At 41.0% G+C, this 115,343-nt stretch carries 109 protein-coding genes, 1 tRNA gene and 2 pseudogenes (2 of these 112 cut by a window edge); 48 read left to right on the top strand and 64 right to left on the bottom strand.

Going from position 1 to position 115,343, the window contains the following annotated elements; all coding sequences use genetic code 11:
- Together B4Z90_RS14605 and B4Z90_RS25215 are read right to left on the bottom strand one after the other, a co-directional pair.
- A protein-coding gene (locus tag B4Z90_RS14605) for a CusA/CzcA family heavy metal efflux RND transporter (protein ID WP_286802622.1) crosses the window boundary here: on the bottom strand, positions 1-3,648 show its 5' portion. Its footprint begins 675 nt before the window's first position; 3,648 of the gene's 4,323 nt are visible here — the first part of the coding sequence; it begins with the start codon at positions 3,646-3,648; its stop codon lies off the left edge, out of view.
- A gap of 152 nt (positions 3,649-3,800) precedes the next feature.
- Positions 3,801-4,130, bottom strand: coding sequence for a DUF6660 family protein (locus tag B4Z90_RS25215; protein WP_376746117.1), 330 nt, complete (start codon positions 4,128-4,130; stop codon positions 3,801-3,803).
- 503 nt (positions 4,131-4,633) lie between these two features.
- Between B4Z90_RS25215 and B4Z90_RS14600 the strand changes: the two genes are divergently transcribed.
- Both B4Z90_RS14600 and B4Z90_RS14595 read left to right on the top strand, forming a co-directional pair.
- A complete protein-coding gene (locus B4Z90_RS14600; RefSeq protein WP_286802621.1) occupies positions 4,634-6,238 on the top strand; it encodes a hypothetical protein in 1,605 nt (534 codons plus the stop codon).
- A 131-nt stretch (positions 6,239-6,369) separates the two neighbouring features.
- A complete protein-coding gene (locus B4Z90_RS14595; RefSeq protein ID WP_256603458.1) occupies positions 6,370-6,501 on the top strand; it encodes a hypothetical protein in 132 nt (43 codons plus the stop codon).
- 99 nt (positions 6,502-6,600) lie between these two features.
- Here B4Z90_RS14595 and B4Z90_RS14590 read toward each other — a convergent pair whose 3' ends face one another.
- From B4Z90_RS14590 to B4Z90_RS14560, 7 genes are all read right to left on the bottom strand, one after another.
- Positions 6,601-7,260, bottom strand: coding sequence for a DUF6266 family protein (locus B4Z90_RS14590; protein ID WP_286802619.1), 660 nt, complete (start codon positions 7,258-7,260; stop codon positions 6,601-6,603).
- Between the two features lie 392 nt (positions 7,261-7,652).
- Positions 7,653-8,819, bottom strand: a complete 1,167-nt coding sequence (locus B4Z90_RS14585; RefSeq protein WP_046676335.1) for an alpha-hydroxy acid oxidase — start codon at positions 8,817-8,819, stop codon at positions 7,653-7,655.
- 99 nt (positions 8,820-8,918) lie between these two features.
- Positions 8,919-9,689 carry an SDR family NAD(P)-dependent oxidoreductase gene (locus B4Z90_RS14580; RefSeq protein WP_286767548.1) on the bottom strand — a complete coding sequence of 257 codons (771 nt, stop codon included), beginning with the start codon at positions 9,687-9,689 and terminating at the stop codon, positions 8,919-8,921.
- Between the two features lie 57 nt (positions 9,690-9,746).
- On the bottom strand, positions 9,747-11,390 hold the full coding sequence (locus B4Z90_RS14575; RefSeq protein ID WP_201639221.1) for a sodium:solute symporter: 1,644 nt from the start codon (positions 11,388-11,390) through the stop codon (positions 9,747-9,749).
- Positions 11,391-11,399: 9 nt separating this feature from the next.
- Complete coding sequence (locus B4Z90_RS14570; RefSeq protein ID WP_286767550.1) at positions 11,400-12,620, bottom strand: enolase C-terminal domain-like protein; 1,221 nt, start codon at positions 12,618-12,620, stop codon at positions 11,400-11,402.
- 48 nt (positions 12,621-12,668) lie between these two features.
- Positions 12,669-13,715 carry an alpha-L-fucosidase gene (locus B4Z90_RS14565; protein WP_286802616.1) on the bottom strand — a complete coding sequence of 349 codons (1,047 nt, stop codon included), beginning with the start codon at positions 13,713-13,715 and terminating at the stop codon, positions 12,669-12,671.
- 45 nt (positions 13,716-13,760) lie between these two features.
- Positions 13,761-14,189, bottom strand: coding sequence for an L-rhamnose mutarotase (locus B4Z90_RS14560; RefSeq protein WP_286767553.1), 429 nt, complete (start codon positions 14,187-14,189; stop codon positions 13,761-13,763).
- A 186-nt stretch (positions 14,190-14,375) separates the two neighbouring features.
- On the opposite strand from B4Z90_RS14560, the gene B4Z90_RS14555 reads away from it, so the two are divergent.
- Complete coding sequence (locus B4Z90_RS14555; RefSeq protein ID WP_286802615.1) at positions 14,376-15,254, top strand: AraC family transcriptional regulator; 879 nt, start codon at positions 14,376-14,378, stop codon at positions 15,252-15,254.
- Between the two features lie 23 nt (positions 15,255-15,277).
- Here B4Z90_RS14555 and B4Z90_RS14550 read toward each other — a convergent pair whose 3' ends face one another.
- On the bottom strand, positions 15,278-16,798 hold the full coding sequence (locus B4Z90_RS14550; protein ID WP_286802612.1) for an FAD-dependent oxidoreductase: 1,521 nt from the start codon (positions 16,796-16,798) through the stop codon (positions 15,278-15,280).
- Between the two features lie 212 nt (positions 16,799-17,010).
- Between B4Z90_RS14550 and B4Z90_RS14545 the strand changes: the two genes are divergently transcribed.
- Together B4Z90_RS14545 and B4Z90_RS14540 are read left to right on the top strand one after the other, a co-directional pair.
- Positions 17,011-17,784, top strand: coding sequence for an SDR family oxidoreductase (locus B4Z90_RS14545; RefSeq protein ID WP_112374754.1), 774 nt, complete (start codon positions 17,011-17,013; stop codon positions 17,782-17,784).
- A 68-nt stretch (positions 17,785-17,852) separates the two neighbouring features.
- Positions 17,853-18,344, top strand: a complete 492-nt coding sequence (locus B4Z90_RS14540; protein WP_070564371.1) for a low affinity iron permease family protein — start codon at positions 17,853-17,855, stop codon at positions 18,342-18,344.
- A 72-nt stretch (positions 18,345-18,416) separates the two neighbouring features.
- Here the strand turns inward: B4Z90_RS14540 and B4Z90_RS14535 are convergent, their stop codons facing one another.
- The 3 genes from B4Z90_RS14535 to B4Z90_RS14525 all read right to left on the bottom strand — a co-directional run bounded on the left by B4Z90_RS14535 (position 18,417) and on the right by B4Z90_RS14525 (position 20,372).
- Entirely contained in the window at positions 18,417-19,409 is a 993-nt protein-coding gene (locus B4Z90_RS14535; protein ID WP_115048624.1) for an SDR family oxidoreductase, read from the bottom strand.
- An 84-nt stretch (positions 19,410-19,493) separates the two neighbouring features.
- The gene (locus B4Z90_RS14530; protein ID WP_046676326.1) at positions 19,494-19,724 is read right to left on the bottom strand and encodes a hypothetical protein; all 231 of its coding nucleotides are present in this window, start codon (positions 19,722-19,724) and stop codon (positions 19,494-19,496) included.
- Between the two features lie 51 nt (positions 19,725-19,775).
- Positions 19,776-20,372: a ferritin-like domain-containing protein gene (locus B4Z90_RS14525; protein ID WP_286802610.1), complete on the bottom strand. Its 597-nt coding sequence runs from the start codon at positions 20,370-20,372 to the stop codon at positions 19,776-19,778.
- Between the two features lie 262 nt (positions 20,373-20,634).
- Here B4Z90_RS14525 and B4Z90_RS14520 point away from each other — a divergent pair, with 262 nt between their 5' ends.
- Complete coding sequence (locus tag B4Z90_RS14520) at positions 20,635-21,024, top strand: hypothetical protein (protein ID WP_112374752.1); 390 nt, start codon at positions 20,635-20,637, stop codon at positions 21,022-21,024.
- A gap of 63 nt (positions 21,025-21,087) precedes the next feature.
- On the opposite strand, the gene B4Z90_RS14515 is transcribed toward B4Z90_RS14520, so the two are convergent.
- The gene (locus tag B4Z90_RS14515) at positions 21,088-21,741 is read right to left on the bottom strand and encodes a response regulator transcription factor (RefSeq protein ID WP_046676323.1); all 654 of its coding nucleotides are present in this window, start codon (positions 21,739-21,741) and stop codon (positions 21,088-21,090) included.
- A gap of 462 nt (positions 21,742-22,203) precedes the next feature.
- Between B4Z90_RS14515 and B4Z90_RS14510 the strand changes: the two genes are divergently transcribed.
- Together B4Z90_RS14510 and B4Z90_RS14505 are read left to right on the top strand one after the other, a co-directional pair.
- Positions 22,204-22,812, top strand: a complete 609-nt coding sequence (locus tag B4Z90_RS14510) for a DUF4142 domain-containing protein (protein WP_070564381.1) — start codon at positions 22,204-22,206, stop codon at positions 22,810-22,812.
- Between the two features lie 76 nt (positions 22,813-22,888).
- Positions 22,889-23,389: a hypothetical protein gene (locus tag B4Z90_RS14505; RefSeq protein WP_070564384.1), complete on the top strand. Its 501-nt coding sequence runs from the start codon at positions 22,889-22,891 to the stop codon at positions 23,387-23,389.
- 6 nt (positions 23,390-23,395) lie between these two features.
- Here B4Z90_RS14505 and B4Z90_RS14500 read toward each other — a convergent pair whose 3' ends face one another.
- From B4Z90_RS14500 to B4Z90_RS14480, 5 genes are all read right to left on the bottom strand, one after another.
- Positions 23,396-25,537 (bottom strand): mechanosensitive ion channel family protein, encoded by a 2,142-nt coding sequence (locus tag B4Z90_RS14500; protein WP_112374750.1) that lies wholly within the window; start codon positions 25,535-25,537, stop codon positions 23,396-23,398.
- Between the two features lie 31 nt (positions 25,538-25,568).
- Entirely contained in the window at positions 25,569-25,775 is a 207-nt protein-coding gene (locus B4Z90_RS14495; protein WP_046676320.1) for a hypothetical protein, read from the bottom strand.
- Between the two features lie 162 nt (positions 25,776-25,937).
- A complete protein-coding gene (locus B4Z90_RS14490) occupies positions 25,938-26,174 on the bottom strand; it encodes a hypothetical protein (protein ID WP_070564390.1) in 237 nt (78 codons plus the stop codon).
- A gap of 25 nt (positions 26,175-26,199) precedes the next feature.
- Positions 26,200-26,871: a DUF6766 family protein gene (locus B4Z90_RS14485; protein WP_070564393.1), complete on the bottom strand. Its 672-nt coding sequence runs from the start codon at positions 26,869-26,871 to the stop codon at positions 26,200-26,202.
- A 61-nt stretch (positions 26,872-26,932) separates the two neighbouring features.
- The gene (locus B4Z90_RS14480; protein ID WP_112374749.1) at positions 26,933-27,418 is read right to left on the bottom strand and encodes a DUF421 domain-containing protein; all 486 of its coding nucleotides are present in this window, start codon (positions 27,416-27,418) and stop codon (positions 26,933-26,935) included.
- A gap of 232 nt (positions 27,419-27,650) precedes the next feature.
- Here B4Z90_RS14480 and B4Z90_RS14475 point away from each other — a divergent pair, with 232 nt between their 5' ends.
- On the top strand, positions 27,651-28,394 hold the full coding sequence (locus B4Z90_RS14475) for a nucleotidyltransferase domain-containing protein (RefSeq protein ID WP_070564399.1): 744 nt from the start codon (positions 27,651-27,653) through the stop codon (positions 28,392-28,394).
- Position 28,395: 1 nt separating this feature from the next.
- Positions 28,396-29,130 carry a metallophosphoesterase family protein gene (locus B4Z90_RS14470; protein WP_070564402.1) on the top strand — a complete coding sequence of 245 codons (735 nt, stop codon included), beginning with the start codon at positions 28,396-28,398 and terminating at the stop codon, positions 29,128-29,130.
- A gap of 9 nt (positions 29,131-29,139) precedes the next feature.
- On the opposite strand, the gene B4Z90_RS14465 is transcribed toward B4Z90_RS14470, so the two are convergent.
- Complete coding sequence (locus tag B4Z90_RS14465; RefSeq protein ID WP_201639227.1) at positions 29,140-30,627, bottom strand: MFS transporter; 1,488 nt, start codon at positions 30,625-30,627, stop codon at positions 29,140-29,142.
- Between the two features lie 226 nt (positions 30,628-30,853).
- Between B4Z90_RS14465 and B4Z90_RS14460 the strand changes: the two genes are divergently transcribed.
- Genes B4Z90_RS14460 through B4Z90_RS14440 form a run of 5 tightly spaced genes read left to right on the top strand, consistent with a single transcriptional unit; the run spans position 30,854 to position 36,811 of the window.
- Entirely contained in the window at positions 30,854-31,810 is a 957-nt protein-coding gene (locus B4Z90_RS14460; RefSeq protein WP_070564408.1) for a glycosyltransferase, read from the top strand.
- On the top strand, positions 31,807-33,666 hold the full coding sequence (locus B4Z90_RS14455; protein WP_115048610.1) for a glycosyltransferase: 1,860 nt from the start codon (positions 31,807-31,809) through the stop codon (positions 33,664-33,666). The genes B4Z90_RS14460 and B4Z90_RS14455 overlap by 4 nt, the downstream gene beginning before the upstream one ends.
- Positions 33,663-34,247 carry a D-glycero-alpha-D-manno-heptose-1,7-bisphosphate 7-phosphatase gene (locus tag B4Z90_RS14450; RefSeq protein ID WP_070564412.1) on the top strand — a complete coding sequence of 195 codons (585 nt, stop codon included), beginning with the start codon at positions 33,663-33,665 and terminating at the stop codon, positions 34,245-34,247. The genes B4Z90_RS14455 and B4Z90_RS14450 overlap by 4 nt, the downstream gene beginning before the upstream one ends.
- Positions 34,225-35,718 (top strand): PfkB family carbohydrate kinase, encoded by a 1,494-nt coding sequence (locus B4Z90_RS14445; protein WP_115048608.1) that lies wholly within the window; start codon positions 34,225-34,227, stop codon positions 35,716-35,718. The genes B4Z90_RS14450 and B4Z90_RS14445 overlap by 23 nt, the downstream gene beginning before the upstream one ends.
- 28 nt (positions 35,719-35,746) lie before the next feature.
- Complete coding sequence (locus tag B4Z90_RS14440; RefSeq protein WP_175441971.1) at positions 35,747-36,811, top strand: glycosyltransferase family 9 protein; 1,065 nt, start codon at positions 35,747-35,749, stop codon at positions 36,809-36,811.
- On the opposite strand, the gene B4Z90_RS14435 is transcribed toward B4Z90_RS14440, so the two are convergent.
- Positions 36,765-37,742: a glycosyltransferase family 9 protein gene (locus B4Z90_RS14435; RefSeq protein WP_201639230.1), complete on the bottom strand. Its 978-nt coding sequence runs from the start codon at positions 37,740-37,742 to the stop codon at positions 36,765-36,767. The two genes, B4Z90_RS14440 and B4Z90_RS14435, sit on opposite strands and share 47 nt — an antisense overlap.
- Positions 37,743-37,906: 164 nt before the next feature.
- On the opposite strand from B4Z90_RS14435, the gene B4Z90_RS14430 reads away from it, so the two are divergent.
- Both B4Z90_RS14430 and B4Z90_RS14425 read left to right on the top strand, forming a co-directional pair.
- Positions 37,907-38,461: a type 1 glutamine amidotransferase domain-containing protein gene (locus B4Z90_RS14430; RefSeq protein WP_201639231.1), complete on the top strand. Its 555-nt coding sequence runs from the start codon at positions 37,907-37,909 to the stop codon at positions 38,459-38,461.
- A gap of 88 nt (positions 38,462-38,549) precedes the next feature.
- Positions 38,550-38,801: a Rho termination factor N-terminal domain-containing protein gene (locus B4Z90_RS14425; RefSeq protein ID WP_070564428.1), complete on the top strand. Its 252-nt coding sequence runs from the start codon at positions 38,550-38,552 to the stop codon at positions 38,799-38,801.
- 107 nt (positions 38,802-38,908) lie between these two features.
- On the opposite strand, the gene B4Z90_RS14420 is transcribed toward B4Z90_RS14425, so the two are convergent.
- Positions 38,909-39,112 (bottom strand): hypothetical protein, encoded by a 204-nt coding sequence (locus B4Z90_RS14420; protein ID WP_070564431.1) that lies wholly within the window; start codon positions 39,110-39,112, stop codon positions 38,909-38,911.
- 30 nt (positions 39,113-39,142) lie between these two features.
- The gene (locus B4Z90_RS14415; protein WP_070564434.1) at positions 39,143-39,799 is read right to left on the bottom strand and encodes a response regulator transcription factor; all 657 of its coding nucleotides are present in this window, start codon (positions 39,797-39,799) and stop codon (positions 39,143-39,145) included.
- Positions 39,800-40,013: 214 nt separating this feature from the next.
- Here B4Z90_RS14415 and B4Z90_RS14410 point away from each other — a divergent pair, with 214 nt between their 5' ends.
- Positions 40,014-40,229, top strand: a complete 216-nt coding sequence (locus B4Z90_RS14410; protein ID WP_201639232.1) for a hypothetical protein — start codon at positions 40,014-40,016, stop codon at positions 40,227-40,229.
- 138 nt (positions 40,230-40,367) lie between these two features.
- On the opposite strand, the gene B4Z90_RS14405 is transcribed toward B4Z90_RS14410, so the two are convergent.
- A complete protein-coding gene (locus B4Z90_RS14405) occupies positions 40,368-40,928 on the bottom strand; it encodes a DUF4230 domain-containing protein (protein WP_046676305.1) in 561 nt (186 codons plus the stop codon).
- Between the two features lie 202 nt (positions 40,929-41,130).
- Here B4Z90_RS14405 and B4Z90_RS14400 point away from each other — a divergent pair.
- Positions 41,131-41,204: transfer RNA gene (locus B4Z90_RS14400), tRNA-His, on the top strand.
- 62 nt (positions 41,205-41,266) lie between these two features.
- On the opposite strand, the gene B4Z90_RS14395 is transcribed toward B4Z90_RS14400, so the two are convergent.
- Positions 41,267-42,046, bottom strand: coding sequence for a class I SAM-dependent methyltransferase (locus B4Z90_RS14395; RefSeq protein WP_201639233.1), 780 nt, complete (start codon positions 42,044-42,046; stop codon positions 41,267-41,269).
- A 173-nt stretch (positions 42,047-42,219) separates the two neighbouring features.
- Between B4Z90_RS14395 and B4Z90_RS14390 the strand changes: the two genes are divergently transcribed.
- The 12 genes from B4Z90_RS14390 to B4Z90_RS14335 all read left to right on the top strand — a co-directional run bounded on the left by B4Z90_RS14390 (position 42,220) and on the right by B4Z90_RS14335 (position 54,478).
- Positions 42,220-43,176, top strand: a complete 957-nt coding sequence (locus tag B4Z90_RS14390; protein WP_201639234.1) for a bifunctional helix-turn-helix transcriptional regulator/GNAT family N-acetyltransferase — start codon at positions 42,220-42,222, stop codon at positions 43,174-43,176.
- A gap of 151 nt (positions 43,177-43,327) precedes the next feature.
- Positions 43,328-43,861, top strand: a complete 534-nt coding sequence (locus B4Z90_RS14385) for an RNA polymerase sigma factor (RefSeq protein ID WP_201639235.1) — start codon at positions 43,328-43,330, stop codon at positions 43,859-43,861.
- Positions 43,842-44,114, top strand: coding sequence for a hypothetical protein (locus B4Z90_RS14380; protein WP_201639236.1), 273 nt, complete (start codon positions 43,842-43,844; stop codon positions 44,112-44,114). Before B4Z90_RS14385 ends, B4Z90_RS14380 begins: the two co-directional genes overlap by 20 nt.
- A 12-nt stretch (positions 44,115-44,126) precedes the next feature.
- Positions 44,127-44,810 (top strand): ATP-dependent Clp protease proteolytic subunit, encoded by a 684-nt coding sequence (locus B4Z90_RS14375; RefSeq protein ID WP_201639237.1) that lies wholly within the window; start codon positions 44,127-44,129, stop codon positions 44,808-44,810.
- A gap of 96 nt (positions 44,811-44,906) precedes the next feature.
- Positions 44,907-45,317, top strand: coding sequence for a VOC family protein (locus B4Z90_RS14370; RefSeq protein WP_201639238.1), 411 nt, complete (start codon positions 44,907-44,909; stop codon positions 45,315-45,317).
- Between the two features lie 78 nt (positions 45,318-45,395).
- Positions 45,396-46,496 (top strand): DNA alkylation repair protein, encoded by a 1,101-nt coding sequence (locus B4Z90_RS14365; protein WP_201639239.1) that lies wholly within the window; start codon positions 45,396-45,398, stop codon positions 46,494-46,496.
- A 118-nt stretch (positions 46,497-46,614) separates the two neighbouring features.
- A complete protein-coding gene (locus B4Z90_RS14360; protein ID WP_286802601.1) occupies positions 46,615-48,156 on the top strand; it encodes a M20/M25/M40 family metallo-hydrolase in 1,542 nt (513 codons plus the stop codon).
- Positions 48,157-48,222: 66 nt separating this feature from the next.
- Entirely contained in the window at positions 48,223-48,639 is a 417-nt protein-coding gene (locus B4Z90_RS14355) for a nuclear transport factor 2 family protein (protein ID WP_046676299.1), read from the top strand.
- Between the two features lie 237 nt (positions 48,640-48,876).
- The gene (locus B4Z90_RS14350; protein WP_201639242.1) at positions 48,877-50,229 is read left to right on the top strand and encodes a DUF3472 domain-containing protein; all 1,353 of its coding nucleotides are present in this window, start codon (positions 48,877-48,879) and stop codon (positions 50,227-50,229) included.
- Between the two features lie 234 nt (positions 50,230-50,463).
- Entirely contained in the window at positions 50,464-51,651 is a 1,188-nt protein-coding gene (locus tag B4Z90_RS14345) for a serine hydrolase domain-containing protein (protein WP_286802598.1), read from the top strand.
- Between the two features lie 250 nt (positions 51,652-51,901).
- Positions 51,902-53,422 carry a glycoside hydrolase gene (locus B4Z90_RS14340; RefSeq protein ID WP_286802597.1) on the top strand — a complete coding sequence of 507 codons (1,521 nt, stop codon included), beginning with the start codon at positions 51,902-51,904 and terminating at the stop codon, positions 53,420-53,422.
- A gap of 336 nt (positions 53,423-53,758) precedes the next feature.
- Complete coding sequence (locus B4Z90_RS14335; protein WP_286802596.1) at positions 53,759-54,478, top strand: DUF3575 domain-containing protein; 720 nt, start codon at positions 53,759-53,761, stop codon at positions 54,476-54,478.
- 352 nt (positions 54,479-54,830) lie between these two features.
- Here B4Z90_RS14335 and B4Z90_RS14330 read toward each other — a convergent pair whose 3' ends face one another.
- Positions 54,831-55,028 (bottom strand): hypothetical protein, encoded by a 198-nt coding sequence (locus tag B4Z90_RS14330; protein ID WP_286802592.1) that lies wholly within the window; start codon positions 55,026-55,028, stop codon positions 54,831-54,833.
- Between the two features lie 210 nt (positions 55,029-55,238).
- Here B4Z90_RS14330 and B4Z90_RS14325 point away from each other — a divergent pair, with 210 nt between their 5' ends.
- Both B4Z90_RS14325 and B4Z90_RS14320 read left to right on the top strand, forming a co-directional pair.
- Positions 55,239-55,475: a hypothetical protein gene (locus tag B4Z90_RS14325; protein ID WP_070564469.1), complete on the top strand. Its 237-nt coding sequence runs from the start codon at positions 55,239-55,241 to the stop codon at positions 55,473-55,475.
- A 672-nt stretch (positions 55,476-56,147) separates the two neighbouring features.
- Positions 56,148-56,993, top strand: a complete 846-nt coding sequence (locus tag B4Z90_RS14320; protein ID WP_286802590.1) for an alpha/beta hydrolase-fold protein — start codon at positions 56,148-56,150, stop codon at positions 56,991-56,993.
- Between the two features lie 10 nt (positions 56,994-57,003).
- Here the strand turns inward: B4Z90_RS14320 and B4Z90_RS14315 are convergent, their stop codons facing one another.
- The gene (locus tag B4Z90_RS14315) at positions 57,004-58,089 is read right to left on the bottom strand and encodes a hypothetical protein (protein WP_286751806.1); all 1,086 of its coding nucleotides are present in this window, start codon (positions 58,087-58,089) and stop codon (positions 57,004-57,006) included.
- A gap of 358 nt (positions 58,090-58,447) precedes the next feature.
- Positions 58,448-58,948, bottom strand: coding sequence for an RNA polymerase sigma factor (locus tag B4Z90_RS14310; protein ID WP_046676293.1), 501 nt, complete (start codon positions 58,946-58,948; stop codon positions 58,448-58,450).
- 409 nt (positions 58,949-59,357) lie between these two features.
- Between B4Z90_RS14310 and B4Z90_RS14305 the strand changes: the two genes are divergently transcribed.
- Positions 59,358-59,510 carry a lmo0937 family membrane protein gene (locus B4Z90_RS14305; protein WP_115048587.1) on the top strand — a complete coding sequence of 51 codons (153 nt, stop codon included), beginning with the start codon at positions 59,358-59,360 and terminating at the stop codon, positions 59,508-59,510.
- Between the two features lie 301 nt (positions 59,511-59,811).
- A complete protein-coding gene (locus B4Z90_RS14300; RefSeq protein WP_286751805.1) occupies positions 59,812-60,285 on the top strand; it encodes an ankyrin repeat domain-containing protein in 474 nt (157 codons plus the stop codon).
- An 89-nt stretch (positions 60,286-60,374) separates the two neighbouring features.
- Here B4Z90_RS14300 and B4Z90_RS14295 read toward each other — a convergent pair whose 3' ends face one another.
- The 5 genes from B4Z90_RS14295 to treY form a co-directional block, all read right to left on the bottom strand.
- On the bottom strand, positions 60,375-62,564 hold the full coding sequence (locus B4Z90_RS14295; protein ID WP_286751804.1) for a catalase: 2,190 nt from the start codon (positions 62,562-62,564) through the stop codon (positions 60,375-60,377).
- 346 nt (positions 62,565-62,910) lie between these two features.
- Entirely contained in the window at positions 62,911-65,085 is a 2,175-nt protein-coding gene (locus B4Z90_RS14290) for an ATP-binding protein (RefSeq protein ID WP_286802587.1), read from the bottom strand.
- Between the two features lie 403 nt (positions 65,086-65,488).
- Positions 65,489-67,306 (bottom strand): malto-oligosyltrehalose trehalohydrolase, encoded by a 1,818-nt coding sequence (treZ, locus tag B4Z90_RS14285; RefSeq protein WP_286802584.1) that lies wholly within the window; start codon positions 67,304-67,306, stop codon positions 65,489-65,491.
- Positions 67,307-67,321: 15 nt separating this feature from the next.
- Positions 67,322-69,430, bottom strand: a complete 2,109-nt coding sequence (glgX, locus tag B4Z90_RS14280; protein ID WP_286802581.1) for a glycogen debranching protein GlgX — start codon at positions 69,428-69,430, stop codon at positions 67,322-67,324.
- 8 nt (positions 69,431-69,438) lie between these two features.
- Positions 69,439-73,644, bottom strand: a complete 4,206-nt coding sequence (gene treY / locus B4Z90_RS14275; RefSeq protein WP_286802578.1) for a malto-oligosyltrehalose synthase — start codon at positions 73,642-73,644, stop codon at positions 69,439-69,441.
- Positions 73,645-73,840: 196 nt separating this feature from the next.
- Here treY and B4Z90_RS14270 point away from each other — a divergent pair, with 196 nt between their 5' ends.
- From B4Z90_RS14270 to B4Z90_RS14245, 6 genes are all read left to right on the top strand, one after another.
- Positions 73,841-74,323, top strand: coding sequence for an adenylyltransferase/cytidyltransferase family protein (locus B4Z90_RS14270; protein WP_046676287.1), 483 nt, complete (start codon positions 73,841-73,843; stop codon positions 74,321-74,323).
- Between the two features lie 15 nt (positions 74,324-74,338).
- Complete coding sequence (locus B4Z90_RS14265) at positions 74,339-74,824, top strand: adenylyltransferase/cytidyltransferase family protein (RefSeq protein ID WP_070560786.1); 486 nt, start codon at positions 74,339-74,341, stop codon at positions 74,822-74,824.
- A 56-nt stretch (positions 74,825-74,880) separates the two neighbouring features.
- On the top strand, positions 74,881-75,279 hold the full coding sequence (locus B4Z90_RS14260) for a hypothetical protein (protein ID WP_112374726.1): 399 nt from the start codon (positions 74,881-74,883) through the stop codon (positions 75,277-75,279).
- A gap of 318 nt (positions 75,280-75,597) precedes the next feature.
- On the top strand, positions 75,598-76,092 hold the full coding sequence (locus tag B4Z90_RS14255) for an RNA polymerase sigma factor (RefSeq protein ID WP_046676284.1): 495 nt from the start codon (positions 75,598-75,600) through the stop codon (positions 76,090-76,092).
- Positions 76,093-76,187: 95 nt separating this feature from the next.
- A complete protein-coding gene (locus B4Z90_RS14250) occupies positions 76,188-76,658 on the top strand; it encodes a hypothetical protein (RefSeq protein WP_046676283.1) in 471 nt (156 codons plus the stop codon).
- Positions 76,659-76,781: 123 nt separating this feature from the next.
- Positions 76,782-77,192 carry a DUF6157 family protein gene (locus B4Z90_RS14245; protein ID WP_112374835.1) on the top strand — a complete coding sequence of 137 codons (411 nt, stop codon included), beginning with the start codon at positions 76,782-76,784 and terminating at the stop codon, positions 77,190-77,192.
- A gap of 30 nt (positions 77,193-77,222) precedes the next feature.
- Here B4Z90_RS14245 and B4Z90_RS14240 read toward each other — a convergent pair whose 3' ends face one another.
- Positions 77,223-77,693 carry an NUDIX domain-containing protein gene (locus B4Z90_RS14240; RefSeq protein WP_112374725.1) on the bottom strand — a complete coding sequence of 157 codons (471 nt, stop codon included), beginning with the start codon at positions 77,691-77,693 and terminating at the stop codon, positions 77,223-77,225.
- Positions 77,686-78,471 (bottom strand): exodeoxyribonuclease III, encoded by a 786-nt coding sequence (gene xth, locus B4Z90_RS14235; protein WP_286802575.1) that lies wholly within the window; start codon positions 78,469-78,471, stop codon positions 77,686-77,688. The genes B4Z90_RS14240 and xth overlap by 8 nt, the downstream gene beginning before the upstream one ends.
- A gap of 459 nt (positions 78,472-78,930) precedes the next feature.
- Between xth and B4Z90_RS14230 the strand changes: the two genes are divergently transcribed.
- Positions 78,931-80,112, top strand: a complete 1,182-nt coding sequence (locus B4Z90_RS14230; RefSeq protein WP_115048573.1) for a glycosyltransferase — start codon at positions 78,931-78,933, stop codon at positions 80,110-80,112.
- Positions 80,113-80,232: 120 nt separating this feature from the next.
- Here the strand turns inward: B4Z90_RS14230 and B4Z90_RS14225 are convergent, their stop codons facing one another.
- Together B4Z90_RS14225 and B4Z90_RS14220 are read right to left on the bottom strand one after the other, a co-directional pair.
- A complete protein-coding gene (locus tag B4Z90_RS14225; RefSeq protein WP_083295736.1) occupies positions 80,233-80,757 on the bottom strand; it encodes a CinA family protein in 525 nt (174 codons plus the stop codon).
- A gap of 51 nt (positions 80,758-80,808) precedes the next feature.
- On the bottom strand, positions 80,809-81,120 hold the full coding sequence (locus B4Z90_RS14220) for a hypothetical protein (RefSeq protein WP_053003998.1): 312 nt from the start codon (positions 81,118-81,120) through the stop codon (positions 80,809-80,811).
- A 215-nt stretch (positions 81,121-81,335) separates the two neighbouring features.
- Between B4Z90_RS14220 and B4Z90_RS14215 the strand changes: the two genes are divergently transcribed.
- Both B4Z90_RS14215 and B4Z90_RS14210 read left to right on the top strand, forming a co-directional pair.
- Complete coding sequence (locus tag B4Z90_RS14215; protein WP_159332933.1) at positions 81,336-81,782, top strand: hypothetical protein; 447 nt, start codon at positions 81,336-81,338, stop codon at positions 81,780-81,782.
- Positions 81,749-82,086 (top strand): annotated as a pseudogene (locus tag B4Z90_RS14210) (metallophosphoesterase); the annotation flags it as partial. The gene B4Z90_RS14215 and the pseudogene B4Z90_RS14210, both read left to right, overlap by 34 nt.
- 90 nt (positions 82,087-82,176) lie before the next feature.
- On the opposite strand, the gene B4Z90_RS14205 reads toward B4Z90_RS14210, so the two are convergent.
- On the bottom strand, positions 82,177-82,557 hold the full coding sequence (locus tag B4Z90_RS14205) for a DoxX family protein (protein WP_236560186.1): 381 nt from the start codon (positions 82,555-82,557) through the stop codon (positions 82,177-82,179).
- A gap of 274 nt (positions 82,558-82,831) precedes the next feature.
- Between B4Z90_RS14205 and B4Z90_RS14200 the strand changes: the two genes are divergently transcribed.
- A complete protein-coding gene (locus B4Z90_RS14200) occupies positions 82,832-83,110 on the top strand; it encodes a macro domain-containing protein (protein WP_084823322.1) in 279 nt (92 codons plus the stop codon).
- 39 nt (positions 83,111-83,149) lie between these two features.
- On the opposite strand, the gene B4Z90_RS14195 is transcribed toward B4Z90_RS14200, so the two are convergent.
- The 7 genes from B4Z90_RS14195 to B4Z90_RS14165 all read right to left on the bottom strand — a co-directional run bounded on the left by B4Z90_RS14195 (position 83,150) and on the right by B4Z90_RS14165 (position 92,256).
- Positions 83,150-83,623, bottom strand: a complete 474-nt coding sequence (locus B4Z90_RS14195) for a hypothetical protein (RefSeq protein WP_159332932.1) — start codon at positions 83,621-83,623, stop codon at positions 83,150-83,152.
- Between the two features lie 454 nt (positions 83,624-84,077).
- Complete coding sequence (locus B4Z90_RS14190; RefSeq protein WP_159332931.1) at positions 84,078-85,208, bottom strand: cytochrome-c peroxidase; 1,131 nt, start codon at positions 85,206-85,208, stop codon at positions 84,078-84,080.
- Between the two features lie 40 nt (positions 85,209-85,248).
- Positions 85,249-86,802 carry a DUF6850 family outer membrane beta-barrel protein gene (locus B4Z90_RS14185; RefSeq protein ID WP_159332930.1) on the bottom strand — a complete coding sequence of 518 codons (1,554 nt, stop codon included), beginning with the start codon at positions 86,800-86,802 and terminating at the stop codon, positions 85,249-85,251.
- Between the two features lie 67 nt (positions 86,803-86,869).
- Entirely contained in the window at positions 86,870-88,186 is a 1,317-nt protein-coding gene (locus tag B4Z90_RS14180; protein ID WP_159332929.1) for a DUF4876 domain-containing protein, read from the bottom strand.
- Between the two features lie 17 nt (positions 88,187-88,203).
- On the bottom strand, positions 88,204-90,969 hold the full coding sequence (locus B4Z90_RS14175) for a TonB-dependent receptor (RefSeq protein WP_159332928.1): 2,766 nt from the start codon (positions 90,967-90,969) through the stop codon (positions 88,204-88,206).
- 182 nt (positions 90,970-91,151) lie between these two features.
- A complete protein-coding gene (locus tag B4Z90_RS14170) occupies positions 91,152-91,955 on the bottom strand; it encodes a DNA alkylation repair protein (protein ID WP_286802570.1) in 804 nt (267 codons plus the stop codon).
- A gap of 10 nt (positions 91,956-91,965) precedes the next feature.
- Positions 91,966-92,256 carry a redoxin family protein gene (locus B4Z90_RS14165; RefSeq protein ID WP_070560814.1) on the bottom strand — a complete coding sequence of 97 codons (291 nt, stop codon included), beginning with the start codon at positions 92,254-92,256 and terminating at the stop codon, positions 91,966-91,968.
- Between the two features lie 93 nt (positions 92,257-92,349).
- On the opposite strand from B4Z90_RS14165, the gene B4Z90_RS14160 reads away from it, so the two are divergent.
- Complete coding sequence (locus tag B4Z90_RS14160) at positions 92,350-92,691, top strand: winged helix-turn-helix transcriptional regulator (RefSeq protein ID WP_070560815.1); 342 nt, start codon at positions 92,350-92,352, stop codon at positions 92,689-92,691.
- A 72-nt stretch (positions 92,692-92,763) separates the two neighbouring features.
- On the opposite strand, the gene B4Z90_RS14155 is transcribed toward B4Z90_RS14160, so the two are convergent.
- The 10 genes and pseudogenes from B4Z90_RS14155 to B4Z90_RS14110 all read right to left on the bottom strand — a co-directional run bounded on the left by B4Z90_RS14155 (position 92,764) and on the right by B4Z90_RS14110 (position 104,158).
- A complete protein-coding gene (locus tag B4Z90_RS14155; protein ID WP_070560817.1) occupies positions 92,764-93,381 on the bottom strand; it encodes a class I SAM-dependent methyltransferase in 618 nt (205 codons plus the stop codon).
- Between the two features lie 51 nt (positions 93,382-93,432).
- Positions 93,433-93,614: pseudogene (locus tag B4Z90_RS14150) on the bottom strand (class D beta-lactamase); the annotation flags it as partial.
- A gap of 31 nt (positions 93,615-93,645) precedes the next feature.
- Positions 93,646-95,166 (bottom strand): phosphoethanolamine--lipid A transferase EptA, encoded by a 1,521-nt coding sequence (gene eptA, locus B4Z90_RS14145; RefSeq protein WP_159332925.1) that lies wholly within the window; start codon positions 95,164-95,166, stop codon positions 93,646-93,648.
- Positions 95,153-95,986 (bottom strand): phosphatase PAP2 family protein, encoded by an 834-nt coding sequence (locus tag B4Z90_RS14140; protein WP_112374706.1) that lies wholly within the window; start codon positions 95,984-95,986, stop codon positions 95,153-95,155. Before B4Z90_RS14140 ends, eptA begins: the two co-directional genes overlap by 14 nt.
- 216 nt (positions 95,987-96,202) lie before the next feature.
- The gene (locus tag B4Z90_RS14135) at positions 96,203-97,549 is read right to left on the bottom strand and encodes a Gfo/Idh/MocA family protein (protein WP_236560185.1); all 1,347 of its coding nucleotides are present in this window, start codon (positions 97,547-97,549) and stop codon (positions 96,203-96,205) included.
- A gap of 228 nt (positions 97,550-97,777) precedes the next feature.
- The gene (locus B4Z90_RS14130) at positions 97,778-98,365 is read right to left on the bottom strand and encodes a hypothetical protein (RefSeq protein WP_286802569.1); all 588 of its coding nucleotides are present in this window, start codon (positions 98,363-98,365) and stop codon (positions 97,778-97,780) included.
- A 1,015-nt stretch (positions 98,366-99,380) separates the two neighbouring features.
- On the bottom strand, positions 99,381-99,827 hold the full coding sequence (locus tag B4Z90_RS14125; RefSeq protein ID WP_286802568.1) for a VOC family protein: 447 nt from the start codon (positions 99,825-99,827) through the stop codon (positions 99,381-99,383).
- Positions 99,828-99,905: 78 nt separating this feature from the next.
- Entirely contained in the window at positions 99,906-102,104 is a 2,199-nt protein-coding gene (locus tag B4Z90_RS14120; RefSeq protein ID WP_286802567.1) for a TonB-dependent receptor, read from the bottom strand.
- A 51-nt stretch (positions 102,105-102,155) separates the two neighbouring features.
- On the bottom strand, positions 102,156-102,866 hold the full coding sequence (locus B4Z90_RS14115) for a membrane protein (RefSeq protein ID WP_046676263.1): 711 nt from the start codon (positions 102,864-102,866) through the stop codon (positions 102,156-102,158).
- A gap of 920 nt (positions 102,867-103,786) precedes the next feature.
- Positions 103,787-104,158: a DoxX family protein gene (locus B4Z90_RS14110; protein WP_046676261.1), complete on the bottom strand. Its 372-nt coding sequence runs from the start codon at positions 104,156-104,158 to the stop codon at positions 103,787-103,789.
- A 91-nt stretch (positions 104,159-104,249) separates the two neighbouring features.
- Between B4Z90_RS14110 and B4Z90_RS14105 the strand changes: the two genes are divergently transcribed.
- Complete coding sequence (locus B4Z90_RS14105) at positions 104,250-104,615, top strand: winged helix-turn-helix transcriptional regulator (protein ID WP_112374699.1); 366 nt, start codon at positions 104,250-104,252, stop codon at positions 104,613-104,615.
- On the opposite strand, the gene B4Z90_RS14100 is transcribed toward B4Z90_RS14105, so the two are convergent.
- The 4 genes from B4Z90_RS14100 to B4Z90_RS14085 form a co-directional block, all read right to left on the bottom strand.
- Positions 104,604-105,701 (bottom strand): DUF2891 domain-containing protein, encoded by a 1,098-nt coding sequence (locus tag B4Z90_RS14100; RefSeq protein WP_286802566.1) that lies wholly within the window; start codon positions 105,699-105,701, stop codon positions 104,604-104,606. The two genes, B4Z90_RS14105 and B4Z90_RS14100, sit on opposite strands and share 12 nt — an antisense overlap.
- Positions 105,702-105,733: 32 nt before the next feature.
- Positions 105,734-106,423 carry an SIR2 family NAD-dependent protein deacylase gene (locus B4Z90_RS14095; RefSeq protein WP_286710517.1) on the bottom strand — a complete coding sequence of 230 codons (690 nt, stop codon included), beginning with the start codon at positions 106,421-106,423 and terminating at the stop codon, positions 105,734-105,736.
- A gap of 82 nt (positions 106,424-106,505) precedes the next feature.
- Positions 106,506-106,961, bottom strand: a complete 456-nt coding sequence (locus tag B4Z90_RS14090; protein ID WP_070560836.1) for a hypothetical protein — start codon at positions 106,959-106,961, stop codon at positions 106,506-106,508.
- A 174-nt stretch (positions 106,962-107,135) separates the two neighbouring features.
- Positions 107,136-108,974: an alpha-L-fucosidase gene (locus tag B4Z90_RS14085; protein ID WP_286802565.1), complete on the bottom strand. Its 1,839-nt coding sequence runs from the start codon at positions 108,972-108,974 to the stop codon at positions 107,136-107,138.
- Between the two features lie 428 nt (positions 108,975-109,402).
- Between B4Z90_RS14085 and rnhA the strand changes: the two genes are divergently transcribed.
- The gene (gene rnhA / locus B4Z90_RS14080; protein ID WP_112374834.1) at positions 109,403-109,897 is read left to right on the top strand and encodes a ribonuclease HI; all 495 of its coding nucleotides are present in this window, start codon (positions 109,403-109,405) and stop codon (positions 109,895-109,897) included.
- 45 nt (positions 109,898-109,942) lie between these two features.
- On the opposite strand, the gene trxB is transcribed toward rnhA, so the two are convergent.
- From trxB to hemF, 5 genes are all read right to left on the bottom strand, one after another.
- Positions 109,943-110,899, bottom strand: coding sequence for a thioredoxin-disulfide reductase (gene trxB, locus B4Z90_RS14075; protein WP_286768972.1), 957 nt, complete (start codon positions 110,897-110,899; stop codon positions 109,943-109,945).
- A gap of 28 nt (positions 110,900-110,927) precedes the next feature.
- Positions 110,928-111,884 (bottom strand): 3'-5' exonuclease, encoded by a 957-nt coding sequence (locus B4Z90_RS14070; RefSeq protein WP_070560842.1) that lies wholly within the window; start codon positions 111,882-111,884, stop codon positions 110,928-110,930.
- A 71-nt stretch (positions 111,885-111,955) separates the two neighbouring features.
- Positions 111,956-113,278, bottom strand: coding sequence for a M16 family metallopeptidase (locus B4Z90_RS14065; protein ID WP_286802564.1), 1,323 nt, complete (start codon positions 113,276-113,278; stop codon positions 111,956-111,958).
- Entirely contained in the window at positions 113,268-114,527 is a 1,260-nt protein-coding gene (locus tag B4Z90_RS14060; protein ID WP_115048529.1) for a M16 family metallopeptidase, read from the bottom strand. Before B4Z90_RS14060 ends, B4Z90_RS14065 begins: the two co-directional genes overlap by 11 nt.
- Positions 114,528-114,547: 20 nt before the next feature.
- A protein-coding gene (gene hemF / locus B4Z90_RS14055) for an oxygen-dependent coproporphyrinogen oxidase (RefSeq protein ID WP_070560847.1) crosses the window boundary here: on the bottom strand, positions 114,548-115,343 show its 3' portion. The gene runs 101 nt beyond the window's last position; only the last 796 of its 897 coding nucleotides appear in the window; its start codon lies beyond the right edge, outside the window — the gene reads right to left on this strand; it ends in the stop codon at positions 114,548-114,550.

The raw sequence follows: 115,343 nt of genomic DNA, 5'->3' as shown, positions 1-115,343 counted from the left end.
CTTTGCTTCAGCCGCAATCTTATCCAGCGCAGCTACGTCACCTGTTCTAAAGCGAAGTTCAGTTGCTTTGAACATGGCGGTATAGATACTATCCAACTCCATATACAGTTTTTGGCGATCCTGAAGATACCAGAGCTGAAAATAGGCTGTCCTCACGTCTTTGGTAATCGCAGTTTTCAATACATCTGTATTTAGGTTCACATATTTTAGTTGTTCTTTAAAATACGCCTTACGCGCAGTGTAGAGTCCAGGCCAGGCAATACTTTGCGTTATACCAATTTTCAATAAGCCGGCCTTATCCGTAGGACGGTAATCTTCATTTTCTGCAAAAATCCCGGTCTTGGGAATTTCAGTCGCCGTCTTAACATTGAAACCAGCGCCCACGATTTCAGCCTGGTTGATCTGAAACTGACGATTGTTCTTCAGCGCAGTTTCTACAGCTTCTGTGACAGAAATGCGCTCCTGTCCAAACACCTGAGATCCCAAAGCCATAAATAGGAAAGCAAGTATTGTGACGATGGTCTTAGCACCTCTACTTCGTTTCATATTCAATTTAGAATTAAAAATTATATACAATAAGGGTAGCACAAACAAGGTCAGGAAAGTTGCCGTTACCAATCCGCCAATAACAACCGTTGCCAAAGGTTTCTGAACTTCAGCGCCGGCACTTGTACTTATTGCCATCGGTAAAAAGCCCAGTGAAGCCACGGTCGCAGTCATGAGTACTGGACGCAGACGAGTCAACGTACCTTCTTTAACGCGTTGAAAAATATCATCGACACCCTCTTTTTTCAACTGATTGAATGTCCCAATTAAAACGATACCATTGAGTACGGCTACGCCAAACAAGGCAATAAAACCGATACCGGCACTAATACTGAAAGGCATGCCGCGCAACATCAACGCAAATACACCCCCGATAGCACTCATTGGAATTGCAGTAAAAATAAGCGTCGCCTGCTTAAAGGAATGAAACGTGAAATACAACAGCATAAAAATAAGCAATAAGGAAACTGGCACAGCAATCAACAAGCGTGAGCTCGCCTTCTGTAAATTCTCAAACTGCCCCCCATAGGTGAAATAATACCCTGCAGGAAGTTTTACATTTGCAGCCAATTGTTGTTGGATATCTTTTACGACGGTTTGAACATCACGCCCGGCCACATTAAATCCAATCACAATTCTTCGTTTACCCGCTTCGCGGCTGATCTGGGCCGGCCCCAATTTATAATCAATGGCAGCGACCTGAGAAAGCGGAATCTGCGTACCCGTATCTGTAGGAATCATCAGATTACGCACATCATCAATGCTGTTTCGATGCGTTGTATCTAACCGGACGACCAAATCAAAGCGACGTTCATTTTCATAGATCTGTCCCGTGCTTCGACCGGCAAAAGCAGTACTCACCACGTCATTGACGTCCTGAATCGTCAAGCCATAATTTGCAATACGGGTGCGGTCATAAACGATATTGATTTGTGGGAGGCCGGATACACGCTCCACTTGTGGCGAAGTCGCCCCTTGAACGGATTGAATCTGCGCGGCAACCACATTGGCGTAAGCGGCCAGCGAATCGATGTTTTCACCGAAGATCTTTACAGCAACATCCTGACGGATACCCGTCATTAGTTCATTAAAACGCATTTGAATAGGTTGGTTTTTTTCGAAGAAGACACCCGGAATTACTTCTAGTTTCTCCAGAATAGCGCTCCCCAGTTCTTCATAAGAACGGCCCGACTTCCACTCTTTTTGAGGCTTCAATACCACCATAATATCTGTCGCTTCCGGTGGCATAGGGTCTGTTGGTACCTCAGCAGCTCCTGTTTTACCGACAACCATCTTCACCTCATCGAACTCTTTGATAATCCGGGATGCCTGCATCGAGGTTTCGATACTTTGCGAAAGTGAGCTTCCCTGGGGAAGTATGCAATGGAATGCATAATCACCTTCCTGCAATTGTGGAATAAATTCGCCTCCCATATTCTTAAAAAAGAAGGCCGACAAAGCAAAAATGGCAACGGTTAAACTCACGATTAGGTATTTAAACCGAATGGCTTTTTGTAATAAAGGCTCATAAATACGTTGCAGTCCCGCAATCATCCGGTCGCTCAACGTTTTCTTGTCGCTGTGTTTTTTCGGTAGGAACAGAGCGCACATCATGGGGATATAGGTTAACGAGAGAATCAATGCGCCGAAAATAGCAAACCCAACTGTTTGTGCCATTGGACGAAACATTTTCCCTTCAACACCCACTAATGTTAAAATTGGAATATAGACAATAAGAATAATAATCTCACCAAAGGCTGCACTGGTACGAATCTTTGAAGCAGACTCAAATACCTCATGGTCCATTTCGGCCTGGGTCAATTTCTCGGTAGACTTTCGTAAGCCTAAATGGTGTAGTGTAGCTTCCACCACAATGACGGCTCCGTCTACAATCAAACCGAAATCTATCGCGCCCAAACTCATTAAATTGGCGCTTACGCCGAAGACGTTCATCAGTCCAAGTGCAAATAGCAGCGCCAGTGGAATTGCCGAAGCAACGATAAGACCCGCACGCAAATTCCCAAGAAATAAGACCAGGACAAAAATGACGATCAGGGCACCTTCAATCAGATTTTTTTCAACGGTACTTATCGCACGCCCAACGAGGTCTGTCCGGTCCAAATAAGGCTCTATAACCACATCGTCAGGTAGCGACTTTTGAATAGTCGGTAGTTTTTCTTTCACGCGGTTGACCACCTCATTGCTGTTTTCACCCTTTAGCATCATGACGACACCTCCCACAGCATCAACCTCACCATTGTATGTCAAGGCACCATAGCGCACAGCATGACCAAAACGTACATCCGCAACATCTTTAACATAAATCGGTATTGCTCCTGATTTTCGGATGGCAATATTTCTGACATCTTCCAAGGAGGTCGCCAGCCCAATTCCCCGAATAAAGTAGGCATTCGGTTTTTTATCAATATAGGCACCGCCTGTATTTTGATTGTTTTTCTCCAGGGCAGTAAATAGCTCTGGAATGTTGATATTCATCGCCTTAAGTCTATTCGGATCAACAGCTACTTCATATTGTTTGAGCTCACCACCGAAACTATTGACCTCGGCAATTCCAGGTGTGCCATAGAGCTGACGGGCAACAATCCAATCTTGCATGGTGCGCAAATCTTTTGCGTTGTATTTCTTTTCGCTTCCCTTTTTGGGATGTATAATATATTGATATACTTCTCCCAGTCCAGTACTCACTGGAGCCAGCTCAGGTTTACCAATACCTTGTGGAATCTGATCCACCGCTTCTTTTAAACGCTCACCAATCAGCTGACGGGCAAAATAGATATCTACATCATCGTCAAAAACAACAGTAATGACAGAAAGTCCAAAGCGCGAAATACTCCTGATCTCCTCAATTTTGGGTACAGTTGCAATACTTTGTTCAATTGGAAAAGTAACCAATTGTTCCACTTCCTGCCCGGCAAGCGTTGGACAAGAGGTAAAGATCTGTACTTGATTATTGGTAATATCGGGAACGGCATCGATTGGCAGTTTCGTTGCACTCCATGCCCCCCATATGATAAGCAACAAGGTCATTAAACCGATAATGATCTTGTTCTTAATGCTAAATTTTATAATATGATCTAACACAATTATACGTGATTAATGCTTAAATAATAGCTCGTTAGAATAGCTCATCTTTTGTCGTAATACCATACAACAAGCGTATTCCGAGCACAAAGCTGAATAAAGAACAGCATAGCATGCTCTATCAGATTTGTTTCTAGAATTTTTACGAAAAATTAAGCATTAACCTTTGGCGGCTGCCAGATGCTCCCAAAATAACTGGAAACAATCGCTGTATTGAGGACAGGATTACGATTATCAAAATAAATTGAAACCGGGACACCATCTATTTGCGGAAATTGATACGCATAAGCCATTATATTTCCACTACAACAATTGCAATAGCAGAAAATCGAACAAGCATCGGACGCGTCATCATTATGTTTATGAGTTTGGTTTAATTGTCTTTCCATAGCAGTCTGCTCGCAGCGATTGGTAGAATCACTGCAGGGAACAAAAGAAAGTCCCATAATATATGCTATCAATATGAAAACAATTAACCTCATGAATGCACAAATTTAAAAAAATAAATTAAAATCTCCGCTTAGTCTCAGAAATCTATTGCGATCATCACATCATATTCTTCCTAAAAAACAATGGAACAGTTGCCCTCTATCGAACGCTTTTCTTAACCTTAAATCCACACAAAACCGCATAACCCAACAAAGAACAATCACTCGATACTAATATTAATTACAAGTAAATTATTATTCAAATAAAACGAATTGTAATTAACAGAAAAACAGCATAAAACATGTTTAAACAGCTTTAAAGCAGCAAATAATTGTATTGTAGATATTTCTCTACACGAAAAATAAGATAATACAAATACGTCATATTAAGTAAAATGCTATTTATATAATTGCATCGATAAAAAATAATAGCCACAAAAAAAAGCAATCGTATACCATATTTTAAACACAAACAGGCATACACCTGCAAAGACAGTACAACAAATAAATCAATAACTAAATCAAAAAATCAATAACAAAACAAAATGTCAATTAACATGAATCTAATCCCCCATCACCGACTGACTAACCTGTTCATGCTGGGTTGCAGTGCTTTCGCGCTTAGTCTCTACTCCTGTAACAAAAGTGGAGAAAACACCGCATTGACAGGAGAAACTGTCGTTAAAGTCAATCTTTCGGGTGTAGAAGCTTACACTGAAACGGACAACAATGCTGTTCAAAAGCAAGCATCTGCAAAAGCTTCACGCACATCAATCGATGCACCTGATGTACAGGAAATGACAGTACCGCTTGAAAACGGTGGTTCTGTCGACGTGGTCCTAACAAACAATTCAGCGATCACAAAAAGCCTCGTCGCTTCGTCCACCCCCAAACTAGCGGCTGTCCAGACACAAGAGAAGCCATTGGACAAAAACGTTAAATATAAAGTTGTTGTCTATGACAACCAAGGCGCTTACGTAACGGAAAAGATTTATAGCTATGGTGAGGAAGCTACTGCTGCAGGTATCGTTCTTGACGCTGGAAAATCTTACACGTTCATTGCCTATTCGATCAATAGTACCACAGCATTACCGGGTATCAACAATCAAAATACACTGTCCACTGCCAGCTTAGACAATATAAGTGATGATTTGATGTATTACACGGGCACATTAACGTTAAAAAGTGGTGTAAATAACTTAAATGTTGTATTAAAACACCGGTTTAGCCAAATTACCACAACATTGACCATGGATCCAAGTATGACCGGAGCTATTACTCAAATCGGGACTGCCGTATTAAAACCTAGTCATGGTAGTGCAAATTTGAAATTCTCAGACCAAACACTAACCTACAATGCCTTGAACAACGCAGGCGTGACCACGCAATTCCCGGCTTTAGGAAATGGCCTGCATACCGTGATCAGTAACCCCTCTTTATTGATCCACCCGGCAACCAGCAATGGAACACTGATGCTCGGTAGTCTAACACTGGATGATGAGACTAAAACAAACATCACCATTCCAAATGTTAAGATCAATCCCGGACAGAAATACGATCTGAAACTCAATTTCAGAACCTGCACAAAAAATGTAACCAGCAATGGCCTGGACTGGAGCTATCCGGCAACTACATCGGGAGGTAAAACGGGTATTATGAAAGATGGAAAATTCTATGCCAATGGAACGACAATCGATAGAAATTTCACTGCCCCAGCGGCAGACTATGGTTTTGTTTTCGACATTACCGAACTGGACAATGCATTTAACATGGAAGTAAATGGTGTCAAATTGGCGAAACAAGAAATTCAATTTGAAGTGGGTGCCTCTTCTGCTCAAAACATCCAGTTTGTTGATGGAAGCAAATACGCAGGCAACAATATTGAAACTGGTAAAAGAATTGATCAGGTCTACAACATGAAAGGTACAAGTGCAGCCCCATTGATCAAGCTTGTCATCAGCAGAACTGGCCAGGTTACCATGTTTGGTAGCAAAACATCCGGCGGTCCTTTATATGAACTTAAACTCGTTAATGGCAACAGCTTCAACACATTCCCTTGGAGTGCAACACAAAGCAACACCGTAAAAGTGACCCAACTTGTTGATGGACGTACAATTATCAAAGGTGTAGGTGCTGGAAAGAAGAAAATCCCTTGTCAGTAGTCACCATTAGTCAATAAATAGATCAATAATCTTAAAAATTAAATACACGCTGAGCATAACAATAGAAATTCAGCAAGGATAAAAAAGGTATTATGGAAAAGAAATTAGCATACATCGCCCCTCGAATAAACATGACGACGATCGAACTTGAACAAGGTATCGCCGCCGGTTCGGCATACGCCAGACCAGAAGACGCCAACAGCGGTAAAGTGAGCGAACAATGGGAAGTAGGTTCAACAGACAATAGAAATATCGACTGGTAAACTATTTCCAATATGGATAAAAGGAAGGGGCTAGCCGAATGTGGATAGCCCTTTTTTATGCTATATTATATTACACGATCGTGTCAGCACTATGTATACTCAAATCGTTATTGGACCCAAGTGCAGACTGTCTGTATTACCTCCACCGTAACTCTCGATAAAAAAGATATACACCTGATAGGTCACTTCCTTTCTATGTTTTGGCATTTCAGTATGTTGTTTGCCAGATAGTAAGCTACCTTTGAAGTCGTTCATGACAAGTGAATATCCGTTCCCGTTATCCGCTACATTATACAGGACCAAGAAGGAATCGTAAGTTCTGGTATTGAACTTTTCCTCCAGATAGGCGTCATATTCCCAGGTAACCTGAAGTACTTGGTTTTCTTTGTCAAAATTCATTGTGCAGGAAGTGATGGGATTGGGGCTTCCTTTGGCAATCATAAATTTCTGCCAGTCAATCAAAAAACCATTTTCTTCCTGGATAAGCGCTTCTTTCAAATTATAAGACATCGCGACATCGTATGCCCGTTTAGGATAGCTGTACGCTTTATACCCCATATTGATGATCGGTTTTAACTGGCTAATATGTGACCTCACCATTTTGAAGCGTTTTCTACTGAGCAGTTGCTCAGGACTGGGCTCCCGTTTTTTAACACGAGGGAGAGATCGTACATAATTTCCTGTTTTAGTCGACACAAATACAACAGAACCTGCTTTCCCGGAAACAGTTCCATTAACACCATTTTTAACGATTGCCATAATTGCTTGATAATGTTATAGATATTAAAGATAAAAATTATCAAGGAAACATACTCATACCAAATTAGGTGAAAAAACAATTTTTATTCAATATTTGGACAGTAATTAGTCATTGTTTATTCAGTCTCCACTGAGCAAGCACTGAACAAGCACTGAACGAGCACTGAACAAGCACTGTTAAAATCGCGAATTTGGCCTCCGATTGATCTCCGTTTGCTATATCGAAAACTTAATCATATTACATCAAAGCCAACTAGCTTTTATGTCAAACTATAAAACAAAAAATGTCTCCTACATTTGCTTCATACAAACATAAGAGACATTCTCTTCTTTCTATGGTAGGCCTGATTCCCACCTCAACGCTGGATCGAAAACTCGACCTGCTACAACGGTTACAGGACAGCCTGTAGACGTTGCGGCAAATCTTCAATCTTTGAAAGACTCAATTGCTTCATAACCTGATACAAATGTGTCTTGAACATATTGATTGTATGTTCCCCACCTTCATTGCCCAATGCGCCAACGCCATACATAAATGGTCTTCCCATAAAATTGAAATCCGATCCAACCGCATGGGCGCGGGCTAGGTCAACTCCCGATCGAATACCACCATCTAACATGATTTTTATCTTATTTTTATATTCTGGGTTGCTCGCCAAATGGATCAATGAATTGATCGAAGATTCACTTGCGTCGAGCTGTCGTCCACCATGATTTGAGACAATGACTCCATCCACGCCCAATGCGATAGAAGCCTGCATATCTTCGTCGGTGGCAATCCCTTTAAGCACCAATGGCCCTTTCCAAAGATCGCGAATAGCTTTAATTTTCTCAACATCTACCTTACCGGTAAATGTTCTATTCATAAACTGTCCCAGCTGCGCTAAATCAAGACCTTTTTCCATATAAGGCTTCAATGTTGCAAAAGAAGGAATTCCATGTCTTAATGTTTCTATCCCCCAAGTTGGGCAGGCAAAAGTTTGCAAGATATTGGCGATACTCATTTTAGGCGGCATAGACAATCCGCTTTTTATTTCACGATAACGAAGTCCAAAAGCAGGAACATCGACCAAAACTACCAATACGGGACATTCAACAGCCTGTAGACGTTGAATAATATCATCGCGCAATCTGTTTTCTGTCGGATGATAGAGCTGGAACCACGCTTTCCCATCAGATACCTCGGCAATACGTTCAATACTACTTGTTGATACAGTACTCAAAATATAAGGAACATCATTTTTTGCAGCCGCTTTCGCAAGAATCTCTGGCGCATTCGGCCACATCAATCCCTGAAGTCCAATAGGTGAAACCCCAAAAGGCGCACTATAACGGCGACCAAATAGTTCGACCGAAAGGTCTATTTCTTCACTCGCAAGCAGATATTGAGGCTTCAACAGAATATTATCAAAATCGTTTTCATTTCTGGCAAGGTTCAATTCTTCATTGGCTCCTCCGGTCAAATAATCAAATGCAAATTTGGGAATCCTTTTCTTCGCTTTAATCTTTAGATCTTCAACAGAAGGATAACGGGTATTATATATAAATTTCTGGCTCATGATTGATGTATTATTTATAAGCAGTCTACAACTGCGCGCCAAACTTAGATAAATTGCTTTTCAAATGCAAGCTAATTATAGTTAATATAAAAAAATCTGTCACACATTTCTGCGGTAGCCCAACTCGGCACCTCCACTTACAGGTAGATTTACCCCTGTAATAAAGCGCGCTTGGTTTGACAGCAGAAACACACAGGCATCAGCAATGACATCACCGTCAGGACAGTATCCAAGCAAATGAATATCCTTCAAAAAATCAAAAACCTGTTTCGGCTGTGGTTGCTCCAGTGTCCATTTGTTGAGCATGGGTGTCATAACAGCTGCAGGCATAACCGAATTGACACGTATGCCGACAGACGCATAGTCTATGGCCATCGATTTTGTCAACGCATTGATAGCCCCTTTTGTGGCAGCATATGCCGCATGGTTCCCCTGGCCTATTTCCCCTACTAAGCTACTCGTATTTAGAATACAACCGGCAGATTCCTTTAAATGGGGGTAGCCATACCGTGTAGTCAAAAGAACACTTTTCATGTTGGTATCCAGTAACCTTATCCATTCATCGTCCGTCGTTTCATGCAAAGGTTTTGATGGACTTGCCAAGCCAGCATTGTTATGGATTGCATCAAGCCGCCCAAAAACAGCAACGGTCTTTTGGATAGCTGATTCAACTTCCCTGGCCTGCGTGACATCCGCACAGATGCCCATATGTGGTGCCCCGATCAGTTCAGCTGTTTCATCCACAGATGCTTGATCGAGACCAACAAAGGCAACCTTTGCCCCCGCTTTGACATAGGCTTTTACACATTCCAAACCGATACCAGCACTTCCTCCGGTAACCAATATGATTTTATCTTCTAAGATTTTCACGTTCTATTATTCTTGTATTTAGCATCAAGTTCCAAAGCATTGGAACAAATTAAAAAATCAGTTGAAAATTACATATAAAATCACGACAATAGCGAGTAGCAATGTCGACAAAATGCGGTAACTCCCGATACCCGACCAGGCTTTACCCCGAAGTGGGTCCATGGGATTCTTCCAGTACAAATCCCGACTTTGCGCAGTGTGCTGTACGGGATACTTATAAGATAATAATACCTGAAGTACCATACAGATCAAAAACAGATAAAAAGCCATCATCATAAATGGAGTCTGGCCTATCCACGAGTCAGGCAGCAGCTTGTTCAGTAAAAATACGGCAACCCCCAAAACAGAACCTATCCACAAGGTAAGTTTTGCAGCTATTGCCGATGCCCCTTTCCAAAACACACCTAAAAGAAATACGCAGGTTATTGGTGGCGCAATGTGTGCTATCACATCATTTATGCCGTAGAAAATACTCTCATAGCGATCCAATAGTGGTAAAAGAGCCAAGGAAAATCCCATGGCAATAACTGCAGCAATTTTCCCAATACGAATCAACTGACCATCGGAAGCGGCAGGTTTCCGCTGTCTAAAGATATCGTAACTCACCATGGTCGATATCGAATTTAGCGCACCCGATATCTGGCTCATTAAACCCGACAGCAGCGCTGCGACCAAAACACCGATCAATCCGGAAGGCAAAAGTTGAGTAATCATAAGTGTATAGATACCTTTTGAATTGACCTGCCCTTGATGGTCCACGCCGAGACTGCTTAAATCCAATTGACCTGTTCTAAACAAGGTATACGCAAATAGGCCTGGAAGCACAAAAATAAAAACAGGCAAGATTTTTAGAAAACCACAGAAAAGAGCACCCACACGTCCATGGTTTTCATCTTTCGCCCCTAAAACACGCTGAACAATGGTCTGATCGGCACACCAGTACCAAATACCCAAAATCGGATAGCCAAACAAAACGGCATACCAAGGCATTCCACTTCCATCGTTACTCCCACGAAGCATGGAAAGACGATCAAGGGCATTGTCCTGTTCCAGTACAGCTTTCATTGGCGTCCAACCGCCCATCTTGTCAAAAGCCGCAAAACTGATAATGAAAGCCCCCGCAAGCAACACAATTGTCTGGATAGATTCCGTCACCACAACAGCACGCAATCCGCCCAAAATCGTATATATTCCAGTTATCACACAGATTACTGTAATACTTAAATACATATTAAATCCAAAAAGTGTGCGCAGCACAATCCCTCCGGCCAACATCGAAAAAGCGATATGAATAACAATTGCCGATAGTATAGAGATAAACGTAAGCCAATCTCTGCTGGCACGATCATAGCGCCGTTCCAGAAAGTCGGGCAAGGTGGCAACACCCGACTTGAGGTAAAATGGCACAAAAAAAAGCGCCAGTAAGATTAAAGTAAAGGCCGCCATCCATTCAAAGTTACCATTAAGCAACCCGGTATCGAATCCGCTCTGTGCCAAACTGACCAGATGGATTGTTGAAATATTGGTTGCAAAAAGCGCTAGTCCAATGGCTGGCCAACGAAGTGTCTTTCCAGCCAAAAAATACCCCTCTGCACTTGTTTCCTTGACTTTCTTAAATCGCACCGATCCTGCCAATACGCCGACAACTAAAATCAACAGTATATAAAAGATGGCGATACCTAAATCTAAATTTCCTAACATAATGTCAACTTATAACAAATCACAACTGCTTCCCACATCCATTGGGGTACGATAAACGCCATTCTCTATAGCCACTGGATGTACAAAATGAGACTTTAGATGCGGAATATGCTCCAAAAACAAAGCCTCATGCCCCAAGCTTATGTGGTTAAATAAAACCAGGTGCTGATGGAGCTGCCCCATATCCCCAACATGTGGTACAACAGGGATATTATATTTTCGACAAAGTAGACTCACGGATATAAACTCGCTTACGCCGCCAACGCGAACAGCATCGACCTGTACAAATCCCGTCGCACCCATTTGAAGATAATTTTTAAACAAAATGCGGTTCGGCACATGCTCACCCATGGCAACTTTTATCGGCGCAATGTGTTCGGCCAAGCGTTTATGACCAACAATGTCGTCCGGGTGTGTCGGCTCCTCTACCCAAAACGGGTTCATCTCTTTAAGCTCTTGACAGATGGATAGCGCCTGCGGCAGCGTCCATTGCTGATTCGCGTCGAGCATTACTTTAGCTTCATCACCAGCAACCTCACGCACGATATGCGCACGACGAATATCCCGCAAGGGATCTTCACTGCCCACTTTGAGTTTCATTGCGGAGAAGCCGTTTTCTAAAGCACGCTTACAATTCTCCCGTACCTTTTCATCAGAATAGTTAAACCAGCCTACTGACGTATCATAGCCCACATAGCCCTTTTCAATAATCCCCATTCTTTTATGACCTGTAGCCATATTTGACTCCAGTAAGCTGATGGCCTCCGCCTTTGTCAACTCATCTTCCAAATAGGAAAGATCCAGCGTATTGACAATCTCTTCGGCGCTGAGCTCGGTTAACAATTTCCAAAGTGGAACTCCTCTCGTTTTAGCCCAAAGATCAAAACAGGCATTTGTTACCGAAGCTAAGGCCAAATGAACAACCCCTTTATGTGGACCCAACCAACGATACTGCTGTTCATTGCTCAACCTATTAAACAATTGACCAAAATCTGCCATAAGATCCTCAATTGGAATCCCTTTCAGTCGTTCGGCATAAAAAGCTGCGGCACGACAGACCAGCTCGTTCCCTGCACCCAGTGTAAAAGCCAGACCTGTCCCAACGCGCCCCTTATCATCGGCCAATCGGGTCACTGCATAAGAATAGATCGGATCTTTGTGTATCGCATCACTGCCTGCACCTGTAGCCAAAGGAAATCTTCGATCCTGAATATCAAACGTCTTTATCATAAAATCTTAACGTGCTTATTTTTAGTATTTAGGTTAATCTATTTTGAATTATAACTTTAATTTCTCTTTTAATTTGCGTAAAATGTCAACATCCGAATCCTTTATGCGTCCCATTCGATTGGGACCAACGTTTAAGATCAGGATATTGTCTTGCGCAGTTGCCGTCCGATAAATCCCCGCAAGCTCTTCCAAAGACTTATACTTCTTGTCTGTGGTATTATAGAACCAGCGTTCTCCAAGTACCACTGTTGTCTCAAAAGGCATATAGTAAGTGTGCCCCTGTGCCATAAAAAGCTTAGGGTCAGGATCGACCGGAAGATAAGGGTCGCCTAGCCTAAAGTCACTTGGAAAATAACGTATTGGGTAATAATTCTGCTGGTCTTTCGGCAAAACAATGTGTTTGTCCGTATTCTCAGGCGATCCGATGCTCCAGTTTATACCAATTTGACATCCAGGAACCTTTTTCTTGATTAAATTATAGATCTCCTGCGTGGGCCATCGATAATTCTCTTTTTCCCAGCCTCCATCCAGCCAAAGCTCAACGATATCCGTATACTTTTTGGTCATATCCACCAGCTCATTGAGCTGGTTCAACATATATTGATTATAGGCTGCATCTGCAGACCTGTCTTTAATATTGGGGTTCTGCTTTCGGTCCCATAAAGAATAATACAAGCCGAGTCGCATTCCCTGTTTGGTGCATTCTTTAGCCAGCTCCAGTACAACATTTGTTGCGTTCGAAGAGTTCGCTACATCATAATCCGTATACTTGCTATCCCATAAACAAAAACCCTCGTGGTGTTTCGTTACCAAAATCATGTACTTCATCCCGGCTTCCTTTGCTGTCGAAACCCATTGTTTAACCTCAATTGCTGATGGAGCATATGTGCTGGCGGGTTTAGATCCGTCTGTCCACTCCTGATCATGAAATGTATTCATGCCAAAATGAACGAACATGCCATATTTTCGGTCAATCTGCGCCCGCTGATATGCATTGGGCCGTACCGATGGAACAGGTACAATAGCCTTTGTTTGAGCACCGACATGTATACCTAAAACAGCGAGTGCCAAACTAAATAATATTTTTTTTCTCATGGTTACATTCTATTGGTTATTACAGCGTTTATTAATTTTATTTCTTTAGTCCGTATGGAATACCTCCGTCCTACCAGACCAAATCTCCCCTTTCTCCTGTGCGTCGGCCAAGGGTTGCTGACAAGGATCCGTTTCCTTCCACCAGCGCTGTGTCTCAGGATCGGAAGCCATTTTTTGCATATCAAGCTTGAAATTTTGTCCTGCATATTCAAAATAGCTGAAAAGAAAAAATTGACCATCTATCTCCTTCAAAAAAATAGAATAATTGCGGATATGACATGCCTTGATCTTTCGAAGTACTGTGGGCCAAACTTTGGCATGAAGCTTTTTATAATACGCTACTTTCTCGGCTTTCAATCCTGTTATGGATGCATAGCGAGTCACGGAGCGACTGCTCTCTGTAGACCGGAAGGCTGTTGTACAGAGTACGACCAAGACGATCACAAGGATGTAAGGATACAATTTAGGATACATAAGTTCTGCGTTATTGTATAATTATACGTAGTTGTATAGTACTACTAAATTACGCGCTTAGCAGGACGGAGACTACTGCTAGATTGCTCATTTCTCCCACTATATTAACAATTTTACACATGTTTACTTATTTTTAAGGCAAAATAGGCTATATTGCCTGTTCTTAATTTAAAAATAACCAAACACATGAAACCTGTTTTCGCCAAAATTTTGGAAGGTGCAGCTATCACCACTTTTGCGACCAAAGATGTGCAACGCCCATTCTTCTCAACCGAATTTCATTTTCATAGCGCCTGCCAGATGACCTATATTGTGGAAAGTGAGGGAAAGCGGATTATTGGCGACAATGTGAGTAACTTTGTTTCCGATGAACTTACTTTTGTAGGACCTGATCTGCCACATGTCTGGCACAATAACACTATAAATTGCGCAGGCTCTACCATTGCGGAGACAAAAACTTCCCGTTCTTTAGCCTTGTATATAGAACCTAAATTAATGATTAAACTTTTAGGGCATTTCTTTCAAACACACAAAGTCGAAACCTTCTATTCAGTCTCCAAACGCGGTCTCCTATTCCGTGGCGCAACAAAGGAACAATTGAAGGTAAAGCTAAAAAAGATCGTACAGCTGGATTATGGCTTTGAAAAAACTATTTTGTTACTAGAGATTATCGAATTGATGTTATCGACAGATGAATTTGATTACATTTCCAGCGCTGGATACACCCACAACTATAGCCCTATTGACAATAGCAAAATTGACAGCATCTTTAAATTCGTATTTAACAACTATACCGGAGAAATTCAATTGGATCAAGTTGCGCAGCTCGCTAATATGTCAAAACACTCCTTTTGCCGTTATTTCAAATCCCGTACGCAGAAAACCTTCGTCCAATTTGTCAATGAGGTTCGCATCAGTGAATCCTGTAGATTGATTGTCGAAAACAAGCATCAAATCACACACATTGCTTATGCCTGTGGCTTCAACAGCCTTTCAAACTTCAATAAAATTTTCAAATCAATTAAAGGGATCACGCCAAGCCAATATAAGTCCCAGATATGTTAGAAAAGCGTCAAAACAAAGTTGCACTAATCAAAATTGACACGACCAAGATCTACACTAGCAGGACCATTCAAAAGCTTTCCATTCATTCCGAACCGTGAACCATGACAAGGACAGTCCCAGGACATTTCGGATGGGTTCCAGCTTACTGTACACCCCATATGCGGACAGACTGAGTTTACAGCATGCAACTCCCCTTCCATATCCCGACAAATAGCCAGTTTTCTCTCCCTATAGTGAACAATTTTACCTTCCGCTGGCTGTAAGCTTTCGACCTCCTTCAGCGATTCAGCCGAAAATTTGTCCATGATAAAATGTTTTGCAGCATTGACACCTTCCGATAATACCTGCTGTGCGCTCGCAACAGGTTTGATGCGGCTTAGTGACAGCAGTTCAGCCAGCGGATTCTCCTTTCCTTCCAATAAGTCAGGGATCACAAGTGACGCCATTGATCCAAATGTCATTCCATTACCGCCATAACCGGTGGCTATATACACATTATTTTCATTTGGCATACTGCCGATAAAGGGTAAGCCATCGGCTGAATCATAATATTGCGACGACCAACTTGCAGTAAGTTCATCATAGTCGAAATGCTGATCAACCCAAAGTTTTAGGTCGGCAAAATGTTGCTCTGTTTGTTGGTCGTCGCCAGTTTTATGATCAAAACCACCCACGATAAGGTAATGTTCTTTATCAGATCGATGATACCTAAAATAGTGGTAGGGATCATACAGATCCGCAGCTTGTCCCAATGCTTCAGGTTCCCCATGAAGCTTTAACGTCAGGACGTAACTTCGATAAGGTGCCAGTAAAAAATTGAATCTGTTTTTGACTGGTGGCACATGGGTAGCCCAAATGATATTCTTTGCCGTATAAACCTCTTTTCCACTCAGCTTCAATTTGACCCTTCCATCTTCATTGCTATAGGTTTCAATTCCTCGACCCGTCAGTATTTCGCCGCCCTCACGACGATAGGCTTCGATCATGCCCGCAATATATCTCATGGGATGAAATTGTGCTTGTCCCTCAATGCATATTGCTTTTTCGAAAGGTATATCAAAAGGTATGGTTTCGACATAATGGGTAGGCAATCCCAATTGCTGATGGGCCGCGTAAATTTGCTCAAGCTGCTCGTTCTGTCCAGATTCTGCGCTAAAGAGAAAAAAGTCACATGTCGAATATGCACACTGTATGGAATATTTGGAAATGTTATCTTTTATATAATCTAAGACCTCAAGCGTCGCATTCAGAAGCAGCTGAGCGGGATCCTTTCCAAAATTTTCAATAATCTCATTGTAAGAAGCGTCATAAAAGTTATTGATATGGGCGGTGGTTCCTCCGGTTGTGCCAAACCCTGGATTCTCCTTGTCCAACAGTAGGCATTTTATGCCTCTATTCTGAAGTTCCTTGGCCAATGTTACACCAGTTATACCCGCCCCCACAACAATGGTATGGAAATCTAAAATGGCAGGGTCAGTCGAAAAATTTTCAATGTCAACATCCTGCCAAAAGCTCTTGTTCGTTCCGTCACGCTTCATAGTCATTATATTAAATTCAAAGAATCAGTCTTTGCTTTATTGCAAATACAACACGTCCAAGATAAGAACCATGCTATTCCACTTTCGTTTTAGCGGTTAAATACGTAAAAAAAAGAAGAAGTACGTCTTCCTTTGCGCCCCCAAACCAATGTATAAAATAGGCTGTTCCTTCATGAAATAACGAAGTGCTTCATTGCACCTTTAACACGATATACATTATGAAAATAAATGCGAAGGATTACGTCAACTCCATTTTACCGAGTTGGGTAAAAAATAAGAAAATAATTATTACTGGCGGCACCACCGGGATTGGCCGGGCGACCGCCCTACTTTTAGCCGCGATGGGTAACGATATTTTAATTTGCGGCCATCATCAAAACCAGTTGGACGATACGCTCCGTGATTTTAATCAATTGGAATGCACAGGTAAGATGGAAGGGATTGTAGTAGATCTGGCGACCGAAGAAGGCATACACATGCTCTTCAGGACATTTGACGAACAATATGATCGTTTGGATATTCTCATCAATAATGCGGCTATAGCCTTTCAGTCGGTTAAGGACGGAAGTTATTCGGATCAGGCCTACCTCCTTCGCACGAATGTGCTGGCCTATTTGGCTTGTACCCAAGCCGCGTTGTTACGGATGGAACCCCGCGGAACAGGACATATCCTCAATGTCGGATCAATGAGTGCAGATGTACGCGAAGCGCAGAGTTCTGTCTATGTCTGCTCGAAAGGAGGTATTCAAGCATTTACAGAATCGTTACGGAAGGAAGCCAATCCCAAGGGTATCCAGGTGTCGCTTGTTGAACCTGGATCAGTTGGAACAGATATGCAACCTTTTTCACCGGAGGAGCAGCAGGAAAAAATTGATCATTTAGAAATGCTCTATGCCGAAGATATCGCGCGTACCATAGCTTATATCCTATCTCAACCACTACGCACTTCCATCGTGCATACACAGGTTAAACCTTTGAGACAAATCATATAAGTCATCTGCGATTTTATCAACAAGAAAACAAATCCACTTAGTTGAACGTCCTTAAAAAAATTTGTGTCATGAGAAAAAAGAAAAACTTGTTTGAACGATTCTCAAACTGGGCAACGCATGCCACCGGTAGTTCAGCCGCATTTATTATCGCAACTTCGACGGTGATCATCTGGGCCGTGAGCGGCCCCATATTCAATTATTCTGAAACCTGGCAACTGGTCATCAATACAGGTACGACCATTGTTACTTTTCTAATGGTATTTCTCATTCAAAAATCCCAAAACAAGGATTCCAAAGCAATCCACCTGAAACTCAATGAACTGATAGCGTCCCATGAAGGCACCAGCAACCGAATGGTCAATCTGGAAGACTTAAGTGAAGAGGAATTGGATCAGCTCGCTAAGTTTTATGCGCACGTGGCGAAGCTCGCTCTGGAAGAAAGGGATCTCACCTGCACACACTCTATAGATGCCGCAAAGGAAAACCATGATTATAAAGTAAAGGTTCAAAAAGAAAAACACAACCGCTCAGCAGACAAAAATCCGAACACGACGGACTAGTATTCAGCTTATTGATGACAAAAAAAATCCCCTTGAAGGGGATTTTTTTTGTCATGCTGTAATCGCTAATTTTTAGGGCTGTCCACCGCCGCCCGCGGCCCCATAAATTTGTCCGTTCGCATAACTTGCGTCTGCCGCAGCCAATTGCACATAGATTGAAGCAAGTTCGGCGGGTTGCCCCGGACGTCCCATGGGGGTATCACCTCCGAAATTCACCAGCTTTTCCTGCGTAGCACCACCACTCACCTGTAGTGCAGTCCAAATTGGACCGGGAGCCACGCCATTGACCCGTATGCCCTTTGGACCAAGCTGCTTGGCCAATGACCGAATATAGTTGGTGGTCGCAGCTTTTGTCTGTGCGTAGTCATACAAATCTTCCGAGGGGTCTGCGGCCTGTACCGATGTTGTACCGATAATTACAGCTCCAGGTTTAAGATGAGGCAAGGCTGCCTTAATAAGCCAGAAAGGTGCATAAATATTGGTTTTCATCGTGGCATCAAATTCCGCAGTGGTGATATCCAATATCGATGGTTTTGTCTGCTGCCGCGCCGCGTTGCTGACCAAAATATCCAGACCGCCGAGTTGAAGTACGGCGTCCTCAATCAGCCGAATACAAAACTCTTCTTTACGGAGATCTCCCGGAATAGCGACTGCCTTTCGGCCCGCCGCTTTTATCAAAGCGATGACTTCCTTCGCATCTTTCTCTTCCTCGGGCAAATAGTTGATGGCAACGTCGGCCCCTTCTCGTGCGTAAGCGATAGCTGCTGCACGTCCCATTCCCGAATCGCCCCCGGTGATCAATGCTTTGCGCCCTTGGAGCCTTCCTGATCCTTTATAACTATCCTCGCCATGATCCGGCCGGGGCTCCATTTCACTGCAGAGTCCAGGCCAGGGTTGAGACTGGCTCTTGAACGGCGGTTTTGGGTATTCTTTAACCGGATTGACCGGTCTGTCTTGGGTTTGGCCCGCTGAGCGATCTGGACTTCCAATGATACTCAATGCCAAGATTCCAGAACCTATTTTACCGATAGCAGCTCTTCTTCCCATATTATCTGAATACTTCATAGCTTTTTTCGTTTTTGGAAAAGGCCCAAAGAAATTGAGCCTCTTATATTTATTCTACAGATGTGTTTTTACAAAAAATGCACGTTAATCATGTCCTTCAGTTTTCACAATCTTGTTATAGATGCCCAATAGAAGGAACGGTGCAGCCCATTGGCCTACAAATAGGGCGTTTTTATCGTTCGACATGCATTTTAATGCGGCAGATACACCCATCGCCAGCAATGCTGCGCCTAAAAATACGGTGGATGGTAGTTTAGAAGTTTGATCTTCTATCTTTTTGGTGATTTCACCTTCGTTTCCTGTATTTAATGCCATAACTTAAATTTTTGATTTTTTAATAGTGTTCACGCTAGGTCTATTGTACACTTATTCAGCTTTTGAATTGAGATTTGTATCGGCCAGCGCGCTAAGATCTTCATCACATTTCTTTTCTTCACCCAGTGTTTCAAGTAGTAATTTTAAGGCATCCTTATGTGTTAACACTTTCGCAAAAGCCGCCAATGTGCCATACGTGGCAATTTCGTAATGCTCCACCTTTTGGGCGGCAGCAATAATTGCTGCATCGCGGACAGATCCAGCTTCTGTTTCTTTCATAAGGCTTTCCGCCTCTTCAAGTAGCCCCGCCATAGCTTCGCATTTTTCGGCTTTTGCTTTCACTCCGATAAGCTCAAAACATTGCTCTAGGCGATCCACATGTGTTTCCGTTTCTGCCAGATGTTTAGAAATAGCAGATTTTAATTGTTCTGAACTTGCATTTTTCTCCATCTTAGGAAGTGCTTTCGTCAGCGCTTTTTCTGCCCAATAAATATCCTTTAATCCATCCTCAAATAATTCGGCTAGATCCTTCGCTGCCCCCGCTTCGGCAGGTACTTTTTTTCCTTCTGAATTAGCGTTTGAAGTTGCTGTGTTACCTGATTTTGTGTTTGTTTTACTTTTTTCTACTGTTGCTGTTGTTGTTGCCATAATACTAAGTTTTTATGCTCAAACGAGCGGTTCGTCAAATAAACAGCTCTCAAACTCTTTTCGTTCGCCAGAACTGTGTAAATCCTGCAAATCACGCATATACCACATTTTATAAGTAAAAACACGTTTTTCAAAAATTTAAATGATAGCGAACAACAACGCTATAATTAACGTACAAATCATATGACAATGCGTACTAACACAGTTAACGATCTGGCAACAACAGTGGTTCATCAACAAACGATTATAAATTAAACGCAGTATGAATAAAAAATGTACAGTTCAGGATGTCCGTCCAGGTATGGCCATCCTCGCTTTAGCGATTGTAGCGCAATCAGGCCCCCAAAATCTACCGAACGATATTCCGGAAGAGCATGAAGAAGAACTACCGGAAAATACACCGGATCAGGAACCCGAAATTGATCAGGAAGATTTGGAAACGGATGAAGAATTAGACTTCGCAGTTGATGCAGAAGAACCTGAAATACCCCGACAGGATGATTTCGGTTTCGATGAGGAAATTGGTTCAGCAGGTGAAGATGAATTTCCAGAAGAAGATGAAAGAGATGAAAACGAGGGTGCTAATGATGCGGAAGGGCTGCCTACGCAACCGGTGACAACACCTTCTGATTTAGATGCAACACCCCTATAACGTGGACAAAAAAACAGAAGAACCCCGCTCTTTTTCCAGTGTCGGGGTTCATTGCACCCTATCCTATCTCAATAACTTTTTCTGAAAACCAAAACGGACAAGTCCCGCCGTATTCTTCGAACCGGTTTTTTCAATTAATTGCTGCCGATGGCCCTCCACGGTCCTTTTGCTCAAAAAAATTTGATCAGCTATTTCCGCATTTGTATGTCCTTCCGCAATCAATTCCAATACAGACAGTTCGCGTTCAGAGATGTCGTATCGTGCCATTATTGCTGTACGATCAATATCCAACTGTGCATACTTTGATAAGTTTCGGATCAAATCAATACTTAATGCTGCACTGATATATTGTTGCCCACGTTTTACCTGCTGAATTCCGAATAAAATCTCTTCTACATTGGAATCTTTCGATAAATAGCCATCAGCGCCAAGATTTAAAACCTCCTGAACAATCTGGATATTGTCTTCCATAGATAAAACAATGATTTTTATGGCTGGATAATGTTTTTTTACTTCTTGTATAAACTGAATGCCATCCATTACCTCCATATGGATATCAGTCAGGATGATGTCCGGTTTGGCTCCCTTGAGAAATTCCAGGGCTTTTTGACCATTCTCCATCCCCGCAATTACAGTTATATCTTCTTGCGCCTCTAATATTAATTGGAAACCGGATCGTACTAACGTATGGTCATCTACCAAAAGCAACTGTGTCATAGCTATCTGTTTTCTTTCTTTCGTTTAGTGATTGATTTTTGAACGAAACAGCTTTCAAGCCAAAAATGTTTTAAAAAAATAGCTCTTGGCAAATGCATACATAACATCAACGGAAAGATTTTGACCGCCGCCGCATTCTTTTTTCTGGAAAGGTGTGAGAGATGTCTCTGCTAGAGCATATAAATAATTGAAGTCGCGCTATTCCTCCACGAGGGAATTAGTACGATATGTTTGCGTAAGCACCACAATTTTTGCTTTAAATACGCAAAATAGGCTCTTTTCAAACGCTACCTTCCTCGCCGCTGTTCACTTGAAAACACAACGAAAGAAGAACATATGTTTACATCCATCATTATTGGCATCGTCTTTATTTTCTTAGCATCCTATATCGTCATCAATTATAGAAGAAAGGGAAATAATACGCGAAACAGAAAAAATCGTTAACATTTAAATAATAGTATCATGAAAATCATTTTAAAAACCCTGGGAATATTACTAGCCACCCTCGCCTGTATAGTTGTCGTTCAGGCGCAAGACAGTAATCCCGCTCAGCCACAGTCTGGAGATCTGGACTTTGCCAGCAAAGCCACGGCCAGCAACAATTTCGAACTGCAGGCGGCAAGCATTGCTCTTGCTAAATCGCAAAACCCAACGATCAAACAATATGCACAGATGATCACTGATGACCATACCGCTGCAGGAAATGAACTATCGACCATTGTAAAAAATAAAAATTGGCAGCTGCGTACGAGTGACGATCAAAATTATAAAGCCATGATCGACCAACTCAATAAGGCCGACACAGCCAATTTTGACCGCGTTTACACTGATCTGATGGTTAAGAGCCATCGAGATGCAATTTCACTTTTCAAAGATGCAAGCGCAGGCACAGCAATTACAGATGCTGACCTGAAGAAATTTGCCACCGATAAAATTCCGGCGTTCGAAAAGCACCTTGATCAGCTTAAAAATTGGCAACCTTCAGATCCTTCGATAAGTGACATGCCCATTACACCAAATGCGCCATCCCCAGCAATCAAGAATAAGGTACCAAAACCGACATTAAAATAACAACATATTTTTTCCAATCATTCACTCCGGAGGACAAAGCCATTACGGCTCTGTCCTTCGCTATTTCTTACATCACATGGAACAGACATTCGACTACATACACGAACTCCTTAATAGACAAATGGCGCTACGTGCCAAAATTGAAGAAAGCCCTATTGCAGGCGAAATAAAAATGAGCTATGGACGGGATTTTTATCAGGAAGAAGTGCGCTCCACGGGGCTAGCGATGATTCGCGACGGCTGGGATATGGAGGGCGAACAACTGATCCTCGATTTTGTGCATGAACACTATCCAATGCGGGTTAAAGATGAACTTACCTGGATTAATAAAATGATGCATTACCTAGCGGCTGTTACCGACACCTTTATCGATAATCTACATGCCGAGGGCTACCGTTTTTTACAGGGAAATGTAGACATGCCCAATGAACACGCGATATTCTACCCAGTCCATGAACTAGATGCATTCGGAAAATTATCCCAAGAACTCGGAATGAATACCATCGTAGATCTGAAAATATCAAATCAATTAGAACAGTTGCAAGGTTGGATCTATTATCGTTCGGGAAGTAACTAATTTTGTTTAAGCCGAGGTAACTTTTGAATCATGAAATACGGCTTCGGCTTTAACTTGCTCAAGAAACTTACTCCTAAACCATTCAATCTGTTGCACGTTCTGTAAACCTACCTGAATTGATACAACATAGGCATCCGCCGTAATATCCTTTGTTAAAATTTTCATGGGCAGGCTTCTGTCGATCTCCTTAAAGCTAGTAATGGTATCTTCCAACCACTTTTTCCACTCTTCGATGCTGCGTGCCGTAACGATGGTCAACTGAAGATTCAGACGGATATCCGATTCTTCGAACGTCCAGTTGACCAGGCGACCGGAAAGGAGATCTCCATTTGGTATAATAACTTGGGCCCCTTGGTCTGTTAATAAGGTGCTCGATCGGATACCCACCTGCATGACCTGCCCTTTTTTATCAGCAAGTTCCACATAATCCCCCACTTTAAACGGACGTTCAAATACCAAAATCACACCTGAAACAAAATTGTTGATAATATTCTGCAGGCCTAAACCTATCCCCACACTTAATGCACCGACAATGACGGTCAGCTTGTCAACTCCCAACCCCAGAATACGTATTCCTATGAGGAAGCCAACAATAAAAATGACAACACGTACGAGTGGTAATAAGGCTGTTCGGCGCTGATTTTTTTTCGCGTCGGGCTGATCAAGAAGGTCTTTTAAATTTTTTTGTATCCAATTTGCTGTCCATATGACTGCAAATGCTAAAAGCACATCGCCATACGTATAATTAACACCACCAATGGTGTGGGTATTATTTAACAAGCGATCCCCAAGTCGACGAATTTCACTTGTGATATGCAAGGTGTTGGCCCAGATAATAATGACCAATATACCCGCAAATAGGCCAATAATACGACGGAGTGCGGCAAGTATCTTCTGCTTATCAAAGCGATTTATAAAACGGTCTTCTTTCGAATTTTCATAAGAGTTGAGTAAATCATGAGACAGCATGTCGCGGAATGCATGCAGGGAGAATGCTTGCAATAGCCCTACAGCTCCAGCGATACTGCATGTACGGGCCAGATTTAGAAAACCAAACAGATTAAATATAATGGCGGCCATACTGATAATTAGCAGTAACCATCGTGAAAAGGGGCGCAGATAATCAAAAGGTATTTTTCCGTCGACCTTCCGCCCGAGGTGCCAAAGCAGGCAAATACCCGATAAATTGATCAACATGACAATAATTCGCGACATCCAACCTGTATCCAGCACTAGATTGCTGGCAAGTACCAATAGATAATAAAAAAATACATACTGCATCATCTTCAGATGCTGATTGGATAACTCCGAGCGAATCAAAAGATATAGAAAGCCGAAAATAAGCAGATAGCTCAATTCGAGCACGATCACGGGGATTCTAAGGGAAGTCAGTGGCAGGAGAATAAGGAAAAAGACCGCAAACTTGAGGACAGGAATCCACCACGGTTGATTGCGATGTAAGGGCAATGTCTCTTCGGCCCCTATGGCACGTCTGCGCATCTGATAAAGCCAATAAAAATAAATAAGGCTCAGTAGGATAAGGAGGAAACGACCATCCCAGGCACTATCGTAGTAACGCTGCGATAGTCCATCCTGCTCCAGGTTCTTTTGTATTATACTTTTCCAGTGATACCAAAAGGTTCCTTCTTGCGCTGCCTGAGTCACATTCTGCTGCTGCTCGGCCTTGTCGCCAAGGTCTTGCATGTCCAACAGGAGCGATTCAATATCACGTTCTAGTGTTGCGGCACTATCTTGCACCGCCCGCCATGAGTTGGCCGTGGAGTCCTGGGGCACCGTTTGCTTGCGCAACACCGTAACTTTTCCCTGTAGATCATGCACAGCGGGTTTAACCAGGCTGATATACTGCTGTACTTGACTGGGCACGAGCCGACCATCATCCGGCCGCTGCCAGGCGACTCCTCGCTTTACACTGTCCAATCCAGTATAATAACGATCAACCTGCTCACGCCATTGTTCCAAAAAGTTTCTAGCCGAGGCCAGTGGATTACTCGGCAACGAATCAAGAATACTGACCGAATCCTTCGATCGCTCAACGGAATCGGCCTTTTGTGCGTGCACCGTATAAAAAAATAGGCTAAGCTGGATGACCAAGCTTAGCCTTAGCATGGCGCAAATTATTGGGCCCATAATCTTTTACGTTTTAAATTTGTCTTTATGTTTAATCGGGTTTAGCCGGAGAAGGCTGCCGCTGCAAAGAATCGGTGCTGTCCCGGCCAAGCGAGTCATTTATACCAACACCAACCTGCCCATCATCGGGTGTATTGGAGGAATCATAGCTACCGTTTGCCTGATTGCCTTTATTGCTGCTATTGCCGCATCCCCATAGTCCAAGGATTGCCAATATCAATAAACTAATCTTTTTCATATGTTTTGAGTTTAAGTATGAAATTATTCGAAAAGTGAACAGTGCAAAAAAAACAATGGTTCTCTTTAGTTCGCATTTAAGTAAAAATATCTCCCTATCGTAGAAGTACGCAACAGGTCAAACGTCGACAAACGCGTGTTCATGTTACTCAATGCTGCCTGTTCAATCCTCAGCTTTAGTTCGATCCAAATTGTCCAATGGTACAGCTTCCTGTGCGGTCCCAGCCTTATTTTTAGTCGTATCTTTTCCACGGCTACGGTGAATATTGTCTAATGGTAGACCATTCTGGTTGACTGTTGTATCTACTTTCTGTTCCTTTTCGCTACTTTTGGTTCTATTATCGCAAGATGTTGCTGCCACAGCTGCGAATGCGATGGCCAAATACAAATATTTAATCATAGTTTTTAACTTTTATTATTATTCGTTACCCCTTCCCCGTTTCGCTATGTGGAGCATCAACGGGCTTTGATTCAGGTGATCCTTTTTGACGTAGGAAAATGGTGAATACAACAATGGCCAAAACAGACAAAAATTCACTTTGCCAGTTCTGGAAAGTTTCAAACCAAAATTGAGGCATAATGAGGTACGTCCATGCGTCATCTACCGGTAAACCTTCAAGCCGCTGTTCGGTGTTGTGCTGTCTCCAGCTTCCATAAAAGTGCATAACCCAACTCCCCAAAAAAAGTAGCGCAAAGCAAATGAATAGCGATGAACTATATAATTTCAACAGCCAGCCACCTTTTCTAACAGGATAAGGGGTATTCGGGCCGGGCTGCGGTTCACGGTCTACCTCTACTTTTTCCCCTATTTTTTTTGATTCAGCAGAGCCCCATTGGCGTAATCCCACCGTCAGAATCACATACATCGCCATCTGCAGAAATTCACTCTCAAAATTTTCAAAAGTTGCGGATGTAAAATGTCCTGTGCCCAAATAATTAACGATATCCAGCGGTGCCTGATTGGCCTCCAGCAACTCTTCATTATGTACTTTCCAACCCGTAAAACATTGCATGCCTAGGGAAAAGACAAAAAGCGCTGCAAACACCAGGCTTAGGCCATTACGATAAAAAAAAGAATAATTTTTCTTGTTTTCCATAGCAAGATTTATTTTATTATTAAGTACATATAACTTCAATAAAAACTTAACTATTAAGTATTCATGCCTTTTCCTTGAGTATAAAACTTATTCGCCCATTCGGCTCCATCAAAGCCATATCCACTTCATCGAGGTGCTTACTATTTGTCTCTAACCGCAAGCTCGTCAGTAGATCAGTACGGCTTACCCCCAACCGGTCCATTTGATCCCATTGGATTTTACCGTTCTTGTATAAAACAGCGGGCTTACCTTTTACCATATTACCCAAATAGGGAAGCCTGGCCGATACCTGGGCTAGGATTTTATTGACAATAATCATCACGAAGCCGGCAAACACGGTTGACAGGAATGGCGAAGCGCCAACTATTCCCCGCGCTAATACCGCACCTAGCATAATAATGATGACGAAATCTACTCCAGACTTTCGGCCGAGAATTCGAATTCCGCCCAATCGAACCAAAAAAAGTGCGATGATAAACATCATAAACGCACGCGCCCCCATTTGTATCATCGTCAGGTCTTCACCAGAGCCAAAAAAACTGTCCATATTTTTATACCGTTTAGATCGTTGTTATACGCCCATCTTCATCATGAAGCAATGTGCTCTTTATTTATTTCAAAATAGCCTACTTTATCTCAGAACATCGGTAGGAGCCTTCCCTGTTCCCTCATTTTTCAAATTGAGTACTTTTACCTATTCAACAGGCGGATAATACGTTTTCATCGACAGTCAACAAACTACTGCATTTAATTGACTGTCTTTAAGAAAAGCAAACGATATGATTCATTTAGATAATCCACCTGAAGATTGTCTCGCCTTCTTTCAGGATACATTGCGGCTGCTCCAGGATAGCGGAGCTCAATTTATGGTGGGCGGTGGTTTAGCCATGTTTCACTACACGGGGATCATACGGCCTATTAAGGATATGGATATCTTTTGCAAAAGCAGCGAATACCCAAAAATTCTTAAACATCTTGCCGCTAATGGTTATGAGACCGAATTGACAGATGTGCGATGGCTCGCCAAGATTTACAAAGACCCCTATTTCATTGATATTATTTTCGATAGTGTTAATCACAATTGCACTGTTGAGCAGGATTGGTTTGACAGAGCACCTGAAGGTACTCTTTTTGATGCTGATGTACGTTATGTACCAGCAGAAGAGCTAGTATGGTGTAAGCTATATGTACAAAACAGAGAGCGGCATGACAGCGCTGATATTAACCATATTTGGCTAAAATATGGAAAAAGTTTGGACTGGAACCATTTACTAATGCGAATGGATCAACATTGGCACCTCTTGTTGGCTCAAATGCTCATCTTTCAGTTTACTTATCCGCATGACTATCGCGATATTCTCCCAAAAGACTTATTTGATGAGCTCATTAAACGCGCAGCGGATCAATATGAATTGCCTCCTTGTTTGGAGAAAGTTTGTCTGGGACCCTTGATAGATCAAACGCAATATGAAATTGATATTAAAGAATGGGATTATAAGTCATACACAATAAAAACTGTTTAATATGAACAAGAAGACAACCATAGCCGCATTGGGCGATATACATATGAATGCAAACCAGCACGGAAAATGGAAAACCAAATTTGAGGAGATTTCGGAAAAGGCTAAAGTCCTTTTACTTTGCGGTGATCTAACGGATACGGGGGATGAAGAAGAAGCAGAATTACTTGTTGCTGAACTCCAATCCATTAAGGTTCCAGTCATCGCCGTACTGGGAAATCACGACTATGAGAAAGGACGACAAAAGCAGATCCGCCAAATTTTGACAGACAGTAAAATTACGGTCTTGGATGGTGAAGCTATCGTGATCGAAAATATTGGTTTTGCTGGCGTAAAGGGCTTTGGCGGTGGTTTTGACCGTTATATGTTATCCATGTTTGGTGAAGATGCCATGAAAAGTTTTGTGCAGGAAGCTGTAAACGAATCGTTGCTTTTAGATCGAGCTTTGGCGCGCCTCGAACAAGAACATGCAGACATAAAAAAAGTTGCCTTAATGCATTACGCGCCCATTGCTGAAACCGTTTTAGGTGAGCCCGAGCAAATTTATCCTTTTTTAGGGTCAACGCATTTAATGGAACCTTTGCAACGGCGTAAAGTAAGTGCTGCCTTCCACGGGCATGCGCATGCCGGAAAATTCAAGGCCCTGTCCCCTTCTGGAATACCGATTTACAATGTGGCAGTGCCCGTTTTAATGGCCCAGCATGGAAGTGAAGCCGGCTTTGCATTCATTGATATTTAGCATTATTTTTTACTCGTCCGAAATTGCGTTATCTGATGCATTGGTTTTTCGTTTAACAATCTGCTTGAGTTGGGTATGAAGCGTGATAATATTCCCCACAAGTAGGCTTTCTTTCAATCCGGCACGAAAACGTTTTTTCATAATACGTTTGACAAGCTGTGGACTTACTTCGCCATTTTCCTGTACCTTTCCAAGCCAACGAAGCGATATAAATGCCAGAAGTGCGGCAATAAGGAATAGAAAATTCCATTCATGCAGATAGATCAGTTTGGCGATAGTCTGGAGGTTGGGACTTTTCCAGGAGATGCTAATCTGAAGCTCGCGAGTTGCAAAATAATCAACTAACAATCCTCCTAAAATAGGTCCCAAGGCTGTAAAAAACGAAGCGACCATATTTTTTACAGTGATATAGACAATTGCATCTGTCTTGGGAGCGAGTTTCAGGCCAATGTTTGTGAGGGCGAGATTAATGCCTCCAGTGGAGATTCCCGTCATGATATGCAGAAATAGGAGTAAAAGTAAATTGGGCAATGCACGCGAATAGATTCCGACAAATATCCATAATAAAATGCAACAAATGTAAATGGGTGCTGTGAGGTAGATAATACTTTTGTTACTATAACGATCCGAAAGGTTTCCCCATAAGCGTAGGCCCAGGACACTAGCTATCTGACTGAAAACAGTAAGCAGGATGACTATTTTCATCGAAAGCCCCAATGTTTTTAACATAAAGACCGTAAAAAAGGGTATCGCTAAATTAATCGCCAACAACCAAGCCGCATTGAAGATCAATAAATTTTTAAAATTTTTATTTTTAAGCGGCTGTAGCAACAAACTTCCCAAATGTCCCCCAGACATCTGTTGTTTGGGCTCTTTGGCCTGTACCAAAAAAAAGGCACCAACTGCTCCTATAGCCCCTGCGATTAAAAAGTATATGCCGTAGAGCTTTGGTAGTTGCATAACGGCATGATTGGTATAATAGTCAACTAACGCTGCGACAATGATGCTAACTGTAATATTCGTCAATTGCATGATGCCCGTGCGCTTGGAAAAATAAGTACCCAAACGTTCCTCAGGAACGAGGTCTTTAATCCAGGAATTCCAGCCTGCGCCACCTATCGCGCTGAGAAGGTAATGGATGAACATAAAACTGAGCAAGGTCGTAAAAGAGAAATCGACTTCCCGCCACATTAAAAGCCCAACCAGGACCAAAGGCATTTTTGCAAGAAATACAGCGAATACGGTTATTACTTTCCGATTCGGGTAAATCTGCATGACGAGAATGGTCAACAGCTGGGCAAGATTACATAAGGTTGGAAAGGCCGCCAACAGTCCCAGCTGAAAGTTACTTGCTCCCATCAACAAACCTGCTCCGACCAAAATAACACCGCTGCTCAAACAGACAACAACCTCTGAACATACACCGTCTATGATGACCATTCGGAGGCTTTTGTCAATATCTTGTGTTTCGAGATGATGTACCGGTCTGAGATCCATAGCCTTTTCTCATGTAACAGCTGCTCCAGGATGTTAGTTCCCTTAAAATGAATTAATGAGCTTAATACGTTCGGCGAAGTACTTCCAACATACAATTGGGTATTAGTCCATCCAACCAAGTCGTTACCACAGCCGTTCATTAAGCAAAGGTTAAAAGCGCGTTTCCTTCTGCGAAATTGAATCGCTAAAAACGGCGTTTTTCCATTGTTGAAATTAAAAATTGTTTATGACACACAAACCACGCGTATTAACATGGCATATCCATGGATCGTACTTGTATTATTTATCCCAAGGTGACTATATCTTATATATTCCATATACGCCCGAAAGAGGACCTCGCTATGGCGGACGGGGAACAACCTTCCCTTTTGGCGACAATGTGATTGAAGTTCCTGCCGGCGAAGTGCGTAATCTCGACCTAGATCTTATCCTTTTTCAATGCGATGAAAATTACTTGGAAGATCAATATCTGATCCTGTCTGAAGTGCAGCAACAGTTACCTCGTATCTATATTGAACACGACCCGCCATGGCAGCATCCCTGTGATGAAGTTCATCCAGTCACCAATCCAGCCGTTACACTGGTGCATGTGACACACTTCAACCAGTTAATGTGGAAGGCAAATATTCCGGATGTACGTGTCATCACACATGGTGTAGATACACACGATGTCGCTTACAATGGTCGATTGGAAAAAGGGATTGTCGTTATCAACAACCTTCCCTCCCGTGGACGCATGCTAGGTAGCGATATTTTCAAGTATGTACAAAAGCAGGTACCATTAGATCTCATCGGAATGGGTAACGAACCCTATGGGCTTCGTGAAGTGCTCCATCCGCGCCTACCCGAATTTATTAAAGACTATCGTTTCTTTTTCAATCCAATACGGTACACAAGTTTGGGCTTAGCAATCTGCGAAGCTATGATGGTGGGTCTTCCCATCGTTGGATTGGCTACCACAGAGCTTTCTACCATTATTGAAAATGAAAAAACAGGCTATATCGGCTTAGAGATCGAAGAGCTCATCGCTAAAATGAAAATGCTGCTGAATAATCCCCAACATGCACAGCAGCTCAGTGTAAACGCACAGCAGAAAGCAAAAGAGCTTTTCGACATAGTTCGATTTGGACAACAATGGGAGAATTTAATTAATGAAAAAATTCATCAATATATACTATCATGAAAAAAAGAATAGCTTTTATTAGTGATCATGCCTCACCCTTAGCGACCCTCGGAGGTAAAGACAGCGGCGGCCAAAACGTTTATGTTGCCGAGGTTGCCATGCAGCTCGCTTTGATGGGCAATCAAATAGACATCTATACGCGATGTGAGCATCCAAGCCGAGAAGGGGTCGTCCTCTGGAAACCAAATATAAGGGTCATTCATATTGTCGCAGGCCCCAAAGATATACTCCCAAAGGAAGAGCTTTATGGACATATCGATGAATTTACCGCCCATACAATCGAATTTATGACCGCTAACCAGCTGAGCTACCAGTTGGTACATGCGCATTTTTGGCTGTCGGGTATGGTGGCCATGGAAATCAAGAAACAACTGCATATCCCCTTTGTTATTACTTTTCATGCCCTAGGTGCGGTGCGCCGCTTACACCAGGGGGGCTCAGACAAATTTCCGAAAATTCGTGAAAAAATTGAGAAAGATATCATTTGGGCAGCCGAACGCGTCATTGCCGAATGCCCAAACGATCTGAAGGACTTGATTCAACATTATCAGGCGCCACAGGATAAAATAGAAATTATTCCCTGTGGTTTTAATCCGGCTGATTTTCATCCAACAGACCGCACCGAAGCAAAGGAAAAGCTTGGACTTGATTCCGCGTACACCTACATTTTGCAACTTGGTCGCATGGTGAAACGAAAGGGAATAGACAATGTGATCGAAGCCTTTTCCCATGCGCACCATGCGCTGCCCGAATTGCGGCTATTGGTCGTTGGTGGAAATCTGGCGACAGCGGAAGACCGCGCAGAATTTGATCGTCTGCATCATCTGTGTATCGAGTTAAAAGTGGAAGATAAGGTCATTTTCACGGGACAACAGCGTCGTGATCTGCTTAGGTACTATTATGCTGCAAGTGAGCTTTTTATCACCACGCCGTGGTATGAACCATTCGGGATTACTCCGCTGGAATCCATGGCCTGTGGTACGCCCGTAATTGGTGCCGATGTGGGCGGTATATCGTTTACGGTAAGGCATGAAGAAACCGGCCTTTTGGTAGCGGCACAACAGCCACAACAATTGTCTGCTGCGATTGTTGACCTGATAAATAACGACCGTAAACGATTGAAATTTTCTGTTAATTCTCTACGCCATGTTAAATCCTTTACGTGGAAAGTGGTCAGCGAAAGTATTGCGCAGCTTTATGCACAATGTTTGCCTCAGGATGCTGAAAAAGAAACAATTACGCAGATCAGGCAAAGCTTTTTGGGTTCCTCAAAGACTTTCGAAAAAGCGGCAGAATCTTTGGCGCTTGGCATAGCCAGGCTGTCGTCCAAAATGGTCTCTGTATTGCATGAAGGTAAAAAAATCATGATCTGCGGCAATGGTGGTAGTGCCGCGGAGAGCCAGCATTTCGCTGCCGAGCTCGTGGGTCGATTTGAAATACCACAGCGTCCCGGCTATCCGGTGATCTCGCTTAACGCTGATGTGGCGGTTCTCACCGCATGGGCAAACGACTTTGGCTACGAAAGCGTATTTGCAAGACAGGTACAGGCACTTGGGCAACCAGGAGATATGCTGATCTGTTTAAGTACAAGTGGCAACTCGCCCAATATCCTAAACGCATTGAAAGAAGCCAGTAAAGCTGGGGTGATTTGTGCAAATTTGCTGGGAAAAGATGGTGGCGAGGCCACGCAATTCGGAGATCATAATCTCATAGTTCCTTCCGATCACACGGCCCGTATTCAGGAAGTACAGCTACATATTATTCACCAGCTCTGCGCACTGGTGGAACAGCGGATGGCAAATCTGAGTAGGAAAAATGAACACTTCGTTATACATAATAAATTGATCGCATCATGATGGAGAGCGCTGTATTTCTGGATAAGGATGGAACGCTGATTAAGGATGTTCCCTACAACGTTGATCCCGCACGCATCGTTTGTTATTCCGACATTTTTGAGCCTCTAAGAGGGTTACAAAAAAGGGGCTATAAGCTCATTGTTATCAGCAATCAGTCGGGTATTGCCCGACGTTATTTTACAGCTGAAGATTTGGATATCGCTTTTTCAGCATTGCACGAACTACTCCGCTACGAGCACATCCAATTAGACGGTATCTACTATTGTCCACACGGCGATGTCATGGACGAACCGCAATGCTCCTGCCGTAAGCCTTTACCCGGAATGCTCTATCGGGCTGCCAAGGAGCTGAACATAGATTTAAAAAAATCCTGGATGATCGGCGATATCCTAAGTGATGTCGGCGCCGGCCGTGCGGCAGGCTGCAGGACCATATTGGTAGACCGAAGCCAGGAAGAAAGGAAACAGGAGCGAATTTCTGATCCTAAATATACACCAGATTTCATCGTAGATGATTTTTACGGATTGGCGCAACTTATCAACTCAGAAAAAGTAGATTATGAAAGATATAGCATTAAATAAACTTGTCGAAAATGGTTTTGACAATCCAAGGGTCCTTGTTTTGGGAGACTGTATGCTGGATATTTATCTAGATGGGGAATGCAAGCGGCTTGCTCCCGATGTCGCCGTACCCGTGCTCGATGTCCAATCCGTAGAACATTGCCTTGGCGGAGCCGGGAATGTGATCACGAACCTCAGCAATATGGGGGCCGTCGTGTCGGTCGTTAGTCTGTTGGGCGACGATAGCAGTGGACAGACAATAGCACGCAGTGTGCAGCGACAGGGAATTGACACGGGTGGCCTGCTCTATAATAAAAATTGTCAGACACTAACAAAAACACGATTACGTAGAGATGGACACTGTCTGCTTCGTTATGATATTGGTCAGAAGTATCATTTTAGTGCAGCGCTGGCCAACCAATATCTGACAGCGGTAAAAAAAGCCCTTCAACATGTCGACATTGTTTTTATTGCAGATTATGGAAAAGGTAACATCACGGATGAGCTCATTGTGCTGCTCGCCGAAGAACAGCAGGTTGAGCCCAAAATTATTGCCATAGACAGCAAAGATTACGACAAGTATGCATGCCTAAATCCCGACTTAATTAAGCCCAATTATGACGAAGCAAGAAAAATCCTGAGCCAGGAAGAAGAGGACGACCGCCTAACACAAGCATCGAAATGGCCCGAAAGCCTAGCTGCCTTGTCTCAGGCGAACTGGGTGGCACTTACCCTTGATAAGGATGGTGTTATCCTCTTTAAAAAAGGTGGTTCAGCAAAGCACTACCGGGTTCCTGCTTTAAAAGAAGGTAATTTCTCCGGCGCTGGCGACACCTTTCTGACCGTGCTTTGCTTGGCTTACTATAATAAACTTGATGCGGATATTGCGATAGCACTGAGTATAAAGGCAGCACAGATCGGTATACAAAAAAATGGTACAGCACATTGTAGCTGCACGGAATTAGCCCAGCGCCTTACGAACAAAGATGATAAATTAATTACCGACCTGAATCATCTTGAAGCACTATGCGATGGACTTCGGAAAGAAAATAAACTCGTATTCACCAACGGTTGTTTCGATATTTTCCATGCCGGCCATGCCCATTACCTCGGTGCAGCTAAGGCACAGGGTGATATTTTGATTGTCGGCATCAATACAGACGAGAGCATCAGACGTTTAAAAGGAGCAACAAGACCTGTCAATTCGCTTGACGATCGAATTGAAGTATTGCGGGCGCTTGGAGCTGTAGATTATATTGTACCGTTTGGTGATGAATTATCGGACAACCCTATCCCGATCATCGAAAAGGTTAAACCGCATATCTTTGTAAAAGGTGAAGCATACCAAAATAAAGAACTGGCCGAACAAGGGCTACTGCAAATACTAGGGACACAACTCGTATTTATTCCGCATGTCCATCAGCAGTCGACTACTAAAATCATTCAGCGGGTGCAGGAAAAGGACAATCAACTGTTAAAGAAAATCAGCTAAAATGGGGACTTGGAAAGATTGTAAAAACATGTTGATCATTCGCTTAGACAATATGGGCGATCTGATCATGAGTAATGCAGCGCTTCAGGAAATTAAATCAGCGAATGGAAATTGTAAAATCACATTACTTGCGTCAGAAATGGCTGTTCCCATTATCCCCTACCTAGGCACTGTCGATGACTATATACAATACGATGCCCCTTGGATGAAATTGAGCTCGCATGACACGGTTGCTTCGACTGAAGCATTGATTGCTGCAATCAAAAAGCGGGAGTTTGATAGCTGTATTATTTTCAATGTATACAGCCAAAATCCAATGGCTTCGATCATGTTGGCATATCTAGCGGAAATCCCCCTGCGAGCGGCTTATATGCGCGAGAATCCCTATACGTTGCTTACCCATTGGATACCAGACAAAGAACCCCTGTTTGAGATACAGCACCAAATAGCACGTGATCTCGAACTGGTCAGACTACTTGGCATCAGCCGGTCGATCAATCGATTACCGAGCCTAATTGTACCCCGAGGTCAATTATCGAATTTAATTCCTTTACGTGGGGGGAAACAGATTATTGTCAATTGTGATGTTTCGGAGCAAAAAAGACGAATTCCCCGTGCTGTCGCACAACAATTGACGCGGCAGCTACTTGATTCAGCATTTCAGGTCATACTTGTTGGCAAGGAATACAACGATTACCTGAGATCATGTTTTTCAGAACTCGTAAGGGAAAATCTGATTAACCTTATTGGAAAGACGACAATTGATGATCTCCTACTCCTCGTAGCACATGCAGATGCTGTGCTCACGGTCAACACGGGCGTTGCTCATATTGCCTGCGCGCTGCAAAAACCAACGTTGGTCCTTTACGCTCAGACAAACCCGCAGCATATCCCATGGTCGCAGGATACTGACTTTATCCTTTACCCCGTCGACCCTGCTCTGCGCTCCAAAAATACGATTAACAGCTTTGTCGATAAGCAGAATGGATCATCTAGAATGACACCGTTAAGTGTTGAAAATATCATGGATAAATTGAATTCATTACTTAAGCATTCCTCCCAAAAACAGACAGCGCCGGAAGGACCCGTCTGATCTCGCGCACAATATGCTCTATGGCGATAGGTTTGGTCAGATCAAAAGTGGTATGCAGTGCTGTGTTGAGTGGCCCCCAACGCTCGGGCTCACCATCTAGACTCATGACCACACTTTTTGCTTCTAAGGCAGCGGCAATATGGGATATTCCTGTGCAGTTGCATACAAGTAAAGTCGATTCCTTCAAAAGACAGCCAAGCGTACCCAAATCAAGTCTGGAACAGAGGTTAAGCACAGGTCCTTCAAGTAAGCGCTGCAGTTCATTGACCAAAGATTCTTCAGCACTTACCCCAGTCAGGATAATCTGATATCCCATTTGCTGCATTAAGGTCGCAAGAAATCCGAAGTTTTCAATAGGCCAGCGTCGTTTGGCGTCCCGACTGCCCACATGGATAATAACGAAAGGATAGTTTATTTCAGCTTTTATTTTCCTATAGGCCTCCCAATCCTCGGGAAATAAGGGGAAATACATTGTACGATTTGGAATTTTTAAACCTAGAAATTCCATAAGAGCTAGGTGCCTGTTCACCTCGTGAAGCTTTCCTGGATAAGTCATCCAGTCGGGGTTGTCAATTGAAGCTATTGGTTGAAATCCTACCAGTCGCTTTGCCGCAAAATTCTGTAAAAAATCATTCACCACAGTTCCATCTCCCTGCATCTGAATCAGAAGGTCAAATTTTTCCGCTTGCATCTGCTTGACGAATCGTTCAAGATTGTCGGGATTATATGCAATTTCGGGAAGCTGCGGATGCCCGGGAAAATCCACATATTCATCGATGCAATCAAAGCGTTCCATCAATGTACGCATATGGGGCAAGCCGATAAAGTAGAGCTTGGCATTGGGATAATGCGACTTCAATGCCCTGACGGCGGGAATGGAACACAGGAGATCGCCCAGCTGAAGAGCCCGAAAAATAGCTATCTTAAACATACCATCGATTTTAAGGATAGACAACCCCCAAAGAAATACGGTTTGATTTATTCCTTTTTATCAATCAAAACGCTTTTCCTACGCTAAATCATATTATTTCAAACCTTCGCAGATTTACATCCGTTCTCTTGAAGTATAGAAAGAACGTAAATAAAATTAGTGATATGGAGAATTTAAAGAATAAGCGGATAGCGATATTGGTCGCGGATGGATTTGAAGAAATTGAACTGACTAGCCCAAAGGAAGCCTTGGAAAATGCAGGCGCCAAAACAGACATTATATCACCGGCTGAAGGAGCAGTGCGGGCAAAAAATGGAGATGAATGGTCAAATGACTATCCTGTCGATGTTGCTCTGCAGGAGGCAGAAGAGAATCGATATGACGGATTGCTGCTACCAGGCGGGGTCATCAATCCTGATAAATTGAGGACGAATAAAACGGCTATTGCATTGATCAATGCTTTCTGGGAACGGGATAAACCGATCGCAGCCATTTGCCATGGACCTCAATTACTGATTAACGCGGATCTGGTGCGTGATAAAAAAATAACGTCCGTTGAAGCCATTCAAATGGACCTGATTAATGCAGGCGCATTATGGGAAGACAGCGAAGTGGTGATTGACGACAAACTTATTACAAGTCGTACGCCCGACGATCTGCCCGCTTTTAATAAAGCCATCATTAAAGCGTTTGCGACAGAAAAAAAGAACAAAGCGTAGTAGTACAGTTTCAATAACGTATAAAATCGGCCAACCTTTAGATCTTGTAACATGTTCAGCATATAAATAACACATAAAACAGTATATTATGAATACAACAAAAAGTTCAAGCCATACGACTGCCAAAGGGCAATCGCAAAGCAGCAACGCTAACAAAGAAAAAAAATCAGCGACAACAACAGGAAAAAGTGCTTCAGCGTCTAAAGGATCGCAAAACGGAAGTTCTGATAAAACCAAAGCTGAACTCTTGGAAATGGCAAAGAAAATGGAGATCACCGGGCGTCACGATATGACGAAAGATGAACTTGCTAAAGCCATTGAGAAGCAGGGCAAAAAATAGAAATGTCATTTACGGACAAGTGCTGATTAGTCCTGAAAATAGATACAGATTTTCAGCTAGAAACTAAGCTTAACAGAAAGACCCGCAATTTTAAATGCGGGTCTTTCTTATTTCTTCCTTTCTTTTGGCCTATCTGTAGGATCATTGGGCATCTCGTTCAACTGATCCACCTGCGGGTCTACTCCGGCCTCGGCATCGCCCTGATCCTTATCGCCTACATCTCGCAGTGTCTCTCCATTTACACCTAACTTGACCTTTTTCTTTTTTTCCATTTCGGTTCCGACGACGCGGTTTTCATTTTTTGTTGCCATATTCCTCTATTTTTTGTTTTTATTGTTTAATCAATGTAAGAGCATGTGATGAAAACCGAAGCTGACAAGACCAGCTGTATTTTTTGTATTCGTTTTCTCGATCAGTTTCTGTCGGTGCCCTTCCACCGTACGTTTGCTCAAAAAAATACGCTCTGCAATTTCGCCGTTGGTGTATCCCTGTGCGATAAGTTCCAAGACATGCAATTCGCGCTCTGAAATATCATATTTTAACAAAACACGATTTAGGTCTGGAGCCCTGTCCGCAAAGTTTTTATAATCGTTAAGGCAGGAAACACTTAAGGAACCACTGATATATTTTTCTCCTTTGGCAACCTGCCGTATACCAAAAAGTACCTCATCACAACTACTATCTTTCACTAAATAGCCATCTGCTCCTGCACGCAATACATCTGCGGCAATGTGTTTGTCATTTTCCATCGTCAAGGCAAGGATTTTTATATCGGGGTATTTCTGTTTAACGAAATCAATGAGAGCTATCCCGCCCATTTCACCCATATTAATATCCGTAAGGATCATATCTGGTCGCTGATCGACATTCAACACATCCAAAGCTGCTTCAGCACTTTCAACATCAGCCAAAACAGTAATGTCATCTTGCGTTTCTAAAATCAGCCGAAAACCACTTCTTACCAAATGATGGTCGTCAACAAGCACTATCTGAATCATAGCTATCTGTTTAATGAACTTATGTACTTCTAGGAACAGTACCCAATTTTAAAAAGTTTTTTACAATTGAATTTATCTAAAAAATAAAGAAAATAAGATTGATTTTCTTTTTCTATCATAATAGCAAATATAGAAAGCGAAACGCTTTTGACCTGAGCTTTGTTCTCCTACTAAGTGCATGCAGGTGGCATGCCATCATTAAACGATAGATAATATGAAAAACTTAACAAAATTAATTGCCGTCAGTCTATTATGCTTAGCAGCCTATGGATGTAACGGCGCTAAAACTGATGATCAAAAATCACAGGAACTGATGCGTGATTCCGTTCCCAACGATACCACGACGATACAATATCGCGACACCACATCTGCCGAATCCCGTGGAGAAATCCCGCCGACACCACAGCCGGATACAACGACAAAAAAATAAAACGAATGTAACTTGGCTATTGTTCTTGGCTTGATAATAGCATAATTATGAAGTCCTCCCGTCGTGAGATGGCTGGAGATTAGATTTATTGTAGAGAGCTAGACAATGTAAACATTGTCTAGCTTTTTTATTTGGGCACTATTCGAAGGTCAGATTGATTTTCGAAAATCCCAATCCCTGTAAGAGTGGTTTAAAAACGGTGGTTGCATTGGCCTTGGTCTGCTGCAGGATATCCGATTTCTTTACATCATCAGCAACAGCTTTTTCCGCAGCTTTATAAGCTTCATCCACGAGCTCTGCTTCGCGCAAAAAAGCCATTTTCGTATCATATACTTTCGACGCCTCGTGGTCGATCTTGATGTAACAAATTTCTGGAGCCGGCAATTTGATGGAGACCGAATCCCCTAAAACCGTGATATCTTCCGGACTAAGTTTCGTCAGATTCACACAGCCTACAGCATCTGCTTTCACGATGAGTAATACACTTGCATCCGGTAAAAAAGTATTCACGTTTTTGTGCTCTACAACATCACTGTAACGGTATTTGACCAATTCCAGTTTTCCCATGGCTTCAATACGGTCCACCAACAGCTGATGTTTACTTTCCACTGTCGGTCCGCTGTTATATTTATGATACACAAACCAGGCGCCAACTGCCAAAATGGCTACGATAATTAAAAATTTTAAAAATTTTCCCATAAACTATACTATACAAATTAAAGACCAAGTTGCTTTTTTAGACATTCAACCTGAAAATATTACCTCAATATTATTCTTCAGGGTCACTAAATGGGCATACTTGAAAATTATACCTTTTGATAGACAATTGTTTAGTTAAAAAGTTTAAAAAACATTTGGAACATATGAGCTATAATACTACTTTTGTGACATCAAAATCACGGTAGGTATAGCTCAGTTGGTTAGAGCACTAGATTGTGGTTCTAGGGGTCGTCGGTTCGAGCCCGATTACTTACCCAAAAGGCAGATCAAATGATCTGCCTTTTTTGTTTCTAGTCCCGTCTGTTTGCTCCCGTCTGTTAGCGCCACATAAACCCGCCAATACGGAAAAAGCGGAGCAACTTGTTGATCACGGTTAAAGCAGGTTTTTTAATCTTCCATTTTAATCCATCGAATCCTGTGGGAGCCGCATTGAAATCTTTCACTGTCGCCGCCCCTGTTTTCATATGGATCGGCGCTTCATCCCTTCGATGTTTCTCCACTACCAGAATGCTATCATAGTAGTGTAGAGAGCCTACCGAACGCGTAAATCCATTGACCTTCAATCCACGTTGCTCGGAATGGTAAGCATTGATGTAATCAATAAAATTTTTACTATACTCTATAAAAGTACCGTTCCTTTTATGGCCACCACCATAAAATACCTGATAAGATGTATGTAAATCTTCACAAAGGTATACGCCATTGTCTTTCACATGATCAAAAAGCTCCTCAAACGTCACAATCTGTTGTTTCATCGTATGGCCACCATCATCAATCAATATATCGATCGGCGGAATAGACTCTTTTACCTGACGCAGAAACTTTCGGTCGGACTGCGAACCAATAAAGATCTCGACATTTTCTTCTTCGAGTTCCTTACAGTGCGGATTGATGTCAATACCATATATTTTAGCACGATCGCCAAAATAGTTCTTCCACATCTGCAGACTTCTACCCTGAAAAACCCCAACTTCCAACACCACGATCTCTTTGCCTTTGAAACGACTAAAATGTCTGTCGTATATATCGAAATAATGCATCCATTTATTGATTAGCTTCGCATTATTATTTCGGAAATAAGTTTCTAACTCGTTCATGTCCTTCGGTCTATTTTAAGGGGTTCTGGTTTTTTATGTGTTGAATTTATTGAAATATAACGAAAAAAGCAACGATATATTTTTCTTCCAGTCGAATTTTAAAATTCAATTTTAAAACATTCAAATTATTTTCCTACATTTACATAACTAGTTATATAATTACTTATAATACGATGGAACTATTTGAAAAAACAGGAAAAATAGCCTTAGGTAGCAGATTGCGCTACATGGCTTCCAACATCACAGAAGAAGCCGCCCGGATACACGAGCTTTATCAGATTGAATTTGCACCCAAATGGTTTCCCGTATTCTTTATTTTATCAGAAGGTGATTCCAAGACAATTACTGATATAGCAACAGAGATTGGCCACTCCCAGCCATCGGTCACTAAAATCGTTAAAGAAATGATCGAAGCGGGCCTACTTGAAGATAACCTTCGCTCTATGGATAAACGGAGAAATATGGTTGGATTGAGTAATAAAGGAAAAATGCTATGGGAAAGAATGAAAATTCAATGTATCGATATCGATCGTGCCATTGATGGGATTATCCAGGAAGCTACGCACAATCTATGGGAAGCTTTAGCGGAATGGGAATTTCTCCTTCAACAAAAATCCTTATTAAAACGGGTGCAAGAGCAAAAGAAAATGCGTGAAAGTAAGGATATCAACATTGTGCCGTACAATCCAGCCTACCGCTTAGCATTTAAGTCCTTGAATGAGGAATGGATTTCCACCTATTTTGAATTGGAAGAGGCGGACCATAAAGCACTTGACAACCCTGAGGAGTATATTTTGGCAAAAGGCGGCAAAATTATGGTTGCTCTTTATAATGACAAGCCCGTAGGTGTATGTTCACTTATCAAAATGAATCATCCCGATTTTGACTATGAATTGGCAAAAATGGTGGTTTCCCCAACAGTGCAGGGCAAAAATATAGGCTATCTTTTGGGAAAAGCAATTATTGAAGAAGCAAAGACTCTTGGGGCTTCAAAACTGTTTCTCGAGAGTAACACCATTTTAAAACCTGCGATCAATCTCTATCACAAGTTAGGTTTTCAAAAAATCAATGGCTTTCCAAGTACTTATCAACGCTGTAATATCCAGATGGAACTGGATTTAAAAAAATAGCCCTGAGAAGCAGAAACATACACTGGAATGAGTCAACTCAGATAAACGAATGAATGCTTCCTTTTTTAGGGAAGCATTTTTGTTTAATTAATTTTCAAATAAAAGGTGATACTTTTCGCTAAATTGGTACATGTCTATAAATGATATTGCTATGCAACAATTGATCAATTCAAATCGAACAATAGACCGGCAGTTGCTCTTTATGAACTTGTATAAAAGTACATTTCCTATCGTGGCTAAGTACGTCAGTCGCATGGGCGGTAATTTAGATGAAGCCAAAGATGTATTTCAGGACGCTTTACTGGTGTATTATGAAAAGATACATTTAACAGAAACACCACTAAACAACGCTATTGGTTATTTGTTCGGAACAGCCAAAAATCTATGGCTTAAACGGTATGGTCAATCCAGCCCAAGCCTCCCCCTAGATCAAGTGGATATTGCTTTGACAACCGAAGAGTCTCCTTCTAGCGCAAGGCTGTTTCGCTTTTTGGAGATTGCCGGGCGCAAATGTTTAGAACTTTTGAAAAGCTTCTATTATGATCAAATGTCCCTGCAAGAAATTGCAGATGAATATGGCTATTCGGGCGTAAGGAGCGCCACTGTACAGAAATTCAAATGCCTGGAGAAAGTTAGAGAATCCGTTAAAGAAAAATCCCTGGTTTATGATGACTTCATGGAATGAAACCCAGCAGATAGAAGCATATATCTTTGGAATGGCTGAACCAGAAGATGCATTGCTTTTTGAAGCGCAATTGGTATTGGACGAAGAATTGGCACACAAGGTTATTGCGCAACAAAAAGCTTATGAAGCTATTCAGCAATTTGGGCGCAAACAATTAAAAACTGAAATTGAAGCCATAACGCAAGCATTATTTACATATCCTGAACATGTCTCTTTCAGAAAAAAAATAATAAAGTTATTTCGCAAATCCTAAATTCTTAACATCATGACGATTGACAAAAATGAGTTCCGCAAATTTGCGGTAGGGCACTGCTATGTCCAAAAAGATCTGGTGGATCATTACATTTCCGGTATCGAGCAATCCCGCATGCCGCTGGCCATGACTCCATATATCACCGAAGAACGCGAATTGCGCGTATCACAAATGGACGTATTTTCCAGATTGATGATTGACCGTATTATCTTTATGGGTGCTGCCGTAGAATCCAACATCGCCAATATCGTACAAGCCCAGCTGCTATTTCTTCAATCTGTTGATCCCAAAAAAGATATACAACTGTATATCAACTCTCCTGGCGGTGAAGTTTATGCTGGATTAGGTATTTATGATACGATGCAATTGATCAGTCCTGATGTTGCAACAATCTGCACCGGTATGGCACTCTCTTTTGGCGCGATATTACTCTGTGGCGGCGCCGCCGGCAAGCGTAGCGCCCTGCAGCACGCACGGGTGATGTTGCATCAACCGCTGGGCGGTGTTCAAGGGCAGGCATCTGACATTGAAATTACAGCCAATCAAGTGTTGAAAATAAAGAAGGAGCTGTACGATATTATTGCCAAACATAGTGGACAAAGCTATCAACGTGTACATGATGTTAGCGACCGGGATCACTGGATGGTTGCTGCAGAAGCAAAAGAATTTGGAATTATTGACGACGTACTGACCTAGCGATGATCATTAAATTTATGAACAATTTCGAACGGACTATTGACAAACTGGTGTCAATAGCCCGTTTAATTTTGTTATCAATAAATTTAGATCATCATGAAATTAACATCCATTCGGCTGATTGCAAATGACATCCAGCAATCCGTCACATTCTATGAGGAAATCCTGGACCTCACCGCGCAATGGTTTACACCAGATTTCGCTGAAGTTTCCACCAGTTCGATTACCATAGCTATTGGAAGTACGCGTACGATGCAAATGTTTAGCGACAGCCCCACTGTCTTTGGCAACACGGCCCCCATTATTATTGAATTTTTAGTGGAAAATGTAGATCATGAATATATTCGGATCAAAAATAGTGCTTCAAAAATCGTTCAGGAGCCGACAACAATGCCTTGGGGCAATCGCTCATTGCTTTTTTGTGACCCCGATGGTAACCTGCTTAACTTTTTCACGCCACTGAGCCCTGAGGCCATCAAGAAATTTGGTTTAGACGCTACTAACTAGTCTGCTCATCTGACAAGATACTAACATCGAATATAGTATCTTGTCTTCATTAATTGACATTTAACAGCTATTCAGCTCATGGCCCTCATTAAAGATATATATACACGGGAATTCTATCAGTTTATTGCTGATCAGTTCCACCGCGTTGATAACAATTTTAACAGAGAACAGTTTATCAAACGTGTTTTTGCAGGCAGTTTTCATGAAATGGAATGGAAACAGCGCACAAAACATAGCACAGCGGTCTTGCATGAATTTATGCCGAACTCCTTTCCTGAAGCAGCGGCCTTACTAAGACAAGTTGTGGAACATCTCCTAAAAACGAAGCATCCGGGAGGACTTGAATATGTTATTTTTCCAGACTATATCGAAACTTACGGCATCGAAGATTTTGAAACAGCTGTACAGTCATTTGAAATCGTCACGAGATTTATCAGCTGCGAATTTGCCGTTCGTCCATTTATTATCAACTATGGATCTCGAATGATCGCGGAAATGGAAAGGTGGTCCAAAAGTCCACATGCTCAGGTACGACGCCTTGCAAGCGAAGGATCTCGACCCCGACTCCCTTGGGCGATGGCAATTCCATCGTTGAAAAATGATCCTACTCCTATCCTGTCCATCCTACAAAACCTCCATAATGATTCATCCGAGAGCGTCAGAAGAAGTGTAGCCAACAATCTCAACGATATCGCTAAGGATCATCCCCATCTTGTCTTGGGTATTGCCCAGCAATGGAAAGGTATCAGTAAAAATACAGATGCTATCATCAAACATGGCTGCCGTACCTTACTCAAACAAGGGCATCCAGCAATTCTAAGCTTTTATGGACTGGATAGTAGCGATTTCGATGTTACCAATCTCAGTATTCATACACCGGCTGTTAAAATAGGTGAACATCTTATTTTTTCCTTTGAAATTGAGAATGGAAGCAGCACCGCTAAATCACTACGTCTGGAGTATGGGTTATATTATCAAAAATCAAATGGCCAGCTATCTCGAAAGGTTTTTAAAATTAGTGAACGAATTTATCAGGGAGCTGAGATAAACCGTATCGAGCGAAAGCAATCGTTTAAATTGATTACCACCCGGAAATTCTATGCGGGGAAGCATAAAATCTCCATTATTGTCAATGGGCGAGAAATGGTCCAACAGGAATTTGAGCTATTGCACATTTAATGGGACATAAGAAACAAACGAAGGGCTTTCGTGTTCTACTAGAAACAATAGAATATGCGCTGGATGACTTTTTCCAAGGTATATGTGGTAGGTGGTTTATATTAATATGAAGTCCGTTATGAAGAAAATTCTCTTAATCTTTTTTGTCTCACTTATTCTATTTCTCATTGGGCTTTTCATTAGAACGCTGACTTATCCGTTTACGCGAGTCAAAAAATCGGAAGTGGCGCCAATGCCGCCAGCGGTCAATGACAGTATTGTTGCCCGAATTGCTGGCGGTATCAAAATAGCCACCATCTCTATCGGCGACTCGACATTATTTAATCATGCTCCTTTTGAAGAACTTAATAATTACATCAGGTACAACTTTCCACTGATCTATCGCTCGCTGGAAACCTATACAATCAATGGTCATGCGCTGGTCTTTCGACTCAAGGGAAGCGACAAGAGCTTGCTTCCGCTACTCTTTCTTTCCCATATGGATGTCGTCCCTCCTGGTTCAGCTGCTATAAAAAACAACGATTCATCACTATTTCGGCCTAGCGACCAGGCGATACCCCCTGTAAGCGAAATCGCCGAAGAGTGGGACTATGCACCTTTTTCGGGGGCAGTAGCCAACGGCCGCATTTATGGACGTGGAAGCTTAGACATGAAAGGCATGCTTTTCTCCTTACTTGAAGCGACAGAACAGCTGGTTCGAGAACAGGTACAGCCCAAGCGGGATATCTACCTCGCTTTTGGTTTTGATGAAGAAGTTGGGGGCGTACGTGGCGCAGCCAAAATAGCAGACTACTTCAAAGAAAAGGGCCTTAAATTCGAAGCCGTTTATGACGAGGGTGGACTAATTCTGGAAAAGGGCTCGGTCGAGGGAATCAGCTCGGATGTAGCGTTGATCGGTTGCGCGGAGAAGGGATTTTTATCCCTGAAAATAAAGGTTAAAGGTCTTGGTGGGCACTCTTCGATGCCCCCAACAACGAGTGCAATTGGTCAAGCGGCAGTCATCATGCAGCGCTTAGAAAATCACCAGATGAAAGCACAGATCAACCCCATTATCCAAAACTTCTTTCAACAGGTTGGTGGCAGCATGCCTTTTGCCTCCCGATTTGCGATCGCTAACCGCTGGCTTCTTGAACCTTTACTTCTGGCTCAACTAACGAAAAACCATTCGACTAATGCTCTCGTGCGAACAACTACGGCACTGACAATGATGAAAGGCAGCGATGCCCCCAATGTCCTTTCACCTGAAGTTGAATTTGTTGTCAATTTTAGACTGCTACCCGAAAACACCCTACAGGAAGTTCGGGATCATGTCGAGCAGGCTACAAGCGGGTTTGATGTTGAGATCGAACAGGTCGACAATGCCCGAGAAGCATCCAAAGTTTCACCAACAGACGCTAAAGCCTACAAAATGATGGAAATTGCTATCCGCAGACTATACCCCGATCTTATTATTACGCCCTACCTGACGGTGGGCGGAACCGACGCCATCAAATATCAGCATCTCAGTGATCATATCTATCGTTTTATGCCCATTAAAATTAATCACGCCGAACAGCAGAGTATGCATAGTACCAATGAATACATCAGCATTGAAAACTACCTGAAGATGATAGACTATTTTTATTACATGATGCGTCACTACGATGATGAAAAGATTTAACCATGGACAATCTTCGCAATTACATTCACACATTGGTTTATTTTTCAACAAACACAGATAAGAAATATGAAAACAGACAATAACGCACTCTTGGAATTCGAAAAATTTATGGCTATCCGATTGAAATCCTCAACAGATTTTGTGGAGGGCCATTTTGACTCTCTTAAAGACATTTCTGTCTCGAATGAGCCGGCAACAATTTTTCCACCCAATGGAATATACATCTCTGGGGTATCCGAGGTCAATGATTTTAATCAAAAAGGAGCTTCCAATTTCCTTCCGGGTGCAGAAAACAAATTTGAAGTGATCCATCAAGATGCATGTGATTCGCTAGCTTACTGGACGGGTATACAACGTTCGACAGTCAACGTAAAAGGGCGAGATACAGCAGTGATTTTCAATCTCAGAATCACCGAAATCTTCAGAAAAGAGCAAGGCAATTGGAAGCTTATGCATCGACATGCCGATAAACTGGCCGAATAATCGAGATGGCTTAGCAAATCGTCAGATAAAACGGCTGTGTGCAGCAAACCACTGGAGACTATTTAAGCTATTGCGCATTGCAGCATTTACCTAATGATAGTTCATTAAATAAACAATGGCGACTATCTAACGTATCCCTTTTGTTACAAAAGCAATTCACACAAAAGATTGCATTGAATAATTTTCGTTTAATTTAATTGTATTTATAAAATTAGAGTCAACAATTAAATTTAACTTATGAGATATCCCAAATTTACATTACTGCTTTGTGCAGTATTGGCAAGCTTTCTGTCTTGCAAAAAAAGCGAGGTGCAAACCAATTTAGAAGAGAAATTATCGCTCCGTGCTGCATCCTCTGGAGCAAGCGGATACGAAGTTCCCTTAGGTGGTAATGCCTTTGTTACTTCAGCACCTTCCGGTGCAGTTGAAGTCATCAATAGCAATGGCCTGGCAAACTGGACCAATGCCAATAGCGTGATCAGTACCTATGCCAAGGTCCCCCAAGCAGGCGCTTTACGTGTTAAAATAAGGGCTAAAGTGTTACCTTCAGGCGATAGCAGTACGGTGAAGTTAACGATCAACGGTGTAAGCAAACAAATCAAACTTAAGGGTGGAACCCTTAAGGATTACACTGTTGGTACCTATTCGCTAAATGCGGCGGGTTATATAAAAATGGATCTTCAAGGTGTATCCAAGTCAGGTGGTTACTTTGCCGATGTATCCCATTTGATTTTAGATAGTTCGGCAACGAATGGCACAGTAATTTATAGTGACAATAATGTAGATAATACCTACTATTGGTCGCGACGGGGTCCATCCTGCCATTTGAGTTATACCATTCCAACAAATCAGCAAGTTTCCTATTATTATAGCGAGGTGAAAGTCCCCGCAGGAGAAGATAAAATAGGATCTTACTTTATGGCAAATGGCTTCGGCCAAGGATATTTCGGAATGCAGGTCAATTCAGCGACAGAGCGCAGAATATTATTTTCTGTTTGGAGTCCATATAGCACCGATAACCCATCACAAATACCTGCAGAGGACCGCATTACATTAAATAGAAAAGGTGCAAATACCACGACAGGAGAGTTCGGTGGCGAAGGTTCTGGCGGACAAAGCTACCTCAAGTTTAATTGGACTGCCGCTACTACCTATAAATTTTTATTGAAGGGAGAACCTGATAATAATGGAAGTACTGATTTTACAGCATGGTTTAATGATCCTTCGACCAATACTTGGATACTCATTGCAAGTTGGAAACGTCCCAAAACAAATACTTATTTAACAGGATTTCATAGCTTCCTCGAAAATTTCAACGCCGACAACGGCTTTCTGGGACGTTCGGCAGAATATAGTAATCAATGGGTTCGAACATCTGCTGGAACTTGGCTGAAAGTCGTGGAAAGTACCTTTACGGTTGATGCAACCTATTCCAATAACCAGCGGATAGACGCCATTGGCGGAATAACCGGGAATAGCTTCTTCCTGAAAAATGGCGGTTTTTTCAATACTGTCGTAAATCCCGGAACGAAATTTACACAAGCAGGTACTGGCACAGCACCTTCAATAAATCTAACAACACTGCCGTAATACGCATGTTTACAGCAAATTATTAGTAGTTTATATTCCATGTAAAGGGGCAATACGTTCAAATGAAGTATTGCCCTTTTAAAAACTTAACCTTGTGATATTTACATAACAATTCGTACCTTTCACTAACACTTTAATAAAATTAGCTAATCCCCCGCCTTGGGCAGGTTGTAAACCCAATGCTTTTCCGAATACCGACGATAGATTCCAGCATCAAGAACAATAAACTTGTTTATGAATATACTATCCAAACCCTTATTTATCCTATTGAGCACCCTGTTGCTAATTAATAGCCTTTCATCAAAAGGACAGTATCTTTCACCCTTCAATACTGACCATAAACTTAAAAACCAACTCGATACAATTGTAAACTGTTCCGTTGTTGATTATCTTTCCAACAACAATACATTTAGTGTGTCTATTGGGATTTATACTAAAGGGCACAAAACAACCTACACCTACAGTAGAGAAAAGTTACCAAACGCCGATAACTATTACAACATTGGATCGGTGGCGAAAACCTTTGTCGGCGCTCTACTTGCGCAAGCGGTCCTTGATAAGAAAATCAACCTCGATGATGATATCCGTAAATACTTGCCGGGAGGTTATTCCAATTTACAATACAGCGGCCATGGAATCCGCGTTAAGCATCTAGCAAATCATACTTCTGCCCTTCCAAAGACTTTCAGATCGCTTCCTACCAAAGTTGTCGATAGTTTAAGGGGGCTCACTATTCCGGAACAGGTAGACTATCTTGGAAAGTACAGTCGTGACAACCTATTGGATGATCTGAGGAAAGTCAAGCCCGACACCGTCCCAGGTACAAAGTTCAGTTACAATAGCACGGCTGTGATGGTACTTATTGCGCTATTGGAAAGTAGCTATAAAGATTCCTATGAACATCTTATCAGCGCATATCTGAAGGGACACCTCGGTATGCATTATACAACGCCCTATTTAGATGAGTCACAAATAAACGACGTTGTACAGGGCCACGATAATAAAGGTCAGCCTGTTCCATTTGCGAATTTGAGCGGGTTTTACTTTGGTCCCACAATGAATTCAACGATCAATGATATGTTGATCTACATCGAAGCCAACCTCAAACTAAACGATAGAGCCCTTGGTCTAACACATCAACTGACTTATGGAAAAGACGATGGATTTGGTATGGGGCTCGGTTGGATGATCAATCGTGACGAACGTGGGGTTCGCTATTTCTATCACGATGGAAATACTAAAATAGGCTACAATACCTTATGTGTGCTGTATCCCACAGATGATTATGGTATCGTTATTATGGTCAACGACACCATTGATCAACGCAAGGTCAGTGAACTTGAAAATGACATTAGACATCAGTTATTACTGTATGATCGGCGACAGGTTCAGCCTTCATCTTCAGCAGAAAAGAAGGATTAAAATTAAGTTATCATTAAAAAAATATGTATTTATTTTTAATTCAATAAAAAATAAAATTAAAATAAGAGAAGTAATAATAAATTCTCCCAAAATATTATTAATTTTCGGAAACTAACCAATGTGGAAATCGGTGAATGTTTATTTTTTTAACTAAAGAAAGGAGGCAAACAAAACAACGACGATGAGAACCGCTTGAAAAACCAAGCATAATTAAATTAATGATTCATTCACAAATCTTAAAAACTAAGTTATGTTAAAATTAACCAGTCGCTGGAACAGGCTTTATACTGTTTTGGCCGTAGTTTCCACATTTTCTATTTTTAGTTGCCAAAAAACTTCATTGACTTTTGAGAGTCCAGAAGCACAACTTAACAAAAAAGCTGCTGTATCCGCACAGGCAGGAGCTACGATTGCAACATTGAATTGGGATCAAACCTATCAAAAGATTGATGGATTTGGTGCATTCGGAGGCCGGATTGTTCCATTCTTTGAATCCGCAAAAAGAGATAGTATTCTGGATTATTTATGGGGAGGCAGTGGATTGAAACTGAATATCCTTCGTGGAAAAGTACTTCATACCTATCCTTTTAATCAACAGACCAAGGTCGTTACCATTAAACCGGCAGGAGTTTCGATTGACGTAGACCCCAACAGTGCGACTTATCAGAATTTGACAGCAGATGAAAAAGAACAGCTTGGACAGGTCTGGATCATCAAGAAAGCAAAAGAAAGATTCCAAGTTCCCTTCGTTATGGCAAGTACCTGGACTCCGCCCTTATACATGAAGACCAATACGAGCAGTATTTCCGCGAAATGGTTTAATGGACTTAATTTTAATACTTCTTCAACAGCTTTCGCGCGCTACCTGACTGGATTTGTAAAATCATTTCAAAATGAAGGAATTACAATCAATGCCATCTCCCCTTCAAATGAGCCTGAAAATGTCTTTTCAGACTGGGATGCTTCTTATTGGGACGCTTCGCATTTGGGACAATTTATTACCAACAATCTCCGTCCAGAATTAAACAGCGCTGGTCTACAATCCACCAAGATTATATCTTCCGAAAATGCGGCCTGGGGAACTGCCGATAATTTCCTCTCAGGCATGGACAGAAGCAATGTCGACATCCTTGCGGGGCACGGCTACGTTGAAATAAGTGGCATCATCACTGGTCAACGTGGGTTTAACCAGAGTCCGTCCATGTGGAATTTTAGTATTGGTGGTAAACCAATGTGGGTAACAGAAGCGTCCGATGATGGCGGCAATTATGACAGTGGCATTGAAGGCGGCTTGAAACTGGCCGTTAATATGCACAAACTACTGGCGGATTGTAACGCCAATGCCTATGTGTTTTGGCTAGGGATGCTGGCATTTCAAAATAATGAGGCGCTTATTTGCACAAAGAGTAATGGTTCTTTGGAGTTTCCAAAAACGTATGATGTGATGGGACATTATTCCAGGTTTATCAAAGCAGGTTATATGCGTATCAATGTAGCGGTTCAAAATGGAAATGGCTTATTGATTTCGGCTTACAAAGATCCTCAATCAGGTAAGTTTGCCTTAGTTGTCACCAACACGGGTACTGCAGCTGTTCCATTGGATATCAACCTCACAGGTTTTGCAAGCGGCGCGCTGAACAATTACCAAACCACGGCAAGCAGTTCTGGCCATTGGGGTAACGTCGGAGCTGTAACACCAAACAGCTCAGGTGTCTATTCCTTAACAATACCTGCTAAAAGTATAAGCACTTTAGAAGGCAACAAACTTTAATTTGTTCATCATACTGAGGGAGCTGTCCTCCCTCAGTGTATTGTTCAAAACACATATTCTAGTTCTAAATTTTGTGCCATTGCCTGTTTCCCTTTATCTTGAAAACTTAACTTTCCATAGCATCTGAAGATATGCCTTCGAAAGCATAAAAATTTGAACGACTTCTAAAAATAAGAATTTAAAGAACAAAATCCAGCTGGCTTTCGTTCTTTAAAAAATCAATTCTAAATCATTAGGAGATATAATGTTTAAAAAACAAATTGAAGAACGCACCTGTTCTTTCCGAACTAAAATATATTCCAATATCTTTGCTACCTATATTTTGGAAAAACTACTATGAAATTGCGCTACCTTACGATGCTTACTCTTGGGATATGTACTATCTCTGGATTAAAAGCACAAGAAAAATCAAATCTTATCAAACTAAATCTTTGGCCCCTATCTGTCGGGAATATTGCATTGGAGTATGAAAGATCGCTCAATGAGCACCTATCGATCAATGGAACGATAAGTTATCGTCCAAAAACCAACTTACCCTTTAAATCCCTATGGGAATCTGTTTTTGATGATGATAATAATATTTTGGGCGAAGCTAAATTAGGCGCTTTTTCCATTATCCCCGAAGTACGTTTCTACCTCGGGAATAAAGAAGTGTCAAAAGGATTCTATATCGCGCCCTTTGTCAAATACGCCAATTATAGTGTACACACAAAGATAACCGTCGATGAATCAAATTATCACCGTGAAGTACCTCTATCGGGCAGCTTAGATGCTTTTACCGGTGGGGTAGCTGTCGGTAACCAATGGAAACTTGGACAAAACATCTATTTAGACTGGCGCATTGTCGGTCCCGGTTATGGCTTCAACAATGGAAAGTTCGAAGGGAAAACTCCATTAAATGCAGACGAACAACGCGAAGTAAGGAGACAACTGGATGAATTTGATAGTAATCTCATGAAAATCAAAAAAGAAGTAAATGCGGATGGCGTAACACTAAGCACTAGCGGACCGTTTGCGGGTATTCGCACCGCATTATCCATAGGCTACCGGTTTTAATTACAAGATCCTACGTTCCTCGTATCATCTTTTCCAATAAGCGCACAATATTGGTGCGCTTTTATCCATAGCAATCGCTAAGGATCCTTTGTGCAGTTTTCATTCCAGTTTCGGGAAGAAATAGATCAACTATTTAGTAAATACCCAAGGATTTCTATCTTTGCACAACGGATCACCAGAATATTTAAACAATTAATTAATAACGATTATTTCGCCGCGAGGTTAGTTTCAGACTTGTTTAAACCTAATTTGATTATGTACGCCAATTTTCTAAGTCAGCTAAAGTCTTCAACTAAAACCGCCATTATCTTGGTGAGCACTATTAAGGAATAACATCCCTATCGCTAGTTTTTTAAATTAGATTATGCTCACGGGCATACTTAAGCACTTGTCCTATGGTTTGACATTCTGCTTTTGCCATCATCTTCCTGCGATGTGCAACAACTCTGTGTGGGCTCAAAAAGGTGTAAAAAGCAAATAAAAGACCGTTTATTATCCAATAAAAAAGCAATGGAGCGAGACCTGAGCTATTGACCTCTTCTTGCTCCATTGTTTTCTTTAAATGGTGCTGGATTTTATGCAATTATTCGATCCCGGATTCTGGTAGTTCCAACAATCAAATCCACTCAGTCTTCTATCCGCTATTTAGAATGGCCCTTGGGAGGTGTTTCCAGAATTTTAATAAAATGTCCCTAATTTTATCTTTAATATCATTTTCTCCAAATACTCTTGCTACCTTTGTTCTTCAAATTAAATTAACATGCCAAAAGAGACAAGAACAGGGCTTTATCAGGGAATCATCGAAAAAGATGACAACGGGAATTACTTTTGTGGTCCCTACCTACTGGATTATCAGACCGTAGAAACTTACTATAAATTGGGCGATCGCGTTAGTATCAAAACCATTATCAAAAATACAAGCCGCAAGAGTATGGAAGCTTATCCGCAAAAATCAGTTAAATTTTCCTATGCGTCAGAGGATCATGGAAATGATTAAAACCCATTTAGATTGAAAAATATAAATAACAAGGCCAGTTCTACAGAAATGGCCTTGTTATTTTCAAGATTGTTTTTGACGCGAGGCGAAAAACAAAGCCTCTGATTTTTGGTAAATCAAGAGGCTTCAACATAATCAAATGGATCGATTACTTTATAAAATAGGTATATTTTTTTTCAGCATAAAGAATGTACATTCAATAACTTATCTAAATGATGCATCTAAAATTCATTTTCCATAAAAGCTATTCTAAATTCACATTCTTTTTGAGCGATTCAACCCGTCGTCGCTACCATTTAGTGTAAGTGTCATTACTGATTTACGCTTCAAATATAAAAAACTAGTTTAATAGCTTCCGAGCGGAGATAATTGCTTGTGTCTAATTTTCGTTGAAATAGCGATTCAGTACGATGAAATTAAAGAGCGAAGTAAGGCGATATATCTCGATAATAAAATTATATTTGCAAAAAAAACAATTAACCAAGCAATGAATAATAAATGTCTTAATTGCAATTGTGCGATAGAGACCAATTTTTGCGGCTATTGTGGACAAAAAGCTGCAACGCACAGAACACGATATTAATGCCGTAATCAATACCATTGGATTACGCAATCTAAATTATATTGGAATTAATATATAAGTATACACGAATCACTAACCAATAAGGTCTTATGCTACAAAAACGATCAAGTTTTTTTCTACAATTTGGTATTCTATTAAATTTAATTACATGTAATTTTTGCTTTGCACAAAGACACAAATACGATAATAGACGAATAGATAGTGCAACATTTGTTGAAACTAGAACAATATTAAGCCAGTTAAGCACGGATCAATATGAGAAAAGGATATTCACCAATGAGTTCGTTACAATACCTTACCGGCTTCTCTTACCAAAAAATTTCAATTCAAAAAGAAAATATCCCGTTGTCATTACATTTCATAATTCATCTAGAATGGGTAGTGACAATGAAAACCAATTAGAGCATTTGGCAAGAACCTGGATTAGAGAAGATATTTATACAAGGTTCAACTGTTTCGTTGTTGCCCCACAGTTTGAAAAGCGTTCATCAATCTACGAATTGAATAAGAATGGTATACTTGAGGCAAGACCTTCAAGAGATGCACGGCAAATTTTAGAATTGATAGAAAATATTGAAGACGAGTTTAAAAATATCGATAAAAATCGAATTTATCTCGTCGGTTATTCTATGGGAGCGTCAACAGCACAAAACCTCATGAGCCTGGCCCCAGAAAAATTCGCAGCAATGATTTCTATCGCCGCTGTACCAGATCTATCTAATATCAACGCACTTGTTCATAAAAACATTTGGCTTATCCATGGTGAAAAAGATATAGAGAACCCTTATATTGGAAGCGAAGTTTTGTACAAAAAGCTGCACGGAAATCGTAAACTCAATTTCACAACTTTTAAAAATTTACAGCATAATAATATTGTCATTCCGTTTCTACTAACGGACGAGCTCCAAAAATGGTTATTCACTAAGCATAATTAACTTAATTGGACTAGTACCGAGTCTTCAGGGCAATAGGTTGTAATTCCTCATTCGGTATCTGAGGAACATATACGGTCTGTCCTCCCCTTTCGTCGATCAACAAGGCCAATAAACTACTGATGTCGTCGATCGTGTCCAATCCTATAGGGCTGTCTACTATCGCTATATCCCGATCCGAAAGAATCTTTACGGCCTGATGGAAGCTTTCTTGAACCACTAAGATATCCCCGCGGCCGTCCTGGCAGGCGCGATAGATTTCTTGAAGGTCAGTGATCACTAAGCCCTTGCCCACAGCTGCTTCCAATTCTTTAAAGTAGTCCTCATTTTTTCGTACAAGCTCCTGTTTCATAAAATTCCAAGCACGGCTCTCCAACTGATGTGTTTCAATGTTGTTATAATCAATAGGCAGGTATCCGTAATAGACCGAGGGGCGATCTGCAACCTGTAAGAGCTTGCTATAGTTATCTTCTGTACAGAAAACGAGCGTGACAATCCTCTCTTCACCAATAAATCGTAAAAGCGCTTTATCAACCCGATTAAGATATTCCCTGAGAAGATCATCAAGATGTTTGGCATCACTGCTCTTATCCGGAAAAGTATTATGGAATTGATTTTCGGGAATCGGGAACTCTTCGCTACTGATATCCTCAACAATACGACCATTGGTGGCTCGAAAAAGGTGGACACCGCTTTGCGAAAGGAGCATCACAAGATAACTGGTTTGACGGCCAATCTCCTTAACCAAAGGACGTACTGCAAATGTATTGCTGATATGGACTCCTTCTTGGTTTGTCTCCCAAGAGGACTTGAAAACTTCACTGATGGTATCAGAAACGAAAATATGTAGACTTTCAAGATTATAATTGATATCGAGCTCTTGATCTATTTTTTCCAATTTTTCAATCAGACCAACAACATCTTTCTGATCATGTTTATCCAACAACCTATCAATCGCTTCTCTTTTAAAATTTTTGATTTTTATGCGGTCACTGAGATTATCAGGATGTGTGCGATGGGTATTGACAGAAATGGTGACACATAATTTATCCTGAACCCGAATAAGGGTTTGCAAAAGTTGTTTTTCGAACATTATCATAAAGAAATACGTTAAGAAATAAATACAGTTATATGTAACAACAATTGCAGGAAGCTTCTTGTTTGAATAAAATTGAAGTGAAACAGTTTCCGAGAACTTATTTTCAAAAAACAATACATCCCCTTGACAGTTATGCTAGGTAAAAAAGCATCTACATGAAAAATATTTTTATCGCGGAGTGACAGGTTGTGTCGATCTCCAACACTCCTGTAGATACGATAAAACTGCTATTGAAGAAGTTGATTTTGATATTCTGATTGACTTTACCACAACGTTTATTGCAAAGGAAAATGTCCTCTTTCGAGGAATAAAAGCTAGACAATTGAAGCCTAGCTTTTATTTATAGTTGTCGAAACAGTTAATTTAAGCGGTAAACTTTGAGCTGTTTTTGCAGCTTTTTACGTACCATGTGAATTCTGGTCTTTATAGTGCCTTCTGGCATATTAAAATAGGAAGCGATTTCATGGTATTTATAACCATCTAAAAATAAACGGAAAATTTCATAATTTTCGGGCGTAAGACTGGTCATCGCTTTTTCGATGTCTTCGGCCATAAATTTATTGATCCCTTTGTTAAGTTCAGACGTATTGGTACTTTCTAAGGCAATATAATTATCCTGAATTTCCGTCACCCGCTTGGCTTTTCTATACTTATTAATATACGTATGCTTCATAATCACATATAGCCAGCTCATTAACTTCGGATGCTGCACAAAGTTGTCTATGGACTTCAATGCCCTTATCCAGGTTTCTTGGATCAAATCTTCCTTTTCATCCGGATCAGCTGTAAATTTAGCAGCAAAATGATTAAGCAAACTTCTTTTTTCGTTGATGAGTACATTTAAATTGTAGTTGTTCATAACTTATCCTCTTTCTTTTTTCAACTGATTGTTTAAAATGGTTTTACATGAACAGAGGTAACAAGAAGGATGCTAGATTTGAAGTTCCATTTGCGCAAAAAAATAAATAGCAGCGTTGAGGGTAGAAATACGTTTTCCTATTTTATAAAGCTAATTAAGCAAAGTTTAATAGCTTTTTGACATTTATTTTAAATAATGATCAAAAAATAAGCAACTAATAAAAAAAGATAATAAGGTATTTATTTACTGCTGAAATGTTAGAAATACGTTTATTCTGCGTTTTAGCAATTTATACTCAGATGAACATTGTATACAGTTGTTGAGAAAACTGAACATCCTATTGATCGAAATACGATATAAAAGCAAACTATCACTCTTCGAAAGCTGTTCTAAATAAAAAAATCATATTATGGGAAATCTATTGTACATCATCGCCGTTATATTGGTCATCATTTGGGCGATAAGTTTTTTTGGAGGTTACGCTACGGGAAATATCATCCACGTGTTATTGGTCATTGCCATTATTGTCGTTTTATTACGTGTCATTCGTGGTGCTGCTTAAACTGAACTCAAAAGATGAAACAAAGCCGAACGTAGTTTACGTTCGGCTTTGTTTATTTTAAAGATTTACAGACTCGCTATTCAATCCATAGCAAAAAGAATAGTGTGATATTGTCGCTAAGTTTATGTTCTTCATCAGTAGCTGACGTAAGAATAATACCTTCACATTTTAATTAAGCTTTTCAAAACATCGAATGAGCGCAAACGTTTCGGTTCCCAGTTTTGTTCAAATTAAAAAGGAACGCCAGGAAGCATTTTTGCCGATCCCATTTAACGCTTTTTACGATATAAACTGAACCACTATGACACAAAACTCAGAAATCATGATTCATGCTGCCCGACTGGGCAATCTCGAAGTCTTACGTGAATTGATCAATCAGAATACCGATGTAAATACACGAGACGACAAAGGCTATACCCCATTGATCATTGCCTGTTATAACAATAAGCAGGCTGCAGCCCAATTACTATTGGAAGCTGGTGCCGATGTAAATGCACAGGATAACGGTGGAAACACAGCCCTGATGGGTGTTGCTTTTAAAGGTTATCATGATATTGCCAAATTATTAATCGGTTATGGCGCAAATTTAAACCTGCAACATGGGAACGGTGGCACCGCGCTGATGTTTGCAGCCATGTTTGGTAGAAATGAAGTACTCAAGCTTTTACTTGACAATGGTGCAAATACTAGGCTACTCGATACCCGTGGCTTGTCGGTGTTAGATCTTGCAGCGCAGCAGGGAAATGATACCGCCCTCACACTGCTACAGCATTAGTATTTATTTAAATAGGATGGTCCATAAATATGCCCCAAATAGTATAAAACTTTTTGGGGCATATTTCTACATTGGATATTATTTAGATACTACGCAGGCACTTTGCGCGATTTTTCCCGCTCCCAAAACCGGTGTTGGGCAATTGCTTTAATGAATTTATCCACTAAGGACTTCGGATCCTGATCAACTATGATTCCGTCATCAAGTACAGTCTCCGCTGAAAACTCTTGGTATACCTTGCTAAAAAAATAGGTCGCTTCCAAAACTGGACTTGCCTCGACATCTGCTGCAATTGCTTTACAGTGTTTGAACGCTTCATTTAGAAAATGAACAGCATCGGCATTGGACTGTAACGTAGCAACGCTATCCTTTCCTCCAGGTATATATATGGCATCATACAGCACCGATGCTCCCGTTAGAAAGCTTTCTTCCACAGGGATCTTCTTTTTGTCCGTGCCCGTAACCTCCCCGAGCTTAGGTGCAATAACGTGGACAATTCCACCTTGAGCCCGGATCGTATCTACCACGGCCTGAAATGATTTCGTGTCTACTCCATCAGCAGCAAGCACGGCAATCTTTCGACTCTTTATCGTATCTTTTATCGTATTTTGCATACTTAAGGCCGCCGATTTTTTTAATTTTTCCTTAACTTGAATAGGTTCATAATCGGAAGGATCAGCATCGGCTGGGAGGCTCTTATTAATCGGCTTTTCAACTTCTTCTTGCACCTGCAGCCCCAAGGCAAACGCAACTTCAGCTGCCAGCCCCTGATCGACCAGCGACAGTATACCAATCATGCGTTGCCTTACCGAAACGGCCTTCACTTTACCCAGCTCAAAACTGAACGCATCTACAAGATGATTTTTTTCCGGCTCAGACTGACTATTATAAAACAGCCTTGCTTGACTAAAATGGTCGCGGAAACTATCGCTCCTAGCCCGCACTTTTCTGGCATCAATACGCTCTTGATAACTTTTAAAACCACCATCTGCCTCGCCTACCTGCGCAGGATCATTATTCCCCAATGAATTTGGTCCGTAACTCGTTTTACCCCGATCAATCCTTTGCCGCATAAATCCATCACGCTGGTTGTTGTGCGAAGGACAGATGGGCCTATTAATCGGAATTTCATGAAAATTAGGTCCACCTAAACGAATAAGTTGGGTATCTGTGTAAGAGAACAATCGTCCTTGCAACAACGGATCATTTGTAAAATCAATTCCAGGTACAATATTGCCAATATGAAAGGCAACCTGTTCCGTTTCGGCAAAGAAATTATCGGGATTGCGATTTAGAGTCATTTTTCCGATAGGCTGAACAGGCACCAGCTCCTCAGGAACAATCTTCGTTGAATCTAGCAGGTCGAAGTCATACTTAAATTCATCAGATTCGGGAATGACCTGTATGCCGAGTTCCCATTCCGGAAAGGCACCGCTTTCAATGGCGTCCCAGAGATCCCTTCGATGAAAATCGGGGTCTTTACCGGATATATTTTGAGCTTCATCCCATGCGACTGAATGAACTCCGAGCAGTGGTTTCCAATGAAACTTAACAAAGTGCGATTCGCCATTGGCATTGATCAACCGAAAAGTATGAACACCAAATCCCTCCATCATGCGGTAGCTGCGCGGTATTGCTCGATCACTCATCAGCCACATGATCATGTGTGTCGACTCAGGCATTAAAGAAATGAAGTCCCAAAATGTATCATGGGCAGAAGCCGCTTGTGGAATTTCATTGTCGGGTTCAGGCTTGACAGCGTGAACAAGATCGGGGAACTTCATTGCATCCTGAATAAAGAATACAGGCATATTATTACCCACCAGATCGAAATTACCTTCTTGTGTATAAAATTTGACGGCAAAACCACGAACGTCGCGGGCAAGATCCGTCGACCCCCTCGAACCAGCAACCGTAGAGAAACGCACAAACACTGGGGTTTCAGTTTCGATATCATTAAGAAAACCCGCTTTTGTCCATTCAGCTAAAGGCTTGTATAGTTTGAATACGCCATGCGCGCCCGAACCTCTTGCGTGTACAACACGTTCGGGAATGCGCTCGTGGTCAAAATGTGTGATCTTCTCTCGAAGAATAAAATCTTCCAAAAGCGTAGCGCCCCGATCTCCAGCGCGCAGTGAGTTTTGGTCGTCATTGATCTTGACTCCCTGATCAGTGGTCATTTGCTGTCCTGTGGCGTCCGCCGTATGTGGTCTTAGGGCGTTGACCTTTTTATTTTCCACTGGATCAACTTGTTCAGTCTTCAATTCTTTTTTTTTCATTATAATCGATTTTTGGGTTTAAACATCGTTTGTTGTATAAACTTTGGAGAAAATTCAGCTGTAACTTTTGCATATCCATCTGGACGGGCAATATTCACCATTTCATATAGGAACTTTTCCAATCGACTAATCGTTTGTTTTAATTCTAAAAGTGTTCTTAAATTTTCGTATCCCAGAAGATCGGATGGCCTGTCAATAAGGCAAAGTATAGATTGGATGAAACTTTGAATAAGAGTAGGTTGGGCAGATTGTAACTCTACCGCTCTTAAAGGTTGCTGCTACGTTCAAACAAAAAAAAGGAGCTTTCGGGCTCCTTTTTTGGTTTATTGATTTTTTTCTTCGTCCATTAGGCTTTAAATGTTATACAAAAAGTTGTACCAATATTAAGCTCACTATCGACGGTGACTTTTGCCTCTAGACGATCTACGATGCGTTTTACTATAGAAAGCCCAATCCCCGACCCTTCGAATCCCTGCGAGTTAGGCAAGCGTTTAAAAATATCAAATATATTACTATCATCTTTAATATCCATTCCGATACCATTGTCTTTAATGTAGTAGTGAACGAATTGTCCCTGCTTTTCACTATATACCTCGACTCTCGGGCGATCTTTTTTGCTGCTATATTTTATGGCATTGCTGATCAGATTTAAGAACAACTGGTATAACAGTGTTCTCTCCCCTAGAATCGGCAAAGTTTCTCCCAAAACAAATTCAAGATGGGCGCTTTCAAACTGCTGCTTACAGCTTTCGAGAATGTTAAGAATTTTATTCCGTGGATCGATCAGTTCCGTTTTGAAGGCTACATAATTCGATTGCGTGAGCTGATACACCTTGTCCATCATTTCAGTGATCAGCGCAGTAGCATCCATAATATTTAGTGCCATTTTGCGTAACATATCCTTCGGAAGATCATCTTTCATCAACATCATCTGGGCAGCAAGCTTTATCGATGAAAGTGGATTTTTAAGATCATGGGTTAATGTATAGCCAAATGTATCCAAAGCATTGTTGGATCTGACAAGTTCTTTATTGAGCTGAGCAATCTCTCCGCCGCGCTGGGCAATAGCTTGTTGGGTTATTTGTGCGACTTTCTCCATAAAAGAAAGCTCGGCACTTTTCCACTGGATAGATTTGCCTTTCATCTTTTCACGCCAAGCTTCAAAAGATGTCCGTGGAGATGGAAATTCGACTTTCCTTTCGGGATCGTAATGATATATTTTTTCGGGTTTTCCAGCCCATACATCTTCGTAAACATGTTCTTTGCGGAATAAATAGATGTGCCATTTATTGCTGGGAAGGATATTTATCCGCAAAATGCCAGGCAATATAACCGGTTGCGGGGGTTCACTGTCGCCATAGACAAAGTTTGATGTGAAAAACAAGTCATCTTGACCCTCCTCTTCTATAAAGCGATCGATCTCACGCAACTGCAATTCAGTGGGTACATCGCCCCAACTTTTAGAACCCCGGTCGTGCTTGATCATTAGTCCATCTGCGCCCGCAATTTCTAGAATTTGTGGTGCAAAGCGTTCAAGCACAATTCCAATATCGCTATTAACTAATAACTCAGACTTCAGATCACGTTCCATAACACCCATAATGGTTTGCGCTACCAGGTTTTCTTTTTGATGTTCTGAAAGATAGTAGTTTATAGCGTATTGCGTTAAAAAAGCGCATAAATGACGTTGGGCGAGATCAACATTCAAAGGCTCGCTATTCTGGCATGCCACCAAGCCCCAAAGTTTTCCTTCGATAACGATAGAAAAACTGGCACTGGCCCGTGCTCCAGCGTTTTTAAGATATTGTAGATGTACTGGAGATAATGCTCTGAGGCTACAGCGCGTCAAGTCTACCTCACCAGCCTCCAAACCCTGTATACCAATAGTCGGACCATCAACATCAGCTACGTGGCGCGCAAGAAACTTCACATAGAGTTCTCGTGCTTGTGCCGGAATATCAAATTCCGGATACCGGTAGCCCATCAATGGGGTCATTCCATCTGCGATGGACTCTGCAATGACCTGCCCGCTATTGTCCTCCTCGAAACGGTATACCATAACTCGGTCAAAACCAATGATCTGACGAATCAGTACAGTCAATGATTGCCAAGCATTGCCATGACGTTCTTCAAGGTACTTCGCATAATAAAATAATCGCGTCGCTTTTAAATGATTTTCATTACAGATTTCTATTTCAAGGTATGTCCGCTCGTCGTACTGGTAAATACTCAGGTAATAGTCTACATTTTTAATGCGGATACGCTCCACAAAACGCGTAAAGATCTCTCCTCTAATTTGCTTTTCAATCTCTTTAAGATTCAACTCCTTTTCGGACGATAGCAATGGTAATAGCTGAGCAATAGAGCGTCCGAGGATTTCCTTCATGGGAATATCAAGGACGATAGTTAAGTTTTCACTTGCGGCAATACATCCGCTCTCATCAAAAATACAAAGGAAACCGAAAGACTGGATCTTACCGCATAGGTGGATTTTCTCTTCGTGACACTCCAGTTGACGCATAGTTTGCTAGTTTTTAATCATTTAATTCGCTAATAATAGGAAATTCTCGAAAGAGATAATTTGCCATACATCATAAATCTAGCACCCCTCTTCAAACATGTCATATCTTAGGCTAAGATAAAAAAAAATTGCGACGAATAACAGATCAAACGTTTGTTTAAAATTTATTCTGAATAGCTTATCGTTCAAACCACTGGTATTCAAAGCTATGAGCAAATGTTCCTTTTAAAAATAAAAAAGCTAGGTTGGAAAGGACCTAGCTTTTAAAACTTTCTTCACGACTGGACAAGCCGTATTTAAATAAGAAACAATACTTTTAACGAAGTTGTTTGAATAATTTGTTTTTATCTTTTAATAGCTTTCATTCCTGAAGATCAACTCCCTTAAATCTTTCCAAAACGATCTATTTCGAAGTGTAAGCATACCCTGACCATGGTAATAAGGAACAGTCCTTCGCTGCAACAGCGTCAGTCTCTGCCAAAAGGTCGGCGTCCTGCACATTCGTATCGAATGACGAGGTCCATTGTACAGCCGCTGGTAGATTGACATGTTGAATATGAGCTGAAAAGTTCATTAGGATAATCATTTGCCTCTCCTTTTGTTCCACATAGATACTAAGTACCTTCTTATCACAGAGGCACTCAGTCCTGATATCACTTCGTTGCATATTTTTTAACAACGGATTGCTTTTCCGAAATGCGATCAACGATTTATAATAGGACAACTGTTGCTGATATGGTTGCCTGTTCAATTCGTCCCAATCCAACACAGCTTGCCTAAATATTGTTTCATCCTGTGGATCGGGAACCTCGTGATCTGTGAGAAAATCTTCAAACTCCCGCTTGCGGCCCTCCCGCACCAGCTCTACTAGCTCTGGATCACTGTGACTGATAAAATACGGAAAAGGTCGCGCTGTCCCCCATTCTTCGCCCATAAATAGTAGCGGAAGATAGGGTGACATGAATACAGCGAAAGTCATAAGACGTGTTATTTCTCTGGCGTAAAGCGAGGCCGCACGATCACCCAGCATCCTATTGCCGACCTGATCATGATTCTGACTGAAAACAATGAAGCGATCGCCTGGAATACCCGCCGTATCTGTTCCAAAAAATTTCTCGCGATGAAAAGAATAGTTCCCATCAAAAACATAGGCCTTCTCGTAGGCTTTTGCGAGATCTTCCACGCCATTAAACTCCCGATAATAACCTTTCTTCGGCTCACCTACGGCTACGCGTAAGGCATGGTGAAACTCATCTAGCCACTGCGCATCCATCGCAAAGCCATTTTTTGCCAAGGGGTCTAAAAATCTTCTGTCGTTAAGATCGCACTCAACAAAGAGATATCGATTTTTCCCTGTTTTAGCGATCACATTATCCGTTTCCGCACGGATTTCCTGAAGGATGTGAATTGGACTGAAATCCTTGATCGCATGTACTGCATCCATGCGCAGCGCATCAATGTGAAAGTCTTCAAACCACATCCGTACATTGTTGACTACCAAATCCCGCTGTCCGTGACAGAAACGGTCGTCATAATTGAGTGCATCGCCCCAGGGCGTTCGATATTTCTCAGTGAAATAAGCACCATACTGCGCAAAATAGTTTCCTTCGGGGCCTACATGATTATAGACCACATCGAGAATTACAGCTATACCAGCCTCATGACAGGCATTAACTAGCCGTTGCAATTCGGAAGCGCCACCATAAGAATGCTGTACCGCGAATGGAAATACGCCATCATAACCCCAATTTCTCTCTCCGGGAAATTGAGCGACCGGCATGATTTCTATAGCAGTTATTCCCAAATTTTTCAGATAAGGAATCTTTTTGATAACTCCATCAAAGTCATGGGACGACGAGAATGTACCTACATGAAGCTCATAGATGATAAAATCTGATTGTTGCGGCGGCTGATAGTCTTGATCGGTCCATGAAAAAGTGAGGTCTACAGCTTGAGACGGTCCATGAACACCTTCCGGTTGTGAACGAGAAAGCGGATCAGGGTATTCGTTGTCGTCTACCCGTATTTCATACAAATCGCCCGCACGGATTAAATCACTTTCGGCATACCAATAACCGTAGGCTTGCTGCTCTAGCGGTATTTCGGCACCCATATTATAAAGCATGCAATAGACATTCTTTGCATTTGGCGCCCATACGCGAATCTCCCATAGCGCACCATTGTATTGAACTCCTAATTGTCTAATTCCTGTTTTGCTCATAATCCAGTGGTCGCTCTATTGTGATTGAAATAAAAGAATCGAGCGCGAGGGAACTAAAACCGTATCCCCAGCTGGAAACTCCCCAAAATCACCTATCCTATCGCTATTCGTATCTATGATCTTATTCCAGGAAGCCCCATAGATTTCACTAGGGAGTTTATAGGCGACATCTTCCCAATGAGCATTAAATAAGAGGTAAAAATTGGCATCCACTATTTTATTACCAGCGATGTCTACCGATCGAATTCCCTGACCATTGAGAAATACAGCAAGGGAACGGGCATAATCCTCCTGCCAATGATGATCGTCCATCTCAGATGCATCTGGGAGAAACCATACGATATCCTCGACACCCGTACCACGAATAGGTATACCTTGAAACCATTTGCGGCGGCAGAATACAGGGTGTTCACGGCGAAAATGAATTAATTTTTTAGTAAAATCCAATAAAGTTCCATCCACGCTGGTCCAGTCCAGCCAAGAGATCTCATTGTCCTGGCAATACGCATTATTGTTGCCTTGCTGTGTTCTGCCCAGTTCATCGCCAGCGACGAGCATAGGCACACCTTGCGACAGGAACAAGGTCACCAGCATATTTCGTTTTTGTTTTTGTCTTAGGCTATTAACTGTAGCATCCTCTGTAGGTCCTTCGACCCCGCAGTTCCAGGAGCGATTGTGACTTTCACCATCTTGATTATCCTCGCCATTGGCTTCGTTGTGCTTATCGTTATACGATACAAGGTCATGAAGTGTAAATCCATCGTGGGCCGTAATAAAATTAACACTGGCCGAAGGTGTTCGATTATCCCCCCTATACAAATCGGAGGATCCTGTAAGGCGATTGGCAAATTCAGCAATCATACTGTCTGCCCCGATCCAATAATCGCGGATGCAATCACGGTATTTTCCATTCCATTCGGCCCAGCCAGCAGGAAATTCGCCAACTTGGTAGCCCCCTTCTCCGATATCCCAAGGCTCTGCAATGAGTTTGACCTGTGAAATCACCGGATCTTGATGAATAACGTCAAAGAATGAACTTAATTTATCGACCTCGTGTAACTCCCGTGCCAATGCTGATGCCAAATCAAAGCGGAACCCGTCAACATGCATTTCCTCAACCCAATAGCGCAGACTGTCCATAATCAGACGTAATACATTGGGTTGACGTGTATTTAAGGTATTGCCAGTTCCGGTAAAATCCATATAATACCGTGGATCTTCCGCCAAGCGATAATAAGAAGCATTATCAATCCCTCTAAAAGACAGTGTTGGCCCCATTTCGTTACCTTCGCCGGTATGGTTGTAGACAACATCGAGGATCACTTCGATACCGGCATCATGTAAGGCCTTGACCATTTTTTTAAATTCCATAACCTGCTCACCATGTGTACCTGAAGCGGAATAGCGCACATCGGGAGCAAAAAAACCGATGCTATTGTATCCCCAGTAGTTAGTGAGTCCTTTGTCCTTTAAATGACGGTCAGTCAAAAAATGATGGATCGGCAACAATTCGACGGCAGTAATACCCAGTTCTTTCAGGTAATTTATAGCAACAGGATGTGCCAAAGCAGCATAGGTTCCTCTTATTTCTTCGGGAATGTCAGGATGTGTCGCTGTAAAACCTTTTACGTGGGTTTCGTAAATCACACTCTGATGCATCGGTACCCGCGGCGGACTGTCGTTCCCCCAATCAAATTTGTTATCAATAACAACAGCTTTGGGAACAAAAGGAGCGCTGTCTGTTGTATCTAAACTCATATCATCGTCTCCAATAGTGTATGCAAATAGCGCATCATCCCATTGTACAGTACCTGATATTGCTTTTGCATACGGATCAATCAACAATTTATGGGGGTTAAAACGGTGTCCTTGCGATGGATCGTGCGGACCATATACCCGATAGCCGTAGCGTTGTCCTGGCTTAATTCCCGAGAGATAGATATGCCACACTTGGTGCGTCTTCTCGGTTATTTTAAATTTTGTGACTTCCTCCTCATCGGAACTAGTATAGAGGCAAAGTTCAACAGCTTCAGCATGTTCGGAGAAAAGGGCAAAGTTAACCCCTTCCCCATCGTAAGTAGCTCCTAATGGATAAGGGCTTCCGGTATAAATTTTTGTTTCCATCTGTATGTTTAACGGTTGTATAATTTCGTGTAGTAAGCTAATTTCTCCTGGTGGTTTGCTGCAAATGCCCCTTTTTGCATACGCCATACCCAATTGCCAGCTGTGCTGGCGGGACGGTTCATGCGGCAAGATCCATCAAGATTCAGGATATCTTGCATCGCGATAATAACGCTGTCTGCAACGGATGCGTGGAGTGAACGTATGAGGACATCATTTAGATTTGTATTTTCAACGATTTGCCCATAGTAATTATTGATCCTTTCTTTGCCCGCTCCATCGAGATCTTGATTAAACCAAGACAGCGAAGTATTATTGTCGTGGGTGCCCGTATAGGCGACAGTATTGCGGTTATATTGATGCGGGATATGAGGTGAATGGGGCATATCGTTGCCAAAAGCAAATTGTAATACGGCCATTCCCGGAAAATTATATTCATTACGTAGCTGATATACCTTAGCGTCTATGTCACCAAGATCTTCGGCGATAAAAGGCATATGATCCAACGAAGTTTTCACATGATCAAAAAAATCCGATCCAGGCCCTACAACCCAGCTTCCATTTTTTGCGGAAGTTTCTTCATGGGGCACTTCCCAATAGGAAGAAAATGCTCGGAAATGGTCAAGCCGTAACGTATCGAATAGCGTACAGTTATGTGACAAACGTTCCACCCACCATTGATAACCATCTTTTTGAAGTGAGCTCCAATTATAGGTTGGCATACCCCATAATTGACCGTCGGCGTTGAAGTAATCGGGTGGTACCCCCGCAACATGATTTATAGTACCGTCTGCTTTTAATGAAAAGTACTGCGGATTGACCCACACATCGGCAGAATCATAGGCAACATAAAATGGGATATCGCCTATAAACCTAATCCCATAATCACGCGCATAGTTTCTTAACGCACTCCATTGCCTAAAAAATAGGAACTGAAACCATTTTTCCTGTTGCAATTCATCTGCAAATCGAGTGGCGAAATCTTCCAGCGCTGCGCTATCGCGAAGCTTATAAAGCGCTGGCCATTGATACCATGGACGATCGTCATGTCTATTTTTCAAAACTTTGAAGAGTGCATAATCATCAAGCCAGGAAGATTCGCGGTCTACAAACTCGGAAAATTCTTGCGTAGGCTGCGCTGGAAGACGATGGAATGCCTTTTCAAGGAGCCGATATTTTGAGCTGTTTATTTCCGCGAAATCTATTGTTTGCAAGCCCTTCTTTTTCAAGGTCTTCAATTCATCCTTATTCAGCAAGCCAAATTTTAATAATTCCTTTAAATCGATGAGTAAGGGATTTCCAGCCCTGCTGCTTAAGGTGCTATAAGGCGAATAACATTGTGCTAAGTCTGTAGGCCCCAATGGAAGGATCTGCCACCAGCTTTGGCCTCCACGTTGGAGCTGTTTAACAAAACGGCGAGCTTCATTCCCGAGATCTCCGATCCCATAAGGTGACGGTAATGAGCTTATATGCAACAATACACCGGAACTCCTTTTCTGAGTGGAATCTTTATATTTTAAGATCGCCATGGGAAGATCCTTAAAAATAGCATTGATAGGAATTTCTGTGCCTTCGCCACTGCTATCCATCAAAACATGCTGCCAAGTCACTGAACGATGAGTTAAAAGCTGAACTTTTGTATCGGACCAATCAAATGAACAGGGCACAAATTTTGCGATTTTACCAATAGCGGCAAGATGTAGCGGTAAAATCACCACTAACCACTCATCCCCTGACCTACGTGCGAAAGCCAATATATGTTTCCGATATCGACCAGTCACCTTCAGTGGAATATAGCTGCTATCCGGTGCAAGTGTATGATCGTCCTTTCTCAGTTTCACCAATTCCTTTACCAACCAAAGTTTTATTCTTCCATCGTGTCTATTTCGCCATAAAAATGGAATTCGCTCTTCTTTGGCTGTCTCTTCGATAGTGTCGAGGAGACCTTTATTTAATTCATAAGCTATAGGTCGTCGGTTGTCGGGATCAACAAAGCTATAGTTCCAAAGTTCTGATCCCTGATAGATATCGGGTATACCAGGACAAGTAAACTTTAAAATTTGCTGAATAAGTGAATTCAATATCCCATAATCAGCGACTGCCTCAATAAATTGATAAAAGCTCGTAAAAAAAGGACGGTCTTTGTCCAGCAAAAAAGAAGCGAAGTCCCGAACTGAAGCTTCATAAACTAAATTTGGATTCTCCCAGCTTGAGCGTTCTTTACCTTCGCGAAGGTATTTAACCAAGTAGTCCAAAAAACGTTCTTCAAATGATGCTGTATTTGCCTTCGCATCCTGTTTCTCCATTGGATAAGAGGAGACCAAAGACTGGTAGATGAAATATTCATCATTTGGGTGCGGAATGTCCTTTCGATATTCATTCCAGACCACATCCTGCCAAATGCGCAGTTGTTTTACCCACTTTTGCGCCATAGCAGTCAGGACCAAAAGACGGCTCCGTGAATCCTCCCCCCGCTTGGTGTCGTGCGTTGAACTGGCGTTGATTGACAGTGGCCAATCTTTTTGCCGATCCTGCATAAATCGGTGAAATTGCTTGATACTAAGCCCTAAATTCTGTGGATGGTCACCCACTTCATTATGTCCAATAAACCGGTTGTAGGTGTACATCAAGGTATCTTCCACCCCTTTTGCCATTACTGGCCCAGTCAATTGCATGCAGCGGAGAAAGAAATCGGCCAAAGCAGTTTGGTTCGGCGATTGATAAGCTACCTGCGCTTGCTGAAACTGATTTCGAAATTGATCGACCAGCTCTTGGTCGAGCTCGGGGTTCTTCATCAACTTTTCAAAAAGTGAAGACACAAGTTCGAAGTTCGTTATTGACAATGGAAAGCAATCATCATAAAGCCGATAGACCGGAAAAAGTGCAATAAAGGACTTTAAAATGTCCTTTAGCGCATCCCGCTTCTCTTGGTCAACAACACCCAGAAGTGATGCTAACGATTTGGCAAGATTGTCGAGCTCTCCCTGCATCTGATCTGTAAGAATCTTACATTTTTTTGCATATTGATCTATTTTAATTGATAAGTTTTCGCCAGTAACTTTGCGATAATAGTTATTCAATATTTTCTTTCCCGACTGGCAGGAACATACATTATTACAAACTGATAAAAAATCATAGCCCGTTGTTCCCTGTATAGGCCAGTCGATCGGGAGCTTCTCTCCTTTCTCCAGTATCTTTTCAGCGACGATATACGTTTTCGGACCGATATATTTTCTCAAATTGTAGAGGTAGGCTGTGGGATTATAAAGTCCATCGATATGATCAATGCGGAGTCCATCAATCAGCCCCTCGTCAACGAGTGTTTTGATTAGCTCATGAGACTGCTTGAATACTTCTTCGTCCTGCACATTTAAACAAATTAGTTCGTTGACCGTAAAAAAACGTCTATAATTTATTCGTTGATGTGTATGCCACCAAGGACAAAGCTCATAATTCTGACTAGTTACCAATTCAAGAATACGATCGGGATCCGCATTAAAGCGTTGCAGCGTAGACGTAAGTATCTCGCCTGAGAGACCTTTAAAGATGTGTATTCGCAACTGCTTCCACTCTTCGTTATCTCCATTGGCTTGAGCGGTATTTATCTGAACCAAAAGGCCGCTAAAATCGGCTTGTGTGTCCCGTAAATAATCGCCCAATATAAAGCCATAAGATTCTGGTGAAATTGGATAAACATTTCCTTGATAAGAAAGTCGAAGACTATCATCGGAAGAAACGACTGTAATTTCATTGTCTGATATTGCTTCATCCAAAGTCTTTGCTAATATAGGTACCATTAATTTTCCCTGCTCAAATAAATTAGAACTATAGCAGGTATCAAAAAAACGGCTAAATGTTGATGACTGTCCAAATTCCAGCAAATCCATGAGCCATTCGTTCGCTGGATGAAATGCCATGTGATTTGGAACGATATCCTGAATCCATTTGATATTGGATTCTCTTAATTGTTTCTTAATAGCCCTGAGCTCGTCGAGTGTACCTAATTCTGGATTTATCTGATGCATATTAACACCGTCATAGCCATGGACACTCCCCGGCGTTGATTGTAAAATAGGTGCAGCATAAATCGTATCTATACCTAGATTAAGCAGGTAAGGAATTATGGCTTTAAAATCAGCAAAGTTAAACGCTTTATGAAATTGAATTCTGTAGGTTGTATTTGGCTTATTAATGGATACATTTCTATTCGTCTGCATAGTGCTGGATTTCATTTTAGTTCAGAACGCCAGCCAGCCATTTTAGTTCAATCGTTTTTCAAAAAAGGGAAGTTGAAATGAGATGGAAGGGTGTTGAAAATAATAAGGCAAAAAAATAATTTAAAATTAAAACGAATCTTTCTGAGCTGCGTTCTACCTGTACTTCTTCAATAATTGCAGTTTAAATTATTATAATATGAAAAAAATAGGAATTACGTTTTCCGCTTTTGATCTGCTTCATGCAGGTCACATTAAGATGCTCGAAGATGCCAAAGAACAGTGCGACTTTCTGATTTGCGGTCTGCAGACAGATCCAACGCTGGATCGTCCAGAAAAAAACAAGCCGACACAATCGGTATTTGAACGCTATATGCAATTAAAGGCATGTAAACATGTGGATATGATTATCCCTTACGCTACTGAGCAGGACCTAGAAGATGTTTTACGTTCATACAAAATACATGTTCGCATTTTGGGTGATGAATATATGGATAAGGCATTTACAGGCAGACAGTATTGCGAAGAAAAAGGGATACGACTTTATTTCAATAGACGGGAAAACAGGTTCTCGAGTTCGTCTTTGCGAAGAATAATTGCATCGAAGGAAAACACTAGTAAGGGCGCCGTAGTCAGTATAAACGATGGGGCTAATTACGCGTTAAAGCGCATAAATGCATAAACTAATAGTAAAAATATGATTATAGGTATTATTTTCGGCGTATTTGACATGTTGCATGTAGGCCATATCGTTGCGCTACAGGAAGCGAAGAGTCAGTGTGATTATCTCATTGTGGGACTTAAAACTGATTCAAATGTACAGGAAGCTGATGGCCATGACACGGCTCAGACCATGGTCGAAAGATTCATCAAATTGGAAGGCTGTCAGTTTGTTGATGAAATCATCCCTTTTGAATCGGATCACGACATTACAGATATGCTTCAGTCACTACCTGTCCACAAATTCTTTATAGGGGAAGACTATAAGATGGTTGATTTTTCAGGCAGAGATTATTGTATTTCAGAGGGAATTGAAATTTGTTATACCAAGAACAAAAACCGATTTTCAAGTCAGTCGCTTCGAAAAATTGTGAGTGAAAAAGAAATTGAGAAGGCGGAAAGGAGTTTTGGCGCAAGTTTAAAATGCCATTCCGCAAATATTATTTCAACCACACCCCAATAAAGGAGCAATGAAATATAGATACTGCAGGCTTGTAAACAACAACAATATCGTTCGTTATGGAAAAAATCAATATCGGTATTATTACGAGTTTAAGAAAGCAGTTGTTTGCCTATCGCATCCTTTTTTCTGAACATATACAAAGTCCAGCAAGGGTTGTACTAGAAGCAGCATCTCTTGAATCTATTAGCAGCAATTCTCTCATTCATGAAAAGCCTGAATTGCTGCTGCTCGATTATCGTTTGGTATTTAAAGATACCGCCCTTTTCTTTTCGCTTCTAAATAATCGCTATCCAAACCTGATCGTTATTGTTCTTGTGGATCAAACTCAGCTAAAAGAAGCGAAGCGATGTCAACAGTTTGTTGATGCCTATGTAGCCCCAAACATAGAGATTCTCCAGCTTTTTACACAGATTAGGAATCTAACAGTACGCTCTCCCTTCATGAACGCACATTAGTATAACAAGTGATGGCTTCGTCTTTTAATGAAATACCTGAGATAAGCGTATAAATAACGTGTACTTTGAGGCATTACCGAGAAAATTCCAATCGCAAAAATTTAATACGGTTTTAAATCCTTAGCCGATTATGTTGGCGCGACTCACACAGTGAATATAACATACTGATAATGAGCAGTTATAACCAATATTAAGTATAAATTACATCTTCCGTAATATTTACCTAAAGATCGTATCAGCGTTCCAACACGCAGCATTTTGACTAAAATCTGCACTGTTGTTGTTCTATAATAGCCGTAAAATTTAGAAAATAACAACATGCAGCACATCGAGATAAACTCATTTTTTAAAGAAAAAAGAAGCCTACTCAAAAATTTCGCTTCGCAATTTACTTCAGATCCGGAGATTAAAAATGATCTTATACAGGACACCATGGTTAATGCATTAAAATCCATCGAAAAGCTTATACATAATCCTAAGGTGGGCTCATGGTTGTATGTGATTATGCGCAACATTTATATTAACCATTACAGAAAAACAAAACGTACTGAGAACTATCACCATGAGTATGCAGCTTTAGCCAGTGCGGATTCTGTTTCAACAAATTTAAGCAGCAGCAAATTTATCCAGGATGATATCCAAAAAGCATTGCGTCAGCTTTCCGAAGATAATTATGAAATTTTCAACATGTTTCTAGAAGGTTATAAATATCATGAAATCGCTGAATATATGCAGATGCCTGAAGGTACTATTAAAACACGCATTCATTTTATTCGAAAGACCATGCAAAAGCAGTTAGCAATATATCATTAATATAGGGGATATATTAAACTATAAAAAAATAAAAATTAAAACTATTTACAAATAAATCTTGTTATTTAAACATTATCACTAAATAAATAAATATTATGATTTCAAACAAAACATTACTTGCTTCACTAGCTACCGCAGCGATTTTAGTTTCGTGTAATAATCAAACACCGCAGGAAAAGGCGGCTGAGAAGATGGAGCATGCGGAGGAAAAAGCAGCCGACGCCAATGAAGAGGCAATGAAAACTTCCGAAGATGCTGCGACGAAAGATGCAGAAGCCGTTGTTTATTCCGATAAAGCGGCGGCTAATGCAGCCATTGCTTCAGTGACAGCCCCTGTCCTTTCCAATGATAAAGCCAAGGAGCTTTATACAAAATTAGGTAAAACTTGGGTGGATCGCATCAATGCAGAGTCTGCAGATCAAGCGTTGGATAAAGAGAAATCACTGTTAGATATTAAAAACGAGATCGAAAAAAGTCTTGCTGACGGAAAAATATCTGCTTCGGATAAAGATAACATCATGAAATACCAATCGGATTGTTTAGCCGCTATTAAAGCTGCGCTCTAGAACATACGAGCATAATAATCAATAAATTATAGGATATTTTGCGATTCACTTTCAAATCGTAAGATATCCTATTATTTTTGTTGTTATCCTTACGGCTCCATTGATTAAAGAAAGATGAAAATTATGAAAACACATTCAACCAATTATTTTAACACATTGATTGAAGCTGCTGCAGATACCAAAGTAGTTAAGGGCACCATTCCACCATCAAAAAGCAATAAAACCGTTGCTGAACGACAATATGAATTAATCGCCTCTGCACCTTATCAGTATACATCTGACGATATTATTTTCCAAGTCTATGCGGAAAGAAGGGATCTAACGCCAGATGAGTATCCCGAAGCAAGAGCAGTTTTTTTCTCAAGAGGACAAGCTTGCCTGCGAGCTTCCCCGCTTACAAAAACCTATGGGTATGGGATTCATAGTAATAGTGAAGGCAAGATCGCTCTATATGGAATGGAAACAGCAATTTATCAGAAGTTTGTAGCGGATGATAATACAGCGAAAGTTAAAGCAATGAGGTCTACTAGGTAGCACTTGCACAATAAAATGATGTTGAAAAAATTAACATTTCTCATGAGCAATCACTTGCTCCAAAAAAGAAATCTGCCGTTCGTTTATTTTCTTCCTAGCTTCCGCAAATGTAAACCAACCTCCGCGATCTACTTCTGGATAAGTTTGCATTTTTCCGGATTTCGGCGGCCATTCCATTTCAAAGGTATTGCTTACCAGATCAGCAGGATCTATATCTCCTTCAATTGCCCAGCACTTAACTATTTTTCCTCCTTTCTGTTGAATAGCTTGTAGCGCAATAAAATTTCCGCTGGGAAGATAGCCTGTCTCTTCAATAAATTCCCTTTTGGCTGCTTCAAGTTCATCTTCATACAAATCGATTTCTCCCTTAGGGATTGTCCAAGAGCCTTCATCTTTTTTCGTAAAATAGGGGCCACCAGGATGTACTAAGAAAAAATAAATTTCTAGCGCCTCAAATTTATACAATAACAATCCAGCACTGGTATTTATCTTTTTAGCCATTGTTGCTGCTATTCCGTAACCGAATCCATGTAGGGGCATGATCGCTGCTCTTTTCCCAGCCGCGAACATGGCGATCAATACCGCCTTCAATCAAACGATTCTGAATTGAAGGGCTTAATAGGATATGATCTATACGCAAACCGGCATTTCGACTATAAGCCTGACGAAAGTAATCCCAGAACGTATACACCTGCTGATCCGGAAAAAGCTGACGAATCGCATCCTGCCAGCCCGCTTCAAGAAGTTGACTGAAAGCCTCTTTAACCTCCTTTCTGAACAATGCATCGTCGACATATTTTTCAGGTTTATAGGTATCCATTTCAGTTGGAATAATGTTAAAATCGCCGATGAGTATCGCTGGAATATCCATACTAAGCAACGTTTTGGCCCGCTTAGCTAAGCGCTCAATCCACGTCAATTTATACTCAAATTTGGGCCCGGGAAATGGGTTCCCATTGGGAAGATAAAGACAGCAAATCGCGACTTGCTGGATCATAACCTCCAAATAACGGCTTTGAACATCTTCGGCATCACCTGGAAGCGCTCTAGAGATTTCTTCGATCTCATATTTAGAAAGAACCGCAACCCCATTCCAGCTTTTTTGACCGTGCCAAACGGCATGATATCCGATGGCATTAATTTCTTTCAGTGGAAAACGTTCCTGCGGAGATTTCAACTCCTGGAGGCATACAACATCAGGCGATTCTTCGGCCAACCAGCGAAGCAAGACTGGTAGACGCGCATTGATACCATTAATATTATAGGTAGCTATTTTCATGAACTCATTTTTAACTTAAATAAACAACCAAAGGAACCTCTTTATTGTTTGAAACTGCTAAGAAAAATTTAAGCGAGGAAAATTGAACATCTTTAGCAAAACAGCACTTATTTATGAAATTTGTATGGGATTAAATGACTATTTAAGTGATACGACGATAAATTCATTTCTCCAACGCTATAAATACGTATTTAACCTGTATTTTTCGGAAGTTCCTTAGCTACCCTACGCTATTTCTATTCAAAAACTACGGTTAAAGCTTCATAAACATCCTTTAGGTATAAATTTTGTTTCAATTACATCAAAAGAATTTACACTCAAATAGCGTACGGATATGGAAAATATTGAAAAGAAAGCAAAAAAAATAGGTTTGGAAAAAGGCTACTATTTATTGCTAATGGCCATTTTGGATCTTCCAGTTGAAGAAGTACAAAATACAGTAAAGGAGGGTTAAATCGTATGAAAAAAATAGCAATCATCAGTACTTGTCCGCCTCAAGAATGTGGGTTAGCAACTTTTACGAAAGACCTTAAACAAGGTATGGAATTCGATCCTACTGTACAAATTGACATCATCGCTTTATCTAAACATGGATTAGAGGATTTTAATGAATCTGTACGCTTTGTCATCTTTCGGGATCGACTTGATAGTTATCATCAAGCAGCTCGTATCATCAATGAGGAATATGATTATTGTATTGTGCAACATGAATTTGGAATATTTGGTGGTGCCGACGGTATTTTCATCACACAAATCGCCAACAATCTTACTATACCATTATTAACCGTATTTCATACTATTCTGCAAACCCCTTCATTGCAGCAGAAAGAAATTATGGAATTACTTCTGGAAAAATCTCAGGTGGTTGTCAGCTTATCGCCAAAAGGAGTAGAATTGTTAAAGGAGCAATTTGATTCGGCTCTTACGGATAAAATTAAAGTTATACCGCATGGCGTGCCGCAGTTTGACTATAATCAGGGGTTAGCCAAGTACAGGTTGAATTTACAGCAAAACTTTGTGATGATGACTTTTGGTTTAATCGGAAGAAGTAAAGGGCTTGAATATGCCATAAAATCCCTGTCGGGTATCGATCTTCCTGGATTCAAATACTTGATTGTTGGAAAAACACACCCCAATGTGCTTGCCCATGAAGGTGAATCTTACCGATTCGAACTTCAAAATTTAGTTGATCAACTAGGTTTACAGGATAAAGTTGTTTTTATTGATAAATTCTTAACGGATGAAGAACTTAAAGAGTATCTGACAGCATGCGATATATACTTATCCCCATACCCTCACGAACAACAAATAAGCAGTGGAACCTTATCTTTTGCAGTAGGCGCGGGAGCTGCAGTTATCTCCACTCCTTACTGGCATGCCAAAGATCTATTGAAAGATGATCGTGGCATTCTCACTCCGTTTAACGACATAGAATCCATGCGTGGCAACATCAAATTATTGTATACCTCCCATCGACTACTCGCTTGGCATCGTTTCAAAGCACGCAGCTACGGAGAACAAACTGTATGGAAAAACGTAGCAAAAATGTATATCGAGCTTCTAAATGGAGTAACAACACCGGTGAGATCTTTAATTGATTATGAAAAATACCTCTCTTTTGATTTGAAAAGAGAAGCATAAAGTTAAAGGGCTGTCCGAGGAGTCTAACTTTTCAGGGCAGTGATTAACGTGGACAGCCCTTCCTTTTTACTATTTTATGTACATCCCATCCAATTCAACAGCCTTTCGGATAATCAGTTCTCAAACGGATTGGCTTGACTTTTTACTCACCCTATTTAGTCGTAATAGCCTATTTAAAGTTTCGAATGCCTTTATGGTATAAATGGCCTGCGCTTCTTCCATTTTGACGCTCGATTGAAGTTCAATTTTTTCGGTAGATATAATCTTGTCCTTTTCAGCAATTGAAATATAGGCGAACAATTTACCAGCTGATTCGGGCACGGCTGTTGCATATCCGGTTGTGGCAATAGCCCATGTTGTACCAAACAGGTTGCTTACTGCAAGTGCCATTTCTTCGGTAATTTTCGGAGATACGCAGTCGCATCTTTCGGCTTCCTTTGCATCTACCTTTAGTATTTTTATCTTAGCATTAATCGTATAGGTGGTCACTCCCCCAGCGAAAACTTCCATTGCTCCCTCCATCTGTGAACAGGCTAACTGCAACAATCCCGCTGTCACACTTTCAGCAACGGCAATACGATCTTTAGCATCTTTGAGATTTTGAGCGACTTCGCGCAGTAACAATTCTGGAAACTCTATTTTCATTATATATTAATATAAGGTCATCTACATATGAAGGCATTGCCTACGCTATCTTTATGCCACATGGTATATTTTAATCTCAGGATTATTGCTTATTAGTGGCTTTAGTGCAACGAGGATGATATTATTGTATAATTCTGTTGACAAAAAGGCCTCAGCATCTTCATAAGTATCAAAGCCATATAAGAGCTGTATATCCTCATCGCTGAAGAGTAGCTCTTGTGTTTTCGCTCCTTTTATTTGTTCTCGAAATAAATCTTTGAACTTATTATATGTACTTGTCAATTCCCCCCTATTGGAAGAATTCATTTTTAACACAATTTGCAAATATGCTGTCGTCATTTGTTCCTTATTTTTATTGTCCATAATGGTTTAAATTTCCCTGACCCGGTACGAATGGATTGGAATTGCCCAATCCAAATGTCTCTAAAAACCAAACAGCTTCTAACCAAAGATCGTTTGTAATAAATTAATATTCCTTCGTTATTTAAGCTAACTTTAGCATAAACATTTTAGATGATATGCATGTTAAGTAAAAGGACGATCTTTGCAACTAACATTGAGATAAAATCTATCAGCACATGATATATTCAAAAATAGCGCTGTCAACTGTACTTTTCGTATTAATGGCACTCACTTGTACAGGACAGAGTTTTGATCGCCAACTGAGGAATCAAAAGGAAAAGACGCAAAAGGAATTTTTGAAGTTTATTACTGAAATAGGAAGTAAAATAACGGATTCGACCTTAACGACCGAACAGCAAAATGCATTATTTAACCCGATCGTTGCGTATGCTCATAAAGAACATACTGGCTTAACACGATTGCGCAAAAAATATTTTGAAAAAATACAGGCTCCACCAACAGCACTTAATGCATTTATTTTTGATAGCAAGCCTCCTGAGGAACTGTCAAAAATGTTGGAAACCCCACAATTCACGACAGTAACCTTGCTACAGTGTTATCGACCTATCGAAATAGCGCGACTTATCATTATGGGAATATCGATCTGGCCATGTCTAAAGTAGATAAATCCTCGCCTATCAATTTGATGCTTTCACACGATCCCTCCCATTGGCGCGCAGAGATCCTACCCAATATCCCACAATCGACGTCACTTTCAGCGGGCATACGCATGGGGGACAATTCGGCTATAACAACCCGAATTATCAGTGGAGTCCGGTCAAATATGCTTACCGCGAATGGGCAGGCCTGTACCGTGAAAAGCATCAGGCACTGTACGTAAATGTTGGCTTCGGTTATCTAGATTATCCAAGCCGAGTTGGGATACTACCGGAGATCACTATATTTCACCTGAAGAGTAAAGGTTAAAGCAAGTTAAATACTGTCCCTGATGGATTTTTCACCCAGTACATATTTTCGGGTAACTCATTAAATTCATCACAGATTTCAACACAATTTCTAATCGAATTTCCTATCGGCTGGTCTGAAATACCAAGAAGTAGCAATTAGAATAATGTATAATAGTGCCGGAGCCATTAAAGCGAAAGAATCTCCCGATGCAATATGCGAATACAAGGCACCAGTAGCCGTAAAGAAAATACCCGCATATGCCCATTCTTTCCAAAGTGGTCTTTTAGGCCAAAGCAAGGCAACCACAGCTAATAGTTTCCAGATTCCTAGTAAAGGAAGTATATAACTCGGATATCCCAAATGGTCTATATTTTGTATCCCACCTGCTCCTTCTGTTTGAATTTTAAAAATCTGTATGATAGCAGTTGACAATAACCCTACAGCCAACCATATGGTTGCTATCCAATAAATTATCCGATTTCTTTTCATAATGCGTTGATTTATTTATTATCCTGTTAATTACTTTACATTTCTAGCCACCTCTCCTATCTTCAACACCCGGTATTATCTTTGCCACCCAAAATAAAGCAGCTCTTTTACTGACCGTTCTTTATTATGTAGCTATTTGACTACAAATATAAATGTAGTTATGTAACTACGCAATATTATTTTCATTTTTTTAAAGCGAGGCATTGAATACAACGGCTATCCTGCGATACCCCAATTAAACCTGCTAATTATTTTTTCATATATTTGAGTTAAGATCAATCCAACGTCACATAGTAACAACAAAATAACCGTAGTTACTATTCATCGCTGCGGTGGGCCGGAAATTCTGGAAGGATGCCGTAACATTGTGGCTAAACAAGGAGGCTGCAAGGTAGGTGAAGCCGTCATCACAACTGCAGGCAAGCTAGCCGCTAAATATGTAATTCATACAGTTGGACCAGTGTGGAATGGTGTCATTACACCGTTTCTGATGGCCGATACAACACTTAAGCAGATCAAAATAGTATGTTTGACGATGATACCTTTCTACTGATCAATCAAATAATAATATAAACCTAGCATAAAACTAAGACTACTCCGCTTCAAATTCCCATCTATATTCATAGGAAGGAACAGGCTTATCAATGTGTGGAAATTGCAGTTTTTTGAGTTCCCTAATATGTTCAAAATCTTTATTTAGAAGTAAATATATACCTGCGTTCTTACCTATTTCTCTTAATATTTCTGGGGTAATCTCTTTTTCTCGACTGTTGGCAGATATGATCATTTTTACAAATTGCTTGCCCGATGAAGTTATATACGGATTTAGCTTATAAGGCCCCGGAATACCAGTATTTTCGTGAGATTGTCCTGCCAATACATCATTGATATAGATAGCATAGTCTACATTTTTTATTTCATGGTAGAGAAAGTATGATTTTACGACCGAGGCTATTCCGCTATGAGCAACCTCAGCAACCTCATCATTTTCCCTATCTCCACCGCCATTGTTACACGACATAAACAACACAACACAGTACATAGCAATGACGATAATTTTTTTCATTTCGTATTTTCTCCTTATTTTTAAAACTGTCGCAATATTCCTTTGATAGCGATTCTAAGCCAATACGACCAACAAGTTAACAACCCAATTTAAGGCCTTAAAACAAGAAATTGCGGATGGCTATACAGCTTATTAAGATACAAATTAGTCGGAATAAAATGGGCTATACAGGTTATTTTTTTACAGGAGAAGTAAGAAAAGTGTAACCATATATTAACCTCTTGGCCGTATTTAAAAGAAAGAGAAACGTCCATCTTTTTAAAATTTCTTTATAAGTCACTAGAATTCACGATATTTGGAAAAATAAACACCCTACCAGTATCTGTTTAAAACATTGGTTATCCAATAGCTGGATAACCTTTTTTGTGCAAGAAGCTATCCTGAAGTTGCCCCACTCTCAATATAGCATGTCGAACAGTATGCAAACACAGCTTCACGATTGTTCGGCTGTCATCTATCTCGGTAAACTTTCGGGACGGCGCATACGATAAGAAGTCCCTGTGATGGCGTGCAAAAAGGCCTCAATATCTTTTATTTCATCTTTTGTCAGATTTAGGGGTTGCATCAATGGATCAGTTACAGGATAAAGTGGATCTTTTGCTTTCTGCTCAGCAGTAGCGGAATTCATCTGCATACCACTATTGTACATATTCAACAGACCGGTCATATTCCAAAACAATCCGTTGTGCATCCACGGATCGGTATTCATCACGTCACGTAGGGATGGTGTACGGAAACGTCCTACATCAGCAGGATCCTTTGTAATCTCGTATCGTCCCAGGTCCTGATATTTCCGTTTGTAATAGGTGAGACCAATATTGTGATACAGATCATCGGTAAAAAATTGACCATTATGACAATTCATACAGCGCGCTTTGGTGCGAAATAAATGAAGACCGCGCACTTCCTGATCAGACAACACTTTATAATTGCCATCTAAAAACTCGTCAAAACGGCTTCTTCTACTTGTTAATGTCCGTTGAAAAGCACTCAAGGCTTTCAGTACCTCCGACATCGAATAATCGGTTTCCCCGAAAGCATCCACAAACAATTTGTTGTATCCGGGGATGGCCTTTAGCTTGGGAATCAGTTTTGTCAATTCCATATCCATTTCATGATGAGCTTCAATAGGACCCAACGCTTGTTCCTCCAATGAACCAGCACGACCGTCCCAAAACAATTCCTTGCGTGCATACACATTGAGCAAAGATGGCGTATTACGCGTGCCTTCAAGATGATCATTACCAACTGGTACGGTAAGCTTGTCAGCCCAGGAAGTCTGGGGGTTGTGGCAGCTACTACAGGATATTTGATTGCTTCCCGATAGAATGGGGTCAAAAAAAAGATATTTCCCCAACTTCACATCAGGCTTTTCCATTAAAGAAAAATAACCGGTATCGATCTTGGGTAGAGACTTAAATTCATTCCAATGAGCCCCTACATCAATTGTTGGTTTTGGCCATTCGCTCACCGGCCGTCGATAATAAAGCTGTATCTCATCATCAAAGGCTTGCTGTTGATCTTTCATAGAAAGCAAACCCACAAAACCAACAATAGTGGCCAATACACAAAACTGCTTTTTCATTCTCTCTTAATTATGCTTATAAACAAGTACGATAACTATTTTAAAATATATAAGAAACCCCCAATTTACCCAGAAACCAATTTTTACCCGGTACACTTGACAACGTATAGTCTATCGGCACCAAATTACCCCTACACTGATAATCCATCTGGAGCTGTATGCTCCAATTGTTCTTTGCATGATGCGTGCCCCATACCCAGGACATATTCCAGCTATTACGTGGAGCGGTGTCGTAAAGATAATCTTGATACAGTATCTGCTTCCCAAAATCCCCTGTATTCAACTCAGATACGTAGAGATTATGGCTTGGTGACCATTGTTTAGTATAGGCGATTGTTCCTATTATATCGGCCGACTGGCCGAGCCGGAATGTTCGATTCAGTCCCAGTCCCAGTTTAACTTGATCAAATTCCATTTGGTTACCACTAACACCATCTTTTTTCTCGGTCTTATACATACCAGCATGGCCTTCAAACAAATACTGATGTACGGCTAATTGAGTTTTAAACGAAATTTCATGCCGACGATAGGTGTAGTTATTTGCTAGATAACTATAATTAAAATCCTGTCCATTTTCAATTTGTCCCTGCAGCGCTACTCTTAGCAATCGCTTACGATGCATCTGCCGGCTCCATAAAAAATCGATTGATCCGATATCTTTTTTATAATCATTTAAGGACAAATAGGTCTGTTTTGAGTTATCATTTCGTCTGAATGATTGTTCTTCATTTAGATAGCGACTATTAAAATAGATCTTATTCCTATCATTGGGTTTCAGGAAGATATGCGCGCCGACGCCTTTACGGTGAATAATATCGTTGTAATTGATCTCTTTTAGTCGCTCACTCGCACTTCCAAAACCGTTCATCATCCAATTGACATACAATGGGTCTTCTGTATTGGTTGTATACTTGTCATTTTTATAGCCCACGTTGACCCGTTCAGAACCATATCCCCAAATACCAGCAATATGATAAGAAAATGTTGGCAGATTGTGACCAACACTCAATTCAAACTGCAGGTTCATATCTTTGATATCGCCTCTGGGATCATTATTGGAGTAGTGAGAGCCTAATCGATAATCGATGCCCAGGGAAATCGGGAGCTTAGCATCGAAGAATGCTCTTTGGATTCCCGCATCGAGCTTATAGGTCTCTCGACTGTATTTATTTTTTCGCAGCGAACCAAAATACAATGGCGCATCGACATTCCATCGTGACTGATGGCGCAAAGCAGTACTGTCTTCTGCGGAGCGGTCATATGAAAATCTTCCCCAAAAGCTAGTTTTGCGCCAATCGGTCTTCCCTTCCGTATACAATTGGGATTGAATGAGCCCATCAGTTCCTTGCGCCGCCTTAAAGTCCCCTTGCCCCCTGCTGTGCCGAATACCAAATAGAGAAGATCTATTTTTGATTTCCTCAGGAATCCATACCCTATTTCGTATGGCCATATCATGCATTATTACAAATGATGGCTGATACCAATAGGTCAAAGCTGCTGTTGAATCTAAAGAATTAGACGTACTCTGCCCGAAGACAGCGTGGTGGGCTAAGAAAGCCACCCAAAATAACATGATGTATCTCACACTTTTCATTCAGGTATTTTTTATAAAATACCAGCTTTCCAACGAAAAAGCTGGTATTGGGAATAACCGTTTTTCATTAATCACCAAATCCAAATGGATTTGCTTTTATCGCGATAAAATCTTCTGTGGAATTATTTGTATCTTTTAATTTACGAACTCCATTGTTCGTTTTTTCGGTTTTGCGAATTACAGATTGCGATGAATAGCCACCTAATGGTGCGAAAGTAAAACCTGCATCCTGTGACGCCGTCAATTTTTTAGGAATTCTCGCGTCCTTGGTGTTTGGCTGTACTTCTACGGCATCCATAATCCAACCGACAGGTAACTGTCTGTATTTTTTTGCGGTGGAAGTCGGAACACTGATGGACGGTTCCGCATAGCTCTTCAAATTCTCCACATCTGAACGATTCGCGTGCTTAAAAATAACATAAGCATCCCGCCCTAAATTATCCAATATCCAGTCATTCCCCGTATAATCCAATATCTCCACATTGGGAACAGCCGGATTGTCAATATCTGTTGCAAAAGGAGTTTTGCCAGGGATATCTCCAAAATAAACCTCAAAATTAGCTTTACTCAGATCTACTGTAAGATCCGGATTCTTGATGGCTACTTCTTTTCCATTATTACCAACAAACGGTGCTTTATGGTTTAGCGCATTTTGCGCAATTACAATGCTTTTACCAGGTTCGACTGGATAGGTCTTTCCATTGCCAGGAATCATAAATAAATCTCTTAAGTAAACATAGTCTGTATTTTCTGATTCGTAGCCGCCCATTCCTGAAGATTTACTCCAATCCAATTGGCCATTGGATTGATAGTAATCGGAATGACTGGTCGGAGATTGCCTTCCCCATAACCGGCCAAAGTAAAGACTATCGGCATATAAAACACGTTCTGTATTATTGTAAACTTCAAAAAACTGATCCCTGAATACCGCTCCTTCTTTATTATCAGAACCCGCATAGTAAATCTGCTTGATGACAAAGTCGCCCAATAGACCTGCAACCAATTCCATATCCAAAGTCGTAGAACTGGTTAAACTGATTTTTTTCAGCGAAGCATTGAATGTCACGTCTTCAATACTTGATTCTCCTGTCAAACTGTTGTATTGCGCTTTGGGTATCGTAATAGAAGCATCAATATCATATTCACCCGGTATAATAGAAGTCAGGTTGACCACACCTTGGGACGAAGAATATGTAGCACTGGTTTTTGTTGCCAGATTGGTTATCTTAACAATAACCTTGCTTAAGTCCAACTTGGTATTAAAATTTTCAGAAGCATATTTTAAATTCAGCTTAATATCCAGCGGTTGTACACCGGGTGTATTATCTTTTTTACAGGAGATAAAAGGTAAAAAGAGAAAAGGAATTAAGTAACGAGTTTTCATTGTGTTTAGTTTTTATGTTAAAATTTATAAGTCAGTTGGGCGCCATAGTTGGGAGATGAATTTGGGGCTTGCACTGAAGAAGCTCCTTCCCTATAAAAGCGCGGTTGGTAATCCAGAAAATTATAGACGTTAAATGACAGGTAAATATTCTTGCCTATTTCCTTGGCCATATTGAGACCAAAGTTCCAGTAGACGTAGTTGTTTTCAATATTTACCAAGTCAGCTTCATTTTTCCTTGCTGTGTATAATTCGAGATGCTTCGGATTGTTTATATCAAATTGATCAATGGTATGATACGTATAATCACGTGTATAATATCCTACAGGAATAATATCTCGGTAATTAGATTTATTGTAGTTTAATAATTCACAGTCTGCACTCAGTTCAATAATCAAACGCAAAGCCGGAAAATGAGTTGAACTTCGTAACTGCGCTCGACTTAAATAGTTCTTGGTAGATTTGGACGGAAAAAATCCAAGGATAACGTCATCTAACGCTGTCTTTTCGGCATTAAAATTCAAACGGCTCAGCGCACTGGAACTAGAATTGGCTAGGGTAAATGCGGCAGTAGCGGAGAAAGTTGTCATAATCTGTTGAATTCTAGGTGTAGAATACATGACTTCCGCACCAATATTGGACGATTTATTACTATTGGCAAAGTACAGATTGGACATTAAATAGCTTCTCGTCCCCGTCTGTTCAACTATTGGTTTACCCCCGGGCACCGCAGTAGCCGAATAGGTAGGCAAGTCAATGAGTTGATCAGCCGTAACCGTGTTGATTCCGCGCGTATTTTTTTTATAGAAAAGATTCGTACGTAGCTGATGCCCATTCTTATGCCATGAAAACGATGATTCCAGCGTTTGCCCTACACTACTTTTGAGATTGCTATTATCTTTTTCATAACGCCGCAAGTAAATCAATGCCATACTTTCGTCAACCTTACCATTATAAGAGTTGAGCAATATAATTTCATCAAAAGTAGGCCCGGGATATAGTTGTGCTAATCCAGGAGATTTGAAGGATAAGCCGTATGCTAGCCCAATCTGAGTTGATTTAGAAAGTGAATAATTGATGTTGGTTCTTGGAGAGATGGAAGAGTGACCATTCATAAGATCCCAGCGAACGCCCGCCCGCATGCTAAGATCCCTTCCCCATACTTTTGTCCGCATAGCATCCTCCGCATACAAGCCCAGGTTTTGCAAAGCGTTTGTTAATGAAAAATCATAATACCTATCCGATCTCGCTCCAAGATCCTTTTTGGGAATAGAAGGATCTGCAATTCGCCCCTTTCCACGGTTGATGTCATAACTATAGTTACTTCCAAAGTTTATTTTGTGGATAATATCGCCGGTAATTGCGATGGCATTTCCTTCCAATCGGGCATTTAAATTCAATGGTCTATTATCCACATGATCTAGCGCAGTATACTGACCAGGTGCATATTGTCCTTCTACAATTCCAGTTTGCACAGAATCGGTATAAAGCACGACTGCACCATTATAGTAATACTCCCGATAGGTTTTCTGCAGTGTTGAACTTATTCCTGCATTGAGACTAATGCTTTTAAGGAATTTATGGTCCAATTTGTAACTGGTTCGGCTAGCAGCATTCCAACCCCGGCCGCCAAAAGAAATGGCATTCGAGAGTGGGTCATCTGGATCTTTTCGGACCTGATCAATAACTTTATTGTAAGAGCCTGAGAAGGTTTGTTTCAGACGCTTATCTGCGCCAAAATAGTTTGTCCATATCAAAGTTCCGTTTACGCGGTCGTATTGTTTCAGCTTATCTCTATTGTCTGCGTAAGACTGCACATAACCTAAATCCACATTAATTGTCCCAAGCTTTTTTCCGAGCTGCATTCCCTTAGACAGACCATATGAAGTTGCATTGCTCCGCACTTGAAGCCTAAAAAAAGCCGGAGTCTTGCCAGCCTGCCTTTCGATAATAACGGCACCATTTGATAAATCGCCATAGCGTGCCGGTGCTACGCCAGAAATAACTTCCAAATGTTCGATATTTTCTATCGGAATCTGACGCAGATCCAGACCGCTAAACACATTTTCTCCAGAATAGAATTTTCCCGTTGTCGGTCGACCGGTTAAACCATAATCTGAAGGTCTAATTGCATTCGTTGCGGAAGACATGCCAAATATTCCAGCGTTCCGCCCTTGCATATTACCATTGTTACCCAAAACCATGTCATCCATTATGATAGCGACACCAAAGGAGTTATTCAGTTCATTCGCGTCTCGCGATCGTCCTGTAGTCTCACTAAAAGCACCTCTCAGCGTCAGATTTTGCATCTCCTGCACAGAAGGGGCTGTATTCTTCCGGTTTGGCAATCGGTTCAGCAGATCGTTTAAACTTAGCGCCGGATAACGTTCAATCATTTCGCGATCAAATACGAGTGATGAGTTGCTCAACTCCCCTCTCTTCGCCTGTACCCCAACTTCTTCAAGAGCAAGACTCATATCTTGCAACAAAAAATTTTCAATCTTTTGCATCGAATCTAACAGGACTGTCCTTTCAACCTTTTTCTTACCAATGTAGGAAACCGATAGCGTAACAAGTTTGCCATACTGCTCTTTAGGGATGGTTAAACGATATTCACCACGCCCATCGCTCATACTGGAGAATCCTAACTGATCCAAAATAACGGTACTTCCCAATAGGACTTTCTTATTACCATCAGTGATCTTTCCCCGGATGTATATCGACTGTGCATGCGCAACTGCAATTGTGTAAAATAAAATAAAATTAGTCCAATAGAGCTTTTTCATAAGTGAGAATAAAAGCGCACAAAAAGGCACATCTATTTAAAATGATTCTAAACAGATGCAAATGTAACGTATTTTAACACAGTATTTCAAATTATTTTTAATAATTCTAAATAAACTACTGCATAAAAAATTAAATATGAACTAGAAAGACGCAAAAAACAGAATACTGATACCGGTAATTTTTACTTCGAAATTGTGCGTAATGCTTTTCGAATAATGTAGTGTGTTTCCTTGGTATTACTTTCTTCTTCCCAACGATGACAAAGTGCTCTAACAAAACCAGGTTGGCTTTTGCTTGCGTCATTCAGCCAATTTGCGACGCTATCCCGAACATATTTTGAAGGATCGGATTTTAGCGGTTCTAAAATAGGCAAGGCTAGACTTGGTTCCTGCTTCAACCGATCGATGTGCTTACACCATACGCCCCTCGGTCGGGTTGACTCCGTAGCAAAACGCCTCACATTTTCATCCTTCTCTATCGCCCATAGGCTCAGATAGGTAATGCTCCTGTCCAAATCAAAAGCTATCCTATTACGGATGGCCATCCAGCTGATTTCTCGTACACCAAAATGTGTATCTGCAGCAAAAGGACGTATTGATGAAAGCAGTTCCTCAATTTCAAGCTGTTTATCATTTCCAATCGCGTAGGTCGCCCAGCAACGCACGAGATCTGCAGGATGATTGAATAATATTGTCAGGAAGGTATTATCACGATTTTGTGTGATCATGTCGAACAGCGCACGTCCGATCGTTTCATTGATGGAATTTACCGTCGGTTTCTGTAACTGCTCCAAAAGCAACAAGATTGGCTTTAAGTAGTGAATGCGCGCATTCTGCTGAAGAATGTGCGCAAGTAAAAGCCGTTGGTCAACAGCTAGCCACTCTACAAGATTTGCAGTTTCAATTTCACCGCGGTTCAGACTGGCTAGGCAGTCTATTGAAATATCAGCTGTCTGCCTTACCCCTTTACGTTGTACTTTGCTCATAGCTGTATGATTAACGCATCAATATTAGTCTTAGCTCGGGATTACAGTAAGGACACCAGTTGCCGCGGAAAAAGGCCACGCTAACCGTTCCATTCTCCAGAAGTTTTCCGAGCTCAATTTTGCTATGCAGCGAATTCATCAAACTAAAATTCGGGACCTTGTCCCCTATCTGCAGGCTCTTTTCGATTAGATCGCCAGACTGAAGATCCTGAATGGATCTGCCAAATATTTCCTTTATTTCAAGACGAAGATTAGCTAAATTCGCATTTAATTTAGCAATTTTGTGTTCTAAATTTTTCATGATGCTGTACGTTATTTCTGCAAAGTTTTAAAAGTAAATGCACAATCACAATACCGCATATTATTATCCCTATGGGGCAAAAAAGTCAATTTTATGAGTATAACAGAGAAAGCAATAAAACAAAAAATATGTCCATTGGAATTTGCCGTCAATGCGATTAGCGGGAAATGGAAAATTCCGATTGTCTGGCGTATCAATGAAGGGGAAAAACGCCCAAGTGAAATGCTTCGTGGTATTGCAACAGTTGATAGACGGGTGCTAAACCAACAATTGGCCGAAATGGTCAATGATGGTATTTTAAGTAAACAATCTTTCCATGAGCTTCCTCCCAGAGTGGAGTATTCATTGACACCCTTAGGGAAAAGTTTAGTGGAAGTACTCTGGAAATTAAATGCCTGGGGAGAACTTTTATTGGAAAATTCCAATAAAAATTAGCACAAAGGGGCAGATTCGAGCCACACACCGATGCGCTATTTGTACGAAATGCGTTCGCCCCAGCTATGACAGCTATTTACGAAAACTGCAAAACACAAAATGCTGTTTCGTGTCGAAGGGTGTTATATGGTCAATAGTCATACATTCAATTTTCCTAAAACATGTCTGGAATAAATCGCTTATTGATTGTGCTGAATACTGTTTAATAGTAATGCCACTACATTTCTTTGGCCCCTGTTCAGAAAAAGTTCCAACGACTAAAATACCTCCCACCGCAATTGATTGATCTGCGATTTTGATGTAACGATCAATCTCCTGGCGAACAGTCAAAAAATGAAAGGTGGCCCGATCATGCCAAAAATCATAAGTTGCGTCGGGAACGAAATCCAAGATATCCGAAACAATCCATTTGACTTTAGTCGCCTCATCCCCTAATCGCTTCTTCGCTCGTTCAATTGCAGCGTTGGATATATCCAATACAGTAATATCTTCAAATCCTGCTTTCAGCAAGAAATCAACCAGGAAACTGTCACCACCACCTATATCGATGATTTTCGCCTTTTTTGGAAGGTTAGCTTGCTCTACAAAATGTAGCGATGCTTCTGGATTGGGCTGGTACCAGCTCACTGATTCCAGCGGCTTGTTTTCGTATATGTCTTCCCAATGCTTCTTTCGATTAAAATTTTCCATCTGTCTATTGTCCTGGTAAAATTTGATGATTGATATCTAATGCCCTAAGGTTTAGGGCAAAATTTTTAGCTCCTTAAAGACTTTCCGCGTATCTCTTTGCGGCAGCGCGAGAAATCAGGACGATTGAACTTGCGGTCCTGAATAAGCCGCGTTGCAAAGAAATAAATCTTTTCTTTTTGCTCAACATAACCTATCCACCATCCGGTATTGATCTGATTGGCCATAGTCCATCCGTTTTAGACCAAACTGTACCCGCAATCCTGTCTATTCGAAAATATCCATATTTTCATCATAAATAGGGCTTTTCATATCCAGAAATTTCAACACACTGTGAAATACGTGATTTTGGGTCAACGTTTTATTTGGTTTCAACTGTTTTGAATGATCAGAAACCCAAACAATAAAGGGAATCTCGTATTGCTCTTTTGGTGCAATGCTCATCGGCAATCCGTGCATATAAAGGTTATTTTCACCCAGCGATTCGCCATGGTCCGAGACGAACAACATGGCACTATTATATTCCTTCAATTGTTTTAGATCCTCAATCAGATTATGTAAAATATAATCTGTATAAACAACGGTGTTATCATAAGCATTGATCAACTCTTCTTTAGAACAGTTCCCGAGTTCAACACTATTGCATACAGGTTTAAACAGCTCGAATTGAGCGGGATATTTTTTGCTATATGTTGGCCCATGGCTTGTACTTGTGTGGAGCACAACAAAAATTTTATCTTTTTTACTGGAGGATATTCGCTCCTTTAGACCTGTTAAAAGTACCTCATCGTAAGCACATCCTTCACCCTTACAATTTGTGGCAAGTTGATCATTTGTTTCATATTCTTTAATATGTACAGGTGGCTCCCCCCAATTACTTGTTCGCCAGATCACATCGACATCATTTCTATAGAGATAGTTCGGCAGGATTTCGTACAAATCATCTGTATTTTTATGCTCCAATATACATTTTACTCCTGCTGTCGTATAGGTGGAGCAAGAAGTTGCGTCAAAATGATAAAGATTGGGTGTTTTGGAAAGTAGCGGATTTGTATTCTTTTGATAGCCATATAAGGAAAAGTTATCCCTTCGAGCAGATTCACCAATAACAAGGACAACCACTGTCTTTTTGTGGTCAGTTATCTTCGCATCTGGCAATAAAATCTCTTTTTTATTTTTTTGATGTTCGTGAATGTAAAAACGCGAAATATTGACGGTATAAGACCACGGCATGGCAAGTGCGCCCAAAGTCTTCGAATTCTTGTCGATCCATAACCAATTAGTCGCATTGGCGAATATTAAAATAACGATAAATAATAGCGAAAGTGACGAAGTGATAAAGAACTTCTTTGGTTTATCCTTTATTATTTTTGCTTTAATAATGAAGATACTGGGAATAATACCGAGAAAAACGAGATAAACGATCAATTTCAGGGAAAAGAAACCGCTGGACTCGGAATAACGGGTATTCAAGATATTGCCGATCATGGTTTCATCCAAAATAACGCTATAGGTATTTACAAAATAAACGGCTACTGAATTGATAAGAAAGAACAACACAAGTATCGATTTCCCGAAGCGACGCGAGGCTGAAAAAAATAGATAAAGTACAAAAGCATTCATTACCAGCATCAAAACCATTAGACTGCCGATGAGAACAATGCCCCCAAAGCTTTTATAATCAACATTTTTAAAAACAAAAGTATAAAATGGAAAATGGAAGAATATAAAATTCAACACACTCATGAAAAGGACAAAATGAACTAGTTTTAAGCTATTTTTTAGCATAAACGGTAATGGTTTTATAAAGTGTACTAATTAAGCAGATAAATGTAAAATAAAATATTAGCAAATTATCATTAATTATTCTATTGACCAATACTATACTGAAAACGAGGAATAATAAAATGAAAATTGGATAATACCGTTGGTCGTTGACCCAATTCCATATTTTAAATTCCCTGCTAAAAAAAATTCCGAGCAGTCCCGAAACATATCCTATAATACAGCCACTAACTACATCTAATGGATAATGTGCTCCCAACGCGACGCGAGATAAAGCAAGCATTAACCCAATACATGTTAAACAAAAAAACCACATTATTTTATAACTCAATCGTTGCGGCATAAAAGCATACATGATAACGGTCAGCGTTGTAAATATCGTAATGGAATGGCCCGAAGGCAAGCTATTGTTACCAAGAAGCATCTTACCAGTAATCAAAAAACTCGTTTGATTAAACACCGCTGCAGGTCGAGGCACAGCAAATGCCACTTTTAAAACAATGGAAAAAAAAGCTGAAATTAGCGATGCTGATATCAATGCTTCCCATAATTTAGGCGCATATAATACAAAAACACTCAATAGTGACAGGCTAATTAAACAATCTCCAAACTGTGTAAAATTAGACTCAAGATTTGGATATTGTCCGAGGTAAGCATTTATTGTGAAAAAGCTATTCTTCTGAATGACCGTATAGCCATATACATTCAATGCATGATTAAAATAGAGAAATAGAATGAGCAGAACTAATAGAAGTATAGGTAGAAAGAACAAGGGTTTTCTAAGCCTAGCATAATTATGGGTTATCGTCGAATTCATATTCATCGTCTACTCGTCTTTTAATCGAGTAAAGAACGGTTCGAATTCTGTAGAAATTTAGAATTTTAAGCTTGAACATATTTTGTTTAATCTATTGGATCCCTTTGCCGTTAGGTCAGGAACGTTCTATATATTGATAAATGCCAAGTCTGTCCATATGCATGGCATATTTTGACGGGTGCGTTTTTTCCATTTGCCGGTATCTGTCGCTTGATATTTTTATTACGGATGTTGCCATGGACTGCGATACCCTCTCTGCAATAATTGAGTTGCTTCAGGGTCATTAATACATATTTTTTGCGTAGGATCATAAATCAGGGGCCGATTCAACTGCATCGACAAATTGGCTAATATGCAACTTGCGGTGGAGATATAGCCTTCTTCAATATCGGCTACAGGTAGGTGATTATTTTCAATTGCTGATAAAAGATCGAGCATGTGTCGTCGCGTTGCCGGAGCTGTATGCAGTTCTATTCGATGCTCTTCCAGATCTTTAGGAAACGTCTCTTTTTCTAAGATAACATCCTTTCGGATAGTCTCACCTTCTCCGATGGGAATGAACTCATATTTCATCACACTTCCCTTTAAAGTACCTTTGTCACCGTATATAACAAATGCCCAAGGATATTCAGGGTCTGTTGCTGCTCCCCATGTCCTATGCTGCCAGACACAGTTAAGATCTTCGTATTCAAATAGAGCGGTCTGCGTATCTGCAATCGTCGATTTGCCTTCTTTTTGGACATAAATACCACCTTTGGCACTCACGCTTTTGGGCCATTTAAGTTGCAAAAGCCAACGTACCGTATCAAACATATGCATTCCCATATCGCCGGTTATCCCATTTCCATAAGCCATAAAGGTTCGCCACCAGCTGCCATGCGGTAAACCATCATAAGCTCGTAAAGGTGCCGGTCCTGTCCATAACTCATAATCTAAGAACTCTGGAACTTGTTGTGTAGGCGGGTTACCATTTTTCCGCATATGATAGTAGCAGCACATCTCCACATGCGAAACCTTACCAAGCAGGCCGCTATCGACCACCCGCTTCTTAGCGTCGATGAGATGCGCCGTACTCCGCCGTTGGGTCCCTACCTGCACTTTCCGGTTATATTTTCTAGCCGCGCGCCATATGGCATCGCCCTCAAGTACATCCACACTGATGGGTTTCTGCAAATAAAGGTGAGCCCCCGCACGCATCGCGTCTATAGCCTGTCTTGCATGCCAGTGATCCGGTGTGCCAATAAGGATAAGATCGAATTTATGGTTAGCGAGCATCTCCCTATAATCTCTATAAAGCTTTGGAACCTTTTTTGAAACCTGGCGCTCAGCAGTTAATCGCCCCGCCTCCTGCAAATGGTTGTCGTCAACATCACATATGGCGATAACATCAACATCCCGAACCTGCATTAAACGGAACAAATCACTCTTCCCATACCAACCCGCACCGATCAATCCGACCCGAAAATTTTTAATCGCATCTTTAAACGACAGACCTTTAACTTGCAAAGCGGATAAAGTTAAGACTGCTCCCGCTCCTTGAATAAATTTTCTCCGATTTAGATTGAACATAGACACAATTTGCTGGTTTATTACCTAATATAAGAAAAATAAGCAATAAACAATAAAATATTGCATCAACAAGCGCAGCTATAGAGCGGATAATCTGGGAAATTACGGAAAGAAAGGCTCGGAAGATATAGATATTTAACGACTATTAGCAGTCGGGGAATGGATTAAATCGGTTTGATGGACTGAGTCCCGGCTTTGATTAAAGGTTCCGGGACTGTGCCAATTTTCTTATAGACTAAAACTATTCAAAAAACTCTCTAATTCTTCAATTGCTACATTATTTGCTGAAGAGACAGTTGCAAATCGATTTGATTCGAGATATTGAATGCTAGTCAAACCATCGTTTTCAAACATGCTCCAGTCAAAAGACGCCAGCCAACCTTTGTAAGGCTTAACCTGCATTTTGGTTCCTAGGTCTTCAATTGATTTTAGGTCGATATAGTTCATCAAATTTAACTTTACCTGATCCGAACCTGGACCGGCTCCGTCGGTAATCATCAAATAAATATTTTGCTCTCCCTTCACATAGTTTGCCGTTGCGTAAGATCCTGACTCCGCATCCTCGAAAGCCGTCACCTCTGTGAGCTTAAATCCGTTGATTTCCGGTTTGAACTTTGCCTTAAAATCTGCCGAACTGATAGGCTTCATCTTTCTCAGCGCTGTTGCTAATTGTTCAACCTTCAATGAGTCTGAATTTACCTGCACATATTCAATGTGTTGAACAGCTAATTGCTCTCCGGCAAATACAGCCTTTGAATTGGCCATGCTCGCTAGGGCCGCACATACCATACTAATTCCTAAATAAGGATACTTCATATTATTATTTCTCTAATCTTTCTCCCCTATAAACAAAAAGCACACCACTCTTTCAGATAACCTTCACTATTTCTTCAAAAATAGTGTAAATTCACGTTTACCAAACAGTTAGAAAATGAAAAGAGAAACCATATACCTAAAAGTAATATTATTTTACGTGGCTTCGCTGGTGTTGTTTGCTTTCGCTGCCGCTGTGACCAAACAGACAGCGTTGTGTTGCAAAGGGTAGCGAACATCAGTCTGAAAACATCGCGTTTATTGCCTATACGATTGTAATGCTTTTGGGTATTCTCATCGTCTATAGACTATCAAAAAAACATCGTTTCAAACGAACAATAGGAACCAGATCCATTAATTCCACAATCGATGCACAAGACATCGGCAAAAGCCTTTTCAAACATATCATTTCCTTATTCATATCGACACCTTGTAGACACGAAGCTACAACAACCAGACTTACTGCAAGTTCTAAAAATAAAGGCACGGCTTTTGTAAACTACTAAGTAAAAAAAAGTATTATGAGAAGAACGCCTTACACCACATCTGTTATTATATTACTCGTCTTATGTGTGATTATACTAATGACCACATGTTCAAAAATTGCCTAATTTATATCCAGTTTGGGCAAAATTGCAAAACCAGTGATAACGACGAGTTCATCGCTGAAAACAGCATCTAAAAAATAGATTCTTAGGCCCTCCTCATGGCTTTCATCAAGTAGCTAAATTTCGCTTTATTGATCAGGAAAGAACGCGATCCAGACAGATTGTACAAAATTTCGTTTTTCCCGGACGTATAATTACAAAAAAGCCCTAGAGCGGGGAACTCTAGGGTCTTAGCCATATATTAACCTATTTTATGAAAAGTATTTGTATCAATAACGTCTTAGTTTCCTATTTATTTTGTAAAACATAGAAATTTCTTAAATTTTCTTTTTTCGTACAAAGATTCAATTCCTATCACTTGCCTTGTAATTATTCCTATAGCTGTCTTTTACCAGTTCATATCAATTACCTTACAGCGGTTGTGCTAAACCAATCAATAATCCCTCTACTCCCCTTAGATAACAGAGACGATACGCATTTTCATATTGTACCACCTCCCCGACCAGCACAGCTCCATGATTGTCAGTTAGCCGCCGCAGCACATCATCGATATCTTCAACGGTAAACATTGCCCGCAAATACCCCAAGGCATTGACCGGAGCGTTTCTATGATCTGCAATTATCGCTGGATCAATAAATCTTGAAAGCTCCAATCGGCTATGCCCATCTGGTGTCACCATCATGGCGATCTCCACATGCTGAGCACCGAGACCTGTTATTCGACCTGCCCATTCCCCTTTAATCTGTGCCCTTCCCTCCAAATGTAAACCAAGTTCTGAAAAAAACGAAATCGCGTTGTCCAACGACTCCACCACGATACCCATATTATCCATTCGAAGTAACTTACTCTTTTCCATAATACATCATTTATAAGGACTTATATTTCCTATTAAAGATACAAAGGAAAATTTTAAGGCGACCACTTTACCCAGTCTTTAAAATTTATAGGACAGGCCAGCTTTTACCATAAAAGGTGTTCCAGGGGTGAAATGCAATTCAGAAACGGGCTGTTGTTCATTTCTTAATCGAGTCTCGGTCTCAAACTGTGCTTCATTCCATTTGGTGTCAAATAAGTTTTGGGCCTGCAACAAAAAATTCCATTTTCCCACGCCATAGTTAAGCAGGAGATCGTTGACCAAATAACCTTTAGCACGTACCGAATTATCTTCTTTCGCTGGTTTTGTATTCATATAACGATAGCGCAAATTGGCCGAAATGCCGAGCGGTAGCTTCACAGATACTCCCCCTGTACTTGTTAAAGAAGGTACCAGCGGGATATAGTTTTCGCCTTTAGGTTGGTCAATTGCCCGCGCGTACGCATAATTGATGTCGCCATCAAAATATAACCATGGAGTAGCTTGATAGCGTAGACTCAAATCAGCCCCCAGACGTTTCGTTTTGCCTGAAGGCTCTACAACAGCTTCATCCCCGACGTACACAAATTCTTGCTGCAGGTATAACCCCCATAAAGCAGGCTGAATAAAAAGGTTATCAGTTGGCTTCCAGATCAAGCCAAGATCTGCACCAAAGGAAATGGGCATAATATCTTTTCCCTGTTGTTCCATCACGACCCTGATATCGTTGGAATGAAATCCCATACCCGTTTTCAAATAGATTTGGGCGCTATGATTGAACGTATATCCAAAGTTCAGCTTTGGGCTGATTCTTGTTGCAGAAGCCTCTTGCCCTGCAGGATCACTTTTCAGCTTATCATGCAAGTTGAAAATCAAGTGATCGACACGTAATGCAGGATTAATCGTCCATTTTCCAATACGCCAATCCAGATTGCTATAGGCATGAAGATTCATTTCTACACCCGAAATATGCGAAAGCCGATCCAATAATTCGTCGCGCTGATAGACATGGTTCAGTTGAAGATCTTTGATATCATCCACTCGGAGCCCAAACCCCGATGTCCAAGAAAGCTGACTATGACCAAAATGAAATTGGCGATTGTATTTGTTTTCGATACCGTACAAGTATCGATTATCAACCTGCTCTATTTCATCGCCATGAATGGGGTCTTTCAGAAAGAAAGTAAAATCCGAAAACAACTGAAATTTATAGCGCGAGAAGTAAACATTGCTTTCCCAGCTTTCTTGATCACTGATCAGCGCACGGTATTGCATCGCCAAATTCATGCGGGATGTATTCCCGCCTTCTGTAGAATCAATCGAACCCCAACGGCTAATCAGTCCCTGACGAACAGCCCGCTCCGGAATCTGACCCGATGCATTCCAACCCGAACTGAATATGGACCCCTGGAGATTGATATAATGTTTCTCATCGATCCACTGATTATATTTCGCAAATAGATTGACACGACTAAAATTTTGCTTGATGTCAAAAGGACCATTCGAATAATTGAACTCTCCTGCGGCATAGGCATATTTATTCTGCTCATGGTTATTCAGCAGATTAAGCATGGCCACGGTACGCCAGGAATCAAAAGAACCGCCTTCAACCTTAAAAAGATTATGATCCAAATGATCCAAGGTCGTAAAATTAACATAACCCGATGTGTTCAAATCGCCTTTGTCTGCATAATAAGCACCCTTGCCAAAATCAATGTCTTTTACCGTTTCTGGAATAATAAAATGGAGATCTGCGTATCCTTGACCGTGCGCATGAGAGACCATATTAACGGGAATGCCATCTGCAGTAATGGCAATATCTGTACCGTGATCATTATCAAATCCACGCAAAAATATTTGCTCAGCCTTTCCACCACCGGCATGCTGTGCTATAAAGAGCCCAGGAACTTTTCGTAACAGATCTTGCGCCGAATTAACCGGAATCTTACTTAAATCAACTTTGCTCAATGTTTTACTGCTATTGAATGCATCCACCTGAATTTGACTCAACTGCACTTCATTTTTTTGCATCTCGATTTCAATCGGAGACTTCGCTTCTTTTAGGATGTATACCTGATCGAGATAGCCAATCCGGCTCAACAATAAAGTATCCGGAAATATTCCCGGCTGTACGGAAAAAGTACCATTCGATGCTGTATGACTATGTTTTATTCCACGTTGGTAACGTATATTGACTTCTTCTAATCTCTGTTTACTATCCTTATCTTTCACAGTTCCCTGAATTACATGTTGCTGGGCATAACTGTGTGTAGTAGCCATTAGGCTTATAAAAAAGGTGATTTGATGTTTGTTCATATCCTATTTAAAAAATTACCATCCCAGAAATAACATCCCCGCACCGCAAATTGAGAGGACAGCACCACTAATAGCGTGTACATATCGATCAAGTTTTTCGGTGTTGAGCAAATTATAACCATAAATTCCCAACAAGACCATCCCAACCATGGTTGCCACTGTTGTGATGGTAAAGGTGCTAATCAGTGTAATCACCTCTGGCATTGAGCGGTGAGCACCTGAAAAAAATAAAAGTGGAATCAATGGTTCCGATGGTCCCATGACGAAAATTGCAAATAATACCAAAGGCGTTACCTTCGTTTTTTGATGATGGTGATGATGCCCTGATGTGCTTTTCCCATGCGTGTGTTCATGCACATACACCTCATCACCCATCACATCAAAATGCTTATGAGAATGCTTCTTTGACATTTTCCAGATCCCGTAAATCAAATATCCAAGTCCAAAAATAAATAGTGCCCAACTCGAAACATTGCCGCGCACGTCCTGCAACCAGCTGATCTTATTGAGCTGCCATCCAAGATAAACGCCAATAATCCCCAGTATGACCGAACTGAAAACATGCCCAAGCCCACATATAATGGTCCATAATATGGTTTTCCCCAACGACCATTTTTTCGATTTGGACAATACAATAAATGGCAGATAATGATCTGGGCCCGATGCAGTATGAAAAAAACTGATCGTAATAGCTGTAATAGCTAATGCGTAAAGTGTTGTGTTCATATAAATGATTTAATAGCAAAGCAGCTGATTAAGCCGCTTTCTTCAAGCAATGATTTATTAAATCGGTTTTATAGCCGTCTGTCGACCCAACCGATGATATTCACGAAAAGGAAAAGGGATTTAACCGAAAATTTTAAAGGAATGGTATAGGATACACCTGTCTGGCAGCCTGTTCGATAGATATTTATTTTGGAGTTCATAAAAACTATGCCATGACTTCTTATCCGCAAATAGCAAGAAAATTGGTAGAATCAGTCCCAAGGTACAGAGCCGAACGGCATATGCTAAATGTTGATCATAACGCCATTCGAACGAGCATTCTTCGATCGATCCGACATAAAAATCGAAATGGGATTGTGAAGAAGTTATTGCCGTTTTTGAGGTGTTTTTATAGGCAGTATGTGAAAAGACATCCTTGTTTATTTTACCTGTAAAAAACAGACAGAAAAAAACAATGGGCAAAACCATTAAAAGTTGTCTTAAATACCTATACATAGCATGTAACATCCCTATGGGATTGATAGATCAAATGTATTATAAGTTTGATCGTGTAGAGTAGCACAAATCTTGAATTTTATAGTCTTTTTCTAACTTGCTAAAAAATGTATATCTAAAAAAAACAGCGCGAAAACTTTACTTAAACCAATAACAACGCAATAAAACGGTAGAAAAACAAAATATCCCAGCATAAATCAACAGAGTTAAATTAGCACAAATCACGATTTACAACCGATCAAGTCGCTCCTATATTTTCGGCTATCGACCGGCTTGCCATACCGCTTATAATTGTAGTCTATCACATTATTTTCCCTCTTGCATCTCCAGCACCACTTGCTTCCGGATAAACATAGGATCATTAGAAAATTAAGCTATAAAATAATCCTAATTTTCTAATGATCATGCTAAAGCTGACGCAGGATTTAAAGTATAATTTTAAAGGTTTTGTCTGTGGCCAACAGCACAATACTAAGTACACACATCAGCAAGGAGTTGTAGAAATGATGATACTCTTGATGCGCCATATGTGCCGTAAACGCAGCAACCGCAAATGGAAACAACAGCAGCACTGCAGCATTCTTAAATTGCGGGTTATACAAACCTATTAAGAGCAATACTACCCCCATTAGTTCCCCTATTCCGATAATGATCGTCCAAGTCTTATTAAAACCCAGGGACTGCATGCTTTGCATCATGGCGCTCTTTTGAAAAACTTTGAATAATGATGCATATCCAAATACATAAAGGTAGTACGCATAGCTCAACCAATGAGCGACTGATTTAATCGTTTCCATGTTATACTTTTTGTTTTCCTACAAATTTCTTTATTAATTTGCAGGAATAACAGTACATACAAGATTGTATGATACCAACAAAAAAGTTTGTATGAACCCGCGAAAAGAGAATTCAACCAATCACATTAATGAGCTATACTGGAAAGACCGTTGTGGTATTGCATTTACCTTGGCCACCATAGGTGGCAGATGGAAAATCAATATCCTTTCCTATTTGCTAAATGAAGGTAAACTCCGCTATAGTGAGTTGCGGAAAAGACTCGTGGGAATATCTGAACGTATGCTGATCGCCAAATTAAAGGAACTGGAGCATGACAAGCTGATTAATAGAATTGTATACCAGCAAGTTCCCCCAAAGGTAGAATATGAATTAACCGAGCTCGGCCGTTCGCTCGAGGAAATATTAAACCTAATGGATAAATGGGGAGAAGATAATCTCCCCGAATCAATGCTTTGATAGTGCATAGAGTGCAAAAGTACCTAACCAATGTGACCCCATGTAATCATCCTTGGTTGTAATATTGGGCAAAGAATACTTTAAATGTTTATTCGCCAACCTATGCAAATAACTTAATTCAGGCAGCGCTTTGGCGATACCGTTTAAACAGTTGGCGCGACTAAAATTAAGTCCATCCAGATGGACCAAATGTCCGTCGGTTCGATCTTTCACGATTCCTGGTTCTAAATTGAAATCGGGATTAAACAGATCTGGCATAAAATCCTTTAACCATTTACGGTAATCCTCCTGTTGCAGCACCATACTCATACAAAGGGCTTCTTCAAGACAAGGAGAAAGAAAATCGCTTCCACTTGGCTCAAAAGAAATGTTGCAGCTCTTATCCTGACTGTATAAACGAGAAGCATTCGTCATTAATGATTTTTCAAACGTCACATTTCCCGTGCTTCTTGCATAGTCCAGGGACAGCGAAAGGCCAAAGGCCGAATTATCATGATAGCCTGTCCTGATCGGATAGACCAATTTGGGCAAATATTCCTGATACGATTTTACCACATATTTCACCAACGGTTCAAGATTCGATGCCCAGCGTTTTGCATCGGCATCTTCCCAAGTTAATAATTCCTTCTGCAGCTGCAACAACCAAGCCCAGCCATACGTACGCTCAAAGTTCTTATTGTTCTTATCTTGAAAGAAATCTAATTCAACAGCCACATTTTCTGCTGTAATATTTCGGTTCAATTGGCGTCGAATTTCACCTGAGCTATCCAAATTTGGAAATTCCTTCAAAATATGCACAATTGACCAATACCCGTGTACAGAAGAATGCCAGTCAAAACAACCGTAAAAAATTGGATGCAATGTACGCGGTGCTTTTAGATCACCATCACTACCGAGTACCTGTCCCAGCTTATTGGGATATTCCACTTCGATGCAATGCAGTGGCAAACTGAGCAGATGCTTGGCCTGAACGCTATCCAAGGTTAAAGGCTGATCATTTGAACTCGTATTTACTTTGATCGCTGAATTATTTTGACATGCAACAAAAGCAACGGACATGCAAAGAAGCCCTATTATTTTCTTCATAAACCCTTATTTTATAAACGACTATATAACATTTAATTAAGTAATTGTTCTACCAGTTCAGGAACAGCTATGGTCGCCGATTCTTCAAAACACTGTATATTACGTAAAGCGTTGTCATGAGGAATCTTTTTGTCAATTAAAAACGATTTACAGTGACTAGGCGCAAATTCTTTAAGTCCCGCAGCGGGATAAACCTGTAGGGAGGTCCCCACAATAATCAAAATATCGGCCTTCGAAACCAGGCTTATCGCTTCCTCAATGGCCGGCACAGCCTCTCCAAACCAGACTATATTTGGCCTCAGCTGACTACCCTTCTCACAAAGATCACCCATTTTGATCTCATCACCAACAATGGGATACACCAAACGGTCATCGACAGATGACTTCGACTGATCCAGGCGTCCGTGCAAATGAACGATATGGGATGAACCTGCCTGTTCATGTAGTAGATCTACATTCTGCGTCACAATACTCACCCGGTATGCTGATTCCAATTTTACCAGCGCATGATGAGCCGCATTTGCCTGTGCGACCAAAGCGGCTTTCCGTCTCAGATTATAAAACTCCTGCACCAAGGCTGGATTTTTATGCCAACCTTCAATGGAAGCAACTTCCATGACGTCATGTCCTTCCCACAATCCATTGGCATCCCTAAAGGTAGGTATACCGCTTTCAGCCGAAATACCGGCCCCCGTCAATACAACGATATTTTTCTTTTCCATCTTAAATCTATTTGTTGCACCATTGTATAGTTAAGATTGACTTTTGATATGACCTTCATCATGTCTGTAGGCCTGATCTAGATCATTCATTTATCAACAAAGATGCATAATTATCCGGCAGCTCGAGTCGGATCGAATCTTTACTCAAGGCTGCCTTACGGTTCATATCATCAAAAGAACGTTGGTAATACACAAAAGCGCTATTTGGTATATGCAGTTCACTGGCTTTCTGCACGTTGAACACATAGCGATTATTTTTTAATTTGACATGCTGATAAATCCGATAAGTAACAACTTGAATCTGTACCTTATCAAATTTCGGAATGACCTTTAAATCCGCCGGTTCATGAAAGTATTTATCATTGAAATACATAAATTCATTTGACTCTGCTAATGTTGCTAGAGCTAACCTTCCATTGACCACTTCATTCACTAACGAATCTGCCCGCAATCGCTCGGATTTACTTCCGTCACCGGAAGAACAACAAACACAAAGAAGAACAAAAATTGGGATCAAAACAGCTTTGATTGGATTCATAGGCCTAAGTTATAATAAAAAATGCTTTTGCGCCACAATTCAGGAGAAAATGCACCGAATACCGAAAGAAAATGGATCAGAATTAATAAATCAGCATAGTTTATATCTCGCAAAAAAGCCCAGGATATTTTGTTATCCCAGGCTTTTTTTCAACGCTAATTGCTATTCGACCTCTTAAAGGTTATTTTCGATAGCGCCCACTTTCTCGCGATATAGTTGTATTGGCGCATCCAACAAAACAGCAATAACTGTCATATTTTTATCCAAGCGCTCTGCTGGTGCCTGAATGTAGATAATACCCGGGATGCTACTCCAATAAAGCTTATTGAAAATCTCATGATTTATCATGGAGCCCTCACCGACCACGCGGATCCTGGCGACTCCATTTTTAACACCTTTTAGTGCAATAGGACCCGTAGGTTTTCCCTCGACAAACAGATACAATGTCTGGCGATCTTTAGAGAGCGCGCTTAGTCCTTCATAATGTCCTTCAGGTAAGCCTTTTCCAGTCTCATAAAGTGCTTCGGCATGATCCTTAATCCACTTTAATACCGTTGGATTAGTCGCATTACTACTTGGCAATTTGGTCTCTAAGCCATCCACGGTCAATCCGGAATTATCAAAGATATTTTTTCCGGCATGCAGTGTTGAAGCGATCTGACCTAAAGCACGACCTGTCAACTTATTATCCAGTACAGATTTCAACGTAACTTCAGTATCTTGCGGTGCAGTCCAACGAAGCACCTCCGCAAAGGTTAGTGCAATCACAGTCACATCCTGATCAAAGTTTACTTTCGTCAAATCGACTTGAACGGTTCCGTTTTCAGACTTAACGTTCACTTTCGCGGATGCATCACCAACAACTGAGACTTCTTTAATGGCTGTATGATTGACCAAACCTCTGAGCTGCAATTCGGGTTTCTGTTCGTATACATACAGGTAAAGTGTCTTTCCGTCCTTTGATAAAGCAGATTTCCCGCCGTAGTTCACAAATGGAATACCGGCTCTTGTACCGTAGATCGCAGCTGCATGCTTATGTGTCCATCGCCCCAGCTGTTTCAAAATATTTAATTGTTCCTCAGGGATCGTTCCATCTGCCTTTGGACCGATATCCAACAATAGGTTTCCACCCATGGAAATACAATCTACCAACGTTCGAATGATCATATTCGGTGATTTGTACTTTTTATCAAAGGGTTGATAGCCCCAAGAATCATTCATGGTATAACAGAGTTCCCAAAATTTAGCTTCAGGACGGGTTACTGGAATCCCTTGCTCAGGTGTATCGTAATCTCCATGATGATTCAATCGCGAGTTTATAATAATATTCGGATTATACTTCCGCAAAAGATTCAAGGTCTCTTTAGCTTTCCACTCCTCGGCACTATGCTCCCAATCCCCGTCAAACCAAAGTAATTCGGGCTTATACTGTTCGGATAGCTCAGTCAATTGCTTCTGGTAATATTTTACATAATTATCCCAACGAGAAGGCTCACTTTTCAATTCATAACGTTTTCGATTGCGCGTAAAAACATCGTAATAGGGATGGCTCCAATCGGGCAAAGAATAATACAGTCCAGTATGCAAGCCTTCTTCTTGTATGGCTTTCACAAATGGTGTGATTACATCCTGTTTGGCAGCTGCGTCTTGTAATGTCGTGATCGCTTTATCAGCCTTCGTATTCCACATCGAGATCCCGTCATGGTGTTTGGTCGTAATCACCGTGTATTTCGCACCGGCTTCTTTGATCAATTTGGCCCATTCCTTCGGTCTATAATCCTTTGCTGTAAAACCATTCAGTTGCTTGATATAATTGTCATGGTTGATGTAATTATTGAAGAATGACCAAGATTCTGATATTCCATCGACAGAATAAATCCCCCAGTGAATAAAAATACCCAGTTTGGCATCCTCAAACCAATCCATTTTTTGCGGTGATACATTGTTCTGCGCTGAAACGTTTAAGCACGCGGACGCCAAAAGAACAAAAAGAGAAATCTTTCGAAACTTCATAAGCTATTTTATCGATTACATAACGAGTTTAAGCCGGCAAAATACACATAAATCAGCACAATCCAACTATGTAAGGGATAAATTACGTTGGAGAGCAATTGAAATCTAACATTGTATTTTCTCTCGCTCAAACTAAAAACACGCAGGGAATATTCCTATTATTTAAACGGACCTCATAGGGACTTTATAGGGACCTCATTCGGACCTCATTCGGATAAAGCCGTGTAAAGTCCCTTTTAAACACCTATAAAGTCAGTCTTAAATACCTATGAATTTTGATGCTTGTAGCACTATGCCCTATCGTTGAATTGATTGAACATGTCGCAGTGTTAAAATTCTTCTACTTCGAGCATCAAAATATGGACTAGTCTTGATCATTTTTACCTGTTTGTATGTGCTTACAAAAACTTCATGTATATTTGGCCGGTATGATCGAATTATATACAGATGGGGCTTCAAGTGGAAATCCGGGCCCTGGAGGTTACGGAACCATCTTAAGAACTATTTATACAGGCGATAATGAAGCCTTTAAAGGTAAACTGATCGAAAAAGAGTTTTCGGGCGGTTACCGCAAAACGACTAACAACAGGATGGAATTGATGGCTGTGATCGTCGGCCTCGAGGCACTGAAAAATCTACAACAACATGTTACCGTGTATTCTGACTCCAAATACGTCATTGACGCCATTGATAAGAAATGGGTATATGGTTGGATACAAAAAGGTTTTGCGGGAAAAAAGAACAAAGATCTTTGGTTGCGCTTAATGAACGCCTATAAGCTCCATACCGTACGCCTTGTATGGGTAAAAGGCCATGCTGGGCATCCGTTAAATGAGCGCTGTGATCGTTTAGCTGTCGCAGCATCCAAAGATAAGGCAAATTGGAAAATCGATAGTGTTTTTGAAATGGAAGAAGGTAAATAAAAACGGGGCATTGTACAATGCCCCGTTTTTATTATTTCCATGCGATTATTCGCCGCTTTCCTTAGCTGCTAAGTATCTTTCAGCTTCCAAAGCTGCCATACAACCTGTACCTGCAGCAGTGATTGCCTGACGGAAGATGTTATCCTGAACATCACCACAAGCAAAAACACCCGGGATATTTGTTGCAGTACTATCTGGTTTTGTAATTAAATAACCTGTTTCATCCATATCCAATATACCTGTGAAAAGCTCGGTATTAGGCTTATGCCCAATAGCAACGAAGAAACCTGTTACTTCGATATCTTTTTCAGACTGGTCTTTATTGTTTACAACACGTATTCCGGTCACCACCTGACCATCTCCTAGGACTTCTTTTGCCTCAGAATTGTAGTGAACTTCGATATTTGGTGTATTCATAACGCGATGTACCATTGCTTTAGAAGCACGAAACTCGTCACGGCGAACCAACATATGTACTTTTGAGCATAATTTTGCAAGATACGTTGCTTCTTCTGCCGCTGTATCCCCAGCACCTACAATAGCAACCTCTTGGTTTTTAAAGAAGAACCCATCACATACAGCACATGCTGAAACACCAAAACCATTGTATTTTTGTTCAGATTCCAAGCCTAACCATTTTGCTGTGGCTCCTGTCGCAATAATCACAGTATCTGCGGTAACTTGTACCGTTCCATCGATCTCAACACGGTGTACCTCACCTGTAAAATCCACTTTAGTCACATATCCAAAACGCACTGAAGTTCCGAAACGTTCAGCTTGCTCACGCAAATCTTCCATCATCACTGGTCCAGTGATACCTTTTGGATAACCAGGGAAATTGTCCACCTCAGTTGTTTGAGTCAACTGTCCCCCTGGCACAATACCGGTATAAACGACTGGTTTCATATCCGCACGGGCTGCATAAATCGCGGCAGTATAACCTGCTGGTCCCGAACCAATAATCAAACACTGTACATGTTCCACTTCTTGTTTGAATTCCATAATCCTTTTTCTAAGCTATTAATTAACGTTATTTTTTAAATTTATCTTGCAATCCTTTCAACATATCCAAAGAAATGTTCTGCGGCGCTTCTTCTTTTTGTTGATTGAATTCCTTTTTCGCAAGTTTTTTATCTTCTACAGAATGGGTGGCTGCAGCTGCTTTTGCCTTTTGCTCACTCTTTTCCTTTTTATACCGATTCCAGATATTCTCCAAGACCTTCTTGGTATACAATGGAAAATCACCATTCTGCATCCAAGCGTAGTAACTGGGCTCTTGCTCAAATACTTCTATAACAGGTCTTCCTTTATGTTTACCAAAATTGATCGTTTCCAATCCCTCCGCATTATAGACGAGCCGTCCGGCAAAATCTACAGGTTTACTTAGGTTGGTAAACGTATGTAGCGCCTCAACATCGTTTACGACAGGATAAGATACTGTCCCATGTTTATCTTCGAATGCAGCGCCTTCATATTTTGTCAGCTGCGCTTTCAAGACCTCATATGTGGCACGAACATCCGCTTCCGCTGTATGCGCATTTTCAAGATCTTCGTTGCAATAAAACTTGTATGCAGCTTTCAGCGTACGTTGTTCCATCTGATGGAAGATATTTTGAACATCCACAAATGCTCTACCCTCCAATGAAAAATCAACACCTGCCCGTAAAAACTCTTCCATAAGCATTGGGACATCGAATTTATTGGAATTATAGCCCGCGAGATCTCCATCGGCAATAAAAGCCGCAAGTTCCACAGCGATTGCTTTAAAATTAGGAGCATCCTTCACATCTTCATCATAAATGCCGTGAAAAAAAGAGGATTCCGCAGGGATAGGCACTTCTGGATTGATCTTCTTTGTATAGACTGTTTCTTCACCACTGGGCATCACTTTCAGAAATGATACTTCCACAATACGATCGGTCGCTACATTAACACCTGTAGTTTCCAAATCGAAAAATACCAATGGTCTTTTTAATTTTAATTCCATGCTGGATAATACACTTTTTTATCAAAAACCAAAAATACAAAGTAGTATTCGATTTTTGTAGTCTAAGAAATTTAATTTACAACCGCTTGATGAACTGGTTCTACTTGACTGATTTTCCCAACAACAACCTTCACCATGGCATCGTAGTCCAAGTATTTATTGGCAAGATGCTGCACCTTCTCGGGCGACATATTTCTGATCTGTTCCATATAATAGGAATAATAGTTCAATGTCATCCCATTTAACAAAACACTTTTGAACTTGTCGGCATGCGAAAAGATACTTTCCAACGAACCCAACATAGAACCTTCCATATAGGTCTTCACAAGATTGACCTCATCCTCGGAGGCCAAAGTTGTTTTCAACAAATTGATCTCCTTTTCTATTTCAGTCAACGTGGCCTGTGTTACATCTACCCCAACTTCAGTTACAATGGTCATAAAACCAGTATGTTTCAAGGTAGCAACAGCCGAACCAATGCTATAGGTATACCCTTTTTCTTCTCGGATATTGCGCATTAGGCGGGAACCGAAAAAACCACCTAATAATGTGTTGACAAATTGTAATGCCGGATAATCGGGATGTTCCCTTCCGATTGTCTGACAGCCTAACCGAATGGCAGACTGCAAGGCATTATCTTTTTCCTCATAAGCCAGGTTATTTGAACCTTGCACCAAAACTGGGACTTCCGAAGGAGATACAGCAGCTTCTCCTTGCCAATCGACACCGAAGATTTGCTCCAACTCCTGCAAAAGCTCTTCAGAAACATTACCTGAAACAATTAATGTACAATTGGTAGGAACAATTTCCCTACGGTACAATTCGATCAGCTGCGCACGCGTAATTGCATCGTAATCTGTTAGTTTTGGTGTACGCCCATAACGATTGTTCTCACCAAAGATCAAATTGTAAAATTTGCGTCTCGCCAGATAATCATTTTTCTGAATAGAAACTTGAAACTTTTGCTTGTTATTACGCAAATAGGTATCTAACTCCTGTTGCGGAATCGATGCTTCCGTCAGAATATCTTTTACAAGCGGCAAGAGTACTTGACTATGTCTATTCAATGTATAAAGCGACAGAGACGTTACGTCAAAAGAATATTCAGGAACAAGAAATGCTCCGTAGAAATCCACTTTATCTGCAATCTCTGCACTCGACATGGTCTTTGTCCCCTCCTTAAGCAATGCACTTAAAGTACTATTTAACAACGGATTTTCAGCCGCACCGTCAAGATAGGTATTCTCAAAGATCCATTCTATCCGTACCAGCTCCTGCTCGGGCGACTGGAATACATAGACAGGCAATCCGTTTGCAAACTGCTTCTTGATTGGTTCTTTCAAACTTATATTTCCAATTTCACGGAACTCGGGTGCTTTTGTTCTATCCAACATGTACAGCCTCCTCTTGTTTTGATTTATACATTAATATAGAAGCATTCTCCGGTCTAAAAATAACCTGAGCTTGCTGTTGAACTTCCTCAGCACTCACCGACAAATATTTTGAGACCTCTGTGTTGATGCCGTTTGCATCACCCAGCAACTCATGGAAAGCCAAGTTCATGGCTTTATCCAAAATAGATAGTTCTGCAAAAACATTTGTCGATTCGATCTTATTCTTTACTTTTTCCAATTCAGCTGCAGGTACTAACTCGGATTTTATGACCTCCAATTCTGCCCACACCGCACGTTCAGCTTCCTCTAGCGAGATGCCTTCCGATGGTTTTCCTTCAATAACAAAGAGGTTATTGTCGATACTTCCCATCACATAAGCATTTATTTCACTAAATAACTGCCCCTCTTTTACCAATCGACGATACAAACGTGAAGAAGAGCCCCTCGATAAAATGTCCGACAGAAGATCCATTGCAAAATACCCCTCTTCCAATCGAGCAGGGCCATGAAATGCCATATAAAGCGCATCCAAAGGCACCTCTGCCCAAGTCGTTTCACGCCTAATCTTATCTTGCGCGGGTTCTTTAGGCAATTGGCGATTGTATTTTTCGCCCGCCTCGATATCGCCAAACCATTTTTCGGTCAAAGCTTTTACTTCCTCAAAATGAACATCTCCAGAAACAACCATAATTGCACTCTGCGGATTATAATGTAATTTGAAAAATGCTTTAACATCTTCCATTGTAGCCTCTTCAATATGGCTCAGTTCTTTTCCGATGGTTGCCCAACGATACGGATGTACCTGATAGGCTAATGGACGTAATTTTAGCCAAGCGTCACCATAAGGCTGATTCAAATAACGCTGTTTGAATTCTTCACTCACGACATTCCGCTGCACTTCGAGGCTTTGTTCGGAAAAAGCCAAACTTAACATCCGGTCCGACTCCAACCACAATGCCGTTTCTAGATTTGAAGAGGGTAAAGTGATGTAATAATTTGTAATATCGTTGCTGGTGAATGCATTATTCTCGCCACCCACTTTTTGTAATTCGGTATCGAAATTAGGAATATTGATACTTCCACCAAACATCAGGTGTTCAAATAAGTGCGCAAATCCGGTCTGTTCCGGCGATTCATCCCTTGCTCCCACATCGTACAAGATATTGACGCAGGCCATGGCTGTATTATGATCCTCGTGTACCAATACACGTAGGCCGTTTTCCAACGTAAATTTTTGATAAGAAACCATCTATTTTTTCTTCGATGTTTTTAAATCCAGTTAATACCTTTTCGCAATAAAGATAAGGTTTTGGCTTCTTCGGAGCCTTCTTCAGGACGATAGTCATATACCCAATTGGCTTGGGCTGGTAGACTCATCAATATGGACTCAATCCGACCATTCGTTTCAAGTCCAAATTTAGTCCCCGAATCCCATACGAGGTTAAATTCGACATAGCGTCCGCGACGGATCAATTGCCAATTTTTCTGTTGATCTGTAAAGGTTTTATGTCGATTTTTCTCCACCAATGCAGTGTAGGTTGGTGCAAACGTGCGTCCAAGGTCACAGGAAAAAGCAAAAATATCTTCCATGCTCACCCCCGTTTTTTCAGTATTCAACTTATCGTAAAATACACCTCCTATGCCACGTGTTTCCTGGCGATGTCTGATATAAAAATAATCATCCGCCCAATTTTTAAACTTTTCATAGTAGGTAGAATCATGTCTATCACAGACATCTTTCAGCTGCTGATGAAAATAACGCGCATCCTCTTCATCGATATAATGCGGAGTTAAATCAATACCGCCGCCAAACCAACGAATCTGATCGTTCAGTTCAAAATAGCGGATATTCATGTGTATAATAGGTACGAAGGGATTGTTTGGATGGATTACAATGGAAACTCCTGTCGCAAAAAAATCATCTTCTTCCACCGCAAATGACTTTTTGATCGCTTCAGGTAATTTGCCATACACAGACGAAAAGTTAACGCCTCCTTTTTCAAAAATTTGACCATTTTGAATGATCCTGGTGCGACCGCCACCGCCGCCTTCACGCTCCCACAAT

The organism is Sphingobacterium sp. UBA5639 (genome assembly GCF_002421245.1).
In the GTDB taxonomy this organism is placed as follows: domain Bacteria; phylum Bacteroidota; class Bacteroidia; order Sphingobacteriales; family Sphingobacteriaceae; genus Sphingobacterium; species Sphingobacterium multivorum.
The sequence above is the reverse complement of the archived record's forward strand: the minus strand, read 5'-3'. Positions and strand labels throughout refer to the sequence as shown.

Bases quoted from the DNA above. Each gene is read 5' to 3' on its own strand.
- B4Z90_RS14250 (WP_046676283.1), top strand. From the start codon at position 76,188: ATGATTTCAAACAAAACATTACTTGCTTCACTAGCTACCGCAGCGATT.
- B4Z90_RS14255 (WP_046676284.1), top strand. From the start codon at position 75,598: ATGCAGCACATCGAGATAAACTCATTTTTTAAAGAAAAAAGAAGCCTA.
- B4Z90_RS14370 (WP_201639238.1), top strand. From the start codon at position 44,907: ATGAAATTAACATCCATTCGGCTGATTGCAAATGACATCCAGCAATCC.
- rnhA (WP_112374834.1), top strand. From the start codon at position 109,403: ATGATCGAATTATATACAGATGGGGCTTCAAGTGGAAATCCGGGCCCT.
- B4Z90_RS14140 (WP_112374706.1), bottom strand. From the start codon at position 95,986: ATGAATATGAATTCGACGATAACCCATAATTATGCTAGGCTTAGAAAA.
- B4Z90_RS14120 (WP_286802567.1), bottom strand. From the start codon at position 102,104: ATGGCTACTACACACAGTTATGCCCAGCAACATGTAATTCAGGGAACT.
- B4Z90_RS14600 (WP_286802621.1), top strand. From the start codon at position 4,634: ATGAATCTAATCCCCCATCACCGACTGACTAACCTGTTCATGCTGGGT.
- B4Z90_RS14565 (WP_286802616.1), bottom strand. From the start codon at position 13,715: ATGAGAAAAAAAATATTATTTAGTTTGGCACTCGCTGTTTTAGGTATA.
- B4Z90_RS14480 (WP_112374749.1), bottom strand. From the start codon at position 27,418: ATGGACAGTTTTTTTGGCTCTGGTGAAGACCTGACGATGATACAAATG.
- B4Z90_RS14490 (WP_070564390.1), bottom strand. From the start codon at position 26,174: ATGATTAAATATTTGTATTTGGCCATCGCATTCGCAGCTGTGGCAGCA.
- B4Z90_RS14310 (WP_046676293.1), bottom strand. From the start codon at position 58,948: ATGAACAACTACAATTTAAATGTACTCATCAACGAAAAAAGAAGTTTG.
- B4Z90_RS14495 (WP_046676320.1), bottom strand. From the start codon at position 25,775: ATGAAAAAGATTAGTTTATTGATATTGGCAATCCTTGGACTATGGGGA.
- B4Z90_RS14155 (WP_070560817.1), bottom strand. From the start codon at position 93,381: ATGGAAAATTTTAATCGAAAGAAGCATTGGGAAGACATATACGAAAAC.
- B4Z90_RS14485 (WP_070564393.1), bottom strand. From the start codon at position 26,871: ATGGAAAACAAGAAAAATTATTCTTTTTTTTATCGTAATGGCCTAAGC.
- B4Z90_RS14410 (WP_201639232.1), top strand. From the start codon at position 40,014: ATGAAAAACTTAACAAAATTAATTGCCGTCAGTCTATTATGCTTAGCA.
- B4Z90_RS14105 (WP_112374699.1), top strand. From the start codon at position 104,250: ATGAACCCGCGAAAAGAGAATTCAACCAATCACATTAATGAGCTATAC.
- B4Z90_RS14170 (WP_286802570.1), bottom strand. From the start codon at position 91,955: ATGAGCAAAGTACAACGTAAAGGGGTAAGGCAGACAGCTGATATTTCA.
- B4Z90_RS14515 (WP_046676323.1), bottom strand. From the start codon at position 21,741: ATGACACAGTTGCTTTTGGTAGATGACCATACGTTAGTACGATCCGGT.
- B4Z90_RS14135 (WP_236560185.1), bottom strand. From the start codon at position 97,549: ATGTTCAATCTAAATCGGAGAAAATTTATTCAAGGAGCGGGAGCAGTC.
- B4Z90_RS14215 (WP_159332933.1), top strand. From the start codon at position 81,336: ATGATATATTCAAAAATAGCGCTGTCAACTGTACTTTTCGTATTAATG.
- B4Z90_RS14130 (WP_286802569.1), bottom strand. From the start codon at position 98,365: ATGAAGTATCCTTATTTAGGAATTAGTATGGTATGTGCGGCCCTAGCG.
- B4Z90_RS14260 (WP_112374726.1), top strand. From the start codon at position 74,881: ATGGAAAAAATCAATATCGGTATTATTACGAGTTTAAGAAAGCAGTTG.
- B4Z90_RS14240 (WP_112374725.1), bottom strand. From the start codon at position 77,693: ATGGCTAAAAAGATAAATACCAGTGCTGGATTGTTATTGTATAAATTT.
- B4Z90_RS14390 (WP_201639234.1), top strand. From the start codon at position 42,220: ATGGAACTATTTGAAAAAACAGGAAAAATAGCCTTAGGTAGCAGATTG.
- B4Z90_RS14270 (WP_046676287.1), top strand. From the start codon at position 73,841: ATGAAAAAAATAGGAATTACGTTTTCCGCTTTTGATCTGCTTCATGCA.
- B4Z90_RS14125 (WP_286802568.1), bottom strand. From the start codon at position 99,827: ATGGAAAAGAGTAAGTTACTTCGAATGGATAATATGGGTATCGTGGTG.
- B4Z90_RS14290 (WP_286802587.1), bottom strand. From the start codon at position 65,085: ATGCGTCAACTGGAGTGTCACGAAGAGAAAATCCACCTATGCGGTAAG.
- B4Z90_RS14595 (WP_256603458.1), top strand. From the start codon at position 6,370: ATGACGACGATCGAACTTGAACAAGGTATCGCCGCCGGTTCGGCATAC.
- B4Z90_RS14430 (WP_201639231.1), top strand. From the start codon at position 37,907: ATGGAGAATTTAAAGAATAAGCGGATAGCGATATTGGTCGCGGATGGA.
- B4Z90_RS14435 (WP_201639230.1), bottom strand. From the start codon at position 37,742: ATGTTTAAGATAGCTATTTTTCGGGCTCTTCAGCTGGGCGATCTCCTG.
- B4Z90_RS14110 (WP_046676261.1), bottom strand. From the start codon at position 104,158: ATGGAAACGATTAAATCAGTCGCTCATTGGTTGAGCTATGCGTACTAC.
- B4Z90_RS14190 (WP_159332931.1), bottom strand. From the start codon at position 85,208: ATGAAAAAGCAGTTTTGTGTATTGGCCACTATTGTTGGTTTTGTGGGT.
- B4Z90_RS14175 (WP_159332928.1), bottom strand. From the start codon at position 90,969: ATGAAAAAGCTCTATTGGACTAATTTTATTTTATTTTACACAATTGCA.
- B4Z90_RS14100 (WP_286802566.1), bottom strand. From the start codon at position 105,701: ATGAAGAAAATAATAGGGCTTCTTTGCATGTCCGTTGCTTTTGTTGCA.
- B4Z90_RS14380 (WP_201639236.1), top strand. From the start codon at position 43,842: ATGATGACTTCATGGAATGAAACCCAGCAGATAGAAGCATATATCTTT.
- B4Z90_RS14305 (WP_115048587.1), top strand. From the start codon at position 59,358: ATGGGAAATCTATTGTACATCATCGCCGTTATATTGGTCATCATTTGG.
- B4Z90_RS14315 (WP_286751806.1), bottom strand. From the start codon at position 58,089: ATGATAATGTTCGAAAAACAACTTTTGCAAACCCTTATTCGGGTTCAG.
- B4Z90_RS14525 (WP_286802610.1), bottom strand. From the start codon at position 20,372: ATGGCAACAACAACAGCAACAGTAGAAAAAAGTAAAACAAACACAAAA.
- B4Z90_RS14505 (WP_070564384.1), top strand. From the start codon at position 22,889: ATGGAACAGACATTCGACTACATACACGAACTCCTTAATAGACAAATG.
- B4Z90_RS14230 (WP_115048573.1), top strand. From the start codon at position 78,931: ATGAAAAAAATAGCAATCATCAGTACTTGTCCGCCTCAAGAATGTGGG.
- B4Z90_RS14320 (WP_286802590.1), top strand. From the start codon at position 56,148: ATGCTACAAAAACGATCAAGTTTTTTTCTACAATTTGGTATTCTATTA.
- treZ (WP_286802584.1), bottom strand. From the start codon at position 67,306: ATGAGCAAAACAGGAATTAGACAATTAGGAGTTCAATACAATGGTGCG.
- B4Z90_RS14350 (WP_201639242.1), top strand. From the start codon at position 48,877: ATGAGATATCCCAAATTTACATTACTGCTTTGTGCAGTATTGGCAAGC.
- B4Z90_RS14555 (WP_286802615.1), top strand. From the start codon at position 14,376: ATGAAACCTGTTTTCGCCAAAATTTTGGAAGGTGCAGCTATCACCACT.
- B4Z90_RS14445 (WP_115048608.1), top strand. From the start codon at position 34,225: ATGAAAGATATAGCATTAAATAAACTTGTCGAAAATGGTTTTGACAAT.
- B4Z90_RS14520 (WP_112374752.1), top strand. From the start codon at position 20,635: ATGAATAAAAAATGTACAGTTCAGGATGTCCGTCCAGGTATGGCCATC.
- B4Z90_RS14360 (WP_286802601.1), top strand. From the start codon at position 46,615: ATGAAGAAAATTCTCTTAATCTTTTTTGTCTCACTTATTCTATTTCTC.
- B4Z90_RS14475 (WP_070564399.1), top strand. From the start codon at position 27,651: ATGATTCATTTAGATAATCCACCTGAAGATTGTCTCGCCTTCTTTCAG.
- B4Z90_RS14420 (WP_070564431.1), bottom strand. From the start codon at position 39,112: ATGGCAACAAAAAATGAAAACCGCGTCGTCGGAACCGAAATGGAAAAA.
- B4Z90_RS14325 (WP_070564469.1), top strand. From the start codon at position 55,239: ATGCCAAAAGAGACAAGAACAGGGCTTTATCAGGGAATCATCGAAAAA.
- B4Z90_RS14160 (WP_070560815.1), top strand. From the start codon at position 92,350: ATGAGTATAACAGAGAAAGCAATAAAACAAAAAATATGTCCATTGGAA.
- treY (WP_286802578.1), bottom strand. From the start codon at position 73,644: ATGCAGACGAATAGAAATGTATCCATTAATAAGCCAAATACAACCTAC.
- B4Z90_RS14385 (WP_201639235.1), top strand. From the start codon at position 43,328: ATGCAACAATTGATCAATTCAAATCGAACAATAGACCGGCAGTTGCTC.
- B4Z90_RS14330 (WP_286802592.1), bottom strand. From the start codon at position 55,028: ATGGAGCAAGAAGAGGTCAATAGCTCAGGTCTCGCTCCATTGCTTTTT.
- B4Z90_RS14590 (WP_286802619.1), bottom strand. From the start codon at position 7,260: ATGGCAATCGTTAAAAATGGTGTTAATGGAACTGTTTCCGGGAAAGCA.
- B4Z90_RS14415 (WP_070564434.1), bottom strand. From the start codon at position 39,799: ATGATTCAGATAGTGCTTGTTGACGACCATCATTTGGTAAGAAGTGGT.
- B4Z90_RS14195 (WP_159332932.1), bottom strand. From the start codon at position 83,623: ATGAAAAAAATTATCGTCATTGCTATGTACTGTGTTGTGTTGTTTATG.
- B4Z90_RS14560 (WP_286767553.1), bottom strand. From the start codon at position 14,189: ATGTATCCTAAATTGTATCCTTACATCCTTGTGATCGTCTTGGTCGTA.
- trxB (WP_286768972.1), bottom strand. From the start codon at position 110,899: ATGGAATTCAAACAAGAAGTGGAACATGTACAGTGTTTGATTATTGGT.
- B4Z90_RS14295 (WP_286751804.1), bottom strand. From the start codon at position 62,564: ATGAAAAAAAAAGAATTGAAGACTGAACAAGTTGATCCAGTGGAAAAT.
- xth (WP_286802575.1), bottom strand. From the start codon at position 78,471: ATGAAAATAGCTACCTATAATATTAATGGTATCAATGCGCGTCTACCA.
- glgX (WP_286802581.1), bottom strand. From the start codon at position 69,430: ATGGAAACAAAAATTTATACCGGAAGCCCTTATCCATTAGGAGCTACT.
- B4Z90_RS14095 (WP_286710517.1), bottom strand. From the start codon at position 106,423: ATGGAAAAGAAAAATATCGTTGTATTGACGGGGGCCGGTATTTCGGCT.
- B4Z90_RS14085 (WP_286802565.1), bottom strand. From the start codon at position 108,974: ATGAAGTTTCGAAAGATTTCTCTTTTTGTTCTTTTGGCGTCCGCGTGC.
- B4Z90_RS14575 (WP_201639221.1), bottom strand. From the start codon at position 11,390: ATGTTAGGAAATTTAGATTTAGGTATCGCCATCTTTTATATACTGTTG.
- B4Z90_RS14070 (WP_070560842.1), bottom strand. From the start codon at position 111,884: ATGGAATTAAAATTAAAAAGACCATTGGTATTTTTCGATTTGGAAACT.
- B4Z90_RS14065 (WP_286802564.1), bottom strand. From the start codon at position 113,278: ATGTTGGATAGAACAAAAGCACCCGAGTTCCGTGAAATTGGAAATATA.
- B4Z90_RS14185 (WP_159332930.1), bottom strand. From the start codon at position 86,802: ATGAAAAGTGTGAGATACATCATGTTATTTTGGGTGGCTTTCTTAGCC.
- B4Z90_RS14395 (WP_201639233.1), bottom strand. From the start codon at position 42,046: ATGAACGAGTTAGAAACTTATTTCCGAAATAATAATGCGAAGCTAATC.
- B4Z90_RS14220 (WP_053003998.1), bottom strand. From the start codon at position 81,120: ATGGACAATAAAAATAAGGAACAAATGACGACAGCATATTTGCAAATT.
- B4Z90_RS14375 (WP_201639237.1), top strand. From the start codon at position 44,127: ATGACGATTGACAAAAATGAGTTCCGCAAATTTGCGGTAGGGCACTGC.
- B4Z90_RS14165 (WP_070560814.1), bottom strand. From the start codon at position 92,256: ATGAAAAATTTAGAACACAAAATTGCTAAATTAAATGCGAATTTAGCT.
- B4Z90_RS14470 (WP_070564402.1), top strand. From the start codon at position 28,396: ATGAACAAGAAGACAACCATAGCCGCATTGGGCGATATACATATGAAT.
- B4Z90_RS14205 (WP_236560186.1), bottom strand. From the start codon at position 82,557: ATGAAAAGAAATCGGATAATTTATTGGATAGCAACCATATGGTTGGCT.
- B4Z90_RS14450 (WP_070564412.1), top strand. From the start codon at position 33,663: ATGATGGAGAGCGCTGTATTTCTGGATAAGGATGGAACGCTGATTAAG.
- B4Z90_RS14570 (WP_286767550.1), bottom strand. From the start codon at position 12,620: ATGATAAAGACGTTTGATATTCAGGATCGAAGATTTCCTTTGGCTACA.
- B4Z90_RS14545 (WP_112374754.1), top strand. From the start codon at position 17,011: ATGAAAATAAATGCGAAGGATTACGTCAACTCCATTTTACCGAGTTGG.
- B4Z90_RS14090 (WP_070560836.1), bottom strand. From the start codon at position 106,961: ATGAATCCAATCAAAGCTGTTTTGATCCCAATTTTTGTTCTTCTTTGT.
- B4Z90_RS14300 (WP_286751805.1), top strand. From the start codon at position 59,812: ATGACACAAAACTCAGAAATCATGATTCATGCTGCCCGACTGGGCAAT.
- B4Z90_RS14265 (WP_070560786.1), top strand. From the start codon at position 74,339: ATGATTATAGGTATTATTTTCGGCGTATTTGACATGTTGCATGTAGGC.
- B4Z90_RS14335 (WP_286802596.1), top strand. From the start codon at position 53,759: ATGAAATTGCGCTACCTTACGATGCTTACTCTTGGGATATGTACTATC.
- B4Z90_RS14225 (WP_083295736.1), bottom strand. From the start codon at position 80,757: ATGAAAATAGAGTTTCCAGAATTGTTACTGCGCGAAGTCGCTCAAAAT.
- B4Z90_RS14530 (WP_046676326.1), bottom strand. From the start codon at position 19,724: ATGGCATTAAATACAGGAAACGAAGGTGAAATCACCAAAAAGATAGAA.
- B4Z90_RS14540 (WP_070564371.1), top strand. From the start codon at position 17,853: ATGAGAAAAAAGAAAAACTTGTTTGAACGATTCTCAAACTGGGCAACG.
- B4Z90_RS14115 (WP_046676263.1), bottom strand. From the start codon at position 102,866: ATGAACACAACACTTTACGCATTAGCTATTACAGCTATTACGATCAGT.
- B4Z90_RS14060 (WP_115048529.1), bottom strand. From the start codon at position 114,527: ATGGTTTCTTATCAAAAATTTACGTTGGAAAACGGCCTACGTGTATTG.
- B4Z90_RS14550 (WP_286802612.1), bottom strand. From the start codon at position 16,798: ATGACTATGAAGCGTGACGGAACGAACAAGAGCTTTTGGCAGGATGTT.
- B4Z90_RS14425 (WP_070564428.1), top strand. From the start codon at position 38,550: ATGAATACAACAAAAAGTTCAAGCCATACGACTGCCAAAGGGCAATCG.
- B4Z90_RS14465 (WP_201639227.1), bottom strand. From the start codon at position 30,627: ATGGATCTCAGACCGGTACATCATCTCGAAACACAAGATATTGACAAA.
- B4Z90_RS14510 (WP_070564381.1), top strand. From the start codon at position 22,204: ATGAAAATCATTTTAAAAACCCTGGGAATATTACTAGCCACCCTCGCC.
- B4Z90_RS14455 (WP_115048610.1), top strand. From the start codon at position 31,807: ATGAAAAAAAGAATAGCTTTTATTAGTGATCATGCCTCACCCTTAGCG.
- eptA (WP_159332925.1), bottom strand. From the start codon at position 95,166: ATGCTAAAAAATAGCTTAAAACTAGTTCATTTTGTCCTTTTCATGAGT.
- B4Z90_RS14440 (WP_175441971.1), top strand. From the start codon at position 35,747: ATGTTGATCATTCGCTTAGACAATATGGGCGATCTGATCATGAGTAAT.
- B4Z90_RS14340 (WP_286802597.1), top strand. From the start codon at position 51,902: ATGTTAAAATTAACCAGTCGCTGGAACAGGCTTTATACTGTTTTGGCC.
- B4Z90_RS25215 (WP_376746117.1), bottom strand. From the start codon at position 4,130: ATGAGGTTAATTGTTTTCATATTGATAGCATATATTATGGGACTTTCT.
- B4Z90_RS14460 (WP_070564408.1), top strand. From the start codon at position 30,854: ATGACACACAAACCACGCGTATTAACATGGCATATCCATGGATCGTAC.
- B4Z90_RS14245 (WP_112374835.1), top strand. From the start codon at position 76,782: ATGAAAACACATTCAACCAATTATTTTAACACATTGATTGAAGCTGCT.
- B4Z90_RS14365 (WP_201639239.1), top strand. From the start codon at position 45,396: ATGGCCCTCATTAAAGATATATATACACGGGAATTCTATCAGTTTATT.
- B4Z90_RS14500 (WP_112374750.1), bottom strand. From the start codon at position 25,537: ATGGGCCCAATAATTTGCGCCATGCTAAGGCTAAGCTTGGTCATCCAG.
- B4Z90_RS14355 (WP_046676299.1), top strand. From the start codon at position 48,223: ATGAAAACAGACAATAACGCACTCTTGGAATTCGAAAAATTTATGGCT.
- B4Z90_RS14585 (WP_046676335.1), bottom strand. From the start codon at position 8,819: ATGAGCCAGAAATTTATATATAATACCCGTTATCCTTCTGTTGAAGAT.
- B4Z90_RS14535 (WP_115048624.1), bottom strand. From the start codon at position 19,409: ATGAAGTATTCAGATAATATGGGAAGAAGAGCTGCTATCGGTAAAATA.
- B4Z90_RS14345 (WP_286802598.1), top strand. From the start codon at position 50,464: ATGAATATACTATCCAAACCCTTATTTATCCTATTGAGCACCCTGTTG.
- B4Z90_RS14180 (WP_159332929.1), bottom strand. From the start codon at position 88,186: ATGAAAACTCGTTACTTAATTCCTTTTCTCTTTTTACCTTTTATCTCC.
- B4Z90_RS14405 (WP_046676305.1), bottom strand. From the start codon at position 40,928: ATGGGAAAATTTTTAAAATTTTTAATTATCGTAGCCATTTTGGCAGTT.